General features: G+C 72.8%; 95 protein-coding genes and 8 pseudogenes (1 of these 103 running past the window's edge). 54 read left to right on the top strand and 49 right to left on the bottom strand.

Features of this window, described 5'->3' with window-relative positions; genetic code table 11:
* On the top strand, positions 1-38 hold the end of the coding sequence (locus ACF1BE_RS28135; RefSeq protein WP_392201811.1) for a secondary thiamine-phosphate synthase enzyme YjbQ. 385 nt of this gene lie to the left of the window's left edge; 38 of the gene's 423 nt are visible here — the last part of the coding sequence; the start codon falls outside the window, past its left edge; its stop codon occupies positions 36-38.
* Positions 39-91: 53 nt separating this feature from the next.
* Here the strand turns inward: ACF1BE_RS28135 and ACF1BE_RS28130 are convergent, their stop codons facing one another.
* Both ACF1BE_RS28130 and ACF1BE_RS28125 read right to left on the bottom strand, forming a co-directional pair.
* Positions 92-907: a LuxR C-terminal-related transcriptional regulator gene (locus tag ACF1BE_RS28130; protein WP_392201810.1), complete on the bottom strand. Its 816-nt coding sequence runs from the start codon at positions 905-907 to the stop codon at positions 92-94.
* A 242-nt stretch (positions 908-1,149) separates the two neighbouring features.
* Complete coding sequence (locus ACF1BE_RS28125) at positions 1,150-1,548, bottom strand: DUF5997 family protein (protein ID WP_392201809.1); 399 nt, start codon at positions 1,546-1,548, stop codon at positions 1,150-1,152.
* Between the two features lie 166 nt (positions 1,549-1,714).
* Between ACF1BE_RS28125 and ACF1BE_RS28120 the strand changes: the two genes are divergently transcribed.
* Entirely contained in the window at positions 1,715-2,491 is a 777-nt protein-coding gene (locus ACF1BE_RS28120) for a LysR family substrate-binding domain-containing protein (protein WP_392201808.1), read from the top strand.
* Between the two features lie 60 nt (positions 2,492-2,551).
* Here ACF1BE_RS28120 and ACF1BE_RS28115 read toward each other — a convergent pair whose 3' ends face one another.
* The 3 genes and pseudogenes from ACF1BE_RS28115 to ACF1BE_RS28105 form a co-directional block, all read right to left on the bottom strand.
* On the bottom strand, positions 2,552-4,054 hold the full coding sequence (locus tag ACF1BE_RS28115; protein ID WP_392201807.1) for an MFS transporter: 1,503 nt from the start codon (positions 4,052-4,054) through the stop codon (positions 2,552-2,554).
* Positions 4,055-4,167: 113 nt separating this feature from the next.
* A pseudogene (locus ACF1BE_RS28110) lies at positions 4,168-4,448 on the bottom strand (HAD family phosphatase); the annotation flags it as partial.
* A 157-nt stretch (positions 4,449-4,605) separates the two neighbouring features.
* Entirely contained in the window at positions 4,606-5,082 is a 477-nt protein-coding gene (locus tag ACF1BE_RS28105) for an Lrp/AsnC family transcriptional regulator (protein ID WP_189300821.1), read from the bottom strand.
* Positions 5,083-5,313: 231 nt separating this feature from the next.
* Between ACF1BE_RS28105 and ACF1BE_RS28100 the strand changes: the two genes are divergently transcribed.
* Together ACF1BE_RS28100 and ACF1BE_RS28095 are read left to right on the top strand one after the other, a co-directional pair.
* Positions 5,314-6,834 (top strand): FUSC family protein, encoded by a 1,521-nt coding sequence (locus ACF1BE_RS28100; protein ID WP_392201806.1) that lies wholly within the window; start codon positions 5,314-5,316, stop codon positions 6,832-6,834.
* Positions 6,835-7,181: 347 nt separating this feature from the next.
* The gene (locus ACF1BE_RS28095; protein ID WP_392201805.1) at positions 7,182-8,219 is read left to right on the top strand and encodes a lactonase family protein; all 1,038 of its coding nucleotides are present in this window, start codon (positions 7,182-7,184) and stop codon (positions 8,217-8,219) included.
* 75 nt (positions 8,220-8,294) lie between these two features.
* Here ACF1BE_RS28095 and ACF1BE_RS28090 read toward each other — a convergent pair whose 3' ends face one another.
* The 3 genes and pseudogenes from ACF1BE_RS28090 to ACF1BE_RS28080 all read right to left on the bottom strand — a co-directional run.
* Positions 8,295-9,221, bottom strand: coding sequence for a sirohydrochlorin chelatase (locus ACF1BE_RS28090; RefSeq protein ID WP_392201804.1), 927 nt, complete (start codon positions 9,219-9,221; stop codon positions 8,295-8,297).
* 209 nt (positions 9,222-9,430) lie between these two features.
* Positions 9,431-10,399, bottom strand: coding sequence for an N-acetylglucosamine kinase (locus ACF1BE_RS28085; protein WP_392201803.1), 969 nt, complete (start codon positions 10,397-10,399; stop codon positions 9,431-9,433).
* Positions 10,396-10,734, bottom strand: a pseudogene (locus ACF1BE_RS28080) (uracil-DNA glycosylase); the annotation flags it as partial. The pseudogene ACF1BE_RS28080 and the gene ACF1BE_RS28085, both read right to left, overlap by 4 nt.
* Positions 10,735-10,948: 214 nt before the next feature.
* On the opposite strand from ACF1BE_RS28080, the gene ACF1BE_RS28075 reads away from it, so the two are divergent.
* Positions 10,949-11,626, top strand: a complete 678-nt coding sequence (locus ACF1BE_RS28075) for a uracil-DNA glycosylase (protein ID WP_392201802.1) — start codon at positions 10,949-10,951, stop codon at positions 11,624-11,626.
* A 194-nt stretch (positions 11,627-11,820) separates the two neighbouring features.
* On the opposite strand, the gene ACF1BE_RS28070 is transcribed toward ACF1BE_RS28075, so the two are convergent.
* The 3 genes from ACF1BE_RS28070 to ACF1BE_RS28060 all read right to left on the bottom strand — a co-directional run bounded on the left by ACF1BE_RS28070 (position 11,821) and on the right by ACF1BE_RS28060 (position 14,114).
* Positions 11,821-11,967 (bottom strand): hypothetical protein, encoded by a 147-nt coding sequence (locus ACF1BE_RS28070; RefSeq protein ID WP_392201801.1) that lies wholly within the window; start codon positions 11,965-11,967, stop codon positions 11,821-11,823.
* A 168-nt stretch (positions 11,968-12,135) separates the two neighbouring features.
* Positions 12,136-13,140 carry an NADP-dependent oxidoreductase gene (locus ACF1BE_RS28065; RefSeq protein WP_392201800.1) on the bottom strand — a complete coding sequence of 335 codons (1,005 nt, stop codon included), beginning with the start codon at positions 13,138-13,140 and terminating at the stop codon, positions 12,136-12,138.
* A gap of 281 nt (positions 13,141-13,421) precedes the next feature.
* Entirely contained in the window at positions 13,422-14,114 is a 693-nt protein-coding gene (locus ACF1BE_RS28060) for an SDR family oxidoreductase (RefSeq protein ID WP_392201799.1), read from the bottom strand.
* A gap of 114 nt (positions 14,115-14,228) precedes the next feature.
* Between ACF1BE_RS28060 and ACF1BE_RS28055 the strand changes: the two genes are divergently transcribed.
* Positions 14,229-14,789 (top strand): TetR/AcrR family transcriptional regulator, encoded by a 561-nt coding sequence (locus ACF1BE_RS28055; RefSeq protein ID WP_392201798.1) that lies wholly within the window; start codon positions 14,229-14,231, stop codon positions 14,787-14,789.
* Positions 14,790-15,475: 686 nt separating this feature from the next.
* On the opposite strand, the gene ACF1BE_RS28050 is transcribed toward ACF1BE_RS28055, so the two are convergent.
* Positions 15,476-15,676: a hypothetical protein gene (locus tag ACF1BE_RS28050; RefSeq protein WP_392201797.1), complete on the bottom strand. Its 201-nt coding sequence runs from the start codon at positions 15,674-15,676 to the stop codon at positions 15,476-15,478.
* Between the two features lie 435 nt (positions 15,677-16,111).
* On the opposite strand from ACF1BE_RS28050, the gene ACF1BE_RS28045 reads away from it, so the two are divergent.
* On the top strand, positions 16,112-17,632 hold the full coding sequence (locus tag ACF1BE_RS28045; RefSeq protein ID WP_392201796.1) for a DUF3043 domain-containing protein: 1,521 nt from the start codon (positions 16,112-16,114) through the stop codon (positions 17,630-17,632).
* 66 nt (positions 17,633-17,698) lie between these two features.
* Here the strand turns inward: ACF1BE_RS28045 and ACF1BE_RS28040 are convergent, their stop codons facing one another.
* Together ACF1BE_RS28040 and ACF1BE_RS28035 are read right to left on the bottom strand one after the other, a co-directional pair.
* Complete coding sequence (locus ACF1BE_RS28040) at positions 17,699-21,967, bottom strand: FtsK/SpoIIIE domain-containing protein (RefSeq protein ID WP_392201795.1); 4,269 nt, start codon at positions 21,965-21,967, stop codon at positions 17,699-17,701.
* Positions 21,968-22,321: 354 nt separating this feature from the next.
* Complete coding sequence (locus tag ACF1BE_RS28035) at positions 22,322-25,114, bottom strand: protein kinase (protein ID WP_392201794.1); 2,793 nt, start codon at positions 25,112-25,114, stop codon at positions 22,322-22,324.
* Positions 25,115-25,224: 110 nt separating this feature from the next.
* Between ACF1BE_RS28035 and ACF1BE_RS28030 the strand changes: the two genes are divergently transcribed.
* From ACF1BE_RS28030 to ACF1BE_RS28015, 4 genes are read left to right on the top strand one after another with little or no spacing between them, the layout of a single operon-like run.
* Complete coding sequence (locus ACF1BE_RS28030; RefSeq protein ID WP_392201793.1) at positions 25,225-25,512, top strand: hypothetical protein; 288 nt, start codon at positions 25,225-25,227, stop codon at positions 25,510-25,512.
* 10 nt (positions 25,513-25,522) lie between these two features.
* Positions 25,523-25,819 carry a WXG100 family type VII secretion target gene (locus ACF1BE_RS28025; RefSeq protein WP_392201792.1) on the top strand — a complete coding sequence of 99 codons (297 nt, stop codon included), beginning with the start codon at positions 25,523-25,525 and terminating at the stop codon, positions 25,817-25,819.
* A gap of 19 nt (positions 25,820-25,838) precedes the next feature.
* On the top strand, positions 25,839-30,071 hold the full coding sequence (locus ACF1BE_RS28020; protein WP_392201791.1) for a DUF6531 domain-containing protein: 4,233 nt from the start codon (positions 25,839-25,841) through the stop codon (positions 30,069-30,071).
* Positions 30,068-30,526 (top strand): hypothetical protein, encoded by a 459-nt coding sequence (locus ACF1BE_RS28015; RefSeq protein WP_392201790.1) that lies wholly within the window; start codon positions 30,068-30,070, stop codon positions 30,524-30,526. The genes ACF1BE_RS28020 and ACF1BE_RS28015 overlap by 4 nt, the downstream gene beginning before the upstream one ends.
* Before the next feature lie 1,217 nt (positions 30,527-31,743).
* Here ACF1BE_RS28015 and ACF1BE_RS28010 read toward each other — a convergent pair.
* Positions 31,744-33,737: pseudogene (locus ACF1BE_RS28010) on the bottom strand (DUF6531 domain-containing protein); the annotation flags it as partial.
* 1 nt (position 33,738) lies between these two features.
* On the opposite strand from ACF1BE_RS28010, the pseudogene ACF1BE_RS28005 reads away from it, so the two are divergent.
* Positions 33,739-33,885 (top strand): annotated as a pseudogene (locus tag ACF1BE_RS28005) (XdhC/CoxI family protein); the annotation flags it as partial.
* An 891-nt stretch (positions 33,886-34,776) separates the two neighbouring features.
* On the opposite strand, the pseudogene ACF1BE_RS28000 reads toward ACF1BE_RS28005, so the two are convergent.
* Both ACF1BE_RS28000 and ACF1BE_RS27995 read right to left on the bottom strand, forming a co-directional pair.
* Positions 34,777-35,025, bottom strand: a pseudogene (locus ACF1BE_RS28000) (uracil-DNA glycosylase); the annotation flags it as partial.
* A gap of 116 nt (positions 35,026-35,141) precedes the next feature.
* Complete coding sequence (locus ACF1BE_RS27995) at positions 35,142-36,230, bottom strand: WD40/YVTN/BNR-like repeat-containing protein (RefSeq protein ID WP_392201789.1); 1,089 nt, start codon at positions 36,228-36,230, stop codon at positions 35,142-35,144.
* A gap of 272 nt (positions 36,231-36,502) precedes the next feature.
* On the opposite strand from ACF1BE_RS27995, the gene ACF1BE_RS27990 reads away from it, so the two are divergent.
* Positions 36,503-37,099 (top strand): hypothetical protein, encoded by a 597-nt coding sequence (locus tag ACF1BE_RS27990; RefSeq protein WP_392201788.1) that lies wholly within the window; start codon positions 36,503-36,505, stop codon positions 37,097-37,099.
* Positions 37,100-37,222: 123 nt separating this feature from the next.
* Here the strand turns inward: ACF1BE_RS27990 and ACF1BE_RS27985 are convergent, their stop codons facing one another.
* Positions 37,223-38,944: an acyl-CoA dehydrogenase family protein gene (locus tag ACF1BE_RS27985; RefSeq protein WP_392201787.1), complete on the bottom strand. Its 1,722-nt coding sequence runs from the start codon at positions 38,942-38,944 to the stop codon at positions 37,223-37,225.
* A 73-nt stretch (positions 38,945-39,017) separates the two neighbouring features.
* On the opposite strand from ACF1BE_RS27985, the gene ACF1BE_RS27980 reads away from it, so the two are divergent.
* Positions 39,018-39,782 (top strand): PaaX family transcriptional regulator C-terminal domain-containing protein, encoded by a 765-nt coding sequence (locus tag ACF1BE_RS27980; protein ID WP_392201786.1) that lies wholly within the window; start codon positions 39,018-39,020, stop codon positions 39,780-39,782.
* A 147-nt stretch (positions 39,783-39,929) separates the two neighbouring features.
* Here ACF1BE_RS27980 and ACF1BE_RS27975 read toward each other — a convergent pair whose 3' ends face one another.
* A complete protein-coding gene (locus ACF1BE_RS27975; RefSeq protein WP_392201785.1) occupies positions 39,930-40,721 on the bottom strand; it encodes a pectate lyase in 792 nt (263 codons plus the stop codon).
* Between the two features lie 342 nt (positions 40,722-41,063).
* Between ACF1BE_RS27975 and ACF1BE_RS27970 the strand changes: the two genes are divergently transcribed.
* From ACF1BE_RS27970 to ACF1BE_RS27960, 3 genes are all read left to right on the top strand, one after another.
* Positions 41,064-42,356, top strand: a complete 1,293-nt coding sequence (locus ACF1BE_RS27970) for an SGNH/GDSL hydrolase family protein (protein WP_392201821.1) — start codon at positions 41,064-41,066, stop codon at positions 42,354-42,356.
* A 284-nt stretch (positions 42,357-42,640) separates the two neighbouring features.
* Entirely contained in the window at positions 42,641-43,186 is a 546-nt protein-coding gene (locus tag ACF1BE_RS27965; protein ID WP_392201784.1) for a hypothetical protein, read from the top strand.
* Between the two features lie 8 nt (positions 43,187-43,194).
* A complete protein-coding gene (locus ACF1BE_RS27960) occupies positions 43,195-47,493 on the top strand; it encodes an HAD-IC family P-type ATPase (RefSeq protein WP_392201783.1) in 4,299 nt (1,432 codons plus the stop codon).
* Between the two features lie 243 nt (positions 47,494-47,736).
* On the opposite strand, the gene ACF1BE_RS27955 is transcribed toward ACF1BE_RS27960, so the two are convergent.
* Entirely contained in the window at positions 47,737-48,816 is a 1,080-nt protein-coding gene (locus ACF1BE_RS27955) for an NADH:flavin oxidoreductase/NADH oxidase (RefSeq protein ID WP_392201782.1), read from the bottom strand.
* Between the two features lie 131 nt (positions 48,817-48,947).
* Here ACF1BE_RS27955 and ACF1BE_RS27950 point away from each other — a divergent pair, with 131 nt between their 5' ends.
* Positions 48,948-49,304 (top strand): ArsR/SmtB family transcription factor, encoded by a 357-nt coding sequence (locus ACF1BE_RS27950; protein ID WP_392201781.1) that lies wholly within the window; start codon positions 48,948-48,950, stop codon positions 49,302-49,304.
* Positions 49,305-49,333: 29 nt separating this feature from the next.
* Here ACF1BE_RS27950 and ACF1BE_RS27945 read toward each other — a convergent pair whose 3' ends face one another.
* From ACF1BE_RS27945 to ACF1BE_RS27925, 5 genes are all read right to left on the bottom strand, one after another.
* Positions 49,334-50,665, bottom strand: coding sequence for an FAD-dependent oxidoreductase (locus tag ACF1BE_RS27945; protein ID WP_392201780.1), 1,332 nt, complete (start codon positions 50,663-50,665; stop codon positions 49,334-49,336).
* 152 nt (positions 50,666-50,817) lie between these two features.
* A complete protein-coding gene (locus tag ACF1BE_RS27940) occupies positions 50,818-51,486 on the bottom strand; it encodes a TetR/AcrR family transcriptional regulator (protein WP_392201779.1) in 669 nt (222 codons plus the stop codon).
* A gap of 313 nt (positions 51,487-51,799) precedes the next feature.
* Positions 51,800-52,489, bottom strand: a complete 690-nt coding sequence (locus tag ACF1BE_RS27935) for an HAD family hydrolase (protein WP_392201778.1) — start codon at positions 52,487-52,489, stop codon at positions 51,800-51,802.
* A 10-nt stretch (positions 52,490-52,499) separates the two neighbouring features.
* Positions 52,500-53,219, bottom strand: coding sequence for a phosphatase PAP2 family protein (locus ACF1BE_RS27930; RefSeq protein ID WP_392201777.1), 720 nt, complete (start codon positions 53,217-53,219; stop codon positions 52,500-52,502).
* A 268-nt stretch (positions 53,220-53,487) separates the two neighbouring features.
* Positions 53,488-54,039: a DUF5134 domain-containing protein gene (locus ACF1BE_RS27925; RefSeq protein WP_392201776.1), complete on the bottom strand. Its 552-nt coding sequence runs from the start codon at positions 54,037-54,039 to the stop codon at positions 53,488-53,490.
* A 173-nt stretch (positions 54,040-54,212) separates the two neighbouring features.
* On the opposite strand from ACF1BE_RS27925, the gene ACF1BE_RS27920 reads away from it, so the two are divergent.
* On the top strand, positions 54,213-55,883 hold the full coding sequence (locus tag ACF1BE_RS27920; protein WP_392201775.1) for an FUSC family protein: 1,671 nt from the start codon (positions 54,213-54,215) through the stop codon (positions 55,881-55,883).
* Complete coding sequence (locus ACF1BE_RS27915) at positions 55,880-56,455, top strand: MarR family winged helix-turn-helix transcriptional regulator (protein ID WP_392201774.1); 576 nt, start codon at positions 55,880-55,882, stop codon at positions 56,453-56,455. Before ACF1BE_RS27920 ends, ACF1BE_RS27915 begins: the two co-directional genes overlap by 4 nt.
* Positions 56,456-56,590: 135 nt before the next feature.
* Here the strand turns inward: ACF1BE_RS27915 and ACF1BE_RS27910 are convergent, their stop codons facing one another.
* The gene (locus ACF1BE_RS27910; protein WP_392201773.1) at positions 56,591-56,983 is read right to left on the bottom strand and encodes a VOC family protein; all 393 of its coding nucleotides are present in this window, start codon (positions 56,981-56,983) and stop codon (positions 56,591-56,593) included.
* Positions 56,984-57,054: 71 nt separating this feature from the next.
* Between ACF1BE_RS27910 and ACF1BE_RS27905 the strand changes: the two genes are divergently transcribed.
* Positions 57,055-57,594, top strand: coding sequence for a GNAT family N-acetyltransferase (locus tag ACF1BE_RS27905; RefSeq protein WP_392201772.1), 540 nt, complete (start codon positions 57,055-57,057; stop codon positions 57,592-57,594).
* Positions 57,595-57,621: 27 nt separating this feature from the next.
* On the opposite strand, the gene ACF1BE_RS27900 is transcribed toward ACF1BE_RS27905, so the two are convergent.
* On the bottom strand, positions 57,622-58,305 hold the full coding sequence (locus ACF1BE_RS27900) for a glycerophosphodiester phosphodiesterase (protein WP_392201771.1): 684 nt from the start codon (positions 58,303-58,305) through the stop codon (positions 57,622-57,624).
* Positions 58,306-58,715: 410 nt separating this feature from the next.
* Here ACF1BE_RS27900 and ACF1BE_RS27895 point away from each other — a divergent pair, with 410 nt between their 5' ends.
* The 5 genes from ACF1BE_RS27895 to ACF1BE_RS27875 all read left to right on the top strand — a co-directional run bounded on the left by ACF1BE_RS27895 (position 58,716) and on the right by ACF1BE_RS27875 (position 63,367).
* On the top strand, positions 58,716-60,113 hold the full coding sequence (locus ACF1BE_RS27895; protein WP_392201770.1) for a DUF6421 family protein: 1,398 nt from the start codon (positions 58,716-58,718) through the stop codon (positions 60,111-60,113).
* Positions 60,114-60,151: 38 nt separating this feature from the next.
* The gene (locus tag ACF1BE_RS27890; RefSeq protein WP_392201769.1) at positions 60,152-60,907 is read left to right on the top strand and encodes an SDR family NAD(P)-dependent oxidoreductase; all 756 of its coding nucleotides are present in this window, start codon (positions 60,152-60,154) and stop codon (positions 60,905-60,907) included.
* Positions 60,904-61,974, top strand: a complete 1,071-nt coding sequence (locus ACF1BE_RS27885) for a threonine aldolase family protein (RefSeq protein ID WP_392201768.1) — start codon at positions 60,904-60,906, stop codon at positions 61,972-61,974. Before ACF1BE_RS27890 ends, ACF1BE_RS27885 begins: the two co-directional genes overlap by 4 nt.
* A 78-nt stretch (positions 61,975-62,052) precedes the next feature.
* Positions 62,053-62,646: a transglutaminase family protein gene (locus ACF1BE_RS27880; protein ID WP_392201767.1), complete on the top strand. Its 594-nt coding sequence runs from the start codon at positions 62,053-62,055 to the stop codon at positions 62,644-62,646.
* A 10-nt stretch (positions 62,647-62,656) separates the two neighbouring features.
* Entirely contained in the window at positions 62,657-63,367 is a 711-nt protein-coding gene (locus ACF1BE_RS27875) for a B3/4 domain-containing protein (protein WP_392201766.1), read from the top strand.
* Positions 63,368-63,402: 35 nt separating this feature from the next.
* On the opposite strand, the gene ACF1BE_RS27870 is transcribed toward ACF1BE_RS27875, so the two are convergent.
* Entirely contained in the window at positions 63,403-64,131 is a 729-nt protein-coding gene (locus tag ACF1BE_RS27870; protein WP_392201765.1) for a lysophospholipid acyltransferase family protein, read from the bottom strand.
* Positions 64,132-64,600: 469 nt separating this feature from the next.
* On the opposite strand from ACF1BE_RS27870, the pseudogene ACF1BE_RS27865 reads away from it, so the two are divergent.
* The 5 genes and pseudogenes from ACF1BE_RS27865 to ACF1BE_RS27845 all read left to right on the top strand — a co-directional run bounded on the left by ACF1BE_RS27865 (position 64,601) and on the right by ACF1BE_RS27845 (position 69,186).
* Positions 64,601-65,001: pseudogene (locus ACF1BE_RS27865) on the top strand (TlpA family protein disulfide reductase).
* A gap of 206 nt (positions 65,002-65,207) precedes the next feature.
* Positions 65,208-65,717: a flavin reductase family protein gene (locus tag ACF1BE_RS27860; protein ID WP_392201764.1), complete on the top strand. Its 510-nt coding sequence runs from the start codon at positions 65,208-65,210 to the stop codon at positions 65,715-65,717.
* Between the two features lie 218 nt (positions 65,718-65,935).
* A complete protein-coding gene (locus ACF1BE_RS27855; RefSeq protein ID WP_392201763.1) occupies positions 65,936-66,721 on the top strand; it encodes an electron transfer flavoprotein subunit beta/FixA family protein in 786 nt (261 codons plus the stop codon).
* A gap of 53 nt (positions 66,722-66,774) precedes the next feature.
* On the top strand, positions 66,775-67,737 hold the full coding sequence (locus tag ACF1BE_RS27850; protein WP_392201762.1) for an electron transfer flavoprotein subunit alpha/FixB family protein: 963 nt from the start codon (positions 66,775-66,777) through the stop codon (positions 67,735-67,737).
* A 150-nt stretch (positions 67,738-67,887) separates the two neighbouring features.
* Entirely contained in the window at positions 67,888-69,186 is a 1,299-nt protein-coding gene (locus tag ACF1BE_RS27845; protein WP_392201761.1) for a DUF6986 family protein, read from the top strand.
* Between the two features lie 152 nt (positions 69,187-69,338).
* Here ACF1BE_RS27845 and ACF1BE_RS27840 read toward each other — a convergent pair whose 3' ends face one another.
* Entirely contained in the window at positions 69,339-70,388 is a 1,050-nt protein-coding gene (locus tag ACF1BE_RS27840; RefSeq protein WP_392201760.1) for a LacI family DNA-binding transcriptional regulator, read from the bottom strand.
* A 211-nt stretch (positions 70,389-70,599) separates the two neighbouring features.
* On the opposite strand from ACF1BE_RS27840, the gene ACF1BE_RS27835 reads away from it, so the two are divergent.
* From ACF1BE_RS27835 to ACF1BE_RS27825, 3 genes are all read left to right on the top strand, one after another.
* Entirely contained in the window at positions 70,600-71,553 is a 954-nt protein-coding gene (locus ACF1BE_RS27835; protein ID WP_392201759.1) for an ROK family protein, read from the top strand.
* A gap of 455 nt (positions 71,554-72,008) precedes the next feature.
* Positions 72,009-72,200, top strand: coding sequence for a hypothetical protein (locus ACF1BE_RS27830; protein WP_392201758.1), 192 nt, complete (start codon positions 72,009-72,011; stop codon positions 72,198-72,200).
* A 152-nt stretch (positions 72,201-72,352) separates the two neighbouring features.
* Positions 72,353-73,396 (top strand): NUDIX domain-containing protein, encoded by a 1,044-nt coding sequence (locus tag ACF1BE_RS27825; RefSeq protein ID WP_392201757.1) that lies wholly within the window; start codon positions 72,353-72,355, stop codon positions 73,394-73,396.
* A gap of 11 nt (positions 73,397-73,407) precedes the next feature.
* On the opposite strand, the gene ACF1BE_RS27820 is transcribed toward ACF1BE_RS27825, so the two are convergent.
* Together ACF1BE_RS27820 and ACF1BE_RS27815 are read right to left on the bottom strand one after the other, a co-directional pair.
* Positions 73,408-74,112 carry an MBL fold metallo-hydrolase gene (locus tag ACF1BE_RS27820; RefSeq protein ID WP_392201756.1) on the bottom strand — a complete coding sequence of 235 codons (705 nt, stop codon included), beginning with the start codon at positions 74,110-74,112 and terminating at the stop codon, positions 73,408-73,410.
* 61 nt (positions 74,113-74,173) lie between these two features.
* Positions 74,174-75,529: a dipeptidase gene (locus ACF1BE_RS27815; RefSeq protein WP_392201755.1), complete on the bottom strand. Its 1,356-nt coding sequence runs from the start codon at positions 75,527-75,529 to the stop codon at positions 74,174-74,176.
* A 133-nt stretch (positions 75,530-75,662) separates the two neighbouring features.
* Here ACF1BE_RS27815 and ACF1BE_RS27810 point away from each other — a divergent pair, with 133 nt between their 5' ends.
* On the top strand, positions 75,663-76,904 hold the full coding sequence (locus tag ACF1BE_RS27810; protein WP_392201754.1) for a geranylgeranyl reductase family protein: 1,242 nt from the start codon (positions 75,663-75,665) through the stop codon (positions 76,902-76,904).
* Here ACF1BE_RS27810 and ACF1BE_RS27805 read toward each other — a convergent pair.
* Positions 76,894-77,349, bottom strand: coding sequence for a nitroreductase family deazaflavin-dependent oxidoreductase (locus tag ACF1BE_RS27805; RefSeq protein WP_392201753.1), 456 nt, complete (start codon positions 77,347-77,349; stop codon positions 76,894-76,896). The two genes, ACF1BE_RS27810 and ACF1BE_RS27805, sit on opposite strands and share 11 nt — an antisense overlap.
* A 126-nt stretch (positions 77,350-77,475) precedes the next feature.
* Here ACF1BE_RS27805 and ACF1BE_RS27800 point away from each other — a divergent pair, with 126 nt between their 5' ends.
* Complete coding sequence (locus ACF1BE_RS27800) at positions 77,476-78,168, top strand: TetR/AcrR family transcriptional regulator (protein ID WP_392201752.1); 693 nt, start codon at positions 77,476-77,478, stop codon at positions 78,166-78,168.
* 207 nt (positions 78,169-78,375) lie between these two features.
* On the opposite strand, the gene ACF1BE_RS27795 is transcribed toward ACF1BE_RS27800, so the two are convergent.
* Complete coding sequence (locus ACF1BE_RS27795; RefSeq protein WP_392201751.1) at positions 78,376-78,657, bottom strand: DUF6332 family protein; 282 nt, start codon at positions 78,655-78,657, stop codon at positions 78,376-78,378.
* Positions 78,658-78,800: 143 nt separating this feature from the next.
* Here ACF1BE_RS27795 and ACF1BE_RS27790 point away from each other — a divergent pair, with 143 nt between their 5' ends.
* Positions 78,801-79,205, top strand: coding sequence for a MarR family winged helix-turn-helix transcriptional regulator (locus ACF1BE_RS27790; RefSeq protein WP_392201750.1), 405 nt, complete (start codon positions 78,801-78,803; stop codon positions 79,203-79,205).
* Positions 79,206-79,212: 7 nt separating this feature from the next.
* On the opposite strand, the gene ACF1BE_RS27785 is transcribed toward ACF1BE_RS27790, so the two are convergent.
* Positions 79,213-79,953, bottom strand: coding sequence for a maleylpyruvate isomerase family mycothiol-dependent enzyme (locus ACF1BE_RS27785; RefSeq protein ID WP_392201749.1), 741 nt, complete (start codon positions 79,951-79,953; stop codon positions 79,213-79,215).
* Positions 79,954-80,468: 515 nt separating this feature from the next.
* Here ACF1BE_RS27785 and ACF1BE_RS27780 point away from each other — a divergent pair.
* Complete coding sequence (locus tag ACF1BE_RS27780) at positions 80,469-82,205, top strand: alpha/beta hydrolase (protein WP_392201748.1); 1,737 nt, start codon at positions 80,469-80,471, stop codon at positions 82,203-82,205.
* Here ACF1BE_RS27780 and ACF1BE_RS27775 read toward each other — a convergent pair.
* Positions 82,168-83,346 carry an MFS transporter gene (locus ACF1BE_RS27775; protein WP_392201820.1) on the bottom strand — a complete coding sequence of 393 codons (1,179 nt, stop codon included), beginning with the start codon at positions 83,344-83,346 and terminating at the stop codon, positions 82,168-82,170. The genes ACF1BE_RS27780 and ACF1BE_RS27775 overlap by 38 nt on opposite strands.
* A 595-nt stretch (positions 83,347-83,941) precedes the next feature.
* Here ACF1BE_RS27775 and ACF1BE_RS27770 point away from each other — a divergent pair.
* The gene (locus ACF1BE_RS27770; RefSeq protein ID WP_392201747.1) at positions 83,942-84,337 is read left to right on the top strand and encodes a luciferase family protein; all 396 of its coding nucleotides are present in this window, start codon (positions 83,942-83,944) and stop codon (positions 84,335-84,337) included.
* A gap of 75 nt (positions 84,338-84,412) precedes the next feature.
* Here the strand turns inward: ACF1BE_RS27770 and ACF1BE_RS27765 are convergent, their stop codons facing one another.
* A complete protein-coding gene (locus tag ACF1BE_RS27765) occupies positions 84,413-85,192 on the bottom strand; it encodes a DeoR/GlpR family DNA-binding transcription regulator (RefSeq protein ID WP_392201746.1) in 780 nt (259 codons plus the stop codon).
* A gap of 134 nt (positions 85,193-85,326) precedes the next feature.
* Here ACF1BE_RS27765 and ACF1BE_RS27760 point away from each other — a divergent pair, with 134 nt between their 5' ends.
* Both ACF1BE_RS27760 and ACF1BE_RS27755 read left to right on the top strand, forming a co-directional pair.
* Positions 85,327-86,208: an SIS domain-containing protein gene (locus tag ACF1BE_RS27760; RefSeq protein WP_392201745.1), complete on the top strand. Its 882-nt coding sequence runs from the start codon at positions 85,327-85,329 to the stop codon at positions 86,206-86,208.
* 32 nt (positions 86,209-86,240) lie between these two features.
* Positions 86,241-87,158 (top strand): ketose-bisphosphate aldolase, encoded by a 918-nt coding sequence (locus ACF1BE_RS27755; protein WP_392201744.1) that lies wholly within the window; start codon positions 86,241-86,243, stop codon positions 87,156-87,158.
* A gap of 87 nt (positions 87,159-87,245) precedes the next feature.
* Here ACF1BE_RS27755 and ACF1BE_RS27750 read toward each other — a convergent pair whose 3' ends face one another.
* Positions 87,246-88,379 (bottom strand): methyltransferase, encoded by a 1,134-nt coding sequence (locus ACF1BE_RS27750; protein WP_392201743.1) that lies wholly within the window; start codon positions 88,377-88,379, stop codon positions 87,246-87,248.
* A 79-nt stretch (positions 88,380-88,458) separates the two neighbouring features.
* Here ACF1BE_RS27750 and ACF1BE_RS27745 point away from each other — a divergent pair, with 79 nt between their 5' ends.
* Positions 88,459-89,109: an alpha-ketoglutarate-dependent dioxygenase AlkB family protein gene (locus tag ACF1BE_RS27745; protein ID WP_392201742.1), complete on the top strand. Its 651-nt coding sequence runs from the start codon at positions 88,459-88,461 to the stop codon at positions 89,107-89,109.
* 104 nt (positions 89,110-89,213) lie between these two features.
* Positions 89,214-90,461, top strand: a complete 1,248-nt coding sequence (locus ACF1BE_RS27740) for an ROK family protein (RefSeq protein WP_392201741.1) — start codon at positions 89,214-89,216, stop codon at positions 90,459-90,461.
* 257 nt (positions 90,462-90,718) lie between these two features.
* Here the strand turns inward: ACF1BE_RS27740 and ACF1BE_RS27735 are convergent, their stop codons facing one another.
* Positions 90,719-91,591 carry an alpha/beta fold hydrolase gene (locus ACF1BE_RS27735; protein ID WP_392201740.1) on the bottom strand — a complete coding sequence of 291 codons (873 nt, stop codon included), beginning with the start codon at positions 91,589-91,591 and terminating at the stop codon, positions 90,719-90,721.
* A gap of 122 nt (positions 91,592-91,713) precedes the next feature.
* Between ACF1BE_RS27735 and ACF1BE_RS27730 the strand changes: the two genes are divergently transcribed.
* On the top strand, positions 91,714-92,142 hold the full coding sequence (locus tag ACF1BE_RS27730; RefSeq protein ID WP_392201819.1) for a MarR family winged helix-turn-helix transcriptional regulator: 429 nt from the start codon (positions 91,714-91,716) through the stop codon (positions 92,140-92,142).
* A 221-nt stretch (positions 92,143-92,363) separates the two neighbouring features.
* On the opposite strand, the gene ACF1BE_RS27725 is transcribed toward ACF1BE_RS27730, so the two are convergent.
* The 6 genes and pseudogenes from ACF1BE_RS27725 to ACF1BE_RS27700 form a co-directional block, all read right to left on the bottom strand.
* Positions 92,364-93,287 carry a phosphotriesterase gene (locus ACF1BE_RS27725; RefSeq protein WP_392201739.1) on the bottom strand — a complete coding sequence of 308 codons (924 nt, stop codon included), beginning with the start codon at positions 93,285-93,287 and terminating at the stop codon, positions 92,364-92,366.
* On the bottom strand, positions 93,284-93,862 hold the full coding sequence (locus ACF1BE_RS27720; RefSeq protein ID WP_392201738.1) for a DUF4865 family protein: 579 nt from the start codon (positions 93,860-93,862) through the stop codon (positions 93,284-93,286). The genes ACF1BE_RS27725 and ACF1BE_RS27720 overlap by 4 nt, the downstream gene beginning before the upstream one ends.
* A gap of 29 nt (positions 93,863-93,891) precedes the next feature.
* Positions 93,892-94,287, bottom strand: coding sequence for a cupin domain-containing protein (locus tag ACF1BE_RS27715; protein ID WP_392201737.1), 396 nt, complete (start codon positions 94,285-94,287; stop codon positions 93,892-93,894).
* A 5-nt stretch (positions 94,288-94,292) separates the two neighbouring features.
* Positions 94,293-94,892 (bottom strand): TetR/AcrR family transcriptional regulator, encoded by a 600-nt coding sequence (locus ACF1BE_RS27710; RefSeq protein WP_392201736.1) that lies wholly within the window; start codon positions 94,890-94,892, stop codon positions 94,293-94,295.
* A 615-nt stretch (positions 94,893-95,507) separates the two neighbouring features.
* A pseudogene (locus ACF1BE_RS27705) lies at positions 95,508-95,981 on the bottom strand (ATP-binding protein); the annotation flags it as partial.
* 205 nt (positions 95,982-96,186) lie between these two features.
* Positions 96,187-96,510: a hypothetical protein gene (locus tag ACF1BE_RS27700; RefSeq protein ID WP_121790115.1), complete on the bottom strand. Its 324-nt coding sequence runs from the start codon at positions 96,508-96,510 to the stop codon at positions 96,187-96,189.
* Positions 96,511-96,814: 304 nt separating this feature from the next.
* Here ACF1BE_RS27700 and ACF1BE_RS27695 point away from each other — a divergent pair, with 304 nt between their 5' ends.
* The 8 genes from ACF1BE_RS27695 to ACF1BE_RS27660 all read left to right on the top strand — a co-directional run bounded on the left by ACF1BE_RS27695 (position 96,815) and on the right by ACF1BE_RS27660 (position 104,274).
* Positions 96,815-97,939 (top strand): PLP-dependent cysteine synthase family protein, encoded by a 1,125-nt coding sequence (locus ACF1BE_RS27695; protein WP_392201735.1) that lies wholly within the window; start codon positions 96,815-96,817, stop codon positions 97,937-97,939.
* 231 nt (positions 97,940-98,170) lie between these two features.
* On the top strand, positions 98,171-99,373 hold the full coding sequence (locus tag ACF1BE_RS27690; protein ID WP_392201734.1) for an ATP-binding protein: 1,203 nt from the start codon (positions 98,171-98,173) through the stop codon (positions 99,371-99,373).
* Positions 99,370-99,771 carry a roadblock/LC7 domain-containing protein gene (locus ACF1BE_RS27685; protein WP_392201733.1) on the top strand — a complete coding sequence of 134 codons (402 nt, stop codon included), beginning with the start codon at positions 99,370-99,372 and terminating at the stop codon, positions 99,769-99,771. Before ACF1BE_RS27690 ends, ACF1BE_RS27685 begins: the two co-directional genes overlap by 4 nt.
* Positions 99,768-100,142, top strand: a complete 375-nt coding sequence (locus tag ACF1BE_RS27680; protein ID WP_392201732.1) for a DUF742 domain-containing protein — start codon at positions 99,768-99,770, stop codon at positions 100,140-100,142. Before ACF1BE_RS27685 ends, ACF1BE_RS27680 begins: the two co-directional genes overlap by 4 nt.
* Positions 100,117-100,719: an ATP/GTP-binding protein gene (locus tag ACF1BE_RS27675; RefSeq protein ID WP_392201731.1), complete on the top strand. Its 603-nt coding sequence runs from the start codon at positions 100,117-100,119 to the stop codon at positions 100,717-100,719. Before ACF1BE_RS27680 ends, ACF1BE_RS27675 begins: the two co-directional genes overlap by 26 nt.
* Positions 100,720-100,768: 49 nt before the next feature.
* On the top strand, positions 100,769-102,118 hold the full coding sequence (locus ACF1BE_RS27670; protein WP_392201730.1) for a cytochrome P450: 1,350 nt from the start codon (positions 100,769-100,771) through the stop codon (positions 102,116-102,118).
* 105 nt (positions 102,119-102,223) lie between these two features.
* Positions 102,224-103,486, top strand: a complete 1,263-nt coding sequence (locus ACF1BE_RS27665; protein ID WP_392201729.1) for a cytochrome P450 — start codon at positions 102,224-102,226, stop codon at positions 103,484-103,486.
* Positions 103,483-104,274: an enoyl-CoA hydratase/isomerase family protein gene (locus ACF1BE_RS27660; RefSeq protein ID WP_392201728.1), complete on the top strand. Its 792-nt coding sequence runs from the start codon at positions 103,483-103,485 to the stop codon at positions 104,272-104,274. Before ACF1BE_RS27665 ends, ACF1BE_RS27660 begins: the two co-directional genes overlap by 4 nt.
* Before the next feature lie 165 nt (positions 104,275-104,439).
* On the opposite strand, the gene ACF1BE_RS27655 is transcribed toward ACF1BE_RS27660, so the two are convergent.
* A complete protein-coding gene (locus ACF1BE_RS27655) occupies positions 104,440-105,270 on the bottom strand; it encodes a DeoR/GlpR family DNA-binding transcription regulator (protein ID WP_392201727.1) in 831 nt (276 codons plus the stop codon).
* Between the two features lie 291 nt (positions 105,271-105,561).
* Here ACF1BE_RS27655 and ACF1BE_RS27650 point away from each other — a divergent pair, with 291 nt between their 5' ends.
* On the top strand, positions 105,562-107,922 hold the full coding sequence (locus ACF1BE_RS27650; protein WP_392201726.1) for a hypothetical protein: 2,361 nt from the start codon (positions 105,562-105,564) through the stop codon (positions 107,920-107,922).
* Positions 107,923-107,971: 49 nt separating this feature from the next.
* Here the strand turns inward: ACF1BE_RS27650 and ACF1BE_RS27645 are convergent, their stop codons facing one another.
* The 4 genes from ACF1BE_RS27645 to ACF1BE_RS27630 all read right to left on the bottom strand — a co-directional run bounded on the left by ACF1BE_RS27645 (position 107,972) and on the right by ACF1BE_RS27630 (position 112,795).
* The gene (locus ACF1BE_RS27645) at positions 107,972-110,404 is read right to left on the bottom strand and encodes a right-handed parallel beta-helix repeat-containing protein (protein ID WP_392201725.1); all 2,433 of its coding nucleotides are present in this window, start codon (positions 110,402-110,404) and stop codon (positions 107,972-107,974) included.
* A 228-nt stretch (positions 110,405-110,632) separates the two neighbouring features.
* Positions 110,633-111,238: a hypothetical protein gene (locus ACF1BE_RS27640; RefSeq protein WP_392201724.1), complete on the bottom strand. Its 606-nt coding sequence runs from the start codon at positions 111,236-111,238 to the stop codon at positions 110,633-110,635.
* 246 nt (positions 111,239-111,484) lie between these two features.
* Positions 111,485-112,309, bottom strand: coding sequence for an MOSC domain-containing protein (locus tag ACF1BE_RS27635; RefSeq protein WP_392201723.1), 825 nt, complete (start codon positions 112,307-112,309; stop codon positions 111,485-111,487).
* Positions 112,310-112,351: 42 nt separating this feature from the next.
* Positions 112,352-112,795, bottom strand: a complete 444-nt coding sequence (locus ACF1BE_RS27630) for a DUF6643 family protein (RefSeq protein ID WP_392201722.1) — start codon at positions 112,793-112,795, stop codon at positions 112,352-112,354.
* A gap of 279 nt (positions 112,796-113,074) precedes the next feature.
* Here ACF1BE_RS27630 and ACF1BE_RS27625 point away from each other — a divergent pair.
* Positions 113,075-113,263, top strand: a pseudogene (locus ACF1BE_RS27625) (TerD family protein); the annotation flags it as partial.
* Positions 113,264-113,357: the final 94 nt, after the last annotated feature.

Here is a 113,357-nt window from a genome sequence, read left to right as displayed (position 1 = left end):
ACCCCGAGCGCCGGGTGCGGCTGAGCTTCCTCGGCTGACCCGAGCGGGATCCGCCCCGAGCCGGCCCGCGCCGCCGCAGCGCGGTGACGCGTCAGGTGGAGCGGGTCCGGGCGGACGCTGGTGGCCGCGGCGCCGGCACCAGGCCGAGCCGCTGAGCACGCAGTACGGTGCCGACGCGGTCGCGGGTGCCCAGCTTGCGGTAGATGTTCTCGACGTGCTTGTGCACAGTGCGGACCGAGATGCCGAGGCGCCGGCCGATGGCGTCGGCCGTGAGCGCGTCCGTGAGCAGGAGCAGCACGGACGTCTCGCGCGGGGTCAGCGCGCAGTCCGCCGCGCGCTGATCCGCCACCCCGGCGGCACCGAGCGCCCGCCGCCACTCCTGGAGCAACTGCCGCTGCCGCTCGACGGCGGCCAGCAGAGGCTGCGCCCGCTCGGCCATCATCAGGTGGTCGTCGGCGAAGTCGGTGCCGGCGCGGTAGACGAGGCAGCCGGTGATCGGGCTGGTGCTGCCCGGCAGCGGGACTCCCAGCACGTGCTCGACGTCGAGGGCTCCGGCGAGCAGGTGTGCCGTCGGGCTGTCCGGCCAGGTCCCGCCGACCGCCCGGTGCGCGGTGACCGGCGTGCGGTCGGCCCGGGGCGCGTAGTGGCGGGCGAACGGGTAGCCGGCGCGCAGCAGAGCGAGGTCGGCGTCGCCGAGCCGGGCCAGTTCCGCGGCGGCGGCGTCGGGCACCGCACCGATCGTGCCCCCGCTCTCGCTCCAGTCGTCCAGCTTGTGGATGGCCGCCTCACCGCCGCACAGGTCCGCCAGCGTCCCGGCCAGCAGGGGCCACAGCCGCTCGGGCTCCCGTTCGTGCAGCGCCGTCACGGCGGCCGCCGCCATGCGTTCGTAGGCCCTTTCCAGACGCACGTGGTCCCCTCGGTTGCCGTACCCACCTGTCCTCCCGTGGGCGTACGTACTTCTACGCATACCCCGGCGGTCCCCGCCTGGTACAGACTTCAACCCGGCGACACCGGCCTGCGCGGACGCACTGCGTCCGACGGGCCGCCGGCACGGGGGAACGGCGGCCCGTCCGGTGCCGTCGGCCACGCGCCCGGCAACGGACGACGCCCCCCGGCACAGCCGAAGGGCGTCGCGGACGGGCGAGCGGGTCAGTCGCGCTCGGCGCCGCTCTCCTTCTCCTGCTTCAGGTTCTTGATCCGCGCGGCCTCCTTGCGGACCTCGGCCTGGGTGGCGCGCTCCTTCTCCAGCCAGTCGGGCTGCTCCTGCTTGAGCGCCTCGATCTGCTCGGTGGTGAGCGGCTCGGTGACCCCGCCACGGGCCAGGCCCGCGATGGACACGCCCAGCTTGGCGGCGACCACCGGACGCGGGTGCGGACCGTTGCTCCGCAGCTCGCGCAGCCACTCCGGAGGGTTGGCCTGGAGCTCGTTCAGCTCGGCACGCGAAACCACGCTCTCCTGGAAGGAGGCGGGGGTGGCGGGGAGGTACACACCCAGCTTCTTCGCCGCGGTCGCGGGCTTCATCGTCTGGGTGCTCTGCTGCGACTTCATGAGGTCAAGGGTATCGGCCGCGCACGGGAGGCCCGACCACGCCTGCGGAGGGAGGGGAGGAGGCCCTGCGGTGGCCGCTGCCGGGGGTGGAGCGGTGGTGGCCGGCGACGGGGTGGGCCGGCGACGGGCGGTGAGGGGGGCCGGTGGCGGACGGTAACCTGGGCTGGTGACAGGCTCGGAGGCATCACCGTCGTTCCGGCTCGCGTACGTTCCCGGAGTGACGCCCGCCAAGTGGGTGAAGGTCTGGAACGAGCGCCGGCCCGGCATCCCGCTCACCCTCGTCCAGGTCGAGGCCGCCGAGGCGCCCCGGGTGCTGCGCGCGGGCGAGGCCGACGCGGGGCTGGTCAGGCTGCCCGTCGACCGTACGTACTTCAGCGCGATCCCGCTGTACACGGAGACCTCCGTGGTCGTCGTCCCCAAGGATCACGTGATCACGGCGGTGGAGGAGGTGACCCTGGCGGACCTCGCCGACGAGGTGCTCTTCCATCCCCTGGACGACCTCTTCGACTGGGACGCCCCGCCGGGCGAACCGGCCTTCGAGCGGCCCGCCACGACCGCGGACGCGATCGAGCTGGTCGCGGCCGGCGTCGGCCTCCTGATCGTCCCCCAGTCCCTGGCCCGCCTCCACCACCGCCGGGACGTGACCTACCGGCCGGTCGCCGACGCACCGCAGTCCAGCGTCGCCCTTTCCTGGCCGGAGGACGCCACCACCGACCTGGTGGAGGACTTCATCGGTATCGTCCGTGGGCGCACGGTCAACAGCACCCGGGGCCGTACGACGGCGAACACCCCGGCCGACCGGACGCGCAAGCGCTCCGAAGAGAGCGGCAGCCGGCAGACCCCCGCGGCGAAGGCGCGGGCCAAGCCGGCGGGCGGCACGGCACGCGCCCGCACGGGCGGCGCCAAGCCGGCCAAGCGGGGGAAGCCGCGCCGCAGGTCGTGAGCCCGGCCGGCGCCTCGGCGCCGAGCCCCCTGGCCGCACCCCGCCCCGCGGCACGGGCGTTCAGGAGGCGTCCCGGACCCGCTCCTCGGTGCCGCCCTCCTGCGAACCCCGCCGGACCGTCTCCCCGGCGCTGCCCGGCTCGGGGTGCACATGGCGTTCCCGCAGGTCGGCGATTGCCAGCACGAGTGCGAGCAGGATGATCCCCACGGCGGTGAGCAGCCCGAGCCGGACTGCCGTGCCGGCGTTGCCGTGGTTGGCGAGATGAGCGAAGTACACCGCGCCGACCACGGCGATGCCGGCCGCCGAGCCGACGCGCTGGCCCGTCTGGAGCACGCCGCCGGCCGCCCCCGCACGGTGGACCGGGACGCGGGTGAGGGTGAGGGTGGTGTTCGGGGAGACGGTCAGACCGGAGCCGATGCCTCCGATGAGCATCGGCAGCGCCGACGCCCATCCCACGCCCCGGCCGGGCACCAACTCGACCGCCGCGACCACGCCGAGCAGCCCCAACGCCACCCCGCTCAGACCGATCACGACCAGGGTGCGGCCGAAGCGCAGCACCAGCCGGCCGCCGACCGCGGCCCCGACCGCCGAGGCCGCCGCGAAGGGCAGCACGCTCAGACCCGCGGCGAGCGCGCTGTAACCCACGTTGTTCTGGAGATACAAGGTGTAGACGAAGAAGACCGTGGTGAAGCCCGCGAAGTACGAGAGGCTGACCAGGGCACCGAGAGTGAAGGAGCGCAGGGAGAACAGCGCCAGGTCCACCAGCGGAGCGTGCCCGCGCAGCCCCTGCCGCCTCTCCCACACCCAGAACGCGCCCAGCAGCACCACGGCCACCGGCATCAGGGCCCACTTCTCCCGCCCGGTCCACTGCTGCTCCTGCACCAGGGGCAGCATGAGCGCGAGGACACCCGCACCGAGGAGCAGTACGCCGAACGGGTCGAACTCCTCGCGTTTTCCCGCCGGTACCGCGAAACGGGGGAGCAGCCGGAGTCCCGCGACGAAGGCGGCCACCCCGATCGGCAGATTGACGAAGAACACCCAGCGCCAGCCGTCGTCGGTGCCGACGGCGTCGATCAGCAGGCCGCCCGCCAGGGGGCCCACCGCCGTCGACACGCCGATGACGCTGCCGAGCAGCCCGAAGGCCTTGGCCCGTTCGGCGCCCTGGAACATCTGCTGGATCAGCCCCGAGGTCTGCGGCGCGACGATGCCCGCCGCCGTGCCCTGGACCAGCCGGAACAGCACCAGCCAGGAGGGTCCGGGCGCGAGCCCGCACGCCGCCGAGGCCACGGTGAACAGGGCGAGCCCGAACAGGAAGGCCTGACGTCGTCCGCGCATGTCACCCAGCCGGCCCGCCGGGACCAGGGCGAGTCCGAAGGTCAGGGCGTACCCGGAGACCACCCAGGACTGGGCGGCCTGGGAGGCTCCCATCCCGTGCTCCATCGAGGGCAGGGCCACGTTCACGATCGAGGTGTCGAGGAGCGAGATGAAACCCGCTGCGAGACAGACCCCGAGCGCCTTCCACCGCCGGTCGTCGGGAGCGGGCCGGGCCTGAACTGTGCTCATGGGGTCACGCTATGCAGCCATGGCCCACCGCGCACGGTGAAGCATGACGCGCCGGCCCCGCACCGCCGCCCGCCCGCGGCGCCGCTCCGGCGCGCCGCGTCCCTCGGCCGCGCATACGCCGAACGTGCCGTGAACTCCTGCTGTCCGCCCCGCACCGGCAGGGTCGCCGTGGCGGACTCGGGGGCGTCCGCCTGGGCACGGACGGACGGCACGGCGATGCGGCCCGTCCCGGCCGTGTGAGCCGCGGCCGCGCCGGGGCCGCGTCCGCCGGCAGCACGCGGTCTGCCGGTTCCGCGCGGAGCCGGCGGGCCGCCTGCGGAAAGACATCGGGGGCGGGCTTGCCGCGCGGGACCTCGTCGGCCGAGACCGCCGTGCGCGTGCCCGCCGGACCGCCGTCGGCTCCCGGGCGCTGACGCCGGTGTGGTCCTCGTGGTCCGCCCGGGTGAAGGCCGGGACGCCGTGCTCGGCCAGGGTCCGCCGGGACGACGAGACGGGTGCCGAGAGACCGCGCATGGCCTCCGGACCGCTGCTGGCGTCCATGATGCCGGCCGTCAGGCGCGGGCCGCCCGGCCGACCGACTCCACCAGCGGCAGCAGCCGGTACGGAACGCGTTCGCGCAGCGCCACCTCCGTGCGGGTGCGCACCACGCCGGGAAGGCTGATCAGCTTCTGGATCACGTCCTCCAGATGGGCGTTGTCCCGGCCCACCACGCGCGCGAGCAGGTCCCCGCCACCCGTGATCGAGAACGCCTCCACGATCTCCGGTACGGCGGCCAGCGCGTCGCCCACATCGTCCAGATGACCCTGGGTGACCTCGATGTGCACGAACGCCAGCACCGGATGCCCCAGGGCGGCGGGGGACAGGGAAGGACCCGTACCGGTGATCACACCGTCGCGCTCCATCCGGTCCAGCCGGGCCTGGAGCGTGCCACGGGCCACGCCGAGGATACGGGCGTACTCGCGCACGCTGGTGCGCGGCTGCTCGAGGAGCAGCCGCAGGATGCGGGTGTCGAGTTCGTCCACGGCCATGACGTACGACTGTACCAATGGCCCAGGTCACGAGAGGGGGCGTGGGCCGCCCCACCTGGTCCGTTGGCTTTCCGGCGGACGCTCCTGCCCCTCCGGTGCAAGGCCAATGGCCCAGTGATCCGGGCATCACTTGAGCCAGTGACCTTCGTGATGCTCTCATGGGGGTGTCGATGGCGCTGCGGATCCCCGCGGCGCCATTTCTGTGCCGGTGTTTGCCAGGGGAGGGCAGCAGTGCTGAAGAGGGTGTTCGTGGCTCCGGACCCGGGGCGGGGGCGGTTGCGCTTCGCCGCGCGGGCGGTCCTCGGCATCGGACTGGCGGTCGTGGTCTGTTTCGGCGCCGGACATTCCCTCGCCGGCGCGGTCACCGGAGGCCTCGCCGCCCTGCTTGCCCTATTCACCGTCGCCGACGCGACCGTACGCGGCCAGGCGGTCACCACCGCTCTGCTGCCCGCCGTGGGCGTGCCGGTGCTCGCCGTGGCGGCCGGACTGCACGACGTCCCCGTCGCCCGTGACCTGGCCTTTCTCGCCGTCGTCGGCGCCGGCGTGTACGCGCGCCGCTGGGGGCCGCGCGGTCACAGCCTGGGCGTGTTCGCCTTCATGACCTTCTTCGTCGCCCAGTTCCTGCACGCCACGCCGGCCCAGCTGCCCGAGCTGTACGCCGCCGTCCTGCTGTCCGTGCTCAGCGCGGCGGCGGTCCGCTTCGGCGTGTGGTGCTACGAGCGCCGGCTGCCCCAGGCCGCCGTGCCCGCCCCGCCCGGCGGGACCGGGCTGACCCGGGTCACCACGCGGCAGGCGATCCAGGCGACCGCGGGTGCCGGGTTCGCGCTCGTCGCCGGCCAGCTGCTGTCGGGACAGCGCTGGTACTGGGCCGTCGGCGCGACCTGGTGGATCTTCGTCAACACCGCCTCGCGCGGCGAGACGCTGGTGCGCGGCTTCCGCCGGGTCCTCGGCACCGTCATCGGCATCGGCATCGGCCTCCTCGTCGCCGTCCCCCTGCACGGCGCACCCCTGCCGACGGCCGCCCTGGTCGCGGCCTCCGTCTTCGGCATCTTCTACACGGCCGCCGTCTCCTACACCTGGATGATGCTCTGGGTGACGCTGCTCGCCGAACTCCTCTACGGCCTGCTCGGCGTCCTCAGCCCCGGACTTCTCGCCCTGCGGCTCGCGGAGACCGGCGTCGGAGCACTCGGTGCCGCACTCGCCGTCCTGTTCGTGCTGCCGGTCACCACGCACGCCACCACCGACGCCTGGATCCAGCGGGCCCTGCGCTGCGTCCACGCCTGCACGGCCGAGGCCGCGGCCCGCCTCGCCGGTTCCGCCACGGCCGACCCCGCGCCGCGCGTCGCCGAACTGGAGCAGCTGCTCGGCCGCGTCCGGCTCTCGGTGGCGCCGCTGGTGCACCCGCTGAACCCGATGCCGGCCCGTAAGGCGCGTGCCCGCCGGGTGCTGGCCCTGCTCGACGACTGCGCGCGCGAGGTCAGGGGGCTGGTTGCGGTCGCCGCCGACCCGGAGGCCTCCCACGACGCGCGCCTCGCCGCCGCCTGCTGGCGCGTCGAGACCGCCGTCGAGGCCCTCACCGCCGGCCGCGGAGAACCGCTCCACCGTCCCGTCGAATCGCCCGCCGAGCCGGTCCTGGCCCATCTGCACGGCCTGGAACGCGCCCTCGCCGCCCTGGCCGAACCGCTGCGGGCACCGTCCGCATCGAGGCCGGCGGGAGCGGAGGTCCTGGCCGGACGGCCGGAGGCGTTCTGACACCGGCTACCGCGTCCTGCCGTGCGCCGCTGAAGGGGGTGCACGGCAGGGTGCTGTGCGGCGGCTCGTGCGGGGGAGCCGGACCCGTGTCGGCGACGGTGGCCCCGTCCTCGCGGGCCGGCTGAGGGCCTCCTCGCCCGCGTACGCCGACGGAGGGCGCCGCATGGCGGGTGTCGGCGCGGCGGCTAGTGCGGGACGCCGTGTCGGCGACGGTGTCGGTGTCCTGCCGGGTGCGTCGAGTGTCACGTCCGCGTGAAGAACCGGCAGGCCGCCCCTTCTTGGTCTAGACCGCCGGCGACGGGCTGCTACCGTCGGCCCCGGACTGGCTCGACCGAGAGGGGACAGCGGTGGCACAGGGCGGCAGGCCGGGCGGACGCCGGGCGTTCATCGGCTCGTTCACGGCGGCGGGCGGCCCCGGACTGGTGACCGCCGAGGTGGCACCGCACGGCGGCGCCCTCACCCTCGTCGCCGCCGCGGACGACGTACCCGACCCGTCCTACCTGGCCCTGTCACCGGACGGCGCCATGCTCTACGCGGTCAGCGAGACGGCCGAGGGCGCCGTCGCCGCCTACCGCGTCACCGGCGACCGGCCGGAACCCGCCGGCGTGCCCGTGCCGGTGGACGGCAGCGGCCCCACCCACCTCGGCCTGTACGCCGGGCACGTGCTCACCGCCAACTACGGATGCGGCAGCGTCACCGCCGTGCCGCTGCGCCCCGACGGCACCCTCGCCGCCAGGGCCTCCGGCCGGCTCCAGCACAGCGGCTCCGGACCGCACGACCGGCGCCAGCGCGGCCCGCACGCCCACCAGGTGCAGTCCGACCCCAGCGGCCGGTGGGCCGTCAGCGTCGATCTCGGGACGGACTCGGTCCGGGTGTGCACCCTCGTGGACGGAATCCCCGCCGTGCACCGCGAGACCGCCCTGCGTCCGGGCTCCGGCCCCCGCCACCTGGCCTTCCACCCGGACGGCGAGCACGCCTACGTCGTCAACGAGCTGACCCCCACCGTGACCGTGTGCCGCTGGGACGCCCGGACCGGCTCCCTGAAGCCGCTCACCGAGGTCCCCCTGCTGCCGGGCGCTCCCGCCGGGGACGCCTACCCCTCCGGAATCGTGGTCTCGCCCGACGGCCGCTTCGTGTGGGCCGCGACCCGCGGAGAGGACGTCCTGTCGGTACTCGCAGTCGGGGCCGACGGCCTCCGGCTGACCGGCACCGTGCCCTGCGGCGGGGCCTGGCCGCGCGCCCTGGCCGAGCACAACGGTTACCTGTACGCCGCCAACGAACGCTCCGGGAACGTGACCTGGTTCACCGTGGACGAGGCGACGGGCCTGCCCCGCTACGACGGCTCGGTGCGGGTCGCCGCGGCCTCCTGCGTCGTCTTCGGCTGAACACGCCGGGCCCCGGCACGGCGCAGGGCCCGCTCCGGTCCGGAGCGGGCCCTGCGCCGCACGAAGGCCGGCGGGTCAGCGGACCGGCGCACCCTGTGCCTGCTGCGGGGCGATGCCCAGCGCCGTCGTGTACTTGGCGAGGGCCAGCTTGCCGATCGCCGGGTACGCGCCGAGCGCCTCCGCCGTGGCACAGCCCGCCTCCTCGGCCGCCTGGGCCGTCAGCGCCGGGTCGATCTCCGGGCCGATCAGATACGGCGCCAGGGCCAACTGCTGCGAGCCCGAGGAACGCAGCTGCTCGGCCACCGAAGAGATGGAACCCTCCTGGTCCAGCGCCGCCGCCATCACCGGCACGGCCAGGCGCGCGGCGAGCAGCATGCCGGTGATGCCGGCCGCCTGCACCGCCTCCTCGCCGCCCACGGAGGCCAGGATGATGCCGTCGGCGGCGGTGGCCACCGTGAACAGCCGGGCGCGGTCGGCGCGGGCCAGACCCGCCTCGGACAGCCGCACGTGCAGCGCCTCGGCGAGCAGCGGGTGCGGGCCGAGGACGTCGGTCAGTTCGGCGGCGACCCGGCTGTCCATCACGGCCTGACGGATGTGACGCAGCAGCGCGCTGTCCGGACCGGCCAGCAGCGGGACGACGACCGCGACCGGGCCGTCGGGCTCCCTGACTCCCTCGACGCCGGCGGCGACGGCCCGCTCGTAACGGGCGGTGCGTTCCTCGGCGGCGCGCGCCAGCACGGAGCGCAGCGTGGCGAACTCCGAGTCGTCCCCGTCCAGGTACCCGATCCGGGCATCCAGGCCGGGCAGCTCGGAGCGGGCGATGCTCACGACCTCCTCGGCGAGGCTGCGCGTGGCGGCGCTGGGCGCGCCAGGCACCGCGAGGACGAGCGCGGGCGCGCCCTCGGGAGCCACCAGCGGTTCCGGGCGGCGGTGGCGTCCGGGCTGGCGGGGTCGCGGCATTCGTACGGGCAGGCCGGACGCGGGTCCAGTGGGGGAGCTCATGGCGCCGAATGTTACTGGCTCATCGGGCTACGCCGTTTGGGGAGGGTGCAGGTGAGCGGTATCCGTCCGGTTTTGTCTGATGAGTTACGTACGGGTGACGCCCGTTCCGGGCGCGCAGCGCGAACCACGGGCCGCAACCGGGAAACAAACCGCTGGTGAGGGCCCCGGGGCCGCCTTCGTCACAGCGATCACCGGTCACGGATCACGGATCACGGAGTACGGATCACGCAGAGCATGGTCGTTCCGGTCGGCAGGGTGAGCCGGCCCGCCGTCAGCGCCCCGGCGATCCGTACCGAGCCGTCCAGCGGGTCCCCCTCGGCCGGTACCTGCCGGGCGTGCGGCAGCCTGCGCGCCAACTCCTCGCGCAGCGGCACGAGGAGCGGGTCGCCCATCGTGAACAGGCCACCGGTCAGCGCCACGTCCGGTGTTCCGCCGGTCGGGCACACGGCGGCCGCCGACTCGGCCATGTGCCGGGCCGCCGCGCGCAGGATGCCCGCGGCGACCGGATCGTGCCCGGCGCACGCGGCCACCCGGGGCGCGAAGGAGGCGAGCACGGCGGGGCGGTCGGTGCGCGGGTAGAGCAGGCCGGGCAGCTCGCGGACCGGACCGAACTGCCGCTCGGCACCGGCCAGCAGCGGAGCGGAACCGCCTTCCCGGCCGTCGTGGGCGCGCAGCGCCGCCTCCAGACCCGCCCGGCCGATCCAGGCTCCGCTGCCGCAGTCGCCCAGCAGGTGCCCCCAGCCGTCGGCCCGCCGCCAGCCCCGCAGATCCGTGCCGACCGCGATCAGCCCGGTGCCCGCGGCCAGCACCGCGCCCGGACGAGGCCCGAGGGCGCCCACGTACGCGGTGACGGCGTCCGCGGCGAGCGCCACGGTCCGCACGCCCAGCTCCCGCGCGAGGGCGCCGGGCAGTTCGGCGCGCAGGGCGTCGCCCAGGGTGGCGAACCCGGCGGCGCCGACGACGGCCGTGTGCAGCTCGTCCACCCCCGCCTCGTCGGCCATGGCACGGGCCAACGGGAGGAGCTGTTCCATGAGGTGGGCGGGATCGATGCCGCGCGCGCCCGTGCGGACCGGTTCCCGGCTCTCCCGCCGGACCGTGGACTCCCGCCCCGGGGCGCCGACGGCGACCCGGAGGCCGGAACCGCCGGAGTCCACTGCGAGGAACCCCGGTGAGGTCACGGCAGGCGCCAGTCCACGGGTGGGGCGCCCTGCTGCATCAGCAGGTCGTCGGCCCGGCCGAACGGGCGCGAGGCGAAGAACCCGCCGTCCGTCGACCGGGGCGAGGGGTGCCGGGACTCCACCGCCGGCAGAGCGCCCAGCAGCGGACGCGCGTCACGGGCGTCGCGGCCCCACAGAATGGACACCAGCGGCTTGCCACGCGCCGCCAGAGCTCGTACCTCGCTGTGCAGCTCGCCGAAGATGTTGATCAGGCTCGGCGGCAGTGGACGCACCTCGGGCGCGACGGAGAAGGACAGGCCCACCGCGCGTGCGGGAGTTCCGGGATCTGGGTCTCGATCTTGAGGGGCTGACCAGGCATGACGACTATGGCGGAGTGGCTTGATCACTGAATGCGACAGGCTCCCCTCCTTCCCGGTGACCGGCCGCGTGATCTGCTCGACCGGTTCGAAGATCTCGACGAGGAGGAGAGTAGCGCCCGGAGCTGCGGCTGCGCGTGAAGGCTTCTGCGTTCGTGCCGGGGCGCGACGTGTACCAGTAGAGTGGCGCGCCGTGGCACCACGACCCTTGCATGAACTTGTCGAAGCAGGCTGGGCGAAGGCTCTTGAGCCTGTGGCCGAACGTATCGCGGCGATGGGGGACTTCCTTCGGGCCGAGATAGCGGCGGGCCGGACCTATCTGCCGTCCGGGGCGAATGTCCTGAGGGCCTTCCAGCAGCCCTTTGACGACGTCCGTGTCCTGATCGTGGGGCAGGATCCCTACCCCACGCCAGGTATGGCGATCGGGTTGAGTTTCTCGGTGTCGCCGGAGGTGCGTTCGTTGCCGGGGAGCCTGGAGAACATCTTCCGGGAGATGCACTCCGACCTGGGGTTGCCCAGGCCGTCGAACGGTGATCTGACGCCGTGGGCGCAGCAGGGGGTGCTGTTGCTCAACAGGGCGCTGACGACGGCCCCGCGCAAGCCCGCGGCGCACCGGGGCAAGGGGTGGGAGGAGGTCACGGAGCAGGCGATCCGGGCGCTGGCGGCGCGTGGCAAGCCGCTGGTGTCGATCCTGTGGGGCCGGGACGCCCGCAATCTGCGTCCGCTGTTGGGGGATCTGCCGTCGGTGGAGTCCGCGCACCCGTCTCCGATGTCGGCGGACCGTGGGTTCTTCGGTTCGCGGCCGTTCAGCCGGGCCAACGACCTGCTGATCAAGCAGGGTGCCCAGCCGGTGGACTGGCGACTGCCGTAAGCCGTGCGTGTGACAGCTCAGTTGCCTCGGGGCGAGCCGGGTTCCACTCGTCCGGGTGTCGGGCTGCTCTCGAAGGGACTTGCGTTCAGCGATGCAGGAGCTCGTTGACCATGCGCACGAGCCCGCTGTGGCGGATTTCCCGGTGTCGGCCTCGCTGGGTGCGGGGCAGGGCCGTGGAACTGCCGGGCGGCCGGCTACGGTGCCAGGAACTCAAGCGCCCGCGGGACGAATCTGTCGTGGGGCTGGAAGATCCCGCCGTGTCCGGCGTCGGGGTGGAGGGGTTCCAGTTCACCTTGGGGCAGCCGGGCCGCCAGGTTGACCGAGTTGACGCTCGGGACCATGCGATCGTTCTCACCGGTGGCCACCAGGACCGGTTGGTGGACGCGCGACGGGTCAGCCGGTGCCTGGCGGCCCCAGTCCGGGTCCTCAGGTGGTGCGGCCGGGGGATCGGGGTGTGCACGGTCTTCTTGTTGTCGGTGGTGACTGGCGCCGGGGACTCGTTCCCGCCCTTACGTCACCGCGACGACGACTTTGCCGGCCTTGGCCCGTCCCTTTTCCACGTACTCCATGGCCTGGAGGGTTTGTTCGAACGGGAAGACGCGGTCGACGACGGGGCGGATCTTCCCGGTGTCGATGAGGGGGGTGAGTTCGCGCAGTTGGTCACCGCTGGCCTTCATGAACAGGAACGAGTACGTCACACCGTGGCGCTTGGCGTTGCGCCGGACTGTGAAGCTGAGGGCGGTCATGGCCAGGCGGAGGATCGGGTTCGCGCCCAGTTCGCGGGCGAAGGCCGGGTCGGGCGGGCCCGCGACGCTGATGGCTGTGCCGCCGGGCTTGAGGACGCGCAGGGACTTGGCGAGGTTCTCGCCGCCGAGGCTGTCGAGGACGACGTCGTAGCCGTCGAGGACCTCTTCGAAGTCCTGGGTGCGGTAGTCGACGACGACGTCCGCGCCGAGGTCCTTGGCCAAGTCGACCTTGGCGGTGCTCACGGTGGTGGCCACGTGCGCGCCCAGCGCCTTGGCCAGTTGGACGGCGATGGAGCCGAGGCCGCCGGCGCCCGCGTGGACGAGGACCTTCTGGCCCGGCTGCACGCGTGCCCGCTCGACCAGTGCCTGCCATGCGGTCAGGGCGACCAGGGGGAGGGAGGCGGCCTCGGTCATGGTGAGGGTGGCGGGTTTGGGTGCCAGGTCGTCCTGGTGGACGGCGATGAGTTCGGCGAAGGTACCGATGCGGTCCTTGTCGGGCCGGGCGTAGACCTCGTCGCCCACCGCGAAGCGGGTGACGGACGGGCCGACGCGGACCACCGTCCCGGCGAGGTCGTTGCCCAGAACGAGCGGGAGACGGTAGGGCATGAACGCCTTGAAGTCTCCGCTGCGGATCCTGAGGTCCAGCGGGTTGACGCCCGCCGCGTGGATCTTGACCAGGACGTCGTCGGCACCTACCTGCGGGTCGGGGAGCTCGGCGGCGCGCATCCCGGCTTGGTCGCCGTACTTCTCGACCATGAAGGCCCTCATCGTCGTCTCCGTTCTGTGTTCCGTCCCTGAGAGGGCGGGGTCTCCGCTCGTCCGGCCGTCGACCAGTACGAGATGGTTTGGGTTGTTTCTCTGGCCGCGGCTCGGGCGTGTTGGGTCCTCAGCCGCGCTCACCCGTCAGGCGACCGGCACGACCGGGGCGGTGACGCGGTCGGCGGCGCCTCCCTGGAGGCGGTCCCGTGAGGCGGCGGTTCCCTCGTGGGGTGCGCCGAGCGGCACCGCGCTGACCTCGGCCAGGCGGGTGTACTGGTCGTCGGTGAGCGTCAGTCCGCCTTCGGCTGGGGTGTCGCGGACAGGCTCTGCTTGACGTAGCGGCTGGCCTCGTCGGCGAGGATCTCGGGCACGCCCGCCTCGATGCCCTGCAGGGCCTGGGCCGCGACGTCGGCGGCGGCGACCTTCTGATCGGCGGGTACGCCGGCGGCCATGTCGGTGTCCATGTAGCCGACGTGCAGCGCCGAGACGGTGATGCCGCGGGGCGCCAACTCCTCACGGGTCGCGTCACTCAGCGCCCACGCGGCGGCCTTGGATGCGGCGTAGGAGCCGAGGCCGGCCGGGTGGAACCAGGACAGGGCGGACAGGACGTTGAGTACGGCGCCGCCGCCGTTGCCCTCGATGACGGGGACGAAGGACCGGGTCGCGGCGAGCGGGCCGAAGAAGTTGGTCTCCATCTCCCGGCGCACCTCGGCCACGTCGCCGCCGATCAGCGACGCGCCGGTGGAGACGCCCGCGTTGTTGATCAGCAGTGTCGCGTCGGAGGCCACGCGCGCGGCCTCCCGTATCGACGCCTCGTCCGTGACGTCCAGCCGCAGCGGGATGACGCCCGGCACGTCGACCGTCTCGGGGCGTCGGGCCGCGCCGTACACCTTCGCGCCGCGCTCGACGAGCTGGGCGGCCAGGTGCCGCCCGAGCCCCCGGTTGGCGCCGGTGACGACCGCGACCGCGTTCTTCAGTTCCATGCTCGCTCCATGTACCGGCGGGTGCCGTCGGCGACCCGCATGAATTAGATTACAGACGTAATCTAAACACGGGACTATGATAGATGCCAGTCGACATCCAAATGGGAGGTGGTCATGGGCCGCGTATCGCAGGCGCAGGCGGAGGAAAATCGCAGGCGGGTGGTGGACACCGCCTCCCGGCTGTTCCGGGAGCAGGGCATGCAGGTCAGCGTCGCCGACCTGATGAAGGCGGCCGGTCTGACTCACGGCGCCTTCTACAAGCAGTTCGCCTCCAAGGAGGCGCTCGTCGACGAGGCCACTGCCCACGCTTTCGCCGAGCTCGCCCAGCGCTACAGCGCCGGGCTCGAGCGGTACGACGGGCAGCGCGCCGCCGCCCAGCAGGCGCTGATCGACACCTACCTCTCCGTCGAGCACCGCGATGACCCGGCGGACGGCTGCCCGGTCGCCGCGCTCGCTACCGACATCGCGCGCGAGGGCGGGGCGCGCGAGGCCGGTCGCGTCTACGCCGAGGGGGTGGCCGATTTCGCCGATTTCCTGGCCGGTGACGACCAGGACGGCATCGTCCGGCTCTGCACGCTGTTCGGTGCGCTGGTCCTGTCCCGGGCCACCAAGGGCTCCCCGCTCTCCGGGGAGATCCTCGCCGCAGCGCACGCAGCCTTGACCGAAGCGGGCTGATCAAGGGCGGTAGGCAGACCGTCCGCCTCGGCGGTCGGCTCGGGAGGACATCGATCGCGGAGGGCAGCCGAAGTGGCCGGGGGGCGGGGTGAATGACGGCGTCAGAGGGGCACGGCCGTGACGCTCACATGACGCTCCGGCCCGGGGCAGGCCGTTCCGGTGCCTGGAATCCGGACATGGTTCCGATGACGTCGCATGTGGAGTGCGTGGCCATTTGGAGCCCGCCGTAAGGGGGCTTTGACCTGCACTTTCTTCTGATTTCGCAGGTGCATCCAGGTATGCTCGACCTGTTTCCCGAAGTGCATGACGTGGAGGGCGCAGCATGCCGCAGGAGCGCCCCTGACCTGGGATTTCTGTCAGTGAAGGGGAAGACGGGCGCGTGTCGCTCCCGGATCTGCGCATGGTCCTCGCAAGGCAGCCCTGACGCTCTATGACGCTCGGTCTGATAGTGCGTCTGCTCGGCCATCGGGCCAGCAGGGAGTGGCGTACGCCCGAGTCGGGTGAGTGCCGAATCAGGGGGTTGGCGGTGAGGACGCGGGGGTCGAGTTCCAGGCCGTGGCCGTGAACATCCCGCAGGACCAGGTGGGAGGAAACGCCGTCGTACTGCCGTACCGAGGCCAGCGCGTCCGTACGCACGACGTGCCGACGCCAGGGTGTGCGGACCGCGAGCCATCCGGGGCCCGCGCTCACCCGCTGGGGGAACAGACGGTGCCCACCGCGGCCGACAGGGCGATCCAGAGCAGGGCGCGCAGGGTGGTCAGGTAGCCCGCGTCCCAGTCGATCAGCAGGATCAGGGCGCAGAACAGCAGGGCGCAACACGCCGCCAGCCGGGCGCTGCCACGCCAGTGGCGGTCGCCGACCGAGCCTGACGGTCCGCCCCGTCGCATGACGCCGACGCCAGGCGGCCGTCCCGGGTATGGCGACCGCTGCTGACGAGGTCCTAACGCGTACGCGCGCATCCTGACGGAATCCTGACGCCGACACCGGAGCCGGTCCTCAGCTGGTGTGGACGCGAGGGCGCCCGGCCCGGTCCGGTTCCGCCTCGTGCAGCACCGGGGCGACCTCGGCTTGGCCGAAGAGGAGGAAGCGCCCGACTGCGGAGACGAGGTGCCCCGACCCGTTCGCGTGGACGCCGGTGCGGCGTTTCGCCGATCTCACGTGTGAGGTGCGGGACGGTTCAGGAGCCGGGTGGAAGGGGCGCCTGTCGGGGTCGCGTCCGGTCGCCCAAGGTAACCCCCGACGCGTGGGTGGCGTCGGTGGGAACCGCTCTGCGAGGCTGGTCGTACTGCTGATGCGGTTTCCCGGCGTCGAGGGGTTGGGCTGTGACGGGGACGGGCTCTGGAGAAGCAAGGCGGATCGCGGGTCGGTATCGGTTGACGGGGATGCTTGGCCGCGGCGGTATGGGGGTCGTGTGGCGGGCATCCGACGAGTTGATCGGGCGTACGGTCGCCGTGAAGGAGTTACGGGCCCCGCACGGTCTGTCCGGTCGGGAGCGGGAGGTCTTCAGCGAGAGGGCGCTGCGGGAGGCCCGCACCGCTGGAAGTCTCAACCACCCTGCCGTCGTGGCCATTCACGACCTCATCCCCCTCACGCCGGACGACGAAGCGGTCTACATCGTCATGGAGTTGGTCGATGCTCCCTCTCTGGCGCAGGTCCTCGAACGGGAACGTGCCCTGCCCGAGTGGCGCGTGGCGCGCTTGGGCCTCGGGGCGCTCGACGCGTTGAACGAGGCGCACGCCATCGGCCTGGTGCACCGTGACGTCAAGCCCAGCAACATCCTGGTCCTGCCCGGCGACAACGTGAAGCTGGTGGACTTCGGCATCGCGCATGCCGTCGACGACACCCGTCTCACCGGCTATGGGGTGGCCGGTTCCACCGGATACATGGCTCCCGAGCTGTTCCAAGGCGAGTCGCCTTCACCGGCCGCCGACCTGTGGTCGCTCGGCGCGACGCTGTTCCATGCCGTGGCGGGTACCGGCCCGTTCGATCGTGCCTCCACGGCGGCCACCCTCCACGCGATCCTCTACGACGACCCGCCGTCCCTCCGCGCGTACCCGTTGCTGGGATCGCTGATCGGTGGTCTGCTCACGCGCAGCAGGGAACACCGTTTGACCAGTGAGCAGGCTATGGCCGCTTTGACGACGGCCGTCGGCGCGGCGCCGTCCCGGCAGGGTGAGCCGGATGCGGTCACCGGCTCCGTGCCCCATCAAGCCGACGGAACCAGTGGTGCTTCCGGGGCGACGTGGCAGGTTCGTACCACCGGCGTCAGGCCGGCACCGTCACCGGAGCATGGCACGGACGGCCCGGCGAGCCCGCTTCCCGTCCGTCCCGGGGCCTCGACCTGGGAGTCGCACCCGACCACCGTCGGATCACAGCGGCGCAGTGAGGCCCAGACCCAGCGCGGCATCGTCGCCGGCACGCGGACGGCCCGCAAGGAGGCCGCGAGGCGCCGGCGCGAGGAGCGGAGGCAGGCGCTGACGAGCGGCGACGAGCGGTATCTCCGGGTCCGGGACAAGGGACCGGTCCGCCGGTTCGCCCGGGACTGGGTGGACTCGCGGTTCAACCTGGCGGAGCTCTTCCTGCCGCTCGCCCTGGTGATCCTCGTGCTGAGCATGGTGCCGATGCCCCCGGTGCAGGGCTTCCTGCTGCAAGGGTGGCTGATCCTGATCGCGCTGATGGCGCTGGACTCGGCCATCAGCGGTATCCGCCTCCGGTTGCGGCTCAGGGAGCGTTTCCCGGGCGAGAACACGCGTGGTGCGGTCGCCTACGCGCTGACTCGTTCCTTGCAGGTGCGTCCGCTCCGGCTGCCGAGGCCGCAGATCGCACGCGGGGAGCGGCTATGAGCGCGCAGACGCTTTCGCGCGGTCGGGCGGCCTGAGGCTGCTCGTCGAAACCGCTCAGAGCAGGCGTCAGGGGGTCGTGGCCAGGTGGAGTAGGAGCGGGGCCCGGCCCGAGGAGAGATATCCCCGGCCGGGTGGCGTGGTGAAGTACTGGTCCGGTTCCAGCGTGATGCTGTGCGCCACGGCGGCGGGGCGGCCGGCCGGGGTGAGCAGGAGCCGGTGGCCCGTCGCCAGGACGGTGTTGATCAGGCGGGTGAGCGGGCTGGGGAAGCCGGTCAGGACGGGAGTCGCGTCGGCGCTGAGGACGAGGGCGTGGCGGCCGCGTGCGGAGAGGCGGGCGATGTCGTCGAGCAGGGTGGGCGCGTCGGCGAATCCTTCCTGGGTGGGCACGATCACGATGTGGTCCGCGTCGTCGAGTACCAGGGCATAGGGCCTGTCACCGAAGACCTCGGCGGCCTCGCGGAGGTCGGAGTCCTTGTGCGAGATGCCGGTGAGAATGCGTATGCCGGGGTCGTCGGGGAGCAGGCCGGGCAGGGGCGAGCGGGGCGGGGCGACAGCGAGCACGCCGATGCCGGCTCGGCGCAGCGAGTGGGCGAGTGCGGCGGTCGCGGTGGTGCGGCCGGAGCCGGGCGGCCCGGACAGGAGCAGCAGGTGGGCGCTCTCGAAGAGATCGAGGCCCACTGTGCCGTGGTCGGGTCCGCCGACACCCAGGGGGATCCAGGTGGGGGAGGGCGGCGGCTCGGGCAGCGGCAGCTCGTCGAGCGTGATCCGGGTGGGCAACGCCGGGAACCGCCTGGGCAGACGGGCGGGGTCGGCATCGGTGAACCGGGACGACAGGTCGGCGGGGAGTGCGTCCGGTCGGCAGATCTGCACGTGACGCCCGGTTGAGGCGTCGATCGCGCGACCGGGTAGTGCGGGGGGACTGGTCATGCGGGAGGTCAGGTGGGCTCGGCGGGTCTCCTCCTTGGGGAAGGGGAGCAGCAGGCGCCGGGTGTAGTAGGTGGGAAGCTTGTGGTTGAGCATGTCGTGACCACCGAGCGGCACGATGTGCACGCCGAGCGGAGCACCGGCCGCGACGATGCCGCGCAGCGTGGTCAGCAGTGAGGTCTCCGTGAAGGCGGGGTCGCCATGGTCCTCGAAGTGCTCCCAGCCGTCGACGATCACCACGATGCGGGGCCGGTCCGCCTGCTGGGCGGGGCCGCCTGTGGAGCGGCGTTGGACTTCTTCGTCCAGCCAGGTGACCAAGCGCCGGATGCGGTCCGGTTCTGCGGGTGAGAAGACGCCGCCGCAGTGCGGCAGTTCGGCGTAGTCCGTCAGACCGGCAGGGTGGTGCTCGATGACGTAGAGGTGGGCCTGATCGGGCCGGAAGCGGGTGACGAGGCCGGCGATGAGCGTCCGCGCGAACGTGGTGCGGCCCGACTGGGGACCGCCCGCGACCATGAGCCGGTCCGTACCGGCCAGATCGAGGTACTGGGCGGGCTGGGCCTGCTCCGCGGGCTCGTCCGCCAGACCGAAGGGCACGGCTGTTTCCGGCGCCGCGGCGGTCTGGCGGTCGGCCAGTTCCTGCATCGGCAACGCCGGGGGCAAGGGCGGCAGCAGGGGCCGGAAGGGGGCGACGAGCCCCCGGCGCCGGGCCGCTTGCTCAATGGTGGCGACCGCCAGCTCCTGGTCGGTGGGCGCCTCCACGCGGGTCAGGTGCTCGGCCGGGCGCGGGGCTCCGACGTGGTGCCACCGCAGGACGCGCACGGTGACGGGCTGCGCCGCTCCGGAGGGCGGCGGGGAGCCCAGGTACCCGGACTGGAAGACCTGCGGGACGCGCGCCTCGTCGGTGGTGCACAGGATCAGGCCGCGACCGCGCAGCGCGCCGGGGATGGCGGCGGCGTCGGGCACACCGAGCACCTCGGTACTGTCGGCGGCTTCGTTCTGCCGCAGACTGACTCGCAGGGAGATGTTGTTCTTCAGCTCCGGCGACAGCTTGCCCTGCAGGGACTGGGTGGCCAGGACCAGGTGCATGCCGAGCGAACGGCCCTTGGCAGCGACGTTGACCAGTTCCTTGAGGAAGTCCGGCGAGGTCTCCAGGACGCGGGCGAACTCGTCGAACACCATCACCAGGCGGGGCAGTGGCGGCAGAGTGGCGTCGGTGCGGCGCTTCTTCCAGTAGCGGTCGATCTCTCCGTCGTACCGGGCGAGCAGGGACTCACGACGGCTGACCTCGGCGCGTACGGAGGCCAGCACTCGGGTCGCGGCAGCGGCGTCGAAGACGTCGGCGGGGGTCTCCCCGGTGGAACGGATCAGGGCGACCACATGGGGGCAGTGCTGGAAGGGCAGGAAGGCGCTGCCTCCCTTGAAGTCCACGAGCACCAGGTTGAGTTCGTCGGGCCGGTTGGCCAGCAGCAACGAGGTCACCAGGGTCTGGAGCAGAATGCTCTTCCCCGCTCCGGTGGCGCCGCCGAGCATGGTGTGCGGTCCCTGCCCGGCCAGATCCACGGTCATCGGGCCCGCGGCGTCCTCGCCGAGCATCACCCGGGTGCGCGGTCCCTGCCCGTGCCCCCACAGGGCGAGGACGTCGTCCGCCGTCGGGGTGCCGAGACCGAGCAGATCGAGGAAGCGTACGTAGTCCGGTACGGCGTTGCTCGACGAGCCCAGGGTGAGCCGGTCCCGCATGGGGGCGAGTGCCCGGGCGAGCGGCTCCATGACGGCTTCGTCGAGGGTGTGAGGCGTCACGGTGAGGGCGTGTTCTTCGGGCGTGCGGGTGAGCCGGAGCGTGTTCCCGGTCATCTCGCACAGCCCGCGGCACTCGTTCATGCCGCGCCGATCGGCGCACACGAGGTAGACACCGACCGATGGCCCGTCCCGCAGCACCTCGTCCATGCCGGGCAGTTCGCGCAGGGCCAGGGCTCCGTCCAGGACGACCACGACCTCGTCACCGAACCGGGTGCGCGAGTCCCGGGTGCGCTGCTCGCGGCGCGTGCCGACGAGTTGCCGTAACTCCTTCACGCGCGCGCCGCGCGTGGTACCGGTGTTGCCGATGGCGCACGGAACGCCCGCCGCCGGCCCGGCGTCCACGTGCGGCAGCCACCGGGTCCAGGCCAGTCCCTCGTGCCCGTCGGCCGCGATCACCACGATGCGCAGATCGTCCGGCCCCCGCAGGGCGGCCAGTTGCATCACCAGCCAGCCCGTCAGTGCCTGCGCCTGCCGACGAGGACCGGCCACCCCCAGCACACCGGTTGCCCGCAGGTCCAGTGTGACCGGCGCCCTGGGCAGCAACGGAGGCTGGAAACCTTCCCAGGGCTCGCCGCGCAGATCCACGGACGCCGCTTGATCGGCGGTCCCGACACACAGTGCCAGGCCGTGCGGCGAATCCGTTCTGCGGGACCACAGGTCTGGGCGGGCGCCCGTGGCCATGTCGGCGATCTGGCCGGGATCAGGGGCCAACAGCCGACGCACGCGCAGTTCTTCGGCGACGTGGGCGTCGATCTTCGCCTGGGCGGCCTTTATTGCCGCCGCGTGGGCAGCCGCACGCTGTTGAAGCTGCTTGTCCTGGTCTTTGTTCATCAACGCGAAGCCCACGACGCCCAGCAGGCCGAGGAACAGCAGCATCGGCCGGTTCATGACCACGGCCAGGACGAGGGCTCCGAATATGGGGAGGGCCGTCGCCCATGCTGTGAGACTCGATGTGTCCGTCGCGGCCTGCTCCACCGGCAAGGTCACTTCCGTACGAGGGACCGCCGGAGCCGGACTGAACGCACGGTCGAAATCCAGGTGTCCGTCCGCACTGCGAGTGGCCCGCTGGCTTCCCGTCGACGCGGGTGTCCACTGCAACTCGTCGGCGCCCAGCTGGAGCGTTCTGCCCGCAGTGAGCGCGGTGCGGCCGGTGACCCGGCGGCCGTTGATGTACGTCCCGTTGGTGGAGCCCCGGTCCACGGCGAAGACCCGGCCGTCCGGGAAGACCTCCAGCCGGGCGTGCTCACGCCGGGAGACGTCCGGATCCCGCAGACAGACCGCTGCCGCCGAGTTCCTGGCCACGGCATGGCTCCCAGGACCCAACGCCACCATCAACCCGGCATCCGGACCGGCCGTCACCCGTAGCACGCCGACCCCGTCCCCCGAGGGGTAGCGGTGAGCGGGCCCTGGCGCCCCCACGCTGATCACCGCTCCCGGCATCAAAGGGCTGTCGGCCAGACCGACCTCGGGATCCAGCAGGACCGTTCCGACGAAACACTGCCTGCCGCCCACGGCCACCGGTAACGCCGCGAGCAGTGCGGCCGTACTGCTGTCGGGACCGGCGACCACCTCGACGTCCTCGCGCGTGGCCGAGTCGGCGTCCTCAACGGTCAACCGGAGAATCATGCTCCGCCCTCTCTGTGTCGTCGCCCATCCGCGTCTGCCGGCCGGACTCGCAGCCGGGCAGCGGTGGGGTCTCCGCAGCCTGGATCCTCGGTGGCGCCCCGGAATCCTGTCGACGGTATGGCGGGAGCGTCGGGATGACGACGTCGGTGCAGCGGGACGGTGCGGGACGGCATGCCTGGATGGTCGAGTCGGCCGGGGGTGCGGGCTTCGCGCAGTGCCCGTGACGGGGCCGTCCACCAAAAGAACCTACCCACGGTGTCTCGATTCTGAGGCTGACTCGGTTGCCGGCGACGCGACCGCACTCAGGTGTGTGGCGCGGTCCAGGAAACGGATACGCGCGACCTATGCTTCGATCCCCGTCTCCCATACCCATAGTTTTCCGCCGCTCGTGTAGACGAGAACCGTGCCGTCAGGGCTCAGGGCGATGGCTTCGGCCAGGACGCCGTGGTCACGGTCCAGAACCAGCGACCGCGCGATCTCGCCGCTACCGGTGTGCCAGATACGTATCGTGCGGTCCAGGCTGTTGGTGGCCAGCAGATCGGAAGACGCCCCGGCCCATGCAATGTCGGTGATCTTGTCCCTATGGCCGATCAGCGCGTGCTTGAGCGTTCCGGAACCGTCCAGTACCAGAGCGTTCTTCGGAGCGGAGCGGTAGATGGTGGCCGCGTCCTCGTCGTCATCGGACGCGGACACCGGGCGGCCGCTGACGACATCCCACCGGTGTCGCCGGGTTTCGTCGTCAACGCCGTACAGGTACCTTCCGGTCGCACTGAACTCGACCGGGAACGCGCCGGACCGCATCTCGTGGAGAGTGGTCGTCCTCCGGCCTGATCGGACGTCCCACACCACGATGGTGCCGTCCTCTACCACGCTGGCGATGGTGTGGTTGTCCGGACTGAACGCCAGGGACACCACTGTGTCGTCGTCCCCGAGGCGCAGGGCCCTGCGCTCTTTTCGCCCGGAGACATCCCACACCCTGATGGTGCGGTCGGCGACATCGTCGTCAGCGGCGGCCAGCAGGCTCCCGTCGGGAGTGAACCGCATCGTCGAGATGTCGCCCTCATTACCGGTAAGGGCGGTGATCTTCTTGCGGGTAGCCACATTCCACAGGTCGACGGAGTGGGCCGTACTGCTTGCGAATGTCTTCCCGTCGGGACTGAACTCCACCGCACTCGCCCATCCGCCCGTCGCGAGCTGAACCGGCCCATCGTCGTGGGGGGTGAAGGCGTACGTCGCCACGACGATTCCCGCGAGCGCGAGAACTGCCACCGTCTGCCGGATAAGACGAGGGCCGTGATGCCGCAGGCCCTCGGCGTCCGGATCCGGCGGAATCCTGATGCCGACGTGGGGTGGTGCCGCCGCACGAAACGCCGCGTCCAGCTTGTCGGCCGAGTGGTGGGCGTCGCCCATTCGCCAGGTGAATCCGCTTGTGCCGCGGAAGCGTCCGGCGCCGAACAACGGCACCCTCTTCTTGACGGCGGCCGGTACGGTCGCGGCGATGTGCAAGGTGACAGCCGTCCGGCTGCTCCGGCCGGTGATCTCGGCACGAGGCCGGGTGGCCAGGACGATGCCGTCGATGTGTTCCCAGGCGATCTCGAGGTTGACGTTCCCCGGTGCGTTGGGGCGGACGTCGCGAGGAAAGACAGTGATGCCTTCAGTACCGAGGGCGAAGCCGCGCCACCAGACGACCGGAGCGGTTCTCAGGGCCGTGACGAACGCGAAGGCGGCCGCCAGGCCGATGGAGGGAACAGCCAGGACGAAGAGGGGAACCGGCAGGATCCCGAGCTCCTGCAACGCTGTGAGCAGCTGCAGGATCCTCCAAGCGGCCCACCCGATCAGCCCACTCAGTACGATGAGGAAGAGAGAGGCGACGTACCGCACGGGTTTCGACGGAGTGGTCGTATAGGGCTCGGTGCCCTCACCGCTGTTCCCGTTGTCTGAAGCCCGTCCAGCCGCCCGGGATCGCGCCGGTGACCTCGCCGGCGGTGCCGTGTTTCGTACAGAGGTGGGCCGCTCCTCCCAACCGAGCCGTCGGCTGCCACCGTTGTTCAGTTGTGCCTCACGGCGGTGGAGGGCGGCAGCGGAGTCGTCGGCCGGCCCTCGCCGCACCGGTGATCCGGAAGCCGGGTTCCGGCCGAGGGCGGACGCCTGTCCCGTCGTGCTCGCTCTGGCTCTCAGTCCTCGTGCTCCGGCGGGGCCGTGGCGGGAGGTCGTACGGTTCTGCCACGCGGCTGGCCGGCCGGCGCCCTCGTCCGGGCGGGCGTTCCGCCGCACCGAGCCGGAATCCGTCTCCCGGGCCGAGACGATCGCCGCGCGCAGGCACACCGCCGCTTCCGGCCCGCCCATGCGTCCGCTCGGCTCCCGGACGAGAAGGCCCTCGATCGCGGGTGCGAGCGCGGGATGGTGGTCCAGTGGCGGAGGGTCGTCGTGGAGGATGGCGCGGATGGTGGCCGCGGTGGAGCCGCGTTCGAAGGGGCTGCGGCCGGTGGCTGCGTGGTGGAGCGTGACGCCGAGGGACCAGAGATCGGTCGCGGGGGTGGGGGAGTGGCCCTCGAACAGCTCGGGTGCGATGTATCCGGTGGAGCCGGCGACACCGGTGCTGGTGAGACGGGTGTCGTCGATGGCGTGCGCGATGCCGAAGTCGACCAGTTTCACCTTGTCGTTGGGCAGGACGAGGATGTTGCTGGGCTTGATGTCCCGGTGTATCAAGCCGATGGCGTGTGCGGCGTCCAGCGCTTCCAGTAAGCGGAGTCCCAAGCGGGCCACGCGCGACTCGGGCAGGGCGCCGTGCTCCTCAAGGACGGTCGCCAGGGAGGGTGCCTCCACCAACTCCATGACCACGTAGACCGTGTTGTCCTGCGCTGTGCCCGGTATGAGGTCGTGGACGGCGATGACCCCGGGGTGGCGGACGCGACCGGCGGTACGGGCCTCGCGCAGTGCCCGCTCACCGAACGCAGCCTGCTCCCGGGTGGGCAGCCCGTGCGGAACGCGGAGTTCCTTGACCGCGACGGTGCGGCCGATCCGTTCGTCGGTGGCCCGCCAGACGATCCCCATGCCGCCCCGCCCGAGCACCTCCGTCAGCCGGTAGCGCTCCGCGACCAATCTCGGCCCCTGAGAGGAGTCCGTCCCCGTCACCACCGCGCTCCTGTCGGATCGCTTACCGGTCGGCGCCCCGTACGCTAACCTGACAGCAGATTAGCCACTCTTGACGCGCGGTTGAGGTCTCACGGGGGAGATCCGAGACGATGGCTCAAAAATTCGTCTGCGATCCACAGGAAGCGGACTCAGTCGCGCGGGAGTTGACCCGCATGCGCTCCGACCTCCGGCTCTCGGCACCTCAGCCCTTGGCGGATGCCGTGAGCACGGTGGCCGGCCCGGTCGCGGAAGCACTCGCTGAATTCCTCAACGCCGTCACCACAGCCCGGACCGACCTCATGGCGTCGGTCGATACGGCCGCAGGACTCTTCGCGGGCCTGGCGGAAGGCACGCTCGACCTCGACCAGGTCCTCGCCGAGCAAGTCCTGGAGATGTGAGGAGAGACCGATGGCGGATGTCAGTGTCGGCTACGACGGTGTGCAGCAGGCGGCGTCACGGCTGATCAGCGGGCACACCGAGATGAGCGAAAAGCTCCAGGCCCTCAAGAGCATGATCGACCAGCTGGTGGCGAGCGAGTTCCGCACCCAGCTGGCGTCGTCCAAGTTCCAGCAGTCGTACCAACAGTGGACGACGGGCACTCACAACATGATCCAGGGGCTCGAAGGGATGGCGGCGTTCCTCAACGACGTCGTACGCAGCCACCAGGAACTCGACGCACGGCTGGCGGGCGGCGCGGGCAGCTGACCGGCCGGGGCGCCTGACCATGGAGGACTGGAGCGTTCTCGACCTGGCGCGGGACCCGGTCCCGGGCGACCCCGCCCGCATACAGACCCTGGCGGCGCGACTGCTGAGGGAGGCGGAGTACGCCGAGCAGCACGCCAGCCGCCTGGGCCAGGTCGCCGCCAACAGCATCGACCTGCGCATGCAGGGCGACTACGCTCCTCTGTTCCAGCAGCGGCTTGCGCGCCTTCCGCAGCAGGCCGCCGGTCTGGGTCCGGCTCAGGAAAGCTGCGGCAGGGCGCTCATCGCGTACGTGCAGACCCTTGAGCAGGCCAAGATCCAGTCCCGCGCCGCGCTGAGCCGGGGCATGCAGGCGGACGCCCAGTACAAGGCTGCGTTACAGCAGTTCTGCACGCTGGCGCCGGGGTTCTCGTACACCGGCAGCTGGCGCGAGCTCGACGAGTCGTTCGCGCTCAGGTGCACCCAGTACCAACGCCCCGAGGTCCGCGCAGCCGCCGCACGGATCGGCGCCTATGCCGCCCAGGCCGAACGGGAACGGCAGGCCGCCGCCACGATGGCCCGACAGATGGCGCGGGTTGCGGCCGAAGCGGAGACGCGGTGTGCGCAGGCCATACGCGCCGCGATACCCGCGCTCGGTGCGACTGCGGCGGCCTCCGGCAGGAACGGCCTCGCCGACACGACCCCGCTGCTGCTGCGCCCGCCGTCGCTCCGGCCCGACCTGGTGGAGCTGGGCCCGGCAGCCCGCAACGCCGAGCGCACCCCGTGTGTGGGCGAGCCGATCGACGTGGCGACCGGCGCCATGCTGATGACCCAGACGGACCTGACCCTGCCCGGCAGCCTGCCTCTGCAGTTCACGCGCACCCACCTCTCCTCGTACCGGGGCGGTGTCCGCTTCGGCCTGACCTGGATCTCCACCCTGGACGAGTGTCTCCAGATCGACGGCGAGGGCGTCGTCTTCGCCGCGGCTGACGGCATGCGCCTGGTATATCCGGTGCCGCAGCCCGGCGTCCCGACGATGCCGGCCAAGGGCCCGCGCTGGCCCCTGGAGTGGGACGGCAAACCGGACGGCGCGACGACGGTCACCGACCCCTCGACGGGCGTGACCCGCACCTTCGCCGCCCCCGTCCCCTCCCCGTCCTTCGGCGTCTTCCACCTGGCCCTGGACTCCTGGAGTGACCGCAACGGCAACCGCATCGACGTCGAACGCGACGACGACGGCATCCCCTTCGGCATCCGCCACTCCGGCGGCTACTACGTCGCCGTCGACACCCAGGGCCCTCGCATCACCGCCCTGCGCCTCCTGGACGAACCGCCCTCCCGCTACCGCCCGTCTTCCGCGCCCGACGAGGGCACGGTCGTGATGCGCTACGGCTACGACACCGCCGGTAACCTCACCGAGATCGTCAACTCCAGCGACAAACCCCTTCGTTTCGCCTACGACACCGAGGGCCGCGTCACCCGCTGGACCGACCGCAACGGCACCTGGTTCTCCTACGTCTACGACGACCGCGGCCGGGTGACCCGCACCGAGGGCATCGACGGCATCCTCTCCGGCACCCTGACCTACGAGGACACCACCCGCACCACCACCTACACCGACTCCCAAGGCCACACCTCGGTCCACCGGTACAACGCCGAGGGCCAAGTGGTGGAGGAGACCAACCCGCTCGGCCTCGTCACGCGCACGGAATGGGACGAGTACGGCTCCAAGCCTCTCGCCGTCACCGACCAACTGGGCCACACCACGCGCTACACCTACGACGACACCGGCAATCTCACCGGCGTACTCCTCCCCGATGGCACACAGGCCCAGGCCCGGTACAACGCGCTCGGCCTGCCGACCGAGGTGATCGAGCCGGGCGGCGCTTTCTGGCAGCACATGTACGACGAGCGGGGCAACCGGCTGGTGACGGTCGATCCGCTGGGCGCCGAAACAAGGTACGCGTACGACGACGCGGGCCGTCCGACAGCCGTCACCAATGCCCTCGGTCAGACCCGTACCGTGACGTGCGACGCGGCAGGCATGCCCCTCGCCCTGACGGACGAACTGGGCCACACGACGACGGTCCGTCGCGACTCCTTCGGCCGGGTCATCGAGGTGACCGACCCCCTCGGCAACACCACCCGAGTGGGCTGGACGACGGAAGGGAAGCCGGCATGGCGTGAACTGACCGACGGGACGCGTGAGTCCTGGACTTGGGACGCTGAGGGCAACCTGCTCTGTCACACAGACCTCGCCGGTAAGGCGACCCATCATTCGGTGAGCCACTTCGGCGTGCCGGTCACCAGTACCGAGCCGGGCGGGGCACGGTACACGTTCGACTACGACACCGAACTCCGTCTGACCGCCGTCACGAATCCGCAGGGCTTGACCTGGTCGTACACCTATGACGACGCGGGCCGGTTGACAGCGGAGACGGACTTCAACGGTCGTACGCTCACCTACACGCGCGATGCCGCCGGCAACCTGACCGCGCGCACCAATGGCGTCGGACAGAGCCTGCGTTTCGTGCGGGACCCGCTCGGCCGGGTAGTGGAACAGCGCACCGACACGGATGACGTGACCGCGTTCGTTTACGGTCCCGACGGCAACCTGTGCCGTGCGGTGAACGCGGATGCCGAGCTCGCACTGGAGCGTGACCCACTCGGCCGAGTGCTGTCGGAGACCGTGAACGGCCGGACGGCCACCTATGTCCTCGATGCCGTCGGTCACCGGACCCGGCGTACGACACCTTCCGGGCTGATCTCCGAATGGACCTACGACCTGGCGGGGCACCCGCTCACCCTGCGGTCGTCCGTGGGCGCGCTGGACTTCTCCCATGACGCTGTCGGCCGAGAGACACAGCGCAACCTCGGTACGGAGGTGTCGCTCACCCAGACGTGGACCGCGGCGGGTCTGCTGAGCGCGCAGACCCTGACCGCCAGTTCCCCTGACCGCCTCCTGCAGCACCGTACGTACGCGCACCGAGCGGACGGCTACCTCACCGAAACCCGGGAGCTGACGTCCGGTACTCGCCGTTTCGTCCTGGACGACATGGGTCGCGTGACCCGTATGCGCGCTCACGGCTGGAGCGAGACCTACGCGTACGCGTCGGCGGGCCACTTGACGCACGCCGAGTCGCCCGCCCATGGGGCATCAGGTGGGCGGCGCTTCGAGGGCACGCTCGTCCGCGCGGCCGGCCGCACCTCCTATGAGCACGATGGCGAGGGCCGCCTCGTACGCAGGACCCGCAAGCTTCTGAACGGCCAGACCCGTACCTGGACCTATAGGTGGAACGCCGAGGACCGCCTTACGGACGTGATCACCCCCCACGGGACTCAGTGGCGGTACGCCTACGACCCACTCGGCCGACGCATCTGCAAGCACCGGGTCGCCGACGACGGCTCGGCGGCCGACCGTACTGTCTTCGTCTGGGATGACCTGTGCTTGGCAGAGCAGGTCACGGCAGACGGCTGGGTGACAACCTGGGACTACGCGCCGGACAGCCCTCGCCCGGTTGCTCAAACGCGCCACAAGCCGTCCTCGGCAGCTGCCGACACGTCTTTCCTTGCGCAGTTGGCGGAGGAATCGGATCCCGAGTCAGGCACTCGGTTCCACGCCGTCGTCACCGATTCCATCGGCACACCCACGGAGCTGGTCTCCGCGACAGGAGATTTGGTCTGGCAGCGCCGTACCAGCCTGTGGGGTACCCCTCTTCCGGCCTTGGACGAAGCAACGCCACCGGTCGACTGCCCGCTGCGTTTCCCGGGACAGTACGCCGACCTCGAGTCAGGCCTGCACTACAACCTGTACCGTTACTACGACCCCGAGACGGCGCGATACATCAGCGCGGACCCACTGGGTCTGGTTCGCGCACCCGATCACCACGCCTACGTAGCAAACCCATTGGGCTGGAGCGACCATCTCGGTCTCGCCGGAAAGGGGCCGACGGGGCCGAAGAACCCGCTGGAATTCGGGCAAGGTTATACGGGTCGGCGTGATCCCTTCCCCGTGGGCAACAAGGGAAGGGATGTGGAAATCCACGTCTATGACAAGTCCATGCGTGAAGTCGGACTGTACAACAGCCAAGGCTGGTTCAATAAGCATGGCATCGAAGCCTCGGATGTCGAGGTGCCGCCCGGCGTGGAGAACGCCATCAAGGGACGTATGATCTACGAGCTGAGAAAAGTCGGCCGCATCGGGCCCAAGGGGACCGAGGACATCACCGGTGACAAATGGAGGCGACCGCCTCTCGCCGCGGAAGGTTGCAAATGAAGTACGTCACCGCCGTCTGGGACGATGGCGGATTCTACGTGGATCCGACGGCCTACCTGGCCGAGCTGCCGCGTCTGGGCACCGACCTGCCCCCGGGCGCCCGGGCCTTCGCCACTGATCCGGACCACTACGACATTGCGGGTGCCACCCGCTGTGTGAAGGATCTGGAACTCGTCGGGATTCACCTGGCCACCGACAAGAGCGGCGGGCTGGTCCTGGACTTCGCGCCCAACAAGTTCAAGCACGACTCCGGCCTGCGCATCAGCTACTCGGGCGTGACGCATTTCTCCATCGACTATGAACACTCCATCGACTGGATGAGCGTCGACACCGTGCTCCTCGACGAGATCCTTCCCGAGGAGGACGGTGGTTGCGTGCACGAGATCGCGCTCACCGACGCGTCGATCACCGTGCGCTGCGAGGACCTGCGAGCCATATGGGGGGATGCGAGTTGAGGGGCACCAGTTCGTCATCGCCCCGACGGACAGGAAGCACGTCATGGCTGTGCGGTTCACCGGACGGGCCGGCCACGAGTAGGCCGACGGGGCTGCATGCGGGCGCCTGCCTCGGCGATCCGCCCTGGCCGCGGTGATCCACTCCCGAGAGCGTACCGCTTCGCGTTGAACTGGCCCACAGGACCCGAACCTGACGCCTTTCAGCGTTCCCTTGGACGCCTGGCTCAGTTCAGGTCGGCGTGGGCCGGCATTCAACGCTGGACGGTCGTCTCGAAGCCGTCCAAAAGGCAGCGCGGATGGACTCGGTGACCGACGCCTGGCTGATGGTCTCGGTGTCGCTGCGGCGAACAGTCCTCTCAGGTGCGCTGCCAGCGCGTCCGGAGAGGCGTTCAGCCCGGGTCAGCCGTCTACCAGGCGGCGCCGATCAGTCTCCGCCTCGCGCGACCCGGCATGTCCTGGGCACTGGGTGCTGGCCCTGCTCATGACCTCGGTCACGCCCGATGGGAGTCCGCCCGCACCCGCCTGGCCGCCCTTCACACCGGACCGGTGAGGCATCAGCTTCCCGGCCTGCGCAGCATTCCTGACCTGGTCGAGGCAGCGGTGTGACTCGGCCGGCCAGCCGACGCCCACGAGCCGCTCGCACGGCTCACGGACTGGGCACACGAGGCCACGCAACCATGGATCGACGCGCACGTCCGACGCTGCCGCGCATTGCTCGCGCCGGAAGCAGAGGCTGCAGAGCTGTACCAGGCCGTATTGCGGCTACACCCCGATGACCTGCAGTTCGAACGCGCGCGAACCGCTCTGCTCTACGGCGAATGGCTGCGCCGCATGCGCCGCAAGTCCGAGGCCAGGACTCAGCTCCGCGACGCGTTCGAGACCTTCGACGACTCGGCGCCACGCCTTGGGCGGAGCGAGCCTGTGCCGAGCTCGACGCGAACGGGGAAGTCGTACCGAAACCCGAGGCCGCCGGCGGACCACTGGCCGTTCTCACCTCGCAAGAACGGAAGATCATCCGGCTGGCCGTGCGCGGCCTGTCTACTGACCTTCAAAGCGTGGTGTCGGAGGGCTGACGGCTCATGATCCCTGCGATATCCCGAGGACATGAGGTATGCCCAGGGCGGTGGTCTGACCGACGAACGCCGGTTCTTCCGTGAGAAGTTGCGGCTGGAGGCGTCCGAGCGGTTCCGGCACGGCGACGAGAACACGCTCATCGCTGACTCGGTGGAGCCGTCCGCGGCCACCCGACGGATCAGGTTGCCGACGACGTCCCATACGAGGCGGGTGACTGCACCGCCCGGGTCGGTGATCCGCACGAGTCTGCCGAGGGCGTCGCGTTCCAGGCGGGTGATGCCGCCGGCCGGGTCGGTGACCTCCACGGGCAGCCCCGCAGCATCGCAGTGCACCGTGGTGGTGGCGCCGAGGGCATCGGTGATCGACCTCAGGTATCCCCGATCGTCGCAGGCGTACCGGGTGGTGTGGCCGGCCGGGTCGGTGACCGACGTGCGGTTGCCGCGCTCGTCGAACTCCTGCGTGCGGTGGGCGCCGTCCGGCTCGCTGATCTTCACCGGTAGTCCGAGCGAACCGTACTCGACTCGGACTTGGCTGCCATCGGGCCGGGTGATCGCGGCGAGTCGGCTGTCGTCGTCGTAGGCGTGGGCGGTGGTGCGGCCGAGGGGGCCGGTGCGAGTGAGGAGCTTGTCGTGGGTGTAGCGGGTGGTATGGCCGAGGGGGTCGGTGGTGGCGATCACCCGGCAGCGTTGGTCGATGAGGTGGCGGGTGGTGCGGCCGTCGGCGGTGGTCAGGGTGGTGGTGCGGTGGCCGGTTTTGGGGTCGGGCTCGGTGTAGGCCAGGGTGATCTGGACGTGGCCGGCCTCGCCGCCCTCCGCCACGACGCGGTCGTGGTCGTCGTAGACGTAGTCGTAGCGGCTTGCGTTGGAGTCGATCCAGGCGATGACGCGGCGGCGGTCGTCGTAGACGAAGGTGGTGGTGGCGCCGGAGGGTTTGGTGACGGTGGTGAGGTTGCCGTCCTGGTAGCCGTACGACATGAGGGGCAGGTCCGCGCCGCCCGCGTCCGCGCCGGCCAGAGACAGGGCGGTGATCCGACCCTCGGCACAGGTCAGCTTCAGCTGGTGGCCGGCGGAGTGGACGAGGGCCAACGGCAGGCCGTCGTCGGTGCGGTCGATGATGAGGGTGTGGCCGTTGCGTTCGGTGACGGATGCCAGCCAGGCGGCGCCGTCGCCGCCTTGTTCGCCGGGCGGGGCGGTGAAGTGGCGGGTCAGGCCGGTGTCGGAGTCGGTGACCGTGTAGTCGCCGTCGGCGTCGCGGGCCAGCAGGGTACGGGCCCTGCCTGAGTCCGGTGTGGTGGGCGCGCCGGGACCGGGTGCGGATAGGCGATCAGGAGGCCGTCGGCGGTGACGTGGACGACGCCGATGGCGTCGATCTGCAGGCGCTCGTCGACGGTGGAGGTCCAGGACGGCCCCAGGAAGCGGCCGGTTGTGGTGCCGGACTCGGTGCGGCGGGTGAAGACCAGTGGCAGGATGCCGGGGATCTCGAGGTCGGTCTGGGGCAGGAACATCCGTCCCGAGGCGAGGTCCACCGGGTCGGTGCCGTCGGTGGTGCGCTCGCCGTCCGGTCGCTTGTGGGTGCCGTCCGGGGCGTCATCGAGCAGCCGGCGCACCCGTGCGGCGTCGGCGGCGTCCTCGGCGATGCGGATGCCTTTCACCGCGCCGCCGCCGCCACCGGTCGCCACGGTCAGTGCGAGGTCGGGAAGGAGCCGGCCGAAGCCCTCGGCCGGGTCCTTCATGAAGTCGCCGATCATCTGCTTGCCGGTGCCGACCGGGTCGTTGGCGGCGGCCACCAGGCCGGCGGCCAGGCTGTTGAGGGACGTGGCGTACTCGGCCGGGTGCGTGATGTTGTACGGGTCCATGGGGTTGACGCTGCGGACTAAGTTGAGAATCCCCGCCGTGCCCTTGATGAGGCCGCCGCCGACGTGGTCGCCCATGAGCTGCAGCTCCGCCATCAGGTCGCCCAGTTGCTCGGCATAGGACGGCTTCTTCGGGGCCATGTCGCGGGCGGCGCGGACCGCCGTGCGCGCGGTCTCCGCCGCCGAGTTGCGCTGCCCCCGGGCATCGGCGAGAAGGTCCTGCGCATCCTGCATCAGCTTCTCGCCCGGGTCGTCGAACGTCGCCGCGGGCTTGGGCGGGAGTGACCTCGACCTCGGAGCCCGCACGCCCGAGGAGACGGCTGTCTCCATCACCGCGGAGATCATCGCCTAGGCCAACCAGGGCACGGGCCGACCCCTGACCCGGATCACCGGTCCGATCCACCAGCCGCCGAGGTTGATGAATCACCGGTAGCCCGGCCGCACAGAAGTGCCCGCGCCCCCCCCGGGCCGGCCGTGACGCTCCGGGCGTCCGACGGCCCGCTCGGTGGACTAGAAGACCCTGTCTGGGCTGCGTTTTCCCTCAGTCGTGCGGTCTTTGACATCTTTCCGATGACGCATCACGTGGAGTGCGTGGCCATACTGGAGCCGGTGGCGAAGGGCTCTTGACCTGATGGTTCTTCCGGATGTTCAGGCGCGGCAAGGTCTGCTCGACCTGTTTTTCACGGCCCGTCGTGTGGAGCATGTCGCAGGCTCGCGCTACGTGCCTCACCTGCGGCTCGGTGCAGTGGGGTGCGGGTTGGAAGCGCTCTGCCTCGCATTCGAGGGGCGGTGGGGGAACGTCTTGACGCTCGTTCGACACTGATTCTGGCGGAGCGTCAGGATGCTCGCTCGGCTGGCTATCTCACCCGCGCTGTTCGAGCATTGTCACCCCCGTGCTCGGCACGTCCGGAGTTGGCTCCCTTGCTCTGGCCGAGTGCGGCGACGTGGGCCACGAGAGTTTGGTTCGCTGCGCGGTTCTCCTCGGTGAGCTGAGGGATGGTCGTGCGGGTGTTGTCGCCGTCCGTGAACGGCACGTCGACGGCGCTGCGGAGTACGCCGACATGTCCTTCAGGCGTTGGGGGCCATGGCCAGCTGGAGCAGGGTGGGTGCCCGGCTCGAGGAGAGATATCCCATGGCCAATTCGGTGCTCAACGCCTGTGCACGCGCCGTGTCCCCAGGATCCTCCTGAAGCCGGGTCAGCTCCGCCTCACCACGGAAGGCACGAGCGGCGGGCTGCGGTGGTGGGCCTCCGGTCGTGGAGTTCCTTGCGCCGGGTCGTCAAGACCACGAGCCCTGGAAGGCCCCGACCCGTGCGTCTGATTTTCGCGTGCCCGGGGGTGGCGTACGGGTCCTGACCGATGATCAGGACCCGCACCGTTCGGTCCGGCCGGGACGTAGGTGCGTCTCGCGGCGATCTCCGCGCGCAGGAAGTCGCCCATCTCGGCGATCCGTCCCGCGACGGGTTCCACGCCCTCGCCCGGCCCGCTTCGACGATCTCATGCAAGGGTCGTGGTGCCACGGGCGTCACGCTGCTGCCGCGCACCCGCCGACGATCAACCGATGGCCGGAGCACCACCCCCGTGCCCACGGTCCCGCGGGCACGCGGGATCGGCCGCCGCCCCCGGGACCGGTCAGCCGGCCACCGGCACCCGTGCGCTCGGTCGACCGGCCACCGTCGCCCGCGCCCGCTCAGCCGACCACCGCCGCCCGCACGCACAGCACGTCCGGGAGGTGCGCGGCCAGCAGCCGCCAGCTGTCGCCGTCGTCGGCCGATGCGAACACCTCGCCGTTGCGGTTGCCGAAGTACACCCCCGCCGGGTCGGCGTCGTCCGTGCACAGCGCGTCCCGCAGCACCGTGCCGTAGTGGTCCTCCTCCGGCAGTCCCTTGGTCAGCGGCTCCCACGTGCCGCCCGCGTCCGTGGTACGGAAGACGCGGCAGCGGTGCCCGGCGGGCACCCGGTCGGCGTCGGCGTTGATCGGGAAGACGTACGCCGTGCCGGTCCGGCTCGGATGCGCGGCCACCGCGAAGCCGAACGTGGACGGCAGGCCCTCGCCGATGTCGGTCCAGTGCCCGGCCGCGTCGTCGCTGCGGTACACCCCCCAGTGGTTCTGGAGATACAGCCGGTCCGGGTCGCCCGCGTCTCTGGCGACCTTGTGCACGCACTGGCCGAACTCCGGGTTCGGATCCGGCAGGAAGACGGCGGAGACACCGGAGTTGGACGGGGCCCAGCTCGCCCCGCCGTCGGCCGTACGGAACACTCCCGCCGTCGACACCGCCACGGTCACCGCCCGCGGGTCGCGCGCGTCGGTGAGCACGGTGTGCAGGCCCTCACCGCCACCGCCCGGCACCCACTGGGAGCGGGTCGGGTGCTCCCACAGCGGCCGGACCAGCTCGAAGCTCTCGCCGCGGTCCGTCGAGCGGTACAGCGCCGCCGGTTCCGTGCCCGCGTACACCACGTCCGGCTCGGCGGCGGCCGGGTGCAACTGCCAGACACGCTCCAGGGAAGCGCCGGTGTCCCTGGGGAAGCGGACGGCCGGCTGCGCCGGTTCGGTCCACGTGCGGCCGAGGTCGTCGGAGTGGAACACCGAAGGACCCCAGTGCGCGCTGTCACCGCCCGCCAGCAGCCGGGGCCGGGGGCCCCGGGTGTCGATCGCGACCGAGTACACCGCCTGCGCGTTGAAATACGGACTCTCGTCGAACTCCCAGGGGCCACCGCCCCGCTTCCGCCCGATGAACAGGCCTTTGCGGGTGCCCACCGCGAGCAGTACCTCGGCCATGCCGATCACCTCCGGGACGTCTTCGTCCAGGTAGCCGTCAGATATCGGCCAGTGTGCACCCGACCACTGACACCCTCCCCCGGTGGACGTGTCATCGCAGGTCACAGTCGTGTCGCCCGGCTGTGGCGAAGACTGGCCGGGCCCGTTGCGGCATGCGCCTGCGCGGAAGCGGTGTCTCGTGCGACCGTCGGGGAGACGGCTCGTCGTGAGCAACGGAGCGATCTCTCCCGTATGGGAGGACGGTCCGACCGGTCGGTGCGCTCGTGAGGAGGATGCCCTTGAAGGCGTTCCGTGGTCCGAAGGTGTGGCTGTGGCGCTGGCGGCGCAACCCGCTCAAGCGCCGGGCCGACGTGCTGGAGGCCTGGGTGCTGCTCGGTACCTTGCTGCTGATCGTCCTGGCCGGAGTGCCGGCCGGCCTGGCGACGGCCCGCTCGGTGGAGCACGGACTCGCCCGCGAGCGCGCCATCTGGCGCCCCGTTGTCGCCCGGGTCGTCGCCGCCCGGGTCCCGGGGCCGTCCCGCCGCTCGGGCGGCCACGCCTCCGCCGGTGCACGGAGTTGGGCCGAGGTCCGCTGGACGGCGGCCGACGGCTCCGCCCGCACCGGCCAGGTCAAGGTGGAGCCCGGTATCGGACCCGGCACGCCGGTCACCGTCTGGACCGATCCGCGGGGCCACCTCGTCAGCCGTCCCACGACCGCTTCCGAGGCCGCCTTCCGGGCCACCCTGACGGGACTCCTGGTCGGCGTGAGCACCGCCGCCGTACCCCTTGCCGGCGGCCTCGCCGCGCGAGTCCGCCTGGCACGCCGGCGCCTGGACGCCTGGGACACGGAGTGGGCCCGCCTGGGCCCACAATGGGGACGCACGGTCTGACGCCGGATGCTCCGGTGCAGTCGACATCGGCTTGTGGACCGCTGATGCTCCCGCAAGCGGCCCCGGCCGGCCGCGTGCCTGCGTCTCCGCCTCGGCTCCACCGGCCGGCCGCCCGGAACGAGATCAGTCCCGGCCGGGAAGAGCGCGCTCCAGGATGCTGTCGAGGTCGGTGCCCGCGGGAAGCGTGCCGAACGCGTGTCCCCAGTCGCCGCCCAGTCGGGTGGCGCAGAAGGCGTCAGCGACCGGGTGCGGGGCGTGCCGGACGAGCAGCGAGGCCTGGAGCGCGAGTGCCATCCGCTCGACCAGCCGGCGGGCGCCCGTCTGATCGGTTCCGGCCAGTTGGTCCTTGAGCGCGGTCACGGCCGTGTCGAGGCGGGGGTCCGCCCCGCGCGCGAGGGCGAGTTCGGCGAACAGGGCCTCGGCGCTGTCCGGTTCGCGGCCCAGGGCACGCAGCACGTCGAGCGCGTTGACGTTTCCGGAGCCCTCCCAGATCGACAGCAGCGGGGCCTCCCGGTAGTGCCGGGGCATGCCCGACTCCTCGACGTACCCGTTGCCGCCCAGGCATTCCAGGGCCTCGGCGGTGAAGGCCGGGCCCCGCTTGGTGACCCAGTACTTGCCGACGGCGGTGGCGATGCGCCGGAAGGCCCGCTCCCCGGCGTCCCCGCGCACCGCGCGGTCCGCCGCGCCGGCCAGCCGCAGCGTGAGCGTCGTCGCCGCCTCCGACTCCAGCGCGAGATCGGCCAGGACGTTGCGCATCAGCGGCTGGTCGAGCAGCCGGGCGCCGAACGCGCTGCGGTACCGGGTGTGATGCCCGGCCTCGACCAGGGTCTTGCGCATCAGGGTCGCCGAGGACATGACACAGTCGAGGCGGGTGCAGTTGACCATCTCGATGATGGTCTTCACGCCCCGCCCCTCCGGCCCCACCAGCCAGGCGACGGTCCGGTCGAACTCCGGCTCCGAGGAGGCGTTGGACCGGTTGCCCAGCTTGTCCTTCAGTCGCTGGATGCGGAACGTGTTGCGGGTGCCGTCCGGCAGGACGCGCGGCACCAGGAAGCAGGAGAGCCCGCCCGGGGCCTGCGCGAGCACCAGGAAGACGTCACACATCGGCGCCGACGTGAACCACTTGTGCCCGCGCAGCGTGTACACGCCCGGGTCGCCGGTGGGCGTGGCCGTGGTGGTGTTCGTCCGGACGTCCGAACCGCCCTGCTTCTCCGTCATGCCCATGCCGGCGAGCAGTCCGGGTTTGTCGGTGGGGACGCGCAGTTCGGGGTCGTACTCCCGGCTGGTGAGCAGCGGCTCGTACACCTTGGCGAGATCCGGCTGCGTGCGCAGGGCGGGGACGGCGGCGTACGTCATCGACGTCGGGCAGCCGTGTCCGGCCTCCGTGTGCCCCCACACCAGCCCGCCCGCGGTGCGCGCCACGTGCGCACCCGGCCGCTCGTCGCCCCACGGCGCGCCGGCGAGGCCCTCGGCGACCGCGGTGCGCATCAGGTGGTGCCAGCTGGGATGGAACTCGACCTCGTCGACGCGGTGGCCGAAGCGGTCGTGGGTGCGCAGCACCGGCTCGTGCCGGTTCGCCTGCTCGCCCCACTCCTGGGCCTCCACGCTGCCGGCCCGCGCCCCCAGCCGCCGGACGTCCTCCTCGGCCCAGCCGGCGCCCTCCCGGCGCAGCCCTTCGAGCAGGGCCGCGTCCGCGGCGGCGTCGTACGGGGTGAGTGGCGGGGCCTGGTTGGTGACGTCGTGTGTGGCGTGCGGCGGCTGGGGCCGTGGCGACGGCTCCGGCTGTGACTGCGGCGTGGGCTGCGGCTGTGACGGCGACTGCGGCTGCGTGGGAATCGAGGCCATAGGAGCATGTTGCACCCTCTCTACGGCTGTAGCAATATTGCAACACGGGGGGGCGCACGTACAGTACGGGTCCATGCGCACGAACCTCACGGCCGAGCCGGATCCGGCCGGCCTGCGGCCGCTGTCCGCCCGGTCGGTCGTCCTGAGCCTGCTGCTCGGCGCGCATCCGCCGGAACTCCCGGTGAAGGACCTGGTGCGGCTCGTGGAGCCGTTCGGGGTCGGGGGCTCCACGCTGCGGGCCGCGCTGAGCCGGATGGTCGCCGCCGGCGATCTGCGGCGCACGGACACCGTCTACCGGCTCAGCGACCGGCTGCTGGCCCGGCAGCGCCGGCAGGACGACGCGGTGCACCCCCGCACGCGCGCGTGGGACGGCGACTGGGAGATGGTGGTGATCACGGCGACGGGCCGCGGCCCCGCCGAACGTGCCGACCTGCGCGCCCGGCTGACCGCCCTGCGCCTGGCCGAACTGCGGGAAGGCGTGTGGCTGCGCCCGGACAATCTCGAGCGCCCCCTGCCGGCCGGCCTCCATGAGGTGGCCCTGACGTACAGCGCGCGGCCCGACGAGTCCCCGGGTGACCTCGCCGCGGGGCTCTGGCCGCTGGCGGACTGGGCGGACACGGCGCGTTCCCTGCTGGCCCACGCCGCCGGCGCCGGCCACCCGGCCGGCCGCCTCACCGTCTACGCGGCGGCCGTACGCCACCTGCTCACCGACCCCGTGCTGCCGCCCGCGCTGCTGCCGGCCGACTGGCCGGGCGAGGCCCTGCGCACGGCCTACGCCGCCTATCGGCGGGAACTGGCCGGGGCGCTGGGCGGGCGGCGTGAAGCGGAAGAGGGCTGACGGGGCGGGAAGGAAAGGGGGGCCGAGGGTGGGCACGGGAGGCCGCCGCACGCCTGGCCCGGCCCGGCCCGTGGACCGGAACCGGGCCGTCGGTGGCGCCGCCCCTTCCGGGGGCGCCGGTGACGCCCCCGGAGGCTCAGCCGGGGCTCACTTGTAGGTGATGTCCGAGCTGGAGTACTTGCAGTACGTGCCGTCGGGCCCGGAGCCGTTCGTGGTGGGCTCCTTGCCGGTGTTGTTGCCGATGTACTTCTGGCAGGGAGTGATCTTCTTGCTGGTGTCCCCGACGATGGTGATGTTCTTCAGGGTCGCGCTGTCGCCGTAGTTGGTGTTGATGCCGACGAGCTTGTTGCCCTTGTAGGTGGCCTCGATGCCGCTGAGGTTGATGGTCCGCTTGTACTGCGTCTTGCAGTTGCCGCAGGACCGGGCGAAGGTGCCGAAGTTCTTCACGGCGAAGCCCGAGACGTTCAGCGTGCCGGCGCCGTTGAACTGGAACACCTTGTCGCCGGCCTCCTTCGCCCCGCCGCCGCTCACGGTGTAGACGTTGGACGACGAGGAGCCGAGGAAGGTGGCCGCGTCCTCGCCGACGTCCTCCCACCACACGTTCTGGAGTGTGCAGCTGCCCAGGCAGTGGATGCCGTCCGCGGCGGGGGCGCCGATGATGACGTTCTTGACGACGGCGCCGGGGGCCAGTTCGAGGATGGGGCCCTGGTCCTCGTCCTGGCTGTCCGAGCCGAGGTCGCCGCTTCCGTACAGCCGCTTCATCCCGTAGTCCTTGGTGCCGGATACCGAGACGGTGGAGGAGACGGCCTGGCTGCCGTTGGCCGACGGCCAGGTGGCCGCGCCGGCCGGCGCACTGAATGTCATGATCATGCCAAGCGTGAGGCCGAGTGTGGCCAGTCCGCCCAGCAGGGCGCGTGGGGATGTCGTGTGTGAGGTCATGTCCCGGATGCCTTCTTCCGAGTGGGGATCGGACATGTATGTGAAGCGCTACCGCCATGCGGAACGTGCAGCGCACTGCGGAGCGCACTTGTGTGGCAGCGAGGACCGCCGTTGCGGCTCGGCGGTCAAGCTGATGAACGGACCGTAAACGGTAAGCGCTTTCTGGTCAACGCCTCGCGCGGCCGGTTTTCGGCCACCGCGGGCCGCTTGCGCGCGGGGTGGTGGGAGCGCTTCCATGGCGGGCGTGTGCATGCCACCATGACGGCGTCCGGCGCCCAGTACGCACTCGCCGCCCTCAGGAAGGTGTCCGTGAAGCCGTCCACCAGAGCGTCCCTGGCCCCGCTGCTCGGCACCTGCGTCCTCGCCCTGGCCCTGATCGTGACGGCCTCGGCGCTCACGGCGCTGGTCACCGGCGCGCCCCCGGCGACCGCCGCCGCGCGGCCCGGCCGGCACTGGGTGAACACCTGGACCGGGATGCCCCAGCTGACCGAGCCGGCCAATCTGCCGCCGGCGCCGTACACCGGTGCGAAGTCCGTCCTCGTGGACACCACCCTGAGGCAGACCGTACGGGTCACGACCGGCGGGCCGCGCATCCGGCTGCGCTTCTCCAACGCGTACGGCGACACCCCGCTGCCGCTCACCGCCGTCACCGTGGCGCTGCCACGGGACGGCAGGGCCGGCGTCAGCGCGGTCGAGCCGGGGAGCCTGCGCCGGGTGACCTTCGTGGGCCGGGACTCCGCCACCGTCCCGGTCGGCGCCCAGCTGGTCTCCGACCCGCTGGACTTCGCCCTGCGCGCCGGCACCGAGCTGACGGTGACGGCGTACACCGCGCCCGGCCAGGCGTCGCTCGCGCTCACCTCCCACCCGGGCTCGCGCACCACGTCGTACCTCGTGCACGGTGACCGCACGCGCGACGAGGACCTTCCGGGCGCGACCGCCGTCGACCACTGGTACCTGCTCAGCGACGTCGAGGTGCTGGCGCCGGGCCGGACCCGGGCGGTGGCCGTCGTCGGCGACTCGCTCACCGACGGGCGCGGCTCCACGACCAACGGCAACGACCGCTGGCCCGACCGGCTCTTCGACCGCCTCCGGACCCGCCCGGACACCTCGGGCATCGCCGTCCTCAACCAGGCGGCCGGCGGCAACCGCGTCCTCGCCGACGGACTCGGCCCCAACGTGCTCGCCCGCCTCGACCGGGACGTCCTCTCCCGCAGCGGAGTGGCCTGGCTGATCGTCTTCGAGGGCGTCAACGACATCGGCACCGCCGAGGCCACCGCCGAGGCCCAGCGTGCGGTGACCGCCGACCTGACCGCCGGGTACCGGCAGATCGTGGTCCGCGCCCATGCCCAGGGCATCCGGGTCTACGGCGCGACGCTCACACCGTTCGGTGGCAACACCCCGTACGACGACCCGGCGGGCGAACGGGAGGCCTCCCGGCAGCGGGTCAACGCCTGGATCCGCACCCCCGGTCACTTCGACGCGGTGATCGACTTCGACCGGGCGGTGCGGGACCCCGCCACCCCGGACCGGCTGCGGCCCGATCTGCACGACGGTGACTGGCTGCACCTCGACCCGCAGGGCTACCGGGTCCTCGCCGCCGCCGTACCCCAGGGGCTGTTCCGCCCCACCGGGTGACGCACCCCTCGGGTGACCCGGGCCGCGCACGTTCCGGTCTCGGGCGCCCGGGATCCGGGCTCGGCGGGACAGGTGGCGCCGGCGCGGTCCGTGGCGTTCCCTGGGAGGAGGGCGTTCCCCGGTAGCCCGCCCTGAGGACGAAGGACGTGCCCGCAGAGAAGGCCGTCCCCGGGAGAGGAAGAGGTTCCCGACAAGCGAGACGCGTACCCCCGTGGAGAGGGGATGACCGGCGCGGTCGTGGGCACTCGGCGGGGCATACAGGACGAACTCACCCGAGGAGAGTCATGGCTGAGCAGAAGTCGTCGTCGGTCCTCACGGCGCCCCTGCGCGGCGCGGCCTCGGTACTGCGCAGGGTGCCCGGCGCCGGGACGGTGGGCAGGGCGGCGGAGGGAACCCTGGACAAGGTCGGCGCGGTCTCGCCCCGCGGACGCCGCATCGCGGTGTACGCCGGGGCCGGGCTGCTCGGTGCCGCGGGCGTGGTGGAGTCGCCCGTGGCCGTCACCGGCGCTGCGGTCGCCTGGCTCACCCAGCCCCGCCCCGCCCAGCGGACGGAGAGCGGGCCGGGAGCCGGTGACACGGACACGCCGCACCGCGAACCCGCGCACGATCTCGGCACCGCGGCCCTCCGCTCCGGCGGGGAGGGCGACGGGCCGGCACCGGCGGAGGAGAAGGCGTCCGAGCGGCGCGGTGCGTCCGCCGAGGCGGCGGAGGCCGGGAACAGCGAGGCATCCGTTCGCCCGGAGGCCGCCCCCGAAGGCGCGGCGCCGGCGCCCACGACATCCCCCGGCCCCCTCGGCCCGACCGTGCGGCCCGACCGCACCACGCTCTGAGGAGAGTCATGGTCCTCGGCCTGCTGACGGCACCCTCGGCCGCCGCCCGCCTGCTCCCGGCGGCGCCACGCCTGCTCGCGCGGGCGGCGGCACCGGCGGCCGGGCTGGCCGCCGGTGCCGCCGCCGGGACGGCACGCGCGGGCGTGCGCGGCGCGGACACTGCCGCGCGGGTCGTGCGGGTGGCCCGCAACGCGCTGCCCGGCGCCGGCGACCACTGGCGGTCCGGCGCCCGCACCCACCTCGCGCTGCGGCCCCTCGAACACGAGGCGGCGCACCGCGCGGGCGGCACGGCACATCTCGCGCGCCGGATGGCCGCGGCGCTGGCGGAGCACCCCGACGTACTCGTCGCCTACTGGGACCAGGGGCTGGCCCGCCTGGTGGTGACCGCCACCGAGGAGGAGGCCACCGACCGCGTCATGGAGCACGCGGCCGAGCTGGCCGTACGACACGGCCTCGTCCTGGCGGGCGGGGACGTGGAGGACACCACGCATCCGGCCGACCCGGCCGGTGTGCGCGCCGCGGTGGCCACGCTCGCGGCCGACGCCGCGGGCATCGGCGTCGCCCTCGCCGCGTACGCGCTGCGGCTGCCGCCCTCACCCCGGACGGTGACGGCGCTGGTGACACTGGCGCGGGAGAACCCGCGGTTCCGCGCATGGCTGCGCGCCCGGCTCGGCGAGTCGAGGATGGATCTCGCGCTGGCCTGCGCGAACGCCGCCGTGCACGGCGTCGGGCAGACCCCCACCTCCCTGGTGCTCGACGGCGTCCTGCGAGCGTGCCAGGTGGCCGAGACGGTGGCCCGCTCGGCCGCCTTCGACGCGGTGCACGACGAGCTGTGCGCACCGGAGCGGATCAGCCTCGCCCCGGAGGGCCCGCCACGCCCACCGCTGCGCGAGTCCCCGGCCCAGGAGTACGCCTCCCACGCCTCCGCGGGCAGTGTGCTGGGCGCGGCGGCGACCCTGCTCGTCAAGCACGACGGCGCCGAGGCGGCGGAGGCGGTGCTCGCCGGCTCCCCGAAGGCCGCCCGCTACGGTCCCGCCGCCTTCCACGCCGTACTCGGCGCCGCGCTGTCCCGTACGGGCGTGCTGGTGCGCGACCCGGCCCGGCTGCGCCAGCTGGAGATGGCCGGCACGGTCGTCCTGCACCCAGGGGCGCTGCGCACCGACGAGGGCGAGGCCGACCCCTGGACCGAGCCGGTGCTCGACGCGGCCCGCCGGGCGGGTCTGCGGGTGGTGTTCGTGGACGACCCGGCGCTGGAGGACTTCACCGGACTCGCCGACCAGGTCGTCGACGCCCGCCGCCCGCTGGACGACGTCGTGTACGAGGCGCGCGGCGACGGGGGTGCCGTGCTGGTGGTCGCCCGGGTCCGCGAGGCCGGCCGGCACGACGTCCTGGCCGCACTGCGCGCAGCCGACATCGCGGTCGCCCTGACGGACGGGGGCGGAGCCGTGGTGTGGGGCGCGGACATCCTGGCCCTGCACGGCCTGCCGGACGTGTGGCGGGTGCTGACCGCGATCCCGGCCGCCCGCGCGGTCGGCCGGCGCGCCCAGACCCTGGCCCGTTCCGGCGCCGCGCTGTCCGGGCTGCTGGTGGCCGTCGGCGAGTCCGGTGGCGGACGCGGACGCCGTTCCCTCCTGCCGGGACTCCGGCACGCACCCGTCGACGCCGGCGCCGCGGCGGCCCTGATCTCCGGGGCACGCGCCGCGCTCGCCGTGGCGGCGGCCGGCACCCCGCACCCGCGCCCCCGCGTGCACTGGCACGAACTGGACCCCGACCAGGCCCGGGAACGGCTGGCGCACGAACCGGAAACCGAGCCCGGCGCCTTCGAGGAGCTGACCACCCGGGTGCGCAAGGCGACCCGACGCGTCACCCGGCACCCGGCCGCCGCCCCCGCCCGCTGGTCCTACCAGCTGGGCCGCGCCGTCCGCGGGGAACTCCAGGACCCGCTCACCCCGGTGCTGGCGGTCGGTTCGGCGGCGTCGGCGATCCTCGGCTCCGTCACGGACGCGCTGCTCGTGCTCGGTGCCCTCGATCTGAACGCCCTGGTCGGTGGCATCCAGCGGCTGCGTGCCGAGCGGGCGCTCTCCGGACTGGTCGCGGACCAGAAACAGAAGGCCCGGCTGGTGCCGCCGGAGAGCGAGGCCCCGGCGGGCGGCACCCGCACCGTGGAGGCGGGCCGGCTCCGGGCCGGCGACGTGATCCAGCTCAAGGCGGACGACGTGGTCCCCGCCGACGCCCGGCTGCTGTGGCAGGACGGCCTGGAGGTGGACGAGTCGGCCCTGACCGGCGAGTCGCTGCCGGTGGAGAAGCAGACGGACCCCACCCCGCACGCCCCCGTCGCCGACCGCAGCTGCATGGTCTTCGAGGGGACGACCGTGGCCGCGGGACAGGCCCGGGCCGTCGTGGTCGACACCGGTGAGCGCACCGAGGCCGCCCGCGCCGTCCACCTGGCGTCCCGTACGCCCCCGTCCGCGGGCGTCCAGGCCAGGCTCCAGGAACTGACCCGCAAGGCGCTGCCGCTGACCCTGGGGGGCGGCGCCGCGGTGACCGGCCTGGCACTGCTGCGCGGCACCCCGATCCGCGAGGCGGTCAGCGGCGGAGTCGCGGTGGCCGTGGCGGCCGTACCGGAAGGGCTGCCCCTGGTGGCCACCGTCGCCCAGCTCGCGGCTGCCCGGCGGCTGAGCCGCGGCGGTGTACTGGTCCGCACCCCGCGCACGCTGGAGGCGCTGGGCCGCATGGACACCATCTGCTTCGACAAGACCGGCACGCTCACCGAGAACCGGCTGCGTCTGGTGCGGACCTGCGACGCCGACGGCACGGTCCACGGCGTGGACGACGCCGGGTCCGAGGGCACCGTACGGGCCGCCGCGCGGGCCTGCCCCCGGCTGAACGGCGGCTCCGACCGGCCGGTGCACGCCACCGACGAGGCCGTCCTCGCCGCGGCGGGTCCCGACCCGGACTGGACCCAGCTCGCCGACCTGCCGTTCGAGGCCGCGCGTGGGTACGCCGCCGCCGTGGGCCGCAGTGGAGACGGGCCGCCCGTGCTCGTGGTCAAGGGCGCCCCGGAGACCGTGCTGCCCGCCTGTGCCGGCCTTCCGGAGCACGCCACCGACTCCGCGCACGCGCTGGCCGGGAGCGGCCTTCGGGTCCTGGCGGTGGCCGAACGACGGCTCGGCGCGGGCGAGCAGGAGTCGGACGCCCTCGAACGGGCGTTGGAAGGGTTGCAGTTCACAGGTCTGCTGGCGTTGTCCGACGTACCGCGCGAGACTTCGACGGCGCTGGTGAACGGCCTCAACGGGGCCGGTGTACGACCCGTCATGCTCACCGGCGACCATCCGCAGACCGCTCGGTCCATCGCCGCCGACCTGGGCTGGCCGGAGGACACCGTGGTGGTCACCGGCGACGAACTGGCCGCGGCGGACCGTGCGGCCCGGGCCCGGATGCTGCGCGACGCGGGCGTGGTGGCCCGGGTGGCGCCCGAGCAGAAACTCCAGGTCGTGGAGGCGCTGCGGGACGCGGGCCGGGTGGTCGGCATGGTCGGCGACGGCGCCAACGACGCCGCGGCCATCCGCGCCGCCGACATCGGCGTCGGCATCAACGCGCGAGGCTCGGCCGCCGCGCGCAACGCCGCGGACATCGTGCTGACCGACGACGACCTGACGGTGCTGATCGACGCGGTCGGCGAGGGCCGCGCCCTGTGGCACAGCGTGGCCGACGCCATCGCCATCCTGATCGGCGGCAACGCCGGCGAGATCGGCTTCGGCATCATCGGCACGCTGCTGTCCGGGCGGGCGCCGCTGTCCACCCGCCAGATGCTCATGGTGAACCTGTTCACCGACCTGTTCCCGTCGATGGCGGTCGCCGTGACGGAGAAGGAGGGCGAGGCGGACCTGGGCCACGTGGAGGAGGCGGCCGGTGTGCTGGGCGAGCCCCTGCTGCGGCAGATCCGGCACCGGGCCCTGACGACCTGCCTCGGTGCGGTCACGGCCTGGCTGATCGGCCGGTTCACCCCGGGCACCGCCCGCCGCTCCAGCACCATGGCGCTGTGCGGGGTCGTCGGTACCCAGCTGGTGCAGACCCTCCTCGACCGGCGCGACAGCCGCCTGGTGCAGGTCACCGCCCTGGGTTCGGCGCTGGCGCTGGTCGCCGTGGTCCAGACCCCGGGCGTCAGCCGCCTCGTCGGCTGCACCCCGCTCGGCCCGGTCGCCTGGGCCGGAGTCGTGGCCGCGATAGCGCTGGCGCTGGCGGGCCAACGCACCCTGCCCCGCCTGGAGCGGACGATCGGACGCCTCCTCCCGACCGCGACCTGATGGACGGCACCACCGGCCGGACGGACCACATGCCCGGCCGGCCGGACCACACCCCCGGCAAGGCGGAGCACGCCCCCGCCGGACGGTGAGCGGGCCCCCGGCCGACCGGCCCGCCGGCAACGGGCTGGGGGCCGTACGGGCCGACCGGGCGCCGTGCCCTGGCCCGGTGGGCCGGCCCGGCGGGGGTGGGGCCGGGGTGTGGTGGTCCTGCCTGCCTGCCTGCCGGTGCGGGTGGGTCCGGGGTCAGACCGAGCGGTGGTACGGGTCCGGCACCCGGATCTCGCCGCCCAGCTCGCGGGCCGCCTGCCGGGCCCAGTACGGGTTGCGCAGCAGCTCCCGGCCGAGCAGGACCGCGTCGGCCTCGCCGTTCGCCAGGATCTTCTGGGCCTGTTCCGCCTCGGTGATCAGGCCGACGGCGGCGACCGGCAGCGGGGTCTCGGCCTTCACCCGGGCGGCGAACGGGACCTGGTAGCCCTGTCCGGTCGGGATGGTGACGCCGGCGGCGTTGCCCCCGGTGGAGACGTCCAGGAGGTCGATGCCGTGGGCGTGCAGGTCGCGGGCGAAGCGGACGGTGTCCTCGACGGTCCAGCCGCCGTCCTGGAGCCAGTCGGTGGCGGAGATCCGGAAGAACACCGGCTTGTCCTCGGGCCAGACCTCCCGTACGGCGTCCACCACCTCGAGGGCGAACCGGGTGCGGTTCTCGTACGAGCCGCCGTAGGCGTCGGTGCGGTGGTTGGAGTGCGGGGACAGGAACTCGTTGATCAGATAGCCGTGGGCGCCGTGGACCTCGACGATCTCGAAGCCCGCGGCGCGTGCCCGGCGTGCGGCGGCGGCGAACTGCTCGACGATCTCGCCGATCTGTTCGGTGGTCAGCTCGGTCGGCACCGGGTGACGTTCGTCGAACGGCACCGCGCTCGGACCCAGCGGCTGCCAGCCGCGTGCCTCCGGCCCGATCGGCGCGCCGCCCTTCCACGTCCGCTCTGTGGAGGACTTGCGGCCGGCGTGCGCGAGCTGGACCGCCGGCACGGTGCCCTGCGCGACGAGGAAGCGGGTGATCCGCCGGAAGGCCTCCACCTGGGTGTCGTTCCACAGGCCGAGGTCGTACGGTGAGATCCGGCCCTCGGGCGAGACGGCGGTGGCCTCGGTCACGATCAGGCCGGTTCCGCCGGTGGCCCGCGCCGCGTAGTGCGCGAAGTGCCAGTCGTGCGGGGCGCCGGTGAGCGGACCCTCCGGCTCGGCCGAGTACTGGCACATGGAGGCCATCCACACCCGGTTCGGGATGGTCACTTCGCGCAGGGTGAGGGGCTGGAAGAGCGTACTCACGACGGACTCCATTCGTCACGGGACCGTTGGTCGACTCGTACGATAGTCCTCGTACTACGAGGAAAGTCAAACTACGACGAGTCTCGTATAATCCTGACGGTCGACGTGATCCGCTACGAAGGGCAGCCGCCGTGACCGACACCGCCGCCACCGGCCGCGACCTGCCGCACCCGGAGCGGGACGACATCCGGCTGGAGAGCGTGCTGCACGCGCTCTCCGACCCGATGCGGCTACAGATCGTGCGGGAACTGGCGGCCAAGGAAGCGGAGTTGACCTGCTCGCAGTTCGACCTGCCGGTGACCAAGTCCACCACCACGCACCACTTCCGGGTGCTGCGGGAGAGCGGGGTCGTCCGGCAGGTGTACCGGGGCACCGCCAAGATGAACGCCCTGCGCCGGGACGACCTGGACGGCCTCTTCCCGGGACTGCTCAGCAGCCTTCTGTCCGCCGCCGACCGGCAGTCCCTCCGCCTCGGCGACGGAGCCTGAGCCCCGGCCCGCTTCCCCCGGGAGGCGGGTTACGCGGCCCCCGCCGCCCCGAGCAGCGCCGCCCAGTCGGACAGCTTGACCACGCTCCGCCCCAGCCGCGCTCCCAGCTCGGCCTCGGCCCGCTCGATCGCCAGCCACCCCGTCCAGGGCACGGGGTCGATCCCGGCCGCCCGGAGCGCCTCGACCGGATCCGGTCCCTCCGCCCGGCCCAGCGCGGAGGCGTCCGCGAGCAGGGAGGTCACCGTCTCCTTGGCGCAGGGCCGGTTGGTGCCGATGACCCCTGTCGGGCCGCGCTTGATCCACCCGGCGACGTACTCGCCGGGGGAGGGCGTGCCGTTCCGCAGGACGCGGCCCCCCTCGTGCGGGACCGTGCCGCCTGCCGGGTCGAACGGCAGCCCGTCCAGCGGCACGCCGCGATAGCCCACCGAGCGCAGCACCAACTGCGCGGGCACCTCCTCGTACCGGCCCGTGCCCGTCACGCCGCCCCGGCCGTCCGGCATCGTGCGTTCGAAGCGGACGGCGCCCACACCGCCGCCTGCCGCGAGCAGTTCCACCGGGCGCAGGAAGAACCGGAGCCGGATGCGCCGGACGGCCGTCGCGGCGGGCCGTGCGGCCCAGTCGCGCAGTACCTCCACATTGCGGCGCTGAACCGCCGGCAGGATGCCCGGGTCGACCGGATCGAGCGCCAGCTCGTCCTTCTCCACGGTCACCTCGGTGCCCGGGAGCCCGCCCAGCTCGCGCAGCTCCTTGGTGGTGAAACGGGCCTGTGCGGGCCCTCGCCGGCCCACCATGTGCACCTCGCGGAGCCCGCTCGCCGTCAGCGTGTCCAGGGCCGCCTGCGGGATGTCGGTCGGACGCAGCTCCGTGGTGCCCCGGACCAGCATCCGGGTGACGTCCACCGCGACGTTGCCGACCCCGATCACCACCGCCGACCGCACCCCGCGCAGGAAACCCGCGTCGGCCGCGTCCGGATGGGCGCTGTACCAGGACACGAACTCGGTCGCGGACCAGCTGCCCGGCAGGTCCTCGCCGGGAATGCCCAGCCGGCGGTCGGCGGCGGCGCCCACGCAGTACACCACCGCGTGGTAGAGCTGCCTCAGCCGCTCCACGGGCAGCCCGTCGGGACCGCCCACCCGGACCCCGCCGAGGAACCGCACGCGCTCGTGCTCCAGCACCGTCCGCAGACTGCTCTGAAGGGACTTGATCTTCTCGTGGTCGGGGGCGACACCGTAGCGGACCAGGCCGTAGGGGCAGGGCAGCCGGTCCAGGACGTCCACCTGGACGTCGGCGTCACGCTGGACCAGGTTCTGGGCGGTGTAGCACCCGCTCGGCCCGGAACCGACGACGGCGACACGCAGCACAGCGGTACTCCTCGCCCGAAGGAGGGTGTGCGGACAGTTCCAGCATGGCACCGCCCGGCGCGGGACGGCAGGGGCCGGCGGGGTGACACGGACGCGAGCGGACGGAAGGAGCCGGTCTCCTCACGCGGCCCGAAAGGGCACACCGGGCCCTGTCAGGGGCTGCTCGGACGTTCCTCCGTGGCGAAGAAACGGGACAGGTCCCGCTGCTGCGCCGCCGTGCCCGGGTCACGCTCCGGGGGCACCCCCAGTTCCCAGTCGAGCCCGTAACGCCGGAACAGCTCGCCCCGCAGCGCCGGAACCGGCATCGGGACCCCAGGCACGAGCGCCGCGTACACCGCGCCCATCAGCAGGGCCCGCAGCATCGGGTAGCCGGCGGCGACGTCCTGCGAGCCGTACCGGGCGACGGTGTCGCTGAGCAGCTCCGACAGCCGGCGCTGCTCCGGGCACTGCACGAAGCCCTCGGCCTGGAGCAGGCCGGCCATGTGCTGGCGCATCAGCACCGGCCGGTCCCGGGCCAGGCCCAGGATGGCGTCGATGGCCCGGGCCAGCCGCTCCCGGCCGTCCTCGGTGCGCGGCTCCCGCTCCAGGGCCTCCTCCAGGCTGCGGTGCATCAGCCGGTGCACGGCGGACTGCACCAACTGCCGCTTGCCGGGGAAGTAGTACGACACCAGTCCGCGCGCCGAACCGGCCCGGTCCGCGATGTCGCCCAGCGTCGTGGCCTCGAACCCGTGCTCGCCGACCAGTTCGACGGCGGCCTGGAGCAGCCGTTCCCGGGAACGCCGCCGCAATTCTTCATTGACCGAGGCGCTGCGCGGGGACATCCTGTAACTCCTGCGTTGACTGGCTGCCAGCCAACTATACTCAACGCAGCGGGCATCCCTGCGAGTTGGGGCATGCCCAGGGCGGCTGTCCGTCTGGGGCGACGCGGGGGATCGTCTCAGACGGACGGCACGCCGCTTCTGCCCGAAGCCCTCGTCGGCGTCTGCGCTGCCCGGCCGAGGCCCTGCCGGGCCGGGCAGCGCACCGGCGACCCCGGTTGCCGCGAAGCCGGCAAGCCCCGTGTTCCGTCGTACGCGGGCACCGCCCGGAGTCCACGGGCCGCGCCGTGACGGCACCCTCCGGCCCACCGGGTGCTCAGCCCGCCAGGTCGAGCACCCGGAGCAGCGCGTCGGGGCGCTGGTCCACCGGAAGGTGGTCGACGAAGTGCACGCGGCAGCCCGGCGCCGCGGCGCCGCCGTCCGCCACCCTGTTGTCGCCGACCATCAGCACCTGCCGCGGATCGGTGCCGAGCGCCTCACAGGCGACCGAGAACAGCCGAGGGTCCGGCTTCTGCACCCCGTGCTCGTACGACAGCACGTACGCGTCGACATACGCGTCGAGTCCGTGCTCGCGGAACACCGGCCGCGGGTCCCAGCCGATGTTGCTGACCACACCGACCCCGGTCCCGCGGGCCCGCAGGGCACGCAGCACCTCCGCGGCATCGGGATACGGGGACCAGGCGGCGGGGGACATGTGCCGCTCGTACAGGGCGTCGCGCAGTCCCGGACAGGGCAGCGGCACCCGACGGGACAGGCCCGTGTAGGCGGCCCGGTGCAGCTCGGCGCTCTCGTCGCGCGCCGCCCAGACGTCCGCGAGGTCCGCCGGCACCTCCACCGGCGCCGCACCGCCCGGCAGCGCGCCGGCCGCCTCCAGCGCCCGTGCGGTCCTGGTGAGTTCCGGGCCGGGCAGAACGCGGCCGGACTCGGCCAGTACCGCCCGCAGCCAGGACTCGGCGGACTCGACGCGGAACAGCGTCCCGGAGAAGTCGAACAACACGGCAGTCACGCCCGGGTTCCTACCCACGGCGGTCCGCCGGCACCCCCGCCCGGCCGGTCCACGGCGCCTCGTACACCGCCACCGCCGCCGCCACCAGCAGCGCCCCCAGCAGCCAGCCGCCCAGCACGTCCGAGGGCCAGTGCACGCCCAGCCAGATCCGGGTCACGCCCACGCCCGCCACCGAGACCAGCGCCGCCGCCACGGCCGTACGCCACAGGGCGCGGCCCGGGGTGTGGCGGTGCAGCAGCCACAGCAGCAGGCCGCAGACCACGGTGGCGGTCAGGGCGTGACCGGACGGGAAGGCCGCGTAGCGCGCGGAGTCGACGGGATCCGGCCAGACCGGGCGGGGCCGGCCGACGGCGGCCTTCACCGACTGCTGCACCACCGCGGCCACGGCGCAGGTGGCCGCCAGCCACACAGCCGTCCGCCAGGCCGCGCGCCGCCACACCAGCCACACCGCCACCGCCGCGCACACCAGACGCATGGTCAGCGGATCCCACACCCAGTCCGTCAGCACCCGGAAGACGTGTGTGACCCCGGGGCCGGTGACCGCCCGGCGATGAGCGGTGCGGGAGATGTCGCCGTCCACGGTGAGCAGGGGATGCCAGCGAACGGCGACGAGGACCAGCAGCACAAGGGAGCAGACGCCGAGGACGGCGGCCACGCGGACGGCCGTGCGCAGCGTCGCCGGCGGGCGGGAGGAGGGTGGGGGTGGGGGACCGGTGGGGGGTTGGCGCATGCCACGATCTTGGTCGACGGGAGGGCCGTGGCCAAGCCGTCCTGGTGACGGGGCGGGGTGGGGCGTGGCCGAGCCGGTCTGGTGGGTGGGGCGGTGCCTCGGGCCGGTCTGCTCCACGGGGTGGGCAGCGCCGAGTCGGCCCGCTGCAGGCGGTGGGCCGTGCCGGTGGGGCCGGACCGGTGCGGTGTCGCCCGCCGCCGACCCCGTCTCCCCGGCCCCCGCGAGCCCCGTCTCCCCGGCCGGCGACAGCCGTACCCGCCCGAGCGCCTCACATCGCCAGCAGCATCGCCACCATGCCGATGCCCATGGACAGCCGGCAGGCCCGGGCCAGTTCCGGGCGGTCGCCCCAGCGGGCCGGGCCGGCCGCGCCCGCCGTGCCGGTGGCGGGCACCAGCCGTGCGCCGGCGAGCAGCACATAGCCCGTGAAGTACAGCAGGAGCGCGCCGGTCACCAGCGGCACACCGCTGCCGCCGTGCGCGTGGTGGGCGGCCGGCGGGGGCCCGGCCATCGCCACCGCCATGTAGACCATCGCCGAACTCCCCACCACGTGGTGCAGATGGCGTGGCCCGCCGCGCGCGGTCCACAGCGCGTGCAGCGCCGCCGCGCCGAACACGGCCGCGTACACCGGCCAGGCCCACCTCGGTGGCGTGAACGCCGCCGCCGGTACGGCCATCACGGCCATGCCGAAGCCCATCAGCGCCTCGCCGCCGGCGGCCCGGCGCTGCTCCTCGACACCGCTGCGCAGCCGCAGCAGGCAGTAGGCCCCGGTCGCCCCGCAGAGCGCGACCAGCAGCCAGGCTGTCGACACCGGTCCGTGCACGTGCACCTCCCCGCTCGACGGTCGGTCGAGGGTGCGATGCCCAGGGTGGACGGAGCGCACGCGAGCGCAGGGGTGTACACGGGGAGCATGCGGGGGTGCACGGTCGGTGAGTGCGGGTGCGATCCGCTGTTTCGCATGTGTTTTACCGGTAAAACACATGCTAAATTGATGATATGAGCAGCGCGACCCCCCACCGTCTTCCCCTCGCCGGAGTGCTCCGCCTCGGGCGGCCCTCCGACATCTGGTTCAAGCCCGCGCTGAGCGTGGCCGTCGCGCTCGCCCCGCCCAATCTGATCCTGCTGGCGCTCGGCCGCCTCGACCTCGCGATGTACACGATGGCCGGATCGCTCTGCGCGCTCTACGGCCACAACCGCCCCTACGCCGCCCGGGCCCGCCTCCTGGCCTGGGTGGTGCTCGGCATGGTCGGCGGCCTGGCCGTCGCCCTGCTCGCCGCGGCCTTCACGCCGCACGCCGTCGTCCTGGTCGCCGTCGGTGCCGTCCTCGCGGCGGTGCAGAAGGCCGTCTGCGACGCCACCCGCGTCGGGCCGCCCGGCAACGTGGTCCTGACCTTCATCAGCTCCGCCTCGCTGTTCGCCCCGCAGACCCCCGGCCGGCTCCCCGGACACCTCGGGCTGGCCCTGGCCGCGGGCGCCTGGGCCTGGCTCGTCGGCATGGCGCCCGGACTGTTGCGCCCGTACGGCCCCGAGCGCCGCGCCACCGCGCAGGCCCTGCGTGCCGCCGCCGCGTACGCGGACACCCGCGGCACCGGCGAGGGGCACGCCCGGGCCCGCGCCGCAGGCGCCGCCGCCATCCACGCCGGCCGGCAGTCGCTGCTCGCCGCCGGCGCCCGCCCCGACCGCACCCGCCGCGCCCTCGAACAGCTCCTCGTCCGCGCCGAGGTCGCCCTAGCCGCACCCGCCGACACCGACCCCGCCCGGCTGCGCGCCTGGGCCCGCGACCTGCGCGGCACCGGCCGCGTCCCCCGCGTCGCGGCACCGCGCGAGCACACCGACGAGCTGCTCGGCGTGGCCGTCGAACAGGCATCCCCGCGCCCGCCGCTCCGGCACCGCCTCGCTCCGCTGGCGCCGCTCGCCGCCCGCACCGCGACCGGCTGCGCCCTCGCCGGATACGCCTCCCTCGCCCTCGGCGTCGGCCGCCCGTACTGGGCGCTGGTCACCGCGGCCTCCCTGTACCAGGCCAACGTCACCCTCACCTGGAGCCGGGGCGTCCAGCGCGTCGTCGGCAACCTCGTCGGCGTCCTCGTCTTCGCCGCCCTCGCCCCGCTCGCCCATCTCCACCCGGCCGCCCTGGTGCTGTGCGCCCTCGCGCTGAACTGCGCCGCGGAGGCGCTGATCGGCCGTAATTACTGGCTGGGCACCGTCTGTGTCACCCCGATGGCCCTGCTCGTCACCGAGTTCGCCCACGTCCAGGACTCCACCGAGCTGATCACCGAGCGGGTCGCGGACACCCTCGTGGGCGCGCTGGCCGGTTTCGTCGCCGCCGTCGTCGTCACCAACCGGCGCGCCGGCGACCGCCTGGAACAGGCGCTGACCACGGCGGAACGCGCCCGCGAGAACACCGCCCGGCTGCTCGCCGGACCGCAGCCGGCGCCGCACGCCCTGGAGTCCGCCCGCCGCGTCCTGGCCGCAGCGCTGGTCGACCTGCGCGCCACGGCCGACGCCGCGGCCGGCGAGTGGTGGCAGCGGGCCCTGCCCGAGGACCGGGTCGTGCTCACCGAGCAGTCCGGACACCGTACGCTCGCGGCGACGGTACGGCGTCAGGGGCTCGTACCGCGGCACCGGGACCTGGACCTGGGCAGGCCGACGGAGGACATACGGCCATGACGGCGACGAACGGCGCGGCGACGCCCGCGAGCGACGGGACCGGGGTCCGGGCGGGGGCCGGGCCGGCGCAGAGCGACACCGTCGCCGCCGTCGTCCGCCAGTGGCGGGCCGTCCACCCCGAGCTGGACACCGGACCCATGGAGGTCATCGGCCGGATCAACCGCTGCGCCGCCCTGCTCCAGCAGGCCGAGGACGCGCCGCTGCGCCGGGCCGGCCTGAGCCGTCCCGAGTTCGACCTGCTGGGTGCGCTGCGGCGCACCGGGCACGAGCTGACCCCGGGGGAGCTGGCACGGGAGACCTTCTCCTCCGGAGCCGCCGTCACCAAGCGGCTCAAGCAGCTGACCCAGCGCGGCCTGGTGGAACGGCGCGGTGACACCCGGGACCGCCGCGTCGCCCACGTCCGCCTCACCGACGCCGGCCGTGACCTGGTGGACGGCATCCTCCCCGAGCAGCTCGCCTACGAGACGGCCGTCCTGTCCGTCCTCGACCCCGAGGGTCAGCACGGACTCGCCGGTCTCCTCGCCGAGCTGCTCGGCCGCCTCGAGGGCCGGATGAACGCGCTGCGCACGTAGCCGGCCACCGGGGCGCGGTGGCCGGGCGGGTGCTGCCGCCCCGGATCCCGGCGCCGGCCGGCCGCCGGCCCCCGAAGGGCCCCCGCCCCCACCGCTTCCGTCCACCGACCGTTTCCCCCGAGGGCCGCAGGCGGCTCAGATCCCCGGCCGGTACCGCAGCGGATGGTCGGGCGGGATCTCCACCAGGACTATCGGGGTGCCGTCCGGGTCGGTGATCCACATCTCGACCAGGCCCCACGGTTCCCGCACCGGTGGCCGTACGATCTCCACGCCCCGCGCCCGCAGCTCCTCGCACGCGGCCGTCACGTCCTGAACCTGCAGCCACAGCCGTACCGCGGGCGACGGCGGGGCATCGGAGCGGCCGGACAGCTCGAGGAAGCCGCCGCCGAGGAAGTAGACCGTCCCGCGCTCGGGACCGGTACCGAACTCCCGGTAGACGGACAGCCCCAGCTGTTCGCCGTAGAAGCGGCGCGAGCGTTCGGGGTCGGTGGGCCGGAGAAGTGTCCGGCTGCTGAGTACATGCACCATGCACGGGAGGCTAGTGGCAGGGTTACCCTCATGCCTGGCTCAGCCACGCCCGAGATCGGAGACCGCCGCCCATGGACACCCCCGCCACCGCACTCACCTTCCGTGACGCCACCGATGCCGATGTCGACGCCCTGGTCGCGCTGATCCAGTCGGCGTACCGAGGAGACGGCGGCCAGGCCGGATGGACCACCGAGGCGGACATCCTGGGCGGACAGCGGACCGACCCCGAGGGCGTGCTGGAGGTGATCAAGGCGCCGGGGAGCCGGCTGCTGGCCGTCGAGCAGGACGGCCGCGTCGTCGCCTGCTGCCAGCTCGAACACCGCGGCGACCACGCCTACTTCGGCATGTTCGCGGTCAACCCCGCCCAACAGGGCTCGGGTCTGGGCAGGACCGTCATGGCGGAGGCCGAGCGCCTGGCCCGCGAGACCTGGGCCGTCACCGAGATGCGGATGACGGTGATCTCCGTCCGGACCGAGCTGATCGCCTGGTACGAGCGCCGTGGCTACCGCCGTACGGGACTGACCGAGCCGTTCCCGTACGGCGACGTACGCCACGGCATCCCGCAGCGCGACGACCTGGAGTTCGAGGTGCTGGTCAAGCCGCTGGTGTGAGGCCCCCGCGGGAAGGCCGCCGCCGGATCACGCCGTGAAGCGGCCCGTGCGCTTGATGTCCGGGTAGTCGGTGGTCGCGCCGTCCAGCTCCAGGGCGCGGACCAGCCGCAGCTGGGGCTGGGAGTTGACCACCCAGCCGATGATCCGCAGCCCGGACGCGCGCGCGTGTTCGACGGTCTCCAGAGTGAGCCGCCGGATGTTCAGGCACACGGTCGTGGCACCGACGGCGACGGCACGGTCCACCACGTCGGGGCCGTAGCGGCTCGCGACCAGCGCGGTCCGCACCCCGGGCACCAGCCGTGCGATCTCGGCGACGGCCTCGTCGTGGAACGAGGACACCTCCACCCGCGCGGTCAGATCCCGCGCACGCATCACCTCGGCCAGCGCCCGGGCCGCCGCCACATCCTTGATCTCGGCCTGCAACGGTGTGTGCACCGCGTCCAGGACCTCCTCGAACACGGGCACGCGCTCCCCGCGGCCCGCGTCGAGGGCGCGCAGTTCCGGAAGGGTCTTGTCGGCGATCGGCCCGGAGCCGTCCGTCGTACGGTCCACGTCCGCGTCGTGCATGACGACCAGAGCGCCGTCCTTGCTGAGGTGCAGATCGAGTTCGATCAGGTCGAGGCCGGCCTGCTGCGCGGCGACGAAGGAACGGAGGGTGTTCTCGGGCTCGACGCCCATGACCCCGCGGTGACCGATGGTAAGGAAGTTCAAGGTTCAACTCGCTTCCGTCGACGGCGGCTCGGCGACGCGCGGACCGGCGGCCCCCGTACGGACGTCGTCGTCCACGCGGCAGGCTCGCAGCCTAACGGCCGGGCCGCGCGATGAACCCGCATGTGCGCGGGGCGCGCGAGCGCCGGTGGCGCACCGCCCGGCCGACAGCCGCCTGGGTATCACCCTTTCGTGGGCGAGCCCCGGCTCTCGTCGACCCGCCGACCGGTCGGGTCGTGGCGATGCCGGGAGCGTGATCCCTCGACGGAAGTGAGCGCCGTCACGGTTTGTGGCAGGAAAAATGTCGGTCGCCACGGGGTCGGACGGAATAATTTCCCGGTCAAGCACTTGATGAGAGAAACCGGCTATGCATACGGTGTCCTCACGCGAGGTTCTCCTGTGGAGGATGGGACATGACGGAAATTCTTGTGCAGGCCGGTGCGGAGGAGCGGGTTCCTTCGCTGACCAGGGTGGTTGAGCACCCGGCCTGGCCCGTGCTCAAGAATGCCGTGGAGCAGATCCGGCCATGGCAGTCGAAGGACGGATCCATCGACTTCGGTGCCGAGGGCGCCCCGCGGCGGGACGATGCCGTGGCGGCCGTCGAGCGTGTCGTCGGCGCGGTCGAGCAGCTCTCCCCGCTGGTCCCGCACGACGCCGCCTACCACCGGGCCCTCGTGAAGGACCTGCGCCGCTGGGTCGAGGGCGGCTTCGAGGTGCCGGACTTCCTGGACTCCCTGCTGGCCTTCAACCCCGCCGCGAACCGCGCGGACGGCCTCCAGCACCTGGTCGTCTTCCCGATGTACACGCAGAACGGCAACCCGGACCGCAACCTTGAGGCGGTCGTGCTGCGCATGGTCTGGCCCGAGTGGCTGGCCGAGCTGGAGCGCACCCGCTACGACAACCCGCTCTTCTGCGGCATCTCGTTCGAGGACTTCACGGCGGGGTACGACACCAACTCCGCCGTGCTCTTCCCGGAGACCATCGCCGTCCGTGAGGCGCCGGAACGTTTCTCCTGGGGTGGCATCTTCTGCGACCGCGAGGCCGCCCGCTTCCGCCGGGTCACCGAGGCCGCCGTCGACATCCTCGGCCTCGACCTGCCCGAGGACATCGCGGCGATGGTCCACGACCAGAAGCGCTGTGAGGAGGCCTTCGTCCTGTGGGACATGGTCCACGACCGCACCCACAGCCACGGCGACCTGCCGTTCGACCCGTTCATGATCAAGCAGCGCCAGCCGTTCTGGATGTACGGCCTGGAGGAGCTGCGCTGCGACCTCACCGCCTTCAAGGAGGCCGTGAAGCTCCAGGCGGACGGCGTCCCGCAGGCCCGTGACGTGCAGTACGCGGTGCTCTTCGACCGCATGTTCCGCTTCCCGGTCACCGGCGACCGCGTCCGCAACTACGACGGCCTCGGTGGTCAGCTGCTCTTCGCCTACCTGCACAAGCACGACGTCGTCCGCTGGACCGACAACCGGCTCTCCATCGACTGGGAGCGCGCCCCGCAGGTCACCAACCAGCTCTGCGCCGACATCGAGAAGCTCTACAAGGACGGCATCGACCGCCCGAAGCTGGTGCACTGGTTCGCCGGCTACGAGCTGGTCTCCACCTACCTCGCCCCGCACCCCGGCTCCCGGTGGGCCAAGGGCCCGGACGCCCTGGACCTGACACTGCCGCCGCGCAAGCTCGTGGACGACGTGCTTCCGGACGAGTTTCCGCTGAGCATGTTCTATGAGGCGCTGTCCAAGAAGCTGAAGAATGTGATCGCCTCCACCCGGGGCATCACGGCGGACGGCGCCGAGCGGTTCGCCGCGTGAGCGACCGCGTCCAGCACACTGCTTCAGAGGGGAAGACCATGGGGAACGGGGCGAACGGGACACTCAGCGGCGCGGTGATCGCGGTGGCCGGCGCGGGCGGACCCGCGGGGCGCGCGGCGCTGCTGCGGCTGGCCGAGGCCGGGGCGACCGTCATCGGCGCGGACAACGACCCGGAGCGGCTGTCCGAGGCGGTGGACGCGGCCCGGTACGCCGCCGGCGGCGCCACCGTCACCGGCGACACGGTGGATCTGCTCGACCTCCAGTCCACCCACGACTGGGCCACCCACATCGAGAAGGACTTCGGCCGGGTCGACGGGCTCGTGCACCTGGTCGGCGGCTGGAGGGGCAGCGAGACCTTCACGAAGACCAGCCTCGACGACTGGGACTTCCTGGAGATGCTGCTGATCCGCACCGTGCAGCACACCTCCCTCGCCTTCCACGAGGCGTTGCAGCGCAGCGACCGCGGCCGGTACGTCCTGATCAGCGCCGCCGGCGCGAGCAGGCCGACCGCGGGCAACGCCGCCTACTCCGCGGCCAAGGCCGCCGCCGAGGCGTGGACGCTGGCCATGAGCGACTACTTCCGCAAGGCGGGGGGCGCCGAGGGGCCGACGTCCGCGGCTACGATCCTGGTGGTGAAGGCGCTGGTGCACGACGCGATGCGCGCCGAACGCCCCAACGCGAAGTTCGCGGGCTTCACGGACGTCAAGGACCTGGCCGAGGCCATCGAGGGCGTCTGGAGCAAGTCCGCCGCCGAAGTGAACGGAAACCGCCTGTGGCTGACCGAGAAGCCGTGAACCCTCCCAGGACCGACGCGCGTCGCCATCACGACCCGGAGGTCCGCGGTTTCGCCAGTGACAACTACGCGGGGGCCCACCCCGAGGTGATGGCCGCCCTGGCCCTGGCCAACCACGGCCACCAGGTGGCGTACGGCGAGGACGACTACACCCACAACCTCCAGCGGATCATCCGCAGCCACTTCGGGGCGACCGCGGAGGCCTTCCCGGTCTTCAACGGCACCGGCGCGAACGTGGTCGCGCTCCAGGCGGTCACCGACCGCTGGGGCGCGGTGATCTGCGCCGAGAGCGCGCACATCAACGTCGACGAGGGTGGTGCCCCCGAGCGCATGGGCGGCCTGAAGCTGCTCACCGTGCCCACGCCCGACGGCAAGCTCACGCCCGAGCTGATCGACCGGCAGGCCTGGGGCTGGGAGGACGAGCACCGCGCGATGCCGCAGGTCGTGTCGATCACCCAGAGCACGGAGCTGGGTACGCTCTACACGCCCGAGGAGATTCGCGCCATCTGCGAGCACGCCCACGCGCACGGCATGAAGGTGCACCTGGACGGCTCCCGGATAGCCAACGCCGCCGCCTCCTTGGACGTGCCCATGCGGACGTTCACCAACGCGGTCGGCGTCGACATCCTCTCCCTGGGCGGCACGAAGAACGGCGCGCTGTTCGGCGAGGCCGTCGTGGTGCTCAACCAGGACGCGGTGCGGCAGATGAAGCACCTGCGCAAGATGTCCATGCAGCTGGCCTCCAAGATGCGCTTCGTGTCCGTGCAGCTGGAGGCGCTGCTGGCCAGGGACCTGTGGCTGCGCAACGCCCGGCACGCCAACGAGATGGCCCAGCGGCTCGCCGAGGGCGTACGCGCGGTCCACGGCGTGGAGATCCTCCACCCGGTGCAGGCCAACGGCGTCTTCGCCCGGCTGCCGAACGATGTGAGCGAGCGGCTCCAGAAGCGGTTCCGGTTCTACTTCTGGGACGAGGCCACCGGGGTGGTCCGCTGGATGTGCTCGTTCGACACCACGGAGGAGGACGTCGACATGTTCCTGGCGGCGCTCAAGGAGGAAATGGCGCGCTGACCCCCCAGAATGCATAGATATGCGGTCGCCCGATAAGTCATTGACGTACGGGTGATCGCATTTCTATGCTCTGCGGACATGGAGCTGATCCAGCACGCCGCCGACCTGTCCGCCTATCTGGCGGCCGACGAGGTCATCGACCACCATCACCCGGTCGTCCGGGAGACGGCCGCCCGGCTGGCCCGAGGAGCAGCCGACTCGTATGACTATGCGCGCGCCGCCTACACGTTCGTCCGAGACGCCATTGCGCACTCCCAGGACTCCGGCGACCTCCGCGTCACCTGGCGCGCCTCCGACGTGCTGACCCTGCGAACCGGCATCTGCCACGCCAAGTCCCACGCCCTGGCCGCCCTGCTGCGGGCCGAGGACATCCCCACCGCGCTGTGCTACCAGCGGCTCCTGCACGACGACGGGGGCGGCCATGTCGTGCACGGTCTGGTCGCCGTCCGTTTCCACGGCGCCTGGCACCGGCAGGATCCGCGCGGCAACAAGCCCGGCGTCCACGCCCGGTTCTCGCTGGAAGGTGAGCGGCTGGCCTGGATCCCGGACCCTGCGTCCAATGAGATGGACTATCCGGTCCTGTACGCTGAACCTCACCCGGCCGTTCTCGCCGCACTGCGGGCCGCTCCCGACCGGCCGCACCTGTGGAAGACGCTCCCCAGCGCCCTGTGAGGCGAGGCAGATGACCTCCACGCTCACCGTGTCCGACGACGTCCGTGACCTCGCGCCGGGCTTCACCCATGTCGCGATCGAGGCGCACGACCTGGTCAACGGGCCCAGCACAGAGGCCGGCTCAGCGCTGCTGGACGATGCGGCCCGCCGCCTCGCCGCCCGCCTGGCCGGCCGCGCGCCGCACGAGGACCCGCACATGGCGGCCTGGCGCGCGGCGTACACCGCCTTCGGCGCCGAGCCCTCGCGCACCCGCAACTCCGCCGAGGCACTGGCCAAGCGGGCCCTGTCCGACGCCGGCCTGCCCCGGATCAACCTGCTCGTCGACCTCTACAACGCCATCAGCGTCGCCCACCTGATCCCCGTCGGCGGCGAGGACGCCGACCGCGTCCGGGGCGGAATGCGCCTGGTACGGGCCACGGGGGAGGAGGACTTCGTGACGGTCGCGGGCGGCGCGGAGGCCGTCGACCGCCCCGAGCCCGGCGAGGTGGTGTGGCGCGACGACGCCGGCGTCACCTGCCGCCGCTGGAACTGGCGCCAGGGCCCGCGCACCCGCCTCACCGAGCGGACGGTCTCCGCCGTCTTCCTGCTGGAGACCCTCGCCCCGGTGCCCGTCCCCGAGGCCGAGGCGGCGGCCGCGGAACTCGCCGAACTACTGGCGAGGTTCAGCCCCGGGGCACGCCTCGAGGTGCACGTGCCGGTGTCGTCCGGCACCGGCGTCTGAACCCGACGGTCAGCGCCGCGCTCGACCGTACGGGCTCAGTGGGCCTCTGCCGCGCGCAGCTGATCCGCCGTGGGCGCCGTGCCGCCGAGGTGGGCCGGCAGCCACCAGGAGTCCTCCGCGCCCCTGGGGCGCGTGGGGTAGGCCCGCTGGGCCGCCTCCAGCAGTTCCTGGACGCGCTCGCGCAGGCGACGGGTGATGGCGCCCGCGTACTGGTCGCGCGGGGCGTCGACCGGCTCGCCGACCCGGATGGTGACGGGCGTGTGACTGCGCCCGAAGTTGCGGGGCTGGCCCTTCGTCCAGAGCCGCTGGGTGCCCCACACCGCCATCGGGACCAGCGGAACGCCCGCCTCCTGGGCCAGGCGCGCCGCGCCGGACTTGAAGCTCTTCAGGGTGAACGACTCCGAGATCGTGGCCTCCGGGAACACCCCGATGACCTCGCCGGAGCGCAGCGATTCCAGCGCGTGGGCGTAGGCGTCCTCGCCCTGCCGGCGGTCCACGGGGATGTGCTTCATGCCCCGCATCAGCGGACCGGAGACCTTGTGCCGGAAGACGGACTCCTTCGCCATGAAGCGCACCAGGCGCTTCTGCGGCAGAGCGGCCAGACCGTTGAAGATGAAGTCCAGGTAGCTGATGTGATTGCTCACCAGCACGGCGCCGCCCGAGCGCGGGATGTTTTCCGATCCCTTGCAGTCGATCTTCAGATCCCAGGCCTTGAACAGCGTCTTGGCGAGACCGATGACGGGGCGGTAGACCAGCTCTGCCATGGGCGGGGTGGACCCTTCCTGCTCTGCTCGGGAAAGGGGGCTCCCGGCGGGAGGTTACGCGACCGTAGGTTAACGGCGTCTCGCAGATCGTGCCCCAAGAACGGACGGGTAGCCAGTCCTGGTGCCCCGCGGCGGCGAGATCCTCGTCACGTCGGCCCACATCCCGCCCGTGGACCTTATGTCCTGCTTACTCCACCCGTACCGTGGCCCTCCCGGAAAGCAGGAACAACTCGCACCCCAGGCCTGTCCGAACGCCGCGCTCGAGAGGGCGGCGGTGCAGGCCGCCCGGTCGCGGCCGGGCCGAGCCACTGCGGTCCGAGGTGAACCCGGCCGGCCCCGATCCCCACGAAGCCTCACCGCCAGGGCGAGCCGCGAATGGGGGTGAATCAAGCACTCCGCAGGAGAACACTGCCGGCGGCGGGAATGTGCCGTGGTCCCGTGAACGCTTGTGCCGAAGACGACCGCACTGATGGTGTGCCTGGCGGTGCTCGCGGCGGCGAGTGTCCAGGAGTGCTGCGCGAGCAGCGGAACGGGAGGGTACGGGTGCGCGGGCAGGACGACGGCAAGCGGCTGGCAGCGGCCGAACTGGGCGGTGAACCGGGGGAGCGGGCCACGCTGGTGCAGTTCTCCAGCGCCTTCTGCGCACCCTGCCGGGCCACCCGGCGCGTGCTCGGCGAGGTCGCCGCGATGGTCCCGGGCGTGACCCACGTCGAGATCGACGCGGAGGCCCGGCTGGACCTCGTACGCGCACTGGGGATCGTCAGCACGCCCACGGTCCTGGTCCTGGACTCCGAGGGCCGGGTGGTGCGGCGCGCCACCGGACAGCCCCGCAAGGCCGACGTCATCGCGGCTCTGGGGGAGGCGGTGTGAGGGGGGCGGAGGGTACCGGGCGGCGGCTTTCGGATGCCGGAACCGACTTGACTGTCCGCGCCACCTCTCGTCAGCCTGTCCGTATGCCGACCGAACTCCTTCTCCACGGGCGGGTCCACGTGGACCTCGCCCGCACCGCGAGCGCGCGCTGTCCGGGCTGTTGAGCAGCCACGGCCCGTTACCCACCCTCGCAGAAGGACAACTCCATGACGGCCACGCCCGGCCTCGGCACTCCTCGGCTCGCCTCCCCCGATCTGCTGCGCTCCACGTTCCGCCGGCATGCCGCCGGGGTCGCGGTGATCACCGCGCGCGGTGTCACCGGCCCGGTCGGCTTCACCGCCACCTCCCTGACCTCCGTCTCCGCCGAGCCGCCGCTGGTCTCCTTCGGTATCAGCGCGGGTGCCTCCAGCTGGCCCGCGATGGCCGAGGCGGACCATGTCGGCGTGCACATACTCGGCGAGCACCAGAGCGAGCTGGCCGCCACCTTCGCCCGTAGCGGCGCCGACCGCTTCGGCGCGCCGACCGCGTGGCGGGACGGCCCGGAAGGCGTACCGGTGCTGGACGACGTGCTGGCCTGGCTGGTGTGCCGGGTCGTCGGACGCGTTCCGGCGGGTGACCACCGGATCGTGCTCGCGGAGGTCGTCCTCGGCGACCCCTCGGGCTCCGGCCGCCCCCTCCTCTACCACCAGGGCCGCTTCAGCGGTCTGCGGGATTAGTCACGGGGCCCTCTCCTGCGCGGCCGTCGAGTTCCGGTTACGCTGCGTTGCGAAGGTCACAGTTCAAAGCGCTTGCTTAGCGGGCAGGAACTGGGTGTACTGACGAGTAATATTTCGGTCGGAGCGCGCGGACGCCCCGACCGGGATCGGCCGCTCCGGGCGCCTATGCTGCCTGCAAGAGGCAGCCCGGAAATAGACGATGCAGTAGGAGAGCCGGCGTGAGCTTGAGGATCGTTGTCACTGTGAAGTACGTGCCCGACGCCACTGGCGACCGGCACTTCGCCGATGACCTGACCGTCGACCGCGACGACGTGGACGGTCTGCTCTCCGAGCTGGACGAATACGCCGTGGAGCAGGCCCTGCAGATCGCCGAGAACGCGGACGACGCCGAGGTCACCGTCCTGACGGTCGGCCCCGAGGACGCCAAGGACGCGCTGCGCAAGGCCCTCTCCATGGGTGCCGACAAGGCCATCCACGTCGAGGACGACGACCTGCACGGCACCGACGTCATCGGCACCTCCCTGGTCCTGGCCAAGGCCATCGAGAAGGCCGGCTACGACCTGGTCGTCTCCGGCATGGCCTCCACCGACGGCACCATGGGCGTCGTTCCCGCGCTGGTCGCCGAGCGCCTGGGCGTCCCGCAGGTCACCCTGCTCTCCGAGGTCTCCGTCGAGGACGGCACCGTCAAGGGCCGCCGTGACGGCGACGCCGCCTCCGAGCAGCTTCAGGCGCAGCTCCCGGCGGTCGTCTCCGTGACCGACCAGTCCGGCGAGGCCCGCTACCCGTCCTTCAAGGGCATCATGGCGGCGAAGAAGAAGCCGGTGGAGTCCTGGGACCTGTCCGACCTGGACATCGAGGCCGAGGAGGTCGGTCTCGACGGCGCTTTCACCAAGGTCGAGACCGCGACCGAGCGTCCGGCCCGCACGGCCGGCACGATCGTCAAGGACGAGGGCGAGGGCGGCAGGCAGCTCGCCGAGTTCCTCGCGAGCCAGAAGTTCATCTAAGGGCTCGCCCCCGCCGACCGCCCCTCAACTTCGTTACGCAGGAGAGCAATCCCATGGCTGAAGTCCTCGTCTACGTCGATCACGTGGACGGTGCCGTCCGCAAGCCCACCCTGGAGCTGCTGACGCTGGCCCGCCGCATCGGCGAGCCCGTCGCCGTCGCGCTCGGCAACGGCGCCGCCGACACCGCCGCCACCCTCGCCGAGCACGGCGCCGTGAAGGTCCTCACCCACGACGCGCCGGAGTACGCCGACTACCTGGTCGTACCGAAGGTGGACGCCCTCCAGGCCGCCCACGAGGCCGTCTCCCCGGCCGCCGTGCTGGTCCCGTCCTCCGCCGAGGGCAAGGAGATCGCCGCCCGCCTGGCGCTGCGCATCGGCTCCGGCATCATCACCGACGCCGTCGACATCGAGGCCGGCGACGAGGGCCCGGTGGCCACCCAGTCGGTGTTCGCCGCGTCCTTCACCACCAAGTCCAAGGTCGTCAAGGGCACCCCGGTCATCACGGTCAAGCCGAACTCGGCCGCCGTCGAGGCCGCCCCGGCCGCCGGTGCGGTCGAGACCCTGTCCGTGACCTTCTCCGGTCAGGCCACCGGTACCAAGGTCACCGGCCGCACCCCGCGCGAGTCGACGGGCCGCCCGGAGCTGACCGAGGCCGCGATCGTGGTTTCCGGCGGCCGTGGCGTCAACGGTGCCGAGAACTTCTCGGTCATCGAGGCGCTCGCCGACTCCCTCGGCGCGGCCGTCGGTGCCTCGCGCGCCGCGGTGGACGCCGGCTGGTACCCGCACACCAACCAGGTCGGCCAGACCGGCAAGTCGGTCTCGCCGCAGCTCTACATCGCCAACGGCATCTCCGGCGCGATCCAGCACCGCGCCGGTATGCAGACCTCCAAGACGATCGTGGCGGTCAACAAGGACGCCGAGGCCCCGATCTTCGAGCTGGTCGACTTCGGCGTGGTCGGTGACCTCTTCGACGTCGTCCCGCAGCTGACCGAGGAGGTCAAGGCCCGCAAGGGCTGAGCCCCCTCCGCTGTACGAGGCCCCCGTGACCAGTGCGGTCACGGGGGCCTCGGCGCATCCTGGACACGGTGTTGACCAGCGGGAAGCACGCCGGATAACTTCATTCTACGGATTGTTGATTCCGGAAAGCGGAAAATCGGAGGGTGTGGGATGGGTCAGCAGGAGAAGGTGGCGACGAGCCTCGCGGGCGCCGTCAGCGAGGAGATCAGCGCCTCCCTCGCACCGGTCGACGCGGAGCTGGAACGCCGCTACCCCGGAGATCCCGGCACCCGGCAGCCCGTCCACACCGTCTACGTCCCCGGTGACGCCTTCACCGCCGGCACCCTGCGGGCCTGGGGCGACCAGGCACTGGCCCTCCTCGACGCCCACGCCCCCGACGCCGCCTCCCTCGCGGCCGTCCTCGGCCTCGCCGACGACCTCGCCGAGCCGGTGCACTCCCGCGTCCGCGCCAAGCTGGAGCGAGAACCCGTCGAGGACCTGCGTGTCGACTTCGAGGACGGCTACGGCCCCCGGCCCGACGCCGAGGAGGACACGACGGCGGCCCGCGCTGCCCGCCTGATCGCCGAGGCGTACCGCAACGGCACGGCCGCGCCGTACATGGGCATCCGCATGAAGTGCATGGAGGCCGCGGTACGCGACCGGGGCATCCGCACCCTCGACGTCTTCCTCACCGGCCTGATGGAGGCCGGCGGCCTGCCCGGCGGCCTGGTCCTCACCCTGCCGAAGGTGACGTACGCCGAGCAGGTCGGCGCGTTCGTCCGCCTCCTGGAGGCGTTCGAGAAGGCGCACGGTCTGGACGCCGGCCGCCTCGGCTTCGAGATCCAGATCGAGACCAGCCAGGCCGTCCTCGCCACCGACGGCACCGCCACGGTCGCCCGCATGATCCAGGCCGCCGAGGGCCGCGCCACCGGACTCCACTACGGCACCTTCGACTACAGCGCCTGCCTCGGCGTCTCCGCCGCACACCAGTCCGGCGACCACCCCGCCGCCGACCACGCCAAGGCCGTCATGCAGGTCGCCGCGGCCGGCACCGGCGTCCGCGTCTCCGACGGGTCGACCAACGTCCTGCCGGTCGGTCCGGCCGAGAAGGTCCACGACGCCTGGCGGCTGCACTACGGCCTCACCCGCCGCGCCCTCTCCCGCGCCTACTACCAGGGCTGGGACATGCACCCCGGCCACCTCCCCACCCGCTACGCGGCCGTCTTCGCGTTCTACCGCGAGGGCTTCGAACAGGCCGCGGCCCGCCTGGTCCGGTACGCCGACCGCGCCGACGGTGACGTCATGGACGAGCCCGCCACCGCCAAGGCCCTCAGCGGCTACCTGCTGCGCGGCCTGGACTGCGGCGCCCTGGACATCGCCGAGGTCGCCCGCCTCACCGGCCTGACCCGCGCCGACCTGGAGAGCTTCGCGACACCCCGGCGCGGCGACCTGACGGCCTCCACGCACTGAACGGGCCCACCACGGGCGCACCCGGCAGGGGCGCCGGAGACGACATACCGGTGCGGGGACGGGCCGGCGGACGGTCGCGCGGGACCCGGGCCAGGGCCGGCTCCGCCAAGGGGGCGGGCGGCCACAAGGGGTCGGGCCGTGCAGGGGGCGGCTCAGTCCGCGGGCGGCAGCTCGCCCGAGCCGCGCGTGACGAGCCGCGTCGGCAGCAGGATCCGTTCGGGTGCCAGGAGGGCGCCGTCCAGCTGGCGGAAGAGGCGGTCGGCGGCGGTACGGCCCAGCGCCGCCGCGTCCTGCGCGACGACCGTGACCCCCGGCTGAAGCAGGTCGGCCAGTTCGATGTCGTCGAAGCCGACGAGCGCGGTCCGGCGGGAGTGCTCCGCGAGGACCCGGATCACCGTCACCGTGACCCGGTTGTTGCCGGTGAAGACGGCGGTGACGGGGTCGGGCCCGGACAGCATCTCCTCGGCCGCCCGCCGCACCCGCTCCGGACTGGTCACCCCGAGGGACATCCAGCTTCCCTCGACCGGTATCCCCGCGTCCTCCATGGCGGCCCGGTAGCCGCGCAGGCGCTCGGCCGCGGTGTGGATGCGCGGCATGTCGCCGATGAACCCGATCCGGCGGTGACCGTGCGCGATGAGGTGGGCGACGCCGTCGCGGGCACCGCCATAGTTGTCGGACAGGACCACGTCGGCGTCGATCCGCCCCGCCGGGCGGTCCACGAACACGGTCGCCACCCCGGCCCTGATCTCCGGCTCCAGGTAGCGGTGGTCGTTCCCGGCCGGGATCACCACGAGACCGTCCACCCGGCGCGCGCACAGCGCCAGCGCCAGCTCCTGCTCCCGCTCCGGGTCCTCGGCGCTGGAGCCGTTGATCAGCAGGGCGCCGTGCGCGCGGGCGACCTCTTCCACGGCACGGCTGAGCGGGCCGTAGAACGGGTCCGCGAGGTCCTCCAGGACCAGGCCGATGCTCGCCGTGCGGCCCTTGCGCAGCACGCGGGCGCTGTCGTTGCGGCGGAAGCCGAGCGCCTCGATGGCCTCCTGCACCCGTCGCTCGGTGTCCGGGGTGACCCCCGGCTCACCGTTGACCACGCGGGAGACCGTCTTCAGCCCGACACCGGCGCGGGCCGCCACGTCCTTCATCGTCGGGCGGTTGCCGTACCGGGATCCGGGGAGGCGTTCTGCACGGCGGGTGGTCTCGGGCACGGGGCGCTGTCCTGTCTCTCGTCCGTCTCATCCACGGCGGTGGTGCGTGATCCGTGGTGCTGTATGAGGATGTGGCGTCGAGCATAGAGCCTGGACAACGTTGTCAGATGCGGGAGAGACTGTCCACCGCTGTCTCCGGCCTGCGTCCCCACCGCATGTCCGGCCTGCGACATTCTGCTTTCACGTTTTCAGCGGGGAGATCTGACTCTTGATGCACACCGACCTCGTGGCGGCCCTGGACATCGGCGGCACCAAGATCGCCGGCGCGCTGGTGGACGGCGACGGACGGATCCTGGCCCGGGCCCAGCGCGCCACGCCCGCCCAGCAGGACGGCGAAACGGTCATGGGGGCCGTGACCGGGGTGCTCGGCGACCTCGCCGGGTCACCCCTGTGGGGACGGGCCGTTTCGGTCGGCATCGGCAGCGCGGGCCCGGTGGACGCCTCCGCGGGCACCGTCAGTCCGGTGAACGTGCCGGGCTGGCGTGAGTTCCCGCTGGTCGAGCGGGTACGCGCGGCCACCGGCGGTCTGCCGGTCGAGCTGATCGGCGACGGTGTCGCCATCACGGCGGCCGAGCACTGGCAGGGCGCCGCACGCGGCCACGACAACGCGCTGTGCATGGTGGTGTCGACCGGGGTGGGCGGCGGACTGGTGCTGGGCGGCCGGCTGCACCCAGGCCCGACCGGCAACGCCGGGCACATCGGCCACATCAGCGTGGACCTCGATGGCGACCCCTGCCCGTGCGGCTCGCGCGGCTGCGTGGAGCGCATCGCCAGCGGACCCAACATCGCCCGCCGGGCCCTGGAGCAGGGCTGGCGGCCCGGCCCCGACGGCGACGCCTCGGCCGCCGCCGTGGCCGCCGCCGCCCGCGCGGGCGACCCGGTCGCCGTGGCCTCCTTCGAGCGGGCCGCGCAGGCGCTGGCGGCCGGCATCGCGGCCACCGCGACCCTGGTCGAGATCGACATCGCCGTGATCGGCGGGGGTGTCGGCAAGGCGGGCGACATCCTCTTCACTCCCCTGCGCAGGGCCCTGGCCGGCTACGCGGCCCTGTCCTTCGTACAGCGGCTCACCGTCGTACCGGCACAGACAGGCACCGACGCGGGCCTGGTCGGCGCCGCCGCGGCAGCCCTGACCGGCAGGACGGACACCACCACGGTGAGCCTGTAGCCGCCGCCGGCACGTCCGCCCGAACCGACGCCGCCGGCGACACGGGTGCCGAGGGGGTGGATCACGGGGATGCGGGTGCCGGGGGTGCGCCGTCCGGGGGCCGGTGCCGAAGGGCCGGGCACTCCGGATGCCGGTGTGTCGGCGGTGAGCGGCTGGGCAGGGATCGTGCCGATGCGGACGCCGGACGCCGGACGCCGCACGCCGTCGGACGACAGGCCCGGGACCTCCCGCAGCAGACGGCCGGCCGCGCCACGGGCGGTGCGCGGCGCCGCCGCCCACCACGACCTGCGCCTGGGGCCACCTGGGTCCGCCGCGCGTGGTACCGGCCCCGGCGCGTGGCCGGCCATCGCGCGGCCCTGCAGGCCCCGCCGGCCCGCCTCCTTCCCCGACCCGCCCCCTACGACCGTCGCACCGTTCCGCGTGACCCCCGGGCCGGTTCCGTAGTTGATCAGGGCATGAAGAAGCGCAGCATGCTGGCCCTCGCCACCCTCGCCACCGGATTCGTCGTGGCCGCCGTCACCCCGCCCCACGCGGCCGACGACGGTCCCCACCGTCACCTGAGCGTCTCGGACACCCCCGACACGGCAGGTCACCTCGTCAGCCAGTACGGTCCGGCCGTCGACGAGGAGGATCTCGGCCAGGAATAGGGCCGACGCACGTACGGAACGCGTGCCGGTGTCCCCGCCGCAGGGGGCACCGGCACGTTCCTGCGCGGGGACAGGCACCCTCACCGGGACGGGGTTTCCGTGGCAGGGTGGAGCGGGCAAGCCACAGGGGGCCAACAGCAGAGGGGGAGTCCGTGACCGTCGTCTGGATCAACGGCGCGTTCGGTGCGGGGAAGACCACCACCGCACGGGAGCTGATCGAACTGATCCCGCACAGCACGCTCTTCGACCCCGAGGTGATCGGCGGGGCGCTCACACACCTGCTGCCGCCCAAGCGCCTCGCCGAGGTCGGCGACTTCCAGGAACTGCCGGCCTGGCGCCGGCTGGTGGTGGACACCGCCGCCGCCATGCTCGCCGAGCTGGGCGGCACCCTGGTGGTGCCCATGACGCTGCTCCGGCAGGAGCACCGGGACGAGATCTTCGGTGGTCTCGCCGCCCGCAGGATCGCCGTGCACCATCTGCTCCTCGCCCCGGCGGAAACGATCCTGCGCGAGCGGATAGCCGGTCGGGAGACACCGCCCGGCCTCCCCGACGGCGAGCTGCGGACACGCCAGTGGTCCTACGACCACATCGGGCCCTACCGCGCCGCCCTCGCCTCCTGGCTCACCGCCGACGCCCATCTCGTGGACACCAGCGCCCTCACCCCGTACGACACCGCCGTCCGTATCGCGGACGCCGTCGGCAGTGGTGCCGTACCCGTCTGTGACATCGTGCAGACCCCGGAACCGACCGCCGAGACGCTCGCCGCCGGGGTGCTGCTCTTCGACGATCAGGACCGGGTGCTGCTCGTCGATCCCACCTACAAGCCGGGCTGGGAGTTCCCCGGCGGGGTGGTGGAGCGGGGTGAGGCCCCCGCCCGCGCCGGGATGCGCGAGGTCGCCGAGGAGACCGGGATACGACTGCGGGAGGTGCCGCGGCTGCTCGTCGTGGACTGGGAGCGGCCCGCGCCGCCCGGCTACGGCGGGCTGCGGCTGCTGTTCGACGGCGGCCGGCTGGCGCCCGCGCAGGCGTCCCGGGTGCTGCTGCCGGGCCCGGAGCTGCGCGCCTGGCGCTTCGCCACCGAGCAGGAGGCCGCCGCGATGCTGCCGCCCGTCCGCTACGAGCGGCTGCGCTGGGCGCTGCGGGCGCGCGAGCGGGGCACCGCCCTCTATCTGGAGGCCGGGGTGCCGGTCGGCTGATCGGCCGTCGGTCAGGCCATGGCCGCCACCCGGCGCAGTGCGGCGCCGGCGCCTCCCACCACCGGGTCACCGTGCCCGAAGCAGGCCACCTCCGCATCGAGGCCGGCCAACATCCGTACGGACGTGCGGAGTTGGGCGCGGTCGAGGTTGAACACCCCTGGCATCGGTGTTCCGTCGGCCGGGGCGGCCGCGACCGTGTCCCCGGTGAACAGCACGCCTTCGGCGGGCAGGAACAGCGCGATGCTGCCGTCCGTGTGCCCGGGGACGTGGAGCACCCGGGCGCCACCACCGAAGTCCAGCACCTCGCCGCCCGACAGGCCGGTGACCGCCGCCGGCGGCACCGGCTCGCCCTCGGGCAGGTGCTCGGCCGCCGCCGCGTGGAGCGGCAGCTCCCACTCCTCGAACCGCGGCGGCGGGCCCGGGAGTCCACCTCGTACGAAGGTCGCGTCCCGCTCGTGCGCCAGCACTTCGGCACCGGTCAGCGCGGCCAGCTCGCCCGCCCCGCCGGCGTGGTCCTCGTGGAAATGGGTCAGCACGATCCGTCGTACGTCCCGCGGCGCGCGCCCGAGCGCCGTGACCGCGTCGGCGATGGCCCGGCCGGAGCCGAGCGTGCCCGCGTCGATCAGCGTCAACTCGTCGCCGTCGCGCCAGAGATAGGCCTGGCCGACCGGGAAGCGCAGGAGGTGGAGGCGGGGGAGGAGCGGGATGACGTCCATGCGCCGACCCTAGGCGGGCCCCCGTCATGCGGCGACGGCCCTCTGCCGCGGGCAGAACGGTTCAGCCGGCCGCGTAGTTGCGCAGGAACAGCGCCTCGGCGACCGAGAGCCGCTCCAGCTCCTCGGGCGACACGCTCTCGTCGACCGCGTGGATCCGCGCCTCCGGCTCGCTGAGCCCGATGAGCAGGATCTCCGCCTGCGGGTAGAGGCCGGCGAGGGTGTTGCACAGCGGGATGGAGCCGCCGTGTCCCGCGTACTGCATGGTCTCGCCCGGGTAGGCCACCGCCATCGCGTCGGCCATCGCCCGGTAGGCGGGGCTGGAGGTGTCGGCGCGGAACGGCTGGCCCTGCCCGGTCTGCTCGGTCGTGACCCGGGCGCCCCACGGGACGTGGGCCTCCAGGTGCCCCTGGAGCAGCTTGGTGGCCTGCGCCGCGTCCACGCCCGGCGGCACCCGCAGGCTGATGAGGGCGCGGGCGCTCGACTGCACGGAGGGCGTGGCGCCGACGACCGGCGGACAGTCGATGCCGATGACCGTGACGGCCGGCCGGGCCCAGACGCGGTCGGCGACCGAGCCGGCACCGATCAGTCCGACGCCGTCCAGCACCTTGGCGTCCTCGCGGAACTGCTCCTCGGTGTACTCCAGGCCGTCCCACGCCGCCGTGGCCTCCAGCCCGTCGACGGTGGTGGAGCCGTCCTCGGCGCGCAGCGAGTCCAGGACCCGGATCAGCGCGGCCAGCGCGTCCGGGGCGGCGCCGCCGAACTGACCCGAGTGCAGGTTGCCGGCCAGGGTGTCGACCTGCACCCGGACCATGGTCATGCCGCGCAGGCTGGTCGTGGCCGTCGGCAGGCCCACCCGGAAGTTGCCCGCGTCGCCGATGACGATCGTGTCCGCCGCCAGCAGCTCGGGATGCTGCTCGGCGTACCGCTCCAGGCCGCCCGTGCCCTGCTCCTCCGAGCCCTCCACGATCACCTTGACGTGCACGGGCACGCCGCCGTTCGCCCTGAGGGCGCGCAGCGCGAGCAGGTGCATGAGGAAGCCGCCCTTGCAGTCGGCGGTCCCGCGGCCGTACCAGCGGCCGTCGCGCTCGGTCAGCTCGAACGGCGGAGTGGTCCAGCCGGCTTCGTCCAGCGGCGGCTGGACGTCGTAGTGCGCGTACAGGAGAACCGTTTTCGCACCCTCCGGTCCGGGCAGCCGGCCGTACACCGACTGGGTGCCGTCCGGGGTGTCCAGCAGGGCGATGTCGGCGAAGCCCTCGGCGCGCAGCGCGTCGGCGATCCAGTGCGCGGCCGCCTCGCTCTCGCTCTTCGGGAACTGCGCGAAGTCCGCCACCGACCGGAAGGCGACCAGCTCGGACAGCTCCTCCTTCGCCCGGGGCAGCAGCGAGGCCACGGTCTCGGCGACCGGATTCGACGACATGGGCACGCTCCTCGTGGGTGCGACGTTGTACGGGGGTGAGTACACCGATCCTCCCACAGTGGCCTGCGCGGACGGCCGCCGTAGGATGCGGGGGGACACTTCGGCGGCGGCTTGATCGGAGCGGTAGACCATCGTGAGCGGCGACAATTCTTCGGCGGACGACGTGCAGCGGGTGTGGGACGTCGTCGTGGTGGGCGCGGGACCCGCGGGGGCCTCGGCCGCCTACGCGGCCGCGGTCGCGGGACGGCGCGTACTGCTGCTGGAGAAAGCCGAACTGCCGCGCTACAAAACGTGCGGCGGCGGCATCATCGGACCTTCGCGCGACGCGCTGCCGCCGGGCTTCGAACTGCCCTTCCGGGACCGGGTGCACGCGGTCACCTTCTCCCACAACGGCCGCTTCACCCGCACCCGCCGCTCCAGGCAGATGCTGTTCGGGCTGATCAACCGGCCCGAGTTCGACCAGCAGCTCGTCGAGCACGCCCAGAAGGCGGGCGCCGAGCTGCGTACGGGCGTCACGGTGCAGCGCGTCGAGCAGCACGGCTCGGGGGTGCCGGACCGGCGCACGGTCGCCGTCGTACTCCAGGGCGGGGAGCTCGTGCTGGCCCGCGCGGTCGTGGGCGCCGACGGCAGCGCCAGCCGGATAGGAGCCCACGTCGGCGTGAAGCTGGACCAGGTCGACCTCGGCCTGGAGGCGGAGATCCCGGTGCCGGAGACGGTCGCCGAGGACTGGAAGGGCCGGGTCCTGATCGACTGGGGTCCGATGCCCGGCAGCTACGGCTGGGTGTTCCCGAAGGGGGACACGCTGACGGTCGGCGTGATCTCCGCGCGCGGCGAAGGCGCCGCCACCAAGCGTTACTTGGAGGACTTCACCGCCCGACTCGGCCTGGCCGGCTTCGAACCGTCCCTCTCCTCCGGGCACCTGACCCGCTGCCGCGCGGAGGACTCGCCGCTGTCCCGCGGCCGGGTGCTGGTCTGCGGGGACGCGGCGGGACTGCTGGAGCCGTGGACCCGCGAGGGCATCTCGTTCGCGCTGCGCTCGGGCCGGCTGGCGGGGGAGTGGGCGGTGCGGATCGCCGAGGCGCACGACGCCGTCGACGCCCGGCGCCAGGCCCTGAACTACGCGTTCGCGATCAAGGCGGGGCTCGGTGTCGAGATGAGCGTCGGCAGGCGGATGCTGGCGGTGTTCGAGAAGCGCCCCGGCCTCTTCCACGCGGCCCTCACCGGCTTCCGGCCGGCATGGCGGGCGTTCCGGGACATCACGCAGGGCTCGACCTCACTGGGTGAGATGGTCCGCGCGCACCCCCTTGCCCAGCGTGCCCTGGCCAGGCTGGACAAGGCGCAGGCCGCACCGGCGGAGGAACCCGTCAGTTCGTGACGGTGATCCGGAAGACCGGGTGGTCCGGGGCGCAGGCGATGATCTCCGCGTCGGTGGACGCGGCGGTCACCCCGGCGAAGTACTGGTTGACCTCCCAGCCCCACTTCTGGAGGTAGGTCCGCAGGAGGGGGAGCTTCTCGGCGTCGGGAAGCTCCACCGCGGTGAAGGTGCGCACCTTGCGGCCGACGCGCAGTTCGCCGCCGCCAGCCGCACGCATGTTCCGCACCCACTGCGAGTGGCCGCGTGCCGAGATCAGGTACTGCCCGCCGTCGTACGTGTGCGGGTTGACCGGGACGCGCTGCATCTGGCCGCTCTTGCGGCCGCGCACGGACATCTCGGCGCTCCCCGCGAGGCTGAACCCGTGCCGGGCGAGCCAGCCGATCACGCTGTTGAGGCGGACGTTCAGCGGGCTGCCCTTGAGGTAGTACGGCGACGATGACGACATGATGACCCCCACGGTTCGAGAGAGCGGTGCTCTCGTTCGCCTCCAGTGTGGGGCAAGCCGGCGTGCCACGGCAAGAGCACCGCTCTCTTTTGTGTGCGCCGCTCTCCTTCGTGGCACACTGCTGCCATGAGCACCGCACAGGGCGCCCGCGCGCGGGCCAGGCAGGAAGTCACCGCGGCCATCAAGGAAGCGGCGCGCGGACAACTGGCCGCGGAGGGCGCGGCCAAGCTCTCGCTGCGCGCGGTCGCCCGCGAATTGGGCATGGTCTCGTCGGCCGTGTACCGCTACTTCCCCAGCCGCGACGACCTGCTGACCGCCCTGATCATCGACGCCTACGACGCCCTCGGCGAGGCGGCGGAACAGGCCCTGGGTGCCGCGTCCGCCGCCCCGCCCCTGGAGCGCTGGACGGCCGTGTGCGAGGCGGTCCGCGACTGGGGACTCGCCCACCCGCACGAGTACGCGCTGATCTACGGGTCACCCGTGCCCGGGTACTCCGCTCCCGACACCACCGTCCGGGCCGCGGCCCGCGTCGGCATGGTCCTCATCGGCATCGTCCGGGAGGCCCACGAGGACTCGGGCCTGGCCGTCCCGCCCCTCCCCGCCGGTCTGCGCCCCGAGGGGGAGCGCATGGCCGCCGACTTCGCCCCCGGACTGCCGCCCGAGGCCGCCGCGGCACTGGTGGCCGCCTGGGCCCAGCTCTTCGGGCTGGTCGGGTTCGAGGTGTTCGGACAGTTCACCCGGGTGGTCGAGGACCGCGCCCCGTTCTTCCGGCACGCGGCCGCCCGACTCGCGCACGGGGTGGGCCTCAGCCGGCCTTGAGCGGCACGCCTCCGGTCAGGTTCCCCTGCTCTTCCCGGACTTGGGGTGTGCGCCTCCCGGGGCTCCTGGAAGACAGCACGGATCGACGCAGCCCTGACAGGCGTACCTGCCGGGCGGCGTCCGTGGTCACCCGGCCCGGCCCGCGCCGGGTCTCTGCGGGCCGGGACCGGCGCGTCCATGCCCGCGTGTCGGGGCCGTTGTGCCGGGCTACCTCTCGTCGTGCGGTGCCGGCCTGGCGGGCCGGATCTGCCGCTGAAAGCGCACCAGCACGCTCACCACCCGCGCCATGAAGACCACCGCGGCCACGGCCGGGCCCAGCCGGAGCAGCACCGCGGCCGGCAAGGGCGGCAGGTCGAACAGGAGGGCCGGACCGGCCACGGCTCCGAACAGCACGGCTGCCGCGAACGCGGCGCTGACCAGCGCGTACCCGATCTCGACCGTGGCCGCGTCCTGTTCGGCCTTGGTGCGGCGCCCCCCGTATGCACACATTCCGTCAGTTTCACAGACGTGCGCCCGGCGGACAAGCTTGTCCCGGACCTCACCGGGCTGACCGTCCGGGCCCGGAACGCGGAGGCCAAGGCCGCATTGCATGCGGGTGCATGCAATGGGCGCTTCTCTGCTACGGTGCGCTCATGGCGGCGAACAAGGCCGAACAGGCGCTCGTGGAGCAGTGGCGGGACATCCTGGCCCTGCAGGCCCGCACCCAGTGCGAACTGGACCGCGAGCTGCACGTACACGGCCTGTGTGCCAGCGACTTCGAGGTCCTCGACCTGCTCGCCGAGGGGGCCGCCGACGGCGGCTGCTCGTACCGCGTGCAGGAGATCTCCGACCGCGCCCATCTCAGCCAGAGCGCGCTGTCCCGGCTCGTCGGCCGCCTCGAGAAGGACGGCCTCGTCGCGCGGACCATGTGTTCCGACGACCGGCGCGGGGTGTACGTGTCGCTCACGGCGAAGGGGCGCGCGCTGCACGCGGAGGTACGGCCGGTGCAGCGCGCGGTGCTGACCCGGATGCTGACGACGCCGTCCGACACCGACTGACGTTCCGTCAGATCGCGGACCGCTCACGCCACAACGCCGCGAGCGACCGGTCGCCGGTCACCTGCGGCACCGCCCTCCGGTTCCACAGTGCCAGGTACAACTGGTCCGCGGGGCCCGACAGTTCGGCCTCGGCCGCACCCTCGGCCGCACGCACGCACACCGGTGGCTCGGCGGTGAGCCGCAGGGTCCACACCGCGTCCGCCCCCGCGTCCACCGCCCGTATCCGCAGCACGCGCGGCTCCTCGCTGCGCAGGCGGCTGCGGGAGCGGGCGTGGAAGCCACGCAGCAGCTCGTCGATGCCGTCCACCGCGAAGCCGGGCGCGATCGGCGACGGCGTGCCCCCGCGGGCCGACTCCGCGTCGTACCGGTGCACGGTCGTCTCGTGCGCCTGCCGGCGGGACCAGAAGGTCAACGGCGACGGACCGGGCAGCGGCAGGAAGGTCCAGCACTCGGTGTCGGCGGGCGCGGCGGCCAGGGTGTCCAGCAGCAGGCGGTGGCTCTCCCGGTACCAGGCCACCAGCTCGGCGCCGTCCAGCTCCGGCGGTTCGCCGCCGGGCCTGCCCTCGGGCTGCCCGTCGGCGACGACGGCGGCGGCCCACCGGTGCACCACCCCGGTGTGCCGCAGCAGATCACGCACCTGCCACTCCGGGCACGTCGGCACCTCGGCGTCGGCCCCCGCCGCGTCGGCCGCCGCGGCCAGCAGCCGTCCCTCACGGTCCAGAACCTCAAGATACTCAGCAGTCTTCATGGGGCCGAGTGTGCCGGATGGAGCGGACTCCAACGGCATCCGGGCACAGGTGCGTTGGCGCGACGGGGTGCCGGGTGTGGCGTGCGGTGGCGGCGGCAGGAGGCCGTTTCCGGGTCGGGCGGACGCCCCGGGCCGGCCGTCCGCCCCGTGCCCCCCACGGCCGGCGCGCGTCCCGGCCGCCGGGTACGCGGCGGCTCGGTGCGGGAAGCGGGCGTCCTGCCGGGCCGGGTGGGAAGGCCGAGGCCGCTGGTGTCGGTCACCACGCGCGTGATGCCAGGCCCGGATCCGGCGCTGAACGCGGGCGTACTCCCGTCCCGGGAGGAGAGCCGAGGCCGCCGGTGCCGGTCACCGCCGGCGTGGTGCCGGGTCCGCGGCGGGTCGGCCAGTCGGGTGCGCCGCCTCGCGCCCGTCGCCGAACCGCTGTGTCGTTGACCCGGACGCGTGCCGAGCTCCGGGCCCCGGCCCTCGGGTGTCTCGGGTGCTCAGCGATGGAGAAGGACGGACGGAGTGTGCCCATGCCTCTCATACGCGCGGTCACAGCGGGCCGCCGACGGTGTGCCGCGATCCTCGCCGCGTTGGTGAGCTGCACGAACGTACTGACCGGGCAGGACCTCGCCGCAGCCGGCGCAACGCCTCCGGCCCCAGCCCCGCGACTGGACTGGAGTCCCTGCGCGCGGGGCAGCGCGTTCGACTGCGCGACCGCGGGGGTTCCGCTGGACCACGCGGACCCGGGCGGCCGGACCATCGAGCTGGCCGTCATCAGACGGAAGGCCACCGGTCCCGGCCGGCGCATCGGCACCCTGTTCTTCAACCCCGGCGGCCCCGGCGGCCCCGGAACGGTGCAGATGCCCCAGGACTACCCGTTCTTCCCGCGCGAGGTGCGGGAACGGTTCGACATCGTCAGCTGGGATCCCCGCGGGGTCGGCAGCAGCACCGCGGTGAACTGCTTCGCGAGCGCGGCGGAAGCCGCCGACTGGAGCGCGAGCAAGGCGGCGGGCTTCCCGGTCGGAGCGAAGGAGCGGGCTGCGTTCATCGCCGCCTACCAGGATCTGGCCCGGCGCTGTGAGCGGCGTGACCCCGCACTCCTGCGCCACGTGTCGACCGCCGACACCGCCCGCGACCTCGACCAGCTCCGCCGGGCCGTGGGCGAGTCACGACTCAACTACCAGGGCATCTCCTACGGCTCGATCCTGGGCGCCACCTACGCCAACCTCTTCCCCGGCAAGGTCCGCGCCATGATCCTCGACAGCGACATCGCCCCGCGGGCGTGGACGGACCACGCGTCCGGCGCCGCCCCCCGGCTCACCACCTTCCTGCGCATGGGCTCGGACCGAACGGCGGCGGCGACCCTGGACCGGTTCCTCTCCCTGTGCGGAACGGCAGGCACCGCACGCTGTGCCTTCTCCGCCGGCGGCGCGAAGGCGACCCGGGACAAGTTCGGTCAGCTGATGCGGCGGCTGCGGGAGCGTCCCGTGGGCGCGTGGACCTACGGCCGGACCGTAGGTGACGTGGTGAACAGCCTCTACGTCGTCCACCCCGGGTGGAGCGAACTCGCTGGCAGACTGCAGGACCTGTGGCGGGGGCGCGTCGCGAAGCCGTCCCCGCTCCCGCCCGCACCGGCGGTCCCGGAACCGCATCCGTACCTGGGCGACGAACAGGCGGGCGCGGTCCTGTGCGGTGACAGCCCCAATGCGCGCGACCCCGGCGAGTACCACGTTCTGGAGGAGGCCGCCGCGGCCCGTGCCGGCGACGCCGGACGCCTGTGGGCCTGGGCCGCCGAGGGGTGCGCCGCCTGGCCCGCGGTCGCCGCCGACCCCTACCGCGGCCCGTGGAACAAGCCGACGGCACCCGTCCTGGTGGTCGGCACCGTCTACGACCCCTCCACCCCCTATTCGGACGCGCAGAGCATGGCCAGGGAACTGGCCGACGCCCGCCTGCTCACCAACGAGGGGTACGGGCACATCGCGCTGCTCAACCCCAGCAGCTGCGTCCAGGCCCATGAGAGCCGCTACCTCGTCGACGGCGCCCTGCCACCGGCCGGAACGAAGTGCCGGCCGGACACACCGCCCTTCGCCGACCCCGCGCCCGAGCCGGTCGGCGGTGTCGCCACCGGCGGCGGGCTGGCCGGCACCGTGGTGATCACCGAGGAGGAGTCGTCGCTCCAGGAACCCGGCCCCGCGTCAGGCGTGGGCGCCCCCGGAACCCGGCCGGGCGTCAGCGGTCCAGCACCCGGCGAGTCACCACCCCGATGACCGCGGCCACGGCGGCGAGGACGGCGACGCTGGTGAGCGCGGTGGGCAGCGAGAACCATTCGGCCATGAAGCCGATCGCGGGCGGTCCGAGCAGCATGCCGCTGTACCCCAGAGTGGAGGCGACGGCGACACCGGACGGGCCGGCCAGCGCCCCTGCCCGTTCCACGGCGACCGGGAAGAGGTTGGCGAGCCCCAGCCCCGTGACCGCGAAGCCGGCGAGCGCCGCCCACACGGAGGGCGCGAGCGAACCGAGCAGCATGCCCGCCGCCGCGACGGTGCCGCCGGCGATCACGGTGCGGGCCAGGCCGAGGCGGCCCAGCAGTGCCGTGCCCGTCAGCCGGCCCACGGTCATCGCGAGCGTGAAACACGCGTATCCGGCAGCGGCCGTGCCCGCGGAGGCCGCGAGGTCCTGCTGGAGGTGGAGCGCGCCCCAGTCGGCCATGGCGCCCTCGCCGTAGGCCGTGCACAGCGCGACGAGGCCGAAGACGGCCACCAGTCCCCGCGTCCGCCCGGCCGGGTCGCCTGCCGCGCCGCCGTCCGACTCCGCCGGCGCCAGGGGGGTCCGCTCCGGCGGCACCGGCGGTTCGTGCCGCAGGAGGGTGCGCCCGGCGACGGCCGTGACGAGCAGCCCGGTCACGGTGAGGCCGAGCAGGTGCCGGGTGGGGGAGAGGGCACCGGCCACCAGGCCGCCGAGGCCCGCGCCGGCCATCCCGCCCAGGCTGAAGGCGGCGTGGAAGCTCGGCATGATCGGCCTGCGCAGGGCGGCGACCAGGTCGACGGCGGCGCTGTTGAAAGCCACGTTCACACCGCCATAGGCGGCGCCGAACAGCAGCAGGACGGCGCCCAGCGCGGGCGCCGAGTGGGTCAGCGGGGGCAGCGCGACACTGAGCGCGAGCACCACCATGCAGACCACGGTCACCGGGTGACTGCCGTAGCGGCGGCAGAGCCGGCCGGTCAGCGTCATGGTGAGCACGCCGCCCGCGGAGACCCCGAGCAGGGCGAGCCCGAGGGCGCCGGCGGAGGCGTGCGTCTGGTGCTTGATGTCCGGGATCCGGACGACCCACCCCGCGAAGAGGAAGCCGTCCAGCGCGAAGAAGGCGGTGATCGCCGCACGGAGCGCGGTCAGGGGCGGTCCCGGCACGACGCTGTGCAGTCGGGGTTTGTTTATTTGCGGCACAAAGTCAGCGTAAGGGCGGCTCGCAGGGACCGGCAAGGGAATATGCGGCGGCCCGTGGCGGCGCGGCGGCCCTGATGTTCGTCGGCGACGGTGGCGGCGGCTCCGCCGGACCGGCCCTCGGCCACGGCCTCTCGGTCCGCCTGGCCACAGGCTCCTGGGGCCGGCTGCGGTGGCCATGGCCTCCTCGCCTGCTCGGCTTCCCCGGGAGACGGCCGCCAGGCGGCGAAGAGTGCCAACCGGTCGGACGGAGCCGCGGCCGGTCGGTCGCCCTCAGCGGTACGGGTACCGGGAGTACGAGTGTCACGGGCACCGGCGCGCACTCCGAGGGGCGGCAGCGGAGCCGGGTACGGTCCCGCGGATCCCGGCGGTGTCGGCCCGTGCCCCTCCTGCGGTGACCGCGGGACCGCACCCGGCGGCGGAGGCGATCGGGGTGCGGGGGAGGGAGTGTGTGTTCGGGACATGGACGGATGTACGGGTCCCGGAACGCGCTGCGGATACAGGTCGGTTAATGCTTGCGCACGACCTGGTTGCGGGCGGGTGAGCACGCCATGATGGGCCCATGACGTTGGCCTTCCGCGCGCTCGCGCAACTGGCGACCTGGCCGGATCTGAGACCGGCCGTCCCGAGCTGCGGCCTCGGGCAGGCCGTGTGTTCGACGCGGGGCGAGATCGCCCACTTCCACTCCGAGCGTGACGTCGACCTACGGCTCACCGACCGGGCCATCCGGCGGTTCGCCGAGGACCTCAGGGGCTCGGGGCCGATCAGGGTCGTGCCCGGCTCGCAGTGGGTGACCCTGCGGCTCGACGCCGCCAGTGACGTCGATCTGCTGCTGACCCTGGTGAGCGTGGCACTCCAGGCGCAGCTGACCTGGCCCGACCCGGCCGACCGGCCGCTGGTCGGCTGCAACGACCAGCGGGGCGCCGGGTTCGTGAAGGCCGACCTGGGCGCCTTCTGAGGCGAATCGCGTCTGCGCGGGGCGAAGCCGGCGGTATGCCGGCGGGACCGTCCGTCCCGGCGGCGCGCGCCGGCCTCACACCGTCAGCACCCGGACACCGGCCTCCTCGAACCGCCGTACCGTCTCCGGTTCCACCGCCGCGTCCGTCACCAGGGTGTTCACCAGCTCCGCCCCGCAGATCCGGGCGAACGCCCGGCGCCCCAGCTTGCTGGAGTCCGCGGCGACCACCACCCGCTCGGCGCGCTCGCACAGCAACCGGTTGATCGCGGCCTCCGCCTCGTCGTGCGCCGCCGCGCCGTGCGTGACATCGAAACCGACGACTCCCAGCACCGCCACGTCGAGCGTGATCTGGCCCAGCACCCCGTCCGCGAGCGGACCGATGAGTTCGTACGACTGGGCACGCGCCACCCCGCCCGTCACCACGATCTTGAACTGGGGACGTACGGCCAGCTCGTTGGCGATGTTGAGCGCGTTGGTGACGACGGTCAGTGCCGGTGAGCCGGTGCCCAGGTCGCCGCGCACGGCCAGCGCGCGGGCCACCTCCGTGGTGGTCGTGCCGCCGGTCAGTCCCACCGCCTCGCCCGGCGCGACGAGTTCGGCCACCGCCTTGGCGATGCGCTGCTTCTCGGAGGCGCGGCGGGCCGTCTTGTAGCGCAGCGGGAGCTCGTAGGACACCCCGTGCACCACCGCGCCGCCCCGGGTGCGGACCAGCATCTGCTGCTCGGCGAGCTGGTCGAGGTCACGGCGGATCGTGGCCGCCGACACCGCCAGTTCGGCCGCCGCCTCCTCGACGTCCAGCCGGCCGCGCTCGACAAGCAGTTCCAGCAGCGCCTTCCAGCGGGCGTCCCGGGACATCCGCAGCCTCCGTTCCCTGGCCGACTTCGGTCTCCCGGCGACCCTAGCGCACCCGATATCCCGCCCGGATGCTTGATTGTGCTCGAAAGATCGCTATATCTTGCAGGATCGATCAGCTAGGGGAGAGTGTGGGCATGACCCATGTCGAGAACGAGCTGAAGAGCCAGCCGGAGTGCTGGACACGGGCGGCCGAGCAGGCGGGGCGCCACCGGGGCGCGCTGCCGCAGCGAGGGGAACGGGTCGCCGTCGTCGGGTGCGGGACCTCGTACTTCATGGCCCAGGCCGTCGCCGCGCTGCGCGAGGGTGCGGGGCAGGGGGAGACCGACGCGTTCGCCGCCTCGGAGTTCCCGTCCGGGCGGTCGTACGACCGGGTCCTCGCCCTCACCCGCTCCGGCACCACCACAGAAGTACTGGACGTACTGCGGCAGTTGGGCGGACGGACACGCACCACCGCTGTCACCGCCGACCCGGACACCCCGGTGATGTCGGCCGCCGACGATCTCGTGGTGCTCGACTTCGCCGACGAACGTTCCGTCGTACAGACCCGCTTCGCCACCACCGCGCTCACGCTCCTGCGCGCCCACCTGGGACTGCACACCGACGCCGTCGTCGCCGACGCGCGTACCGCCCTCGCCACCGCCCTGCCCCACGGACTCGTGGACCGTACGCAGTTCACCTTCCTCGGGCGCGGCTGGACCGTCGGACTCGCCAACGAAGCCGCGCTGAAGATGCGCGAGGCCTCCCTCGCCTGGACGGAGGCCTATCCGGCGATGGAGTACCGGCACGGCCCGATCAGCGTCACCACCGACGGCACGGCCACCTGGATGCTCGGTACGGCACCCGGGGGCCTGGCCGAACAGGTCCGCGTCACCGGTGCGTCGTGGATCGAGGGCGCACTCGACCCGCTCGCCGAGCTCGTCCGCGTACAGCGCCTCGCGGTGGCCGTCGCCGCCGCCCGGGGCCTCGACCCCGACCGGCCGCGCCATCTCAGCCGCTCGGTGATCCTCGCCTCCTGAACCCGTCGGCCCCGTCCAGGAAGGACACGCACGTGCCCCTCGCACCCACGGGCGAGCTGGTCACCCGCGCCGCCGCGGCCCGGACCGCCGTGCCCGCGTTCAACGTCATCACCCTCGAACACGTCGAGGCCGTCATCGCCGGCGCCGAGTCGGCAGGCGCCCCGGTCGTCCTCCAGATCAGCGAGAACGCCGTCAGGTTCCGCTACGGGCGGCTGCTGCCGCTGGCCCGCGCCGCCGTCGCCGCCGCCGAACGTGCCGCCGTACCGGTCGCGTTGCACCTGGACCACGTGCGGAGCGACGAACTGCTGCGGCAGGCGCCCGGCGCCGGGTTCTCCTCGGTGATGTACGACGCGGCCCGTCTGCCGTACGCCGAGAACCTCGCCGTGACCCGGGCCGCCGCCGACTGGACGCACGGTCAGGGACTGTGGATCGAAGCCGAGTTGGGCCAGATCGGGGGAAAGGACGGCCAGCCCGCGCTCGACGCGCATGCGCCCGGCGCACGCACCGACCCCGACCAGGCACGGGACTTCGTCGCCGGTACCGGTGTCGACGCGCTGGCGGTCGCCATCGGCAGCACGCACGCGATGACCACCCGCACCGCCGTCCTCGACCACGGCCTGCTCCGGCGCCTCTCGGCCGCGCTCGCCGTGCCGCTCGTCCTGCACGGCTCCTCCGGCGTACCGGACGAGGGGCTGGTCGCGGCGGTCGGGAGCGGCATCACCAAGGTCAACGTCGGCACCGCCCTCAACATCGCCATGACCGGAGCGATCCGCACGTACCTCGCCGCCCGTCCCGATGCCGTCGACTCCCGGAAGTACCTCGGCGTCGGCCGGGAGGCGATGGCCCGCGAGGTCACCCGGATCATCCGCGTCCTCGCCCGCACCCCCACCGGTCCACCCGCCGCACGGCCCTCCACCTCGACCCCGTCCCCGGAGCACCCCCGTACCTGACCGCGCGGGGACCGCGCGCACGGCGGCGTCGACCCGGCACCGTCACCGAGAGGCCTCGCCGGCACCTCACCCCGGGGGCTTGCGCGGTCAGCTCTTCCTGACGGCCCTCAGTACGACGAACTTCGGGTCGCTCGCGACAAGTTCGGCGTTCCCGAACAGCCGCTTCAGCTTCACGTGGTAGCCGAGGTGGCGGTTGCCGACCACCCATAGTTCACCGCCCGCCCGCAGCGCGCGTTTCGCCCCGGTGAACATCCGCCACGCCGTCGAGTCCGTCGTCGCCTGGTGGGAGTGGAACGGCGGGTTGTTCAGGACCAGGTCCACACTGCCGGGCGCCACCCCGGCCAGCCCGTCCCCGACCCGGAACTCGGCGTGCCCGGGCACCCCGTTCGCCTTGTACGTCGCCTCCGCCGAGGCCACCGCCTGGAACGACTCGTCCACGAACTGCACTTCGGCCGCCGGATCGGCCAGTGCCACCGCTGTACCCACCACGCCGTTGCCGCAGCCCAGGTCCACCACGCGGCCCGCGCCCGGGCCGGGCAGGTGCTGGAGGAAGAAGCGGGTGCCGATGTCCAGCCGGTCGGCGCAGAAGACGCCCGCGTGATTGACGACCGTGCGCCCCGACACCGCGCCGACGCCGTCCGGCAGGGCGTAGCTGTACGGCCACGGGTTCGCGGGCCGCTCCAGCGCCGGGTCCGGGGTGCAGAAGATCAGCCGGGCCTTCTGCCGCGCCAGCGAGGTCCGGGTCGGCCCGATGGTCCGCTCGAACAGCTCCAGCGTGGAGGTGTGGATCTCCTTCACCATCCCGGTACCGACGACGACGGTGCCCGCGTGCAGGCCGGGCGCCAGCCGCAGCAGCTGGTCCTCCAGCAGCGCCAGGCTCTTCGGCACCCGCACCAGCAGCACGTCCACCCGCTCCGGCGGCGGGTCCTGCGTGGTGAGCAGCCGGACGGCACCCGGCTCGACACCGGCCCGCGCCAGGTTCGCCCGGGTCGCCTGCTGGCTCAGGAAGGAGTCGGTGATCTGCACCGGCCGGTGCGCGGCCAGCGCCGTGACCAGTGCGCCCCAGCGGTCCCCGACCACCACGACCGTGCCCGAGAGCGGCACCTTCTCCTCGGCCAGATGGCGCAGCAGGTACGCGTCGGAGGCGTCCCAGGCGCGCAGCCGGTCACGGGAATCCTCGGGGAAGCGGGTCAGCCCGACCTCGCCCCACGGTGTCGTCATAGGGTCGCTCATCGTGCGTCCAGGCTATCCGAGCCGCAGCTCAGGGGTGGTGCGGCGGAACTGCGGCAGTATGGAGCGCATGGACGCGGAGCTGTTTCCCCGGGAGCGTGCGGCGATCGCCGCGGGCGCCGTGCACGTCCCGGACTGGCTGGACGAGGCGCGGCAGCGTGACCTGCTCGCGGCCTGCCGGGAGTGGGCGCGGCCCCCGGCCGGGCTGCGCACGGTCCGCACCCCGGGCGGTGGCACGATGACCGCGCGCCAGGTCTGCCTGGGCTGGCACTGGTACCCGTACGCCTACACGCGCACGGTCGTCGACGGCGACGGCGCGCCCGTGAAACCGTTCCCGGACTGGCTCGGTGAGCTGGGCCGCCGGGCGGTGGCCGACGCCCTCGGCCCGCACGCCGTCCCGGACGCACCGTACGACATCGCACTGATCAACTTCTACGACGGCGACGCCCGGATGGGCATGCACCGTGACAGTGACGAGAAGTCGGACGCGCCGGTGGTCTCGCTGAGCCTCGGAGACAGCTGCGTGTTCCGCTTCGGCAACACGCGGACCCGGGCGAAGCCGTACACCGACGTCGACCTGCGCAGCGGTGACCTGTTCGTCTTCGGCGGTCCGTCCCGGCTCGCCTACCACGGTGTGCCGCGAGTCCAGCCGGGCACGTCACCGGACCGGCTGGGCCTCACCGGCCGGCTCAACATCACCTTGCGGGTGAGTGGTCTTTAGTCCGTGTCGTCGAACTCCCGCCTCGACGCCATGACAGTGCGGCGACAGGACCTGGCCGGCAGGAGCAAGTCACCCGAGCTGGGGATCATGGGAGACTCACCCCTATGAGCGGCAAGGCGGATCCCCGGGCAGCGGGGGAGAGGACCACCTCGAGGGCGCGGCTGGACCGGGGGCGCGGCGCGCTCGGACCCGCGCTGGAGCTGGTGCACACCGGGCGGGCCCCCACTCGGGCCGTGCTCACCGCCGAACTCGGTGTCACCCGGGCGACGGCCGGCGCGGTGGCCGCCGAGCTGGAGGCGCTCGGCCTGATCCGGGTGGACGCCCGGCCCGGTTCGGCGGCCGGCTCCCAGGGGCGCCCCTCGCACCGGCTGGAGGTCGCCGAGGACGGCCCGGTGGCGCTCGCGGCGCAGATCCACGCGGACGGCTTCCGGGCCGCGCTGGTCGGTCTCGGCGGACGGATCGTGGCGACCGCGCCCGGCTGCGAGACCGTCGAGGCCGACCCGGCCAAGGTGCTCGGCTCCGTGGTCGAGGCGGGCGCGGAGCTGCTGCGCACGACCGGCCGGCGCTGCGTCGGCGCCGGACTCGCCGTACCGTCCGCCGTCGCCGAACCCGGCGGGCTGGCCCTCAACCCCCTGCACCTGGCCTGGCCCGTCGGGGCCCCCGTCACGCGGACCTTCGCCGAGCGCGTACGCGCCGCCGGCATCACCGGACCCGCGTTCGCGGCCAACGACGTCAACCTCGCCGCGCTCGCCGAGCACCGGCACGGCGCCGGCCGGGGCGCGCGGGACCTGCTGTGCGTCGCCACCGGGCACCGGGGGGTCGGCGGCGCGCTCGTCCTCGACGGCCGTCTGCACACCGGCAGTTCAGGACTCGCCCTGGAGGTCGGCCACCTCACCGTCAACCCGGAGGGCCGCCCCTGCCACTGCGGCAGCCGCGGCTGCCTGGACGTGGAGGCCGACCCGCTGGCCCTGCTCATGGAGGCCGGCCGCGACCCCGGCCCCGAGGTGTCGCTGCTCCAGCAGGCCAACGACCTGCTGCGCACGCGGTACGACGACAGGGCCGTGCGCACCGCCGCCGAAGCCCTCATCGACCGTCTCGGCCTCGGTCTCGCCGGCCTCGTCAACATCCTCAACCCCGACCGCATCATCCTCGGCGGCCTGCACCGCACCCTCCTCGACGCCGACCCCGCCCGGCTCCGCGCGGTGGTCGCCGACCGCAGCCTGTGGGGCCAGAGCGGCGGCGTCCCGATCCTCCCGTGCACCCTGGACCACAACAGCCTGGTCGGCGCCGCCGAACTGGCCTGGCAGCCGGTCCTGGACGACCCACTGGCCGCGCTGGCCGCGGGCGCCTAGGGTCTTTCGTTCGGATCAGGCCGGATCAGGGCGCGGGTCCTGGTGCCGTTGCATCGCAAGGCGAAGGAGGGCGCCATGGCGGAGCCATGGCAACCGACGACACCGCGGCGAGGCGCGGTGCCAGGGCCCGCGAGCCCGGCCTGATCCGAACGAGAGGGCCTAGCCGAGGGATCACCTCCGGTCGGGTCCCGCGGCGGAAGGTGGGCCGCCGCAGGTGTACCGCGGTGGGCGGGGCAGTCGCCTTCGGCGGCGTCCGCTCAGCCACCGGTCCGGGTCAGGAAGTCAGTGAGGTGGCGGCCCGATCCGGCCGGGCCGGCATGCGGCAACGCGTGATGCGACACGTCCGGCAGCACGGTCGTCGTGACGCGGGGGAGCAGGGCGCTGGCGCGGGCAGCCACCTCGGAGGGGTCGTGGGCCCTGCTGCTTCCGGCAAGCAGCAGCAGGACCGGCAGGTCCAGGCCGCGCAGCCGGTCCGCCGCCGGGCGCGGTCCGGTCACCGGCCGGAGGGAGGGGAAACCGGCGGCAGCCTCCTGGAGGGCGAGCCAGTCGGGGTCCAGGAGGCGGCCCCCGGTCTCCCATCCCAGGAATGCGCGGACCCGGTGGGGCGTGGGGCGCAGCAGCATCGGCAGTGCGTGCAGCAGGTAGGCCGGGCTGAACCCGGCGAAACACCGGGTCGGATCCATCAGTACGAGGCGGCGTACCCGGTCGGGAGCGTGCAGCGCGTGGTGCACTGCGATCCAGGCGCCGTAGGAGTGCCCGCCCAGGTCGGTCTCCGCGAGGCCGAGGCCGTCGAGGACCGCGTCGAGCCAGGCCGCCAGGTCGGCGACCGTGCGGGGATGGCGGCCGGCGGCGGGCGTGCTGCGGCCCGGGGCGCCGATCAGGTCGACGGCGTACAGCCGGTGTGTGGCGGAGAGTTCGGCGGCCTGCGCGTACCAGGACGCGGAGGTCGCGCCTCCGCCGCCCGGCAGCAGGACGAGCGCGGGGCCGTCGGCCGGGCCGCACACGTTGACGTGCGTCGTGCCGAAGGCGGTCGGCACGGAAGCGGTCTCGCGCGTCGCCGGCCACTTGGCCATGACCTTGTCGTAGGCGGCGAGGAAGCCGTCGGCGTCGTCCGTACCGTGAGCGCTCATGAGCGGGGCCTCCTATTATCTCGTTCAGCGAGATACCTGTTGAGCGAGATGGTAACCGGAGGTGGCCCGTGTCCGACGAGGAGTGCGCAGAACCCGTCGAGCGAATCGAGCAGGGACCCGAGATGGAGATCGTCCACCTGCTGCGCGCGGTGGCCGTCGAGCTGGGGCGGCACAGCGCCAGGTTCGCCCAGCGCAACGGCATGCATCCCACCGATGTGCGCGCACTCGTCGCGCTGATGGATGCCGCCCGCGCGGGCGAGGAGACCACCGCCGGACGGCTGGGCGCCGCGCTCGGGCTGAACTCGGCGGGTACCACGGCACTGGTCGACCGGCTGGAACGGGCCGGCCACGTGCGGCGGCTACGCGGCGAGCGGGACCGCCGCAAGGTCACCATCGTGGTGGACGAGCGGGCGGTTGCCCTCGGCTGGTCCCACTTCGGCCCGCTGCTCCACCGGGCAGTGGACCTCCTGCGGGACTACGACGAGCGGGAACTGGCCGCGATCAGGGGCTTCCTGGCCGGGGTGCTCGACGCGACGGCCCAGGGCGGGTAGCGGAAGCGCTGACCGTGTCGCGGAAAGACGTCCGATTCCCGCCGGCAAGATGCGCCTTCGCTGATCACGCCGGCGCCATGACGATGTCTTCCGCCACGGACCCGGTGAAAGTCCTCACGGTATGTACCCGGCTGAGGCCGGGTGCCTTGCGGCCGGAGGCCCTGGCGAGGCCTCGTTCGACTCGCGCGTCCCCTTCTTCGCGTCGCATGTCGAGCCGCACGTCATCCGCGCGCCGGTGACCAGTCGGCGGCGAATGCCCGCGCCGGATGTTCCGTGAGCATGCGGTCCACCAGGTCCGCGCCCACCGCTTCCGCCAGCCGCGTGCGCACCCGGCGCAACAGGTAGGGCATCCCGGGGCCGCCGTCGACCGAGCGTGACCCGGCCGTCACCGTGTCCCCGCCGAGCAGCAGCCGGTCTCCGAACCCCGCCTCCGCCAGAGCCCGTACCGCCTCCGGCATCCGCCAGTCGGTGGCGTGGTGGGCGCGGGACGGCCCGTCGAAGGCCAGCCAGCAGCCCGACATGGCTGCCTGCCGGTGCACCATCGGGTCGGGGGCGCGGTTCGGATGGCCCAGGATCACCCGCTCACCGGGCACGCCCAACTCACCGCACAGCAGGTCGAGTACGTCCAGCGCGCCGGTGCCCAGCTCCAGGTGTACGGCGAGGGGCGCACCGGTCGCGTGGTGCGCCTCGGCCGCCGCCGACATGGTCCAGCGGGCGTGCGCGTCCAGCGCGTGGAAGCCGCCGGCCACCTTGATGAGACCGGCGCGTACGCCGGTCGTGCCGATGCCGTCGGTGAGTTCGGAGACGAACAGCGCGGCGAGCCGCCCGCCACGCAGCCGGGCGAGCAACTCGTTCTCGTAGTGCGCCGCTTGGTGCAGGCCCGTCGCGCAGACCAGGTGCACCCCGGTCGTCCGGGACAGCGCCGGCAGATCCGCCGCCCGCCGTCCCATGCCGTACGGCGTCCACTGCACGACGGCCGCGCCGCCTTCCGCGCGGAAGGCGCCCAACTCGGCCCGCGCGGCGGGGAGGTCGTCCAGTTCCTGCCCCGGCAGCCGCGGGCTGCGCAGGAAAAGATGGTCGTGCGCGTCGCACACGCCCAGCTCCGCGGCCGGGATGTCGCCGAGGACCGTACGGACGTGTCTCACCACTGCCGTCCGCGCGGGAGCCGGTCCCGACCCGGGGCGGACAGATGCAGCACCTCGAAGACATCTCCGCCGGCCTTCGCGGTGGCGTGCTCCCAGAGGGAGAAGTGCACCAGTTCCCAGCGGTGCGGGTCCACGGCCGCAGCGGCGAGCACGGCGCCGTCCTCGGCGGCCAGCCGTTCCGTCTCGGCCACCGCGTCCGCCATCAGGGCCGTCAACTCCGTGCCGTCCGGCAGCGGTTCCCGCCGGCGTACGGCGAACGCGGCGTGTGCGCCGGTACCTTCGGCATGGGCGAGGCCGGTCCACTGCCGCACCGCGGGCCGCCCGAAGTCGTTGACGATCCCCTGGAAGGCGCCACCCCACAGGAAGCGGTTCATGCCGTCGACCGTGTTCCAGAGGTAGAACGGCGCGTACTGGTTCACCGGCGAGCCGTGCACGCCGCGTTCACGTATGAGGTACGCCTTGAGGCCGAGGCCCTCCCAGTCGTCCAGCAGGTGGCCGACGCGGGCGACCCGGGCACGGATGATGCCCATGTCGTAGTCGGTGGGCAGGGGCAGCTCGTACTGCATGGCATGCATGAGGTGATCCTTCCGTCGGGCAGGCGTGCTCAGGCGGGGTAGTCGGCGGCGGACACATGGCAGTCCCACTCGGTGGTGGTGCCGTCGGCGGCAGCCTCCACGACCGCGAGGTGGGTCATGAAGGTGCGGGGCCCGGCACCGTGCCAGTGCCATTCCCCGGGCTCGATCCACACCGTGTCGCCCGCACGGATCACCTCGGCCGTCCCACCCTTGCGCTGCACCAGCCCCTCGCCCTCCAGGACGTGCAGCACCTGCCCGTACGGGTGCCGGTGCCAGGCCGTGTGGGCGCCCGGCGCGAAGTGGACGTTGAGCATGCGCAGCCGGGACGGGGCCGCGGGCGCGGCGATCTCGTCCAGCCAGACCGTGCCGGTGAAGTGCTCCGCGGGGCCCTGCCAGGTGTCGGGCCGCCGTCTGGTGATGTGCACGTGACTCAGTTCTCCTGTCCGGGAGTTCGGGGGGGCCGGGGTGCGAGCAGGGAGAGCAGGCCGCGGACACCGGCGTCGAAGGCGGCGGGGGAGCCGGACGCGCGGGCCAGCACATAGCCGCCCTGCACGGTGGCGACGACGGCCGCGCCGATCTCCGTGCCGTCCAGCTCGGGCGCGAACTGCCCCCGCCGCTTGCCCTCTTCGACGATCGCGGCGATCCGCTCGCGGATGGCGGCGATCGTCTCGTCGACCGGTGCGCGCAGTTCCTCGCTGGCGATCACGTCCGGGTCCATGGTCAGCCGGCCGACCGGGCAGCCGCGCAGCACGTCGCGCTCGCGCAGCAGATAGGCCTCGATGCGCTCGTACGGAGTACCCGGACCGTCGAGCACTGCCTCGGCGGTGGCCCGCAACTCCTCGGCGGTGCGCCGGATCGCCGCCAGGGCGAGGGCGGGCTTGCCCTTGAAGTGGTGGTACATGCTGCCCTGGCCGGCCTCCGCGCGCTCCAGGATCGCCTTGGGGCTGGTGCCCACGTATCCGCGCTCCCACAACAGCTCGCGAGTGGACTCGATCAGTCGTTCCGAGGTGCTCATACGCCTACTGTACATACTAGTAGGTACAGCAACCAGTTCCCGTGGCGGAGTGGGGCGGCGAACCGGCGCCGTCCGTCCGGCCCGGACACGGAGTTCAGCCGCACCGCCGAGAGCGGTGCGGCGCGGCCTGGTGTCGGGGCAGGGGCTGTCGCGGCCGGGAAGCTCGCGGTCCGGTCAGCCGGGCAGGGCCGTTCGCGCGGGGGGCCGCGTCCCGGTCGCGCCGGCGGGCTCCACGGTGGGCGTGGAAGTCGTTGCCGCAGTGGGAGCCGCGGCGGCACGGGGCGCCTTGCTCCCGGACGGACTGCCGCCACCGACGGGGCGCCCCGCATCCCCGGCACCCACGACCGGAGCTCCGGCGCCAACCGGACCACCGGCACCCACCGGGGTCCCGGCACTCGCGACCGGAGCCCCGGCGCCCACGGGCGTCCCTGCGCCGACCGCGGCTCCCGCACCGACCGGCGTCCGTGCCGGAACCGGGGTTCCCGAGCGCACGGCCGTCCGCGCCGGAACCGAAGCCGGGATCGAGGTCGGGACCGAAGCTCCCGCCGCCGCGGCAGCCACGACCGCCGGCGCCGGCGCCGGCCGTACCGCACCCCGAGGCAGCCCCGCCGGACGGCCGGTTGTCACCGGAGGTGCCGGCAGCGTGAACCAGACGATCTTGCCGTTCTCGCCGTCCGGCCGGGCGCCCCAGCTCTCGCTCACCGCTGCCACCATCGCCAGGCCCCGCCCGCAGGTGGCCAGCGGAGTGACGTCCGCCGGGGCGCCGATGTCGGCCGGCGCGGTGAGGGGCACCGTGTCCGTGACATCGGCCGACAGGGCATCGGCGTGCGGGTCGGCCGGTACCGGAAGCCGTGGATCGTGGTCACGTACCGAGACCGTGAGCCGGTCCGCCAGAAGTTCGAGCTCGACGGTGCACGACTTGTCGGGCCGGGCGTGCCGGTGGACGTTGCTCAGCAACTCCGTCACACCGAGCGCGGCCCGGTCTATCAACGGGTCCATGTGCCAGTAGCGCAACTGCGCAGATACGATTCTGCGGACCTGGCCGATCCGCGACGGCAGGGCCTGGAGTTCCACTGTGCAGTGCCTGCTTGGGTGAGTGATCACGGCTGCGACTCCCCGATGCGAGGTCCGGAGGGACCGGTTGAACACGGAGAACAACGGATCCAGCAGGGTGCTTGCGTCCAAACGTCCGCCTGCTGTCGTGGCCGGCGGGCTGGTTCGCAGCGTTATCGCCGGTAAACCCAGAGTGACGTGACATCAGCGTGGCGCAGCGGATGCGCTCACGCAACTCGCCGCGACGGCGGGCAGCTCAGCCGCGGTCTCCCGCCGCCCGGCGCACCGCCTCGATGAACCGCCGCGCCGCGGGCGGCCCCGGCCGGCCCGGCGCCGGATCCTGCTCGCCGAGCGTCAGCAGATACCGCGTGCCGTTGACGTCGGCCAGCGCCCGGTCGTCCGGCGCGAACCACGGCTTGGACGCGCGTACCGCCTGCACCGGGGCGCTGTCGATCTCGCTGCCGTAGCTGGTGAGCAGCTCCAGCCTGCCGTCGCTGATCCGGACCTGCCCGGCCCGGGTCAGCGAACGCAGCCGCTTGCCGATCCGCACGCCCGTGGCCGTGAACTCCGGTTCCGCCATGTCCTGCCGCCCCCTCGCGGTGTCTCCGTGGTCCCGTGTGCGCCCCCGTTCGGGACGGTCGTCCCGTCGCGTGCAGTCTGCCCGGATGCGGCGCGGAGCACCAGTGCGCGCGGGGCGTGTGCGACAGGCACCGGAAGCACGTGCGCCCATGCGCCCCGGCGCCCTCGCACAGCCGTGCCCCAGGGTGGCTTTGAGTGGCTCAAAGATGCGTTTATGCAGGTGGGGAGCGGTGTGAAAGGTGCCTATGCTCGAAGGTGCCGGCGGTGCGAGGCGCCGTCGGCGACCAGAGTAAGGAGCCCCCGTCGTGAGCACCACCCATCAGACCAGGACCGGCGCCACCCTCGACGTCGACCGCAGTGACGCCGCCTATCGAGGCTGGCTGAAAGAAGCCGTCCGTAAGGTGCAGGCCGACGCCAACCGCTCGGCGGACACGCACCTGCTGCGCTTCCCGCTGCCCGAGCGGTGGGGCATCGACCTCTATCTGAAGGACGAGTCGACCCACCCGACCGGCAGCCTCAAGCACCGGCTCGCCCGGTCCCTGTTCCTCTACGGCCTCTGCAACGGCTGGGTCCGCCCGGACCGCCCGGTGATCGAGGCCTCCAGCGGCTCGACGGCGGTCTCGGAGGCGTATTTCGCGAAGCTGATCGGGGTGCCGTTCATCGCGGTCATGCCGCGCACGACGAGCGCCGAGAAGATCCGCCTGATCGAGTTCCACGGCGGACGCTGCCACTTCGTGGACGACTCCCGGAAGATGTACGAGGAGTCCGCCCGGCTCGCGGTGGAGACCGGCGGCCACTACATGGACCAGTTCACCTACGCCGAGCGGGCCACGGACTGGCGCGGCAACAACAACATCGCGGAATCCATCTTCCGTCAGCTGCGGCTGGAGCGGTTCCCGGAGCCGGCCTGGATCGTCGCGACGGCGGGTACCGGTGGCACCTCGGCGACGCTCGCACGCTATGTCCACTACATGCAGCACGACACCCGGATCTGCGTCGCCGACCCGGAGAACTCCTGCTTCTTCGACGGCTGGACGACCGGCGACCCGGACGTCACCTGTGACTGCGGCTCGCGCATCGAGGGCATCGGCAGGCCGCGCATGGAACCGAGTTTCGTGCCCGGCGCGGTCGACCGGATGATGAAGGTCCCGGACGCGGCCAGTGTCGCCGCCGTACGGGCCCTGGACCGGGCCATCAACCGCAAGGCCGGCGGTTCGACCGGCACCGGGCTGTGGAGCGCCCTGAAGATCGTGGCCGAGATGGTGGCGGAGGGCCGCCGGGGCAGTGTGGTGACGCTGCTGTGCGACCCGGGGGACCGTTATCTCGACAAGTACTACTCGGACGCGTGGCTGACCGGGCAGGGTCTGGACATCACGCCGTACGCGACGGCGATCGACTCGTTCCTGGCGACGGGTGTCTGGCCGGACTGAGACGTCCCCCGATCCGGGGAGACCGGCGCCCGACGTGCGGGTGGCCGGGGTGTGTCGTCTTGATGACGTCTCAAATGGGTTTCTGCGCAGGCGGGTTGGCTCCGTAAGACTGATAAGATCATCCCACTTTCAGTGGGCTGACGGCGTGTCATGAATGCGTCCGGGGGACAGTCTCGAAGGCACCATCGCGCTGCTCACGATCTCGGCGCGCTGCGACTTGAAGAGAGTCTCATGACGTCATTGACCCGGGATCCACTGCTGTGGATCTTGCTTGTGGTGCTCGTCGCTGCGGTCGTCGCGGTGATGCGGGCCCGGAGAACCAACATGGCGCTCCGAAGAACGAGGAAGGACCTGGAGACAGGACTGGGGCAGGCCCGCGGCGACATCGGTCAGCTCCACAACCACATCGCCGCGCTGACCGCACAGCACCAGCGCGACCTCGCCGACGTACGGGCGGACGCGGAGGCGGCGACCAAGGCGGTGCTGAAGTCCGCGATGGGAACGCTCCAGTCGCTGGCCGAGGAACAGCAGGTGCTCCTGGACACCCTGCTGAAGAAGTACGGCGACACCACCGACGTCCTCGCCGATCTGATGTCGGTCGATCACACCGGCAGCCAGTTCGGCCGCCGCGCCAAGGGCATCTCCGTGCTGTGCGGCGGCTGGCTCGGCAGGCGGGAGGGCGCCGCCACCGTCTACGACGTCGCGCGCAGCGCCCAGGGCAGGATCAAGGACTTCGACCGGGTCGGCGTCCACTCCCAGGTCAACGTCTCCCTCGTCGGCAAGGCGGTCGAACCGGTGGCCGTCGTCCTGGCCGAACTGCTGGACAACGCGACGACCTACAGCGCACCCGGAACGCCGGTCGAGGTCAACATCCAGACCGTGCCCACCGGTGTGTGCTTCATCGTGGACGACGCCGGTCTCGGTATGGACCAGGAGACCAAGGACCGGGCGGCGGCACTGCTCACCGTCGACGGACCCGTCGACATCACCGGTCTCGGCGATCCGCCGCGGTTCGGCTTCGCCGTGTGCGGCATGCTCGCCGCCCGCTACGGCTTCGCCGTCTCCGTCGGCTCCGTGTCCCCCTACGGCGGAGTGCGTGCAGTGATTCGTGTACCCGAAAGCCTCCTCGCGGCCGACGCCCCTTCCCCCGCACCCGTCGTCCAGGACGACCCGGGCCCGCAGGCGGCCCCCCAGCGACTGGCGCCGGTCCCGGTCGTGGGCCCCTCGCACGTGGTGGGCACGACCACGGGCGGCCTGCCCAAACGCCGCCGGCGCTCGGGTCCCGTCACGATGGTTCCCGCTCTCGACACCACCGGCCGGGAGTCGACGCCCGAGCCGGCCGGCGAGGTGACGGCGTCGCGGCTCGGGGCCTTCGCGCGCGGCACACACCTCGGACGCGCCACGAACACCACGGAAGGATCTGACGACCAGTGAAGACCGACCTGTCCTGGGTGCTGAACGACGTGCTCGAGGTGCGCGGAGCCCGCCACGCGATCCTCGTCTCGGGTGACGGCCTGCTGCTGCACCGCTCGGACGACATCGGACGGGACGACGCGGAGACGAACGCCGCCGCGATGAGTTCCATGCAGTCGCTGAGCCGCGCCGTCGCGGGCTTCGTCGGAGCGGGACACGGCATCTGGAAGCAGACGCTGCTCGAGTACGACGGCGGCTGGATCTTCCTCATCGCCGCGGGCCAGGGTTCCTACCTCGCCGTCTCGGCCGCACTGGACGTCGACATGGAGGCCGTGTCCTTCCGCATGCAGAAGACGGTGGCCGCCCTGAGCAAGGCGATGAGTGTGGCGCCGCGTGCGGACAACGGTGTCGGTTCATGACGAGGCCCGGCGAGGAAGCCTCCGTCACCAGTGACTTCGTCCGCTCCTACGTCATCACCGGCGGGCGGACACTGCCGGACTCGGACGACCTGGCGTTGCACACCCTGGTCACCCTCGCCCCCGAACGGACACCTCCGCTGGGGGCCGGCCCCGAGGTGACGGCGATCTGGAACCTGTGCGCGGGCGGTTACCTGTCGGTCGCCGAGGTGGCCGGCCACCTGGAACTGCCGGTGGGGGTGGCCCGGCTGCTGCTGACCGACTTATTCGAGCAGGGCCACCTCCTGCGCCGCGCCGAGCCGCCCCGGGCTCAGAACGTTGACAGAGCGACCCTCGAGAAGGTTCTGAATGGACTCCAATCCCTCATCGGCTGAGACGGCCCCTGGATCCATCTACGTCTCCAGCGCGGTGACCAACGCGGCCAAGATCCTGGTCGTCGGGCATTTCGCCGTGGGCAAGACGACGTTCATCGGCTCGCTGTCGGAGATCACCCCGCTGCGCACCGAGGAGAAGATGACGCAGGCGTCGCTCCACGTCGACGACCTCAGGGGCGTGACGGACAAGTCCACCACCACCGTGGCCCTGGACTTCGGCCGGCTGACGCTCAGCGACGACCTCGTGCTGTACCTGTTCGGCACCCCCGGACAGCAGCGTTTCATGCAGCTGTGGGAGGACATGGCCCGCGGCGCGCTGGGCGCGCTGCTGCTGGTCGACCCCGCCAGGCTGGAGGAGACCTTCCCCGTCATCGACCTCGTCGAGCGGTACGGACTCGAGTACGCCATCGCGGTCAACAGCTTCGGCACGGACACGGCGTACGCGGAGGCGGAGGTGCGCGAGGCCCTCGACCTGCTCCCGGACACCCCCGTCGTCTACTGCGACGCCCGCGACCGGCAGTCATCCGCCCACGCGCTGATCGCGCTCGTACGCCACCTGCTCACCCGAGCCGCCTGACACGCCCCATCGCCCGGACCATCGGCCGCGGGCCAGCAGAAGGAACCTCATGGACCGTCAGTCAGTCAGCGCCCCCACCGGCGCAAGATGCCCCCTGCACGACGCCGCGTTCGCCGCCGACCCCCACCAGGTCTACGACCGGGTGCGCGCCCACGGCCCGGCCGGGCCCGTCGAACTCGCACCCGGCGTCGACGCCACCCTGGTCGTCGGCCACGAGACGGCCCTGCGCGTACTGCAGAACTCCACGCTCTTCGCCCGGGACGCCCGCCGCTGGAAGGCGCTCAACGAAGGGCGCGTCGGGCTGGACCACCCGGTGCTCCCGATGATGGCGTACCGGCCCAACTGCCTGTTCACCGACGGCGCCGTGCACCTGCGGCTGCGCAAGGCCGTCACCGACAGCCTCGCCCGGCTCAACATGACCCGCATCCGCCGCGACGTCGAGCCCATCGCCGACTACCTCATCGACCGGTTCAGCGAGCGCGGCCGGGCCGACCTCCTCAACGACTACGCCAAACTGCTGCCGCTGCTGCTGTTCAACCAGCTCTTCGGCTGCCCGGCGGACATCGGTGACACCCTCACCAGCTCCATGTCGGCGATCTTCGACGGCAGGGACGCCCTGCGCGCCAACGAGGAACTCACCGCCTGCCTCATGGACCTGATCGCCCTCAAGCGCCGTCGGGGCGGCGACGACGTCACCTCCTGGCTGATCCAGCACCCCGCCGGCCTGACCGACGAGGAACTCAAGGACCAGCTGGTCATGCTGATGGGCGCCGGTGTGGAACCCGAGCGCAACCTGATCGGCAACGCCCTGCTCCTGCTGCTGGCACCCGGCGCGGGCGGGGGCGGCGCCGGCATGCTGATCGAGGAGGCGATCGATCACGTGCTGTGGAACCAGACGCCCATCGCCAACTACGCCACCCACTACCCGGTGCAGGACGTGGACCTCGGGGGAGTGGTGGCCGAGGCCAACACACCGGTGGTCATCAGCTTCGCCGCGGCCAACAGCGACCCCGCGCTGGCCCACGCCCGCCGGACGCACAGCAAGGGCGCCCACCTGGCATGGGGAGCCGGCCCGCACGCGTGCCCCGCCAAGGACCCGGCGCAGGTCATCGCCGTCACCGCGATCGAGAAGATCCTCAACGCCCTGCCCGACCTGACACTGGCCGTCCACGAGAAGGACCTCCAGTGGCGGCCGGGACCGTTCCACCGGGCACTGGTCGCACTGCCCGTGGCCTTCAGCCCGACACCGGCGACCCGGACGGCCTCCGCCCTCCAGGGCCGTACCGTGCCCGCCGTGGCCGAGCAGCCGGTCCCCACGGCCGCGGCCGCCACGGTCCGCCCGGAACCGGCCAGGAAGAAGGGCTTCTGGAGCAGCTTCCTGGACACCTTCCGGGTCTGATGTGCGGCATGTGACGGGAGCAACACTCACAGGCGCATGACCGAGGTGAGAGGAAGGGTAGGTTCCGGCGGTAACGGTAGCGCCCAGCCACAAGAGGAGCTTCGCGTGACCGCCGTCGGCGTCATACGCGGTACCACCACGGACCGCCGAGCCGTCATCCCCCTCCTCCGGCGCCTGCGTTCGGCCGAGGGACAGGCCGACCCCCTCCCCGTCTGGGAGGAGTTCCGCGCACTGGGTGACGTGGTGCCCGCTCCCTGGGGCGGGTACTTCGTCACCGGGTTCGACGCCTGCAGCCAGGTCCTGCGGGGCCGGAACTGGCTCGCACCGGACTTCGCCTGGCAGGAGCGCCACCCGGACACGGCACGCTGGCAGGACCCGTCGACACGGGAGATGACGCGGACGCTGTCCCGGCTCAACGCCCCCGCGCACACCGCCCAGCGGCGGGCCCTGGGCAACCTCTTCGACCGCGGCACCCTGCAGGCCCTGCGGCCCCGGATCACCGCCCACGTCACCCGGCTCCTGGACCGCCTCGACGCACGACTGCGCGCCCACGGCGAGGCCGACTTCGTCACCACGGTGAGCGACCGGCTCCCGATCCACACCATCGGCCGGTGGCTCGGCATCCCGGCCGGGCACTACCCGCGCATCCTGGACTTCACCCACCGGCAGGTCCACGCCCAGGAACTCCTCCCCACCAAGAGCGACCTGGCGGTCTCGGCGCAGGCCACCCGGGAGATGCGGGCCTACTTCACCGCCCTCCTCGCCCACCGGCGCGCCCACCCCGGCGACGACGTCCTGACCGGCTGGATCCGCTACTGGGACGCCCAGTACCCCGCCGACCGCGCGACCGCCGACCAGACGTTGTACGACCTGACGATGTTCATCACCATCGCCTCTCTGGAGACCACCGCGACCCTGCTGAGCAACGCGGTGTGGTTCCTCACCCAGGACCCCGCCCGGGCCGACCGGCTGCGCCGGCACCCCGAACACGTCGACGGCGCGATCGAGGAGTCGTTGCGCTACGACCCGCCCATCCACCTCAACTCCCGCGTCGCCGCCGCCGACACCGTCCTCGCCGGCGTCCCCGTCGCCAGGGACACCACCGTCCACGTCCTCTACGGCGCCGCCAACCACGACCCGCGCCGCAACGAGAACCCGCACGTGTTCGACATCCTCCGCAAGGGCGCCCACCTCACCTTCGGCGGCGGAGCCCACTACTGCCTCGGCTCGGGCCTGGCCCGCCTGGAGGCCCGGGTCCTGCTCACCCAGCTGCTGGAACGATTCCCCACCCTGCGGCCGGCCGCAGGCCCGACCTATGCGAACCGGATGGTCTTCCGGCGCGTGACCTCCCTGAAAGTGACGACATGACCGCCCTCCCCCTCACGGCTCTCCCGGCCGGAACCGTACGGCAGACCCTGCGGACCCGCCGGGAGGGCGCCGTCCTCACCGTCGAGCTGAACACCCCCGCGGAGGGCAACACCGTCACCGACGCCCTGCTGGACGACCTCCTGGCGGTCCTCCAGGACCAGGACCCGGCGGTCCGCGTGCTGGTCCTCGCCGGCAGCGGGGACGACTTCTGTCTGGGCGGGGACCGCGGCGAGTTCGACCGGCACCTCGCCCACGACCGCACGGGCAGCGGCATCCGCCTGTCGGGGACCAAGGCACGGCGCGTCTGCGACGCCCTCACCGGGAACCCGGCCGTCACCATCGCCCGCGTCCAGGGCAAGGCCATCGGCGCGGGCCTCGCCCTCGCGCTCGCCTGTGACCTGCGGGTCGGGTCCGAAAACGCGACCTTCCGGCTGCCCGAACTCGCCCTGGGGCTGCCCACCGCGTGGGGTGGCCTCCTGCCCCGCCTCATCAGCGAGGTCGGCGCCGCCCGCGTCCGCGAACTCGTCCTCACCGGCCGGGCGTTCACCGCGGCTGAAGCCCTGTCCCTGTCCGTCCTCCAGAAGGTCGTGCCCGCCCAGGAACTGGACGCGGCCGTCGCCGCGTGGGCCGGGCCCGTCGTCCGCCGCCCCCCGGCGGCACTGCGCGTCACCAAGGCCCTGCTCCACTCGCTGTCCGCCGGTTCGCGCCTCGCCGACACCTCCGCGCTGGACGCGGAACTGATGGCAGCGGTCGTGGCCGAGCTGCACCACTCCCGCGGCACCGTCTGACCACCGGCCCGCCGGGCGCCTGCCCAGGAAGGCCACCGCGCCGCGGACCGCACGTCCCGGGCCGTCCCGGCCCGGCGTGCGGACGCACCGGGACGGTGCCGTCCCGTCGGCAGCGGACACCGAGGGATCCCGTCCAGAACCTGCCGTACGCGCCCCGACGGCCGCTCAGGTGTCCGCGTCGTCCTGACCGGGCTCGCCGGCCACCACCACACGCAGGTGCTCGGAGATCTCCGCACGCGCCTGCGCGGCCAGCCCCGCATCGGTCACCAGCGTGTCCACCTGCTCCAGCGTGGCGAAGGAACTCAATCCCACCGTGCCCCACTTGGTGTGGTCGGCGACCACCACGACCCGGCGCGCGGAGTGCACCAGCCGCCGGTTGGTCTCGGCCTCCGCGAGGTTCGGCGTGGACAGGCCGGCCTCCACGGATATGCCGTGCACGCCGAGGAACAGCAGGTCGAAGTGGAGCGTGGCGATCGCCTGGTCGGCCACCGGCCCCACCAGCGAGTCCGACGGCGTGCGCACCCCGCCGGTCAGCACCACCGTCGCCGCCCCCTGCCGCTGCCCCGACGTGCGCTGAGCCGCGTGGAAGACGTCCGCGACCCGCAGCGAGTTCGTCACCACGGTCAGGTCGGGCACCTCCAGCAGATGCTGGGCGAGCGCGTACGTCGTCGTACCGCCCGACAGGGCGATCGCCGCACCCGGCGCGACCAGCCGGGCGGCGGCGCGCGCGATGTCCTCCTTGGCGGTCAGCTCCAGCCCCGACTTCGCCTCGAACCCCGGCTCGTGGGTGCTCGCCTCGACCACCGGCACCGCACCGCCGTGCACCTTCTCCAGCATCCCCTGCCGGGCCAACGTGTCCAGGTCGCGACGCACGGTCATGTCCGACACACCGAGCTTGCGAGTCAGTTCGTTGACCCGCACACCGCCCCGGCGGCGGACCTCGTCCAGGATCAGGGCGCGGCGCTGCTCCGCGAGGAGGTTCTGATTCTCACTCACGTACGCTCCGCTCCCTTCACCGCCACCCGTCCGACACGCCCGGCACACCGGCTCCGACCTGGAAAGTCCCTCGGTCCGGCGGTACGCGGGCGTTCCATCCTTTCACGGGTCGGCACCGGTCGCGCCACCACCTGCCGGTCGCGCACCCGCCCCCGGGCCGACGCACCGCCCGCCCGTCGTCACCAGCATCGGGGAGATTCCGTGAGGAGTGGGACACGGAGCCGCCGGACCGGACATCCTGGGACGCGCACGGCACATACGTCAGGGTGTCACGGGGGAAGTGCGAGAACAGTGGAACGTGCGCAGGAACGCCTCGCGGGGCGGCACGCGGACCGGCCCACCGAGCCGGGCCAGGACCTGGAACTGCTGGTGCACGGGGTCGGCGGCGCCACGCCCGAGAAGATGCTCGGCGACCCGCGCACGGTCCGGGTCACCGGCGACGACACGGCCGCCGTCTTCCGGCGCGCCGAGGACGCGGAAGGCGCCGGTCAGGACGCACGGGCCGCCGGGCGGAGGCCCCGGAGCGGGCCGGTCCGGGAGGCGTACGTCTGGTGCAACCTGACCTCCGGCGACGGCAGCCGCGCCCTGTGGCTGTTGCTGCTGCCGTTCATGGTCGTCAACCTCGCCCACTGGATGCGCCCCGCCGCGCCCGGCAGGCAGCGCACCGTCCGGCTCTACGGCCTCCTCGTGCGCCTGGCCGCCCTCACCCTGACGACGCTCCTGGTCGGCGCCGCCTGCGAGGTCGCCCTGGACCTGGTGGCCTGGCAGTGCGCGGGCGTCCCCGGCTGCGTCCGCCGCCACTCCTGGCTCGGCTTCCTGGCCCCCGCGGCCGGCGGGGCACCCGCCGGCTCCGGGGGCTGGTGGAGCGCGCCCGGCCGCCGGCTCGCCCTCGCCGCGACGCTGCCGGCCGCGCTGACCGGCCTGCTCTGGTACCTCTCGCGCCGCACCTGGAGCGCCTACGAGTCCCACCGCCCGCTGTCCCGCGCCCCGGAGCCGGACACCGACGGCAGCGCGCTGGCCCGCCCCGGCTTCTGGTACGGACGCCGCCTGGTGGCCCGGCTGCGCGCGGCCCACACCGCGACCGGCCTGCTGACGGTGGCCGCCGCCGTCGCCACCCCGACGGCCCGCTTCGACCACCGCCCCGGCGGCCCCGCCGCCCTGGACGTCCTCGGCCTGCTGCTGCTCGCCGCCCTGCTCGTCTGCGCGGGGGTGGCCGTGGGCGTGGTCTGCCGCCGGGGCCGCAGCGAACACCGCCTCGACCAGCGTCTCGACCGGCACCTCGTGCGCCGCCTGCCGCTCGGCGCGCTCGGCCTGCTGCTGCTCACCCTGCTCTACGCCGGCTGGTCCCGGCCCGGCTGGCAGTCCACCGGACGGCTGCCCGGGGACCCGGCCTTCGGTGCCCTCACGGCGGCCCAGGGCCTGCTCGTCGTCGCCCTCGGCGCCGTGGCCCGGGACCTGTACCGGCGCTGCCCCGACCCGCGCGCCGGAATGCGTGGACTCGGCGGCCCCGCCGTCGCGCTGCTCGCCTGCGCGCTGGGCGGCGTGATCTCCGGCGGGGTCGCCCAGCGCGTCGCCGACTGGCTGGACGGCACGCGCGCCCTGCTCGCCGGACCGCCCGTCCTCCTCACCTGGCAGGCGTCCGCCATCCCGCCGCTCCTCGTCGTCCTGCTGCTCCTCGGCGTCCGGCTCGCCCTGGACATCGCCCGGCTCGCCCGCGCCGAACGCGACCGGGTCCGCCGCGAGCACCCCGGTGAACCCGAGGACCCGTCCCGCACCCGCGCCGTCGCGCACGCCCGGGCCATGGCCACGCTCACCGACCGGGCGCCCCTGATCCTCGCCGTGCTCACCGCCGCCACCCTGCTGCTGGGCAGTGCGGCGCTGGCCGGAGCCCTGGCCACCGGGAAGACGCCCGACGGCGCCGCCCGCCGTACCCACCACGTGGTCCAGGCCGTGGCCGAGACCTCGCAGGCGCTGGGCTCCTGGCTGGTGGGGTTCGGTTTCCTGCTGTTCGTGACCTGGGGCCGGCGCGCCTACAAGGACGCCTCCGCCCGGCGCACCATCGGCATCCTCTGGGACGTGGGCACCTTCTGGCCGCGCGCCGCCCACCCTTTCGCCCCGCCCTGCTACGCCGAACGCGCGGTGCCGGACCTGACCTGGCGCATGGCGACCTGGACGCGGCACACCGGCGGCCGGCTCGTCCTGTCCGGCCACTCCCAGGGCAGCGTCCTCGCCGCCGCGGCGGCCTGGCAACTGCCGCCGTCCGTACGGGGACGGGTCGCCCTGCTCACCTACGGCTCCCCGCTGGAACGCCTGTACGGCCGCTGGTTCCCGGCCCACTTCGGCCCGCCGGCGCTCGCCGCCCTGCACCACGACATCGCCTGCTGGCGCAATCTCCACCGCCCCACCGACCCCATCGGCGGCCCCGTCCGCGTCTGCGACGGCACCACCCCGAAGGTCGACCACGAGCCCTTACGGGACCCCCTCGCCTACGGCCGCACCCCCGAGCACCCTCTCCCGGCCCCGATCCTCGGCCACTCCGACTACCAGGCTGACCCCGCCTTCACCCGCGAACGGGCCCACCTCCTCGGCCGCCTGCGCCCGGAGCTGCCGGGACAGCGCCCGGACCCGGGACCGGGCGGAGACCGCGAATAGACCCCGCCCAGCGCCACGCCCGGACCCCCGGGGTGTACGGCCGGGCCGCTCAGGGCAGTTCGGGCAGGTCCTCCCCGAACAGCAGGGTCAGATCGTCGGTGGTCGGGTCGGAGAGCTGGGCGACGCGGCTCGCGTGCCGCTCCACCATCGCCTCGAACGTCTGCCGTGCGGTACGGCCGTTGCCGAACGCGGGGCCCTTCGGAATCGCGGTGAAGTACTTCAGCAGGGCCTCGGAGGCACCCGGGGCCAGCCGGTACTCGTGCTCGTCGGCCTGCTGCTCCACGATCCGCAGGAGTTCCTCGGGACCGTAGTCGCCGAAGGTGATGGTGCGGGAGAAGCGGGAGGCGACGCCCGGGTTGACGGAGAGGAAGCGCTCCATCTCCGCGGTGTACCCCGCGACGATCACCACCACCGCGTCCCGTTGGTCCTCCATCAGCTTCACCAGCGTGTCGATGGCCTCCTTGCCGAAGTCCCGCCCGGCGTCCTGCGGGGACAGCGCGTACGCCTCGTCGATGAACAGCACACCGCCGCGCGCCCGCTGGAACGCCTCCTGGGTGCGGATCGCCGTGGAACCGATGTGCTCCCCGACCAGGTCGACCCGGGACACCTCGACCAGATGGCCCTTCTCCAGCACGCCGAGGGAGGCGAGGATCTCGCCGTAGAGCCGGGCGACGGTCGTCTTGCCGGTGCCGGGGGAGCCCGTGAAGACCAGGTGCCGTTTGACGGAGGCCGCCTTCAGACCGGCCCGCTGCCGGCGCCGGCCCACCTCGATCATGTCGGTCAGCGCGCGCACCTCGCGCTTGACGCTCTCCAGGCCCACCAGCGCGTCGAGTTCCCCGAGCACGTCCTTCGACGAGCGCTGCGGCGCCTGCGGTTCCACGACGGGCGGTTCCCGCTCCGCCGTCTGCTGCCCGGGGATCGCGCCCAGCAGGCCGGCGCCCTGCGGCACCGTCTGAACGGCCGCCTCACGGGGCGCGGGCGGCCGGGGACCGCCGCTCTCGTCGCTGGTGCAGTCCTCCACCACCGGTCCCGTCCCGGGCCCCGCGTCCGGGCCGCCGTCGGCGAACTCGTACCCACCGCGCGCGCACCGCTCCGTGCGGCATCCGCGCAGCGTCGTACGGCAGCCGTCGAGCACATGGAAGCCGTACCCGCCGCTGCCGCTGACCCGGCAGTTCAGGAAGCTGCCCCGGCCGCCCGCGGACACGTAGAAACCGGCCTCCGAGGGGGAGTCGACCGTGCAGCGCTCGATGGTCGGGTCCGCGCCCTTGGTGACGATCACACCCGTCTGGGTGCCGTCCAGGGTGCAGTTGCTGAGCGTGCCGCCGCTGCCGTGGTCGCGGAACCAGGCACCGGTGGCCGCGTCCCGGATCCGGCAGTCGTCCAGCTGCGCGGTCGCTCCGTCGCTCACCGAGACGGCGGTGTTGCGCACCTGGGACAGGTCGCTGTCCACGACGTCCGCGCGGGAACCGCGGTCCAGTACGAACAGGGCGTCCGGCACGTCGTGCACCCGGCAGGAGTCGAGCACCGCGGTCGCGCCGTCGCTCACCCACACCGCCGGATAGTCACCGGTGCTGTCGAAGATCTCGCACTGGTTGGCGTCCACCCGGGTCCCCGGATCCCACACCGACAGGCCGTTGCGCCCGAACTGACGGACCGTCGTCCGGGTCAGGGTGAGCACGGAGCGGGAGCGCAGGTCGACCGCGTTCTCCGGGATGTCGTGGATGCGGCAGTCGGCGAGCGTGAGCACCGCGTCCGTGTCCAGGGTGATGCCGTCGGCGGTGGTGCGGTGCACGTCGCAGTCGGTCAGGTGCGCGGTGGCCCGCTCGGTGACCTGCACCCCGGAGCCGCGCACCTCGTAGATCTCGCAGCCCACCGCCTCCAGCGCGGAGTTCTCCCCGGTCACGGTCAGCCCGGTCCCGGAGGCGTGGTGCACCCGGCAGCGCTCCAGCCGCGGATGCGCGCCGCCGCGGACCGCAACGCCCGCCTGCCCGGCCGCGACGACCTCGCACTCCTCGAACACGCCGCTGCCGCCGTCGAGCACGGTGATGCCGATGCCGGCCGGGTTGTCCACGGTGCAGCGGCGCACGGTCGGGCGGGCGCCGCCGCGGACCTCGATGCCGGCGGCGGACCGGGTGACGATGCGCACGTCCATCAGCTCGGGCGTGCCCTCCTCGACCAGCACCGCGGGCGTGGCCGCGTCCTGGCCCTCCACGTGCAGGTCCTGCACCACGGCCGAGGCCCGCACGGTGAGCGGCACTCCGTCCACGGGCGCGATCCGCACCGAACCGGAGGAGCCCTCGGGCCCACGGAGTGTCACCGCCCGCTGGACGACGAGGTTCTCCCGGTACGTGCCGGGAGCGATGGTGAGGACGTCGCCGTCGGCGGCGGCCTCCAGGGCGGCGGCGAGCGACGCGTACTCACCCGTGCGGCGCCGCCACCGCGATGTACCGGTGTGCGTCACCTGGACCGTGCCCTGTGCCATGGCGTTGCCGTGCCCCCACCTTGTCGTACTGATGCTCGCCGCCCGCCGGGGCGCTGCCGTGGGCGCCGGGACCGCGACCGTGTCCGGCCCTCGGGCCGGAGTGTGTTCGCGCTTCCGTGAGCCTGCGCGCCCCGGGGGTTCACGCACCCGCGGGTCGTCGCCGAAAGTGCTTCGGCCGGTCCACCGTAGCGTGTGCGTGCACGCCGGGTTGACCAAGCCGGAAGGCCGTCAGCTGCCCGTGCCCGCCTTGCCCCAGTCCGGACCTGCCCGGTCCCAGGCCTGGTCCCAGCGGGCGTACCGCCGGCGGACCATGCGCCAGACGGTCAGGCGCCGGCCGGTCTCGACGAGTGCCGCGGTCACCAGGGCCGCGCCCAGCCCGGCGAGCACGGCGTGCGCCGTCGCCGTGGCGGGGTCCAGCGGGCGGGTCGTTATTCGGCCGTGCGGGTCGGACCAGAGCCTGAAGCGGTCCCCACGGTCGGGTGACTCGAGGTCCACGAGGACCTGGCCCTGCCGTCGGCCGCCGTCCGGCGCGCGCCAGTACGCGAGGACGCGGCTGTGGACGTCGCGCCCGGTGGTGGTGTCGGGGTCGGCCTCCGGCGCAGCCCCGCCCAGGTCCCGTACCACCGTGGCGGTGACGAGGTGACGGGCGTGCTGCTGCTGCCGTGCGGACCGCTGGAGCGAGTCCTGGGCGGCGGCGCCGACCAGACAACCCGTCAGGGGGGCGGCCACGGCGATCAGCAGCAGTGCCACGAGGGCCACCCACGCCTCGGCCAGATCCGTCGTCCGGCGCAGCGGATTGCGCCGCCAGCGCCACAGTCCGCCGAGTGCCCGCATGCCCCACCCCCTCCCGGTCCGTCATGACCCCGGCTCCCACGCCCTACCCCGGTCCCGGCCGGGGAGCGGGCCGCCTCACGTCCGCCGGCGTATCTCTCGCCCGCGGCCTCTCATGAATTTCTCACGTCCCCCCAACGACCGGGGACCGGCCCTGGGTTCCCGGCCTCCGGACCGGTGCCGCCCGCTGCCCGGGTGCCGGTGACGTACCCCTGCCGCTGACGTCCGCGTGCCGGTGGCGTGCGCGGGCTACGACAGCACCCGCACCGGGTCGCCGATCCTGATCGTGCCGGGCGAGAGGGGCACGAGGTGCACCCCGAAGAGCAGCTGCCCGCCGATCCTGCGGTGCCGTGCCAGGGTGTGCAGCGGCTCCCGGCCGCGTTCGGCGGAGTCCTGGTCGTTGGTCGTCACCACACAGCGTGCGCAGGCCTTCGGGACGCGGAAGTCCACCTCGCCGATGGAGACCCGCGTCCAGCGGTCCTCGGCCCAGGCCTCGGTGCCGGTGACGACGATGTTGGGCCGGAAGCGGGTCATGGGCAGCGGGCCCTCGTCGGCGTGTCCGCCCCGCGCTATCAGCGAGTTCAGGGCGTCCAGCGAGGCCGTCGTGGTGACCAGCAGGGGGAAGCCGTCGGCGAGGTTCACCATCTCACCGGGCAGCGCGTACTTGGGGACGATCGGGCGGCGGGTCGCCGGATCGTCCAGGTGGACCAGGCGGACGTCGGCCTGGAGATAGGCGCTGCACCAGGCGTGCGCGTCGGCGGCGGCCGGGACGACCTCGACCTTCGTACCGAAGACGTTCACCGGCACGGTCACGGCCGGCTGCGGCACCTCGACCGTCAGCGGTTCCTGGCCGGGCGCGGACAGACGAACGCCGCCGCCGGCCAGAGGCTCGGCGGCGGCTAGCGCGAGGCGCGGATGCTCACGCTGTGTGACGACCTTTCCCCCGTCGTCGATCAGTGACCAGAGCCGGTCCCCGGCCAGACCCCACGGCTCCACGACGGCCTCCCCGGGCGACAGCGCCCGGAACGCCTTGACCGGATGGACGTGGAGCGACTGCACTTCGACGTTTCCCATACCGCCATCGTGCCAAACGACACCGGCGGCCGGGCACGCCGGTCAGTAACCGCGGTACTGCTGTTGCTGGTTGTTGTACGGGTCCTGGTAGGGAGCCGGCGCGGGCCGCGGCGCGGCCGGACGCATGGCCTCGTAGCCGTTGCCCGGCGCCATCGGCCGCTGCTGCTGCTGACCCTGCGGACCGGGATAGCCGCGCGGGGCGCTCGCCTGCTGCGGGATGTACGCCGTGGGCGCGTAGTGCAGCGGTGCAGGCTGCTGCGCCTGCGGGTAGCCGTAGGAGGGAGCCTGCGGGGACGGGGCCGCCGGGAGGGCGGACAGTGCCGACGGCAGGGCGGGCAGGCTGCTGCCCGTGTCGTAGGCGGCGGGGACCCGGATCGGTGCGATCTGCGGGGTGCCCCGCTCGGCCACGAGCGAGTCGTAGATCGGGGTGTCCGGGAAGGAGGCGGAGTAGTAGCCGCCGCCATAAGTGGAGCGGGGGGAGGTCATGGCACATAAGTTAAGCCCACGATGTGCTGGTTGGGGAGACCGGTAAGAGGGTTGTTTTCCGTGTCGGCAGCGACCTGGGATCCCCAATCCGAGCGAACTCGGCAAAAAGGGACACCGATCCACGTTTGGATCGTGTAACGGCCGCGTTCTTACCGGGTTACCGGCGGTTCACCGGCGATCTTCCTGTGCCGTTCGTGGGCGTTCGCCGTACGCGGGAATAAGTTGTGCGGGTAGGGACGACCCGGACCGCCGGGGCGAAAACCGTGAGCCGAAGACCCGATGGGGGCGGACATGTCAATGCCGAAAGGCGCCAACGTAGCTGTGCCGGCCGCGGGCCTGCGCATCGAACTGGGCTGGCGCACCGGGCCCGGGACGCCGGACGTGGACGCCTCGGCGCTGCTGCTCGCCGCCGGGAAGGTCCGCTCCGACGAGGACTTCGTCTTCTACAACCAGCCCGCGCACCCCTCGGCCGTGTCTTCAAAAGATCTTGAGTGGCGGATCATGGTCGGGTGATACGTCGCCATGAACTGTCTGATGTCGAGTGGGAGTTCGTCCGCCCGCT

Origin of the sequence: Streptomyces sp. NPDC014991 (assembly GCF_043080665.1) — a bacterium.
GTDB lineage: Bacteria > Actinomycetota > Actinomycetes > Streptomycetales > Streptomycetaceae > Streptomyces.
This window is presented reverse-complemented; position numbering and strand designations above follow the sequence as displayed.

What these genes read in the sequence shown, in the direction of transcription:
- ACF1BE_RS28125 (WP_392201809.1), bottom strand. Translation starts at nt 1,548, where the DNA reads ATGAAGTCGCAGCAGAGCACCCAGACGATGAAGCCCGCGACCGCGGCG.
- ACF1BE_RS28115 (WP_392201807.1), bottom strand. Translation starts at nt 4,054, where the DNA reads ATGAGCACAGTTCAGGCCCGGCCCGCTCCCGACGACCGGCGGTGGAAG.
- ACF1BE_RS28105 (WP_189300821.1), bottom strand. Translation starts at nt 5,082, where the DNA reads ATGGCCGTGGACGAACTCGACACCCGCATCCTGCGGCTGCTCCTCGAG.
- ACF1BE_RS28090 (WP_392201804.1), bottom strand. Translation starts at nt 9,221, where the DNA reads ATGAGCTCCCCCACTGGACCCGCGTCCGGCCTGCCCGTACGAATGCCG.
- ACF1BE_RS28070 (WP_392201801.1), bottom strand. Translation starts at nt 11,967, where the DNA reads ATGGTCCCGAGCGTCAACTCGGTCAACCTGGCGGCCCGGCTGCCCCAA.
- ACF1BE_RS28065 (WP_392201800.1), bottom strand. Translation starts at nt 13,140, where the DNA reads ATGAGGGCCTTCATGGTCGAGAAGTACGGCGACCAAGCCGGGATGCGC.
- ACF1BE_RS28060 (WP_392201799.1), bottom strand. Translation starts at nt 14,114, where the DNA reads ATGGAACTGAAGAACGCGGTCGCGGTCGTCACCGGCGCCAACCGGGGG.
- ACF1BE_RS28055 (WP_392201798.1), top strand. Translation starts at nt 14,229, where the DNA reads ATGGGCCGCGTATCGCAGGCGCAGGCGGAGGAAAATCGCAGGCGGGTG.
- ACF1BE_RS28050 (WP_392201797.1), bottom strand. Translation starts at nt 15,676, where the DNA reads ATGCGACGGGGCGGACCGTCAGGCTCGGTCGGCGACCGCCACTGGCGT.
- ACF1BE_RS28030 (WP_392201793.1), top strand. Translation starts at nt 25,225, where the DNA reads ATGGCTCAAAAATTCGTCTGCGATCCACAGGAAGCGGACTCAGTCGCG.
- ACF1BE_RS28025 (WP_392201792.1), top strand. Translation starts at nt 25,523, where the DNA reads ATGGCGGATGTCAGTGTCGGCTACGACGGTGTGCAGCAGGCGGCGTCA.
- ACF1BE_RS28020 (WP_392201791.1), top strand. Translation starts at nt 25,839, where the DNA reads ATGGAGGACTGGAGCGTTCTCGACCTGGCGCGGGACCCGGTCCCGGGC.
- ACF1BE_RS28015 (WP_392201790.1), top strand. Translation starts at nt 30,068, where the DNA reads ATGAAGTACGTCACCGCCGTCTGGGACGATGGCGGATTCTACGTGGAT.
- ACF1BE_RS27995 (WP_392201789.1), bottom strand. Translation starts at nt 36,230, where the DNA reads ATGGCCGAGGTACTGCTCGCGGTGGGCACCCGCAAAGGCCTGTTCATC.
- ACF1BE_RS27990 (WP_392201788.1), top strand. Translation starts at nt 36,503, where the DNA reads ATGCCCTTGAAGGCGTTCCGTGGTCCGAAGGTGTGGCTGTGGCGCTGG.
- ACF1BE_RS27985 (WP_392201787.1), bottom strand. Translation starts at nt 38,944, where the DNA reads ATGGCCTCGATTCCCACGCAGCCGCAGTCGCCGTCACAGCCGCAGCCC.
- ACF1BE_RS27980 (WP_392201786.1), top strand. Translation starts at nt 39,018, where the DNA reads ATGCGCACGAACCTCACGGCCGAGCCGGATCCGGCCGGCCTGCGGCCG.
- ACF1BE_RS27975 (WP_392201785.1), bottom strand. Translation starts at nt 40,721, where the DNA reads ATGACCTCACACACGACATCCCCACGCGCCCTGCTGGGCGGACTGGCC.
- ACF1BE_RS27965 (WP_392201784.1), top strand. Translation starts at nt 42,641, where the DNA reads ATGGCTGAGCAGAAGTCGTCGTCGGTCCTCACGGCGCCCCTGCGCGGC.
- ACF1BE_RS27960 (WP_392201783.1), top strand. Translation starts at nt 43,195, where the DNA reads ATGGTCCTCGGCCTGCTGACGGCACCCTCGGCCGCCGCCCGCCTGCTC.
- ACF1BE_RS27940 (WP_392201779.1), bottom strand. Translation starts at nt 51,486, where the DNA reads ATGTCCCCGCGCAGCGCCTCGGTCAATGAAGAATTGCGGCGGCGTTCC.
- ACF1BE_RS27930 (WP_392201777.1), bottom strand. Translation starts at nt 53,219, where the DNA reads ATGCGCCAACCCCCCACCGGTCCCCCACCCCCACCCTCCTCCCGCCCG.
- ACF1BE_RS27920 (WP_392201775.1), top strand. Translation starts at nt 54,213, where the DNA reads ATGAGCAGCGCGACCCCCCACCGTCTTCCCCTCGCCGGAGTGCTCCGC.
- ACF1BE_RS27915 (WP_392201774.1), top strand. Translation starts at nt 55,880, where the DNA reads ATGACGGCGACGAACGGCGCGGCGACGCCCGCGAGCGACGGGACCGGG.
- ACF1BE_RS27910 (WP_392201773.1), bottom strand. Translation starts at nt 56,983, where the DNA reads ATGGTGCATGTACTCAGCAGCCGGACACTTCTCCGGCCCACCGACCCC.
- ACF1BE_RS27905 (WP_392201772.1), top strand. Translation starts at nt 57,055, where the DNA reads ATGGACACCCCCGCCACCGCACTCACCTTCCGTGACGCCACCGATGCC.
- ACF1BE_RS27895 (WP_392201770.1), top strand. Translation starts at nt 58,716, where the DNA reads ATGACGGAAATTCTTGTGCAGGCCGGTGCGGAGGAGCGGGTTCCTTCG.
- ACF1BE_RS27890 (WP_392201769.1), top strand. Translation starts at nt 60,152, where the DNA reads ATGGGGAACGGGGCGAACGGGACACTCAGCGGCGCGGTGATCGCGGTG.
- ACF1BE_RS27880 (WP_392201767.1), top strand. Translation starts at nt 62,053, where the DNA reads ATGGAGCTGATCCAGCACGCCGCCGACCTGTCCGCCTATCTGGCGGCC.
- ACF1BE_RS27875 (WP_392201766.1), top strand. Translation starts at nt 62,657, where the DNA reads ATGACCTCCACGCTCACCGTGTCCGACGACGTCCGTGACCTCGCGCCG.
- ACF1BE_RS27870 (WP_392201765.1), bottom strand. Translation starts at nt 64,131, where the DNA reads ATGGCAGAGCTGGTCTACCGCCCCGTCATCGGTCTCGCCAAGACGCTG.
- ACF1BE_RS27860 (WP_392201764.1), top strand. Translation starts at nt 65,208, where the DNA reads ATGACGGCCACGCCCGGCCTCGGCACTCCTCGGCTCGCCTCCCCCGAT.
- ACF1BE_RS27850 (WP_392201762.1), top strand. Translation starts at nt 66,775, where the DNA reads ATGGCTGAAGTCCTCGTCTACGTCGATCACGTGGACGGTGCCGTCCGC.
- ACF1BE_RS27845 (WP_392201761.1), top strand. Translation starts at nt 67,888, where the DNA reads ATGGGTCAGCAGGAGAAGGTGGCGACGAGCCTCGCGGGCGCCGTCAGC.
- ACF1BE_RS27835 (WP_392201759.1), top strand. Translation starts at nt 70,600, where the DNA reads ATGCACACCGACCTCGTGGCGGCCCTGGACATCGGCGGCACCAAGATC.
- ACF1BE_RS27830 (WP_392201758.1), top strand. Translation starts at nt 72,009, where the DNA reads ATGAAGAAGCGCAGCATGCTGGCCCTCGCCACCCTCGCCACCGGATTC.
- ACF1BE_RS27820 (WP_392201756.1), bottom strand. Translation starts at nt 74,112, where the DNA reads ATGGACGTCATCCCGCTCCTCCCCCGCCTCCACCTCCTGCGCTTCCCG.
- ACF1BE_RS27815 (WP_392201755.1), bottom strand. Translation starts at nt 75,529, where the DNA reads ATGTCGTCGAATCCGGTCGCCGAGACCGTGGCCTCGCTGCTGCCCCGG.
- ACF1BE_RS27805 (WP_392201753.1), bottom strand. Translation starts at nt 77,349, where the DNA reads ATGTCGTCATCGTCGCCGTACTACCTCAAGGGCAGCCCGCTGAACGTC.
- ACF1BE_RS27800 (WP_392201752.1), top strand. Translation starts at nt 77,476, where the DNA reads ATGAGCACCGCACAGGGCGCCCGCGCGCGGGCCAGGCAGGAAGTCACC.
- ACF1BE_RS27795 (WP_392201751.1), bottom strand. Translation starts at nt 78,657, where the DNA reads ATGTGTGCATACGGGGGGCGCCGCACCAAGGCCGAACAGGACGCGGCC.
- ACF1BE_RS27790 (WP_392201750.1), top strand. Translation starts at nt 78,801, where the DNA reads ATGGCGGCGAACAAGGCCGAACAGGCGCTCGTGGAGCAGTGGCGGGAC.
- ACF1BE_RS27785 (WP_392201749.1), bottom strand. Translation starts at nt 79,953, where the DNA reads ATGAAGACTGCTGAGTATCTTGAGGTTCTGGACCGTGAGGGACGGCTG.
- ACF1BE_RS27780 (WP_392201748.1), top strand. Translation starts at nt 80,469, where the DNA reads ATGCCTCTCATACGCGCGGTCACAGCGGGCCGCCGACGGTGTGCCGCG.
- ACF1BE_RS27770 (WP_392201747.1), top strand. Translation starts at nt 83,942, where the DNA reads ATGACGTTGGCCTTCCGCGCGCTCGCGCAACTGGCGACCTGGCCGGAT.
- ACF1BE_RS27765 (WP_392201746.1), bottom strand. Translation starts at nt 85,192, where the DNA reads ATGTCCCGGGACGCCCGCTGGAAGGCGCTGCTGGAACTGCTTGTCGAG.
- ACF1BE_RS27760 (WP_392201745.1), top strand. Translation starts at nt 85,327, where the DNA reads ATGACCCATGTCGAGAACGAGCTGAAGAGCCAGCCGGAGTGCTGGACA.
- ACF1BE_RS27750 (WP_392201743.1), bottom strand. Translation starts at nt 88,379, where the DNA reads ATGACGACACCGTGGGGCGAGGTCGGGCTGACCCGCTTCCCCGAGGAT.
- ACF1BE_RS27745 (WP_392201742.1), top strand. Translation starts at nt 88,459, where the DNA reads ATGGACGCGGAGCTGTTTCCCCGGGAGCGTGCGGCGATCGCCGCGGGC.
- ACF1BE_RS27740 (WP_392201741.1), top strand. Translation starts at nt 89,214, where the DNA reads ATGAGCGGCAAGGCGGATCCCCGGGCAGCGGGGGAGAGGACCACCTCG.
- ACF1BE_RS27735 (WP_392201740.1), bottom strand. Translation starts at nt 91,591, where the DNA reads ATGAGCGCTCACGGTACGGACGACGCCGACGGCTTCCTCGCCGCCTAC.
- ACF1BE_RS27730 (WP_392201819.1), top strand. Translation starts at nt 91,714, where the DNA reads ATGGAGATCGTCCACCTGCTGCGCGCGGTGGCCGTCGAGCTGGGGCGG.
- ACF1BE_RS27720 (WP_392201738.1), bottom strand. Translation starts at nt 93,862, where the DNA reads ATGCATGCCATGCAGTACGAGCTGCCCCTGCCCACCGACTACGACATG.
- ACF1BE_RS27710 (WP_392201736.1), bottom strand. Translation starts at nt 94,892, where the DNA reads ATGTACAGTAGGCGTATGAGCACCTCGGAACGACTGATCGAGTCCACT.
- ACF1BE_RS27700 (WP_121790115.1), bottom strand. Translation starts at nt 96,510, where the DNA reads ATGGCGGAACCGGAGTTCACGGCCACGGGCGTGCGGATCGGCAAGCGG.
- ACF1BE_RS27690 (WP_392201734.1), top strand. Translation starts at nt 98,171, where the DNA reads ATGACGTCATTGACCCGGGATCCACTGCTGTGGATCTTGCTTGTGGTG.
- ACF1BE_RS27680 (WP_392201732.1), top strand. Translation starts at nt 99,768, where the DNA reads ATGACGAGGCCCGGCGAGGAAGCCTCCGTCACCAGTGACTTCGTCCGC.
- ACF1BE_RS27675 (WP_392201731.1), top strand. Translation starts at nt 100,117, where the DNA reads ATGGACTCCAATCCCTCATCGGCTGAGACGGCCCCTGGATCCATCTAC.
- ACF1BE_RS27670 (WP_392201730.1), top strand. Translation starts at nt 100,769, where the DNA reads ATGGACCGTCAGTCAGTCAGCGCCCCCACCGGCGCAAGATGCCCCCTG.
- ACF1BE_RS27660 (WP_392201728.1), top strand. Translation starts at nt 103,483, where the DNA reads ATGACCGCCCTCCCCCTCACGGCTCTCCCGGCCGGAACCGTACGGCAG.
- ACF1BE_RS27645 (WP_392201725.1), bottom strand. Translation starts at nt 110,404, where the DNA reads ATGGCACAGGGCACGGTCCAGGTGACGCACACCGGTACATCGCGGTGG.
- ACF1BE_RS27640 (WP_392201724.1), bottom strand. Translation starts at nt 111,238, where the DNA reads ATGCGGGCACTCGGCGGACTGTGGCGCTGGCGGCGCAATCCGCTGCGC.
- ACF1BE_RS27635 (WP_392201723.1), bottom strand. Translation starts at nt 112,309, where the DNA reads ATGGGAAACGTCGAAGTGCAGTCGCTCCACGTCCATCCGGTCAAGGCG.
- ACF1BE_RS27630 (WP_392201722.1), bottom strand. Translation starts at nt 112,795, where the DNA reads ATGACCTCCCCCCGCTCCACTTATGGCGGCGGCTACTACTCCGCCTCC.